The organism is Aeoliella mucimassa (assembly GCF_007748035.1).
Lineage (GTDB): Bacteria > Planctomycetota > Planctomycetia > Pirellulales > Lacipirellulaceae > Aeoliella > Aeoliella mucimassa.
Genome location: NZ_CP036278.1, coordinates 4,094,673 through 4,210,015, shown reverse-complemented (window position 1 = coordinate 4,210,015; position 115,343 = coordinate 4,094,673). Strand labels below are relative to the sequence as shown.

Here is a 115,343-nt window from a genome sequence, read left to right as displayed (position 1 = left end):
TTACGTTGGTTGAGTTGTTGGTGGTTATCGCCATCATCGGAATCTTGGTTGCCTTGCTCTTGCCGGCGGTGCAGGCAGCCCGAGAAGCAGCTCGTCGGATGACGTGCAGCAACAATCTTAAGAACATGATGCTGGCAGCGCATAACTACCACACCGCGATGGGAGAGTTTCCCACATCCGCAACGCTGGCGCGAACCTCGGAAGACCAAAGCTCTGGCCTGCATGTGCAGTTGCTACCCTATGTGGAGCAATCGCAGCTAGGCGAATTGGTAGACGACGAGATGGATGCCGAAGGGCACCTTTCGAACCTGTCGCAACAGTTGACAGCCATCAAGCTTCCACTGTTTTGGTGTCCTAGCCGAACCGAGGAAGCCTACGAAGACTGGAGCCAGGGGCAGTCGACTTCCACCTACTACGGGGTGATGGGGGCGGGACGAAACAGCTACTGCTTACAAAAAAATGGCAGCCGCCAAGCCAAAGCCACTGCTCAGTTGCTCGAGAATAGCCACTGCGGTCAGGTTTACACCGACGGAGTGTTTTTCCCCTACGGAACCGTAAAAATACGTGAAATCACCGATGGCACCAGCCAGACCTTGGCCATGGGCGAACGTACGTACCAACTTCGTACGTACTTCCATGGGGCCTTCTACAGCGGGGCTCCGGGAGCGTTCACCAAGGTTTGTAGCCACGGTTCCAAAAACATTCGCTACGGTATCGTCACTCCGCAAGACGTTGGTTATTACGTTGCCAACGAAACTGGTGACACTCCCAAAACGGTTTTGTTCAATGACCTGTTCTTCGGCAGCGAGCATCCAGGTGGAGCCCAGTTTGCTTATGCCGATGGAAGTGTATCGCTGATCGAGAAAGAGATCGATCTCGGGGTGTTGCGAAACCTGGCAACCCGTAATGGGTCGGAAGTGGACGAACAGGGAGTGATCGACGCAACGGTCGACCGCCCCTGCAATGGTTCCTCGACTCCACCCCCACCTCAGCGTTAGCACACATGACTAGCGTCAGCGATTGACGTAGGTCGAGCACTACTGCTAATCGCTCTGTCGCGTTCCATGGTGAACGCGACGGAGCCAGACAGCGGCCTCGTTGCCGTGCAGTGGATGGTGTGTACTTGCTATGCCCGAGGAGGGGTAAGGCTCCTGATTCCTACCATGCTTGTGGGGACGTATAGAACGTTTTGGCTTCTTAAGGTGAGCTTCTCATGGTTGGTTCGATGTTGCGATGGTTAGTATGTGCCGCTCTATTTTGGTGTGGCGCGAATTCTATGGCCCAGGTCGTGGTGCTGAACGATACGTTCGAATCAGGGCAGTTTGCGAGTCAGTGGGCGACGACCGAAGGCACCGGCACCGAAGTCGTTTCGTCTCTTGCCGATGGGGCGGGGCCTTCGGATTACTACGCAAGAGTGCAGGGAGTCACCGGCGATGGCAGCGAGGCGGGCCTGGGGCTAAGCCTGTTCAATCTGGACCGCCAGGCAACCGCAGCCAGCGATTTTACCATCGCGATGGACTTTCGCATCGATCCACTGCAGACCAACCGGCGCATGTTCAATCTGATGGTCAACGGTAGCAGCAATTCGCCGACTCCCACGGATTCGGCACTAAATCTGCGATACTGGAACGACACCTGGCAGGCCTACAACGGTAGTTGGCAATCGCTCGACTTACCGGCGATTACAGCTGATGTTTGGCACAATCTTGTGCTCACTGGTTCAAACTGGGGGTCGGGCGTCGCCGGGGCCGCTTCGTGGGGAGTGCAGCTCGATGGTAGTCAGGTACTGTCGGATCTGAAGGTGTTTCAAAACAGCGCCGATGCCAGCGGTGCCCGATCGCTTTCGCTGAACGATCGCTGGGATGGAGTGGGTTTCGATATCGACAACGTGTCGGTGATCGCCACGCCAGGAGCGGTAGCTAACAACACAACTGTCATCACCCCAACCTCGCCGGTTGCCTATAGCGGCATCTATCCGCACACCGCGGTAACCAGCACCCACAACGAGGTCGCGGTTGCAGCGCTCGTGAATCGAAACGACAAGCTGTGGTTCATGACGTACGGCCCCCACATTACCGCCGGTGGGACCGACGAACTATACTCGGTGGATCTTTCGACGCTTGAGCATACCACCTATCACGACTACCCCGGCAATACCGACGCAAATCGGTACCATTCCTCTTCCTTGGGAATCGACATCGTAGGCGCGGCGTACATTGATTCCAGCGACACCATTCGCTACTTGCCAGCGACTAATCTCGCAGCGGGGGACTTGGTGGGGCGAATCACCGGCACCGCCGCTCATCTGTATGATCCGAACAAGTTGTATTACATGACGATGGAAGAAGGACTCTACGAGGTCGACTTTACCGACTTGACTCAGCCTGCGATCACCACGTTGCGAGTCGATGGCAATTTCGACTCCATCGGCAACAGCATTCAGAAAAACTTGCCTGGCGTGCATGGTAAGGGACTCTACACCGGCCAAGGACGACTGTTTTTTACCAACAACGGTGGCGATAGCACCAGCAAGGGCGGTCTTGTTGAGTGGGACGGCCAAGGGGATGCCGAGCAATTGGCCGCCTGGACCATTGTGGACGACTCGGCCCAGTACACCGAAGTTACCAGTCGGCGGGGGCCGGTCGATATGCAGGCCGACAGTACCGACACCATTTGGGCCACCGGCTGGGACGACGAGTCGATGTTTATCAACACCCGCGATGCATCCACTGGCGAGTGGACCAAGTTTCGCATGCCCAAGAGCAGTTACACGCATGGGCATCCCAACGGATGGTACACCGAGTGGCCGCGCATCCGCGACGTCGGCCTCGAAGCTGGCTATCTCATGAGTCATCATGGCATGCTGTTCCTCGTGCCCGAGGAGTTTTCGGCTACCAACCCATCAGGTGTGAAGCCGATTGCATCGCATCATAAGATGATTGTTGACTTTGTAGAGGATGGAGATCAAATCGTTCTGGCAGCGAACGATGCTTCCATTCAGCTGGGCAACAATATATTGCCGCGGGCAAATTCGAATATCCTGTTTCTCGATAAGTCCGAAATCGAACAGTATGGCGGTCCCCCCAAGGGATTCGGCGGTGTTTGGGTAAACGACGCTGTCGCAGCAGACGAGACCTCGGATGCGTTTCTGATAAGTGGCTTTCGCGATCGAGTGGTCCACTTCCAGCACCATAGCGACGAGGCAGTTACCTTCACGGTCGAGGTCGACACTAATGGCACTGGTGCTTGGCAGCCACTGGAGCAGGTGACTGTCGAAGGCAACGGCGACCAGCGAGGCAGCTATGGCTATTACTTGATGCCAAAGAATCTTGACGCCCAATGGATGCGAGTGAAATCGGATCGAGCCCTCGATTCGGCAACCGCTTATCTGCATGTCGCGAATCCAGCCCGGCAACTGAATCCCACTCTGACAGCGGGACTCTCCGATCCGATGGTTCCTGAACCACGGTCGCAGGGAGTGCTCCGATCGATGGCAGGCAGCGACTTCAAACTGGAGTTTGCCGCCGACCAATTGGACGCCAGCGGGCAGATTGTCGGCACCGGATACTATCAGGCACAGTTGAACCCAACGACCGCTGCGTTGGAATTGGTGGCGGTCGACTCGGCGGACGAAGCAAGTCTGCGGAGCGAAGCGGCAACTACCCAGGATTTTGAAGTCGACGAGGCCTCGGTCATCCTCACTGATCAAGGGCAGCGTTTCCGACTACCGAAGGGGCTCGATATATTCGACAGCGAAACTTCCTCCGGTTGGCGACGCGGAATGCGCGAGGTGGTGACCGAACGCAATCTGCTCAACGCCCATGGCACCATCTACGAAGTGCCGAAGGAGTTCGCCGGAGGGGGAGTCCGCCGCATGGTGCCGATAACGACGCACAACCTCGATATTTTCGACTTCATGTCCTGGCGAGGTATGCTGGTACTCTCCGGCGTATCCGCCGAGTCGGCTGCTGAGGGGCACTGCGTTCAGTCGAACGATGGAAAGGTGGCTCTTTGGTTTGGCAACGTCGACGATCTCTGGTCGTTCGGAGCTCCTGCCGGAGTCGGTGGACCATGGAAGGATACCGCGGTCGAAGCGAACGCGGCCTCCGATCCGTACTTGATGGCAGGATATGACCAGAAACAGTTGGAACTGTCGCACGACGCTGCGACAGCTGTGGAGTTTACGATCGAAGTCGATTTTCTGGGTACCGACGAATGGTCGGTGTACGACACGCTCACGGTGCAGCCTGGGGAATCGTTGGTGCACAGTTTTGCCGATGGTTACTCCGCCCACTGGGTGCGTATCTCTTCGAATACGTCGACAAACGCGACAGCGTGGTTTACTTACTCGGTCTCTATCCCCTTGGCAGGGGACTATAACGGGGATGGTATCGTGAATCTGGCCGACTACACCGTGTGGAGGGACAAGTTAGGAATGCGAGTTAGCCATGGCAGTAGCGCCGATGGAGACAGGAGCGGAGTGATTGATGCCGGCGATTACCAAATCTGGCGCGACCACTTTGGCGATACGAACCCCAGTGGTCAAACAAGTTCTAACTCCACTCCCACACCTGAACCAACTTCGGTGGCGTTGGCTAGCGTCTCCGTTGTGTTGCCAGCGATGATCCGATGGAAGAACCGCCATCGTGTTGCTGCTGAGTGACGCAATTGTTCAGTTGTTTTGCGCGAATCTGCTGGCAACTGTAAGTTCAAGTCGTTAGGTTCTTAACACCTAATCTCATGTTTAACTCTCTTCCAAACGTCCTAAACTGCACTGGTCAGCGAGTATCACGCTCGTTGCCTTACGACTTTCTATCTGCGATCGCACTACTTCTCTAACTTCTACTGTTCTAGAGGATTCTTGAACCATGTTACGGCAAGCGATGCTAACGGCGGCTCTTTGTATCTTAAGCCTAACGCTAATATCAAATTCTCATGCACAACTAGTGACCCACGATTTTAACGACGTCACAGCGGGTGTACTCGCGGGGCAGGGGGGCGGAACTGGTTGGGCCGATGGCTCAACCTTCACCAATGCCACCACAGAAGAAACCAACGTTGTCGCAGGCAATCTAATTGCACCGGCTTCCACCAACTATGCCATCTCGCAAAGTGGTACCGCTCAGCATATTGAAAACGCAGGAGGAGCAGCGAGTGCCTACCGCGGATTGGCAGCACCAACCACAAGCGATGCCGACATTTGGTTTTCGTTCATCGGCAGTGTGAATGGTTCGGTATCCGCACGCACAGGTCTTACGTTCGATGCGATGGACAACGGTGGGCGGTTCCTCATGCGGGGCTTGGATGATTCGATGATGGAGATCTTTCGCGAACCTGGTGGGGGAGCGAACGATTATGCCATGGATGCAAGCCCGTTCCTGATGCTGGGGCGTTTGCAACTCAACCCAGGCGGCTCCGATATACTCTCTTGGTGGTACAATCCCGACGTCACCGCGATTGATCCATTGCTACCCGACGAGTCATATCTTGGTCGTAACTGGGACGGAGACGATGGCATTAGCGACATGGGGGTCACTGTTTACGGTGCCGGTCCTGGTGCGCTCGACGCTTTCCGATTCAGCACCGGTGCATCCGCTTATCAAGACGTCACTGGCGTGGCGATGCCGACTTCTTCGGTCATCCAGTGGGCGGTCGACGCCGATGGAAACTATGGCGACACGGCAAACTGGTCGGGCGGAGTCGTACCCGACGGTGGAGTGCTGGCGTTATTTGGAAACGTCGTGACCGACGAGCGAGTGGTAACGGTCGACACGAATGCCGAGATCGGCGGCCTGCTGTTCCAGGCCGCGAATGGTGAGTACGTACTCGAGAGCGATGGATTCAGCGCGCTTACTCTTACCGGAGCAGCGACGATCGAAGGTCAGGCGACGATCAACGCCAGTATCGCTGGCACAAGTGGACTGAATAAAGTAGGTGGCGGCGATCTCTACCTGGGAGGCGACAATACCTACACGGGTGTTACCAATGTACAAGCTGGTATTTTGCGAGCGACTAATATCAACTCGATTAACGACGACCTCAACATAGAAACCGACGCTCTGTTTGTCGCACAAGGCTTCCTCGACGACGAAGGTGAGCCACTCGGTGGTGGATTCTCCGGCACCTTTAATCACGATATCACCGGCGATGGCACCTTTGTGCTCAGTAACTCGCTATTGGATGAAGTGATTGTGTTCGATTCGCCGAAGAACTTCGACGGCGTCTATCGCATCAGCGCTGGTGTCATGGTCGTCTCCGATACTGGTGTGTTCGGGACGCAAGGCACCTTTGAATCAAGAACCTACGTCGGCGTACCAGGTGATCGCAACATAGGTCAGCTAAAACTTACGAATAACATCACCGTGGCCGATGAGATTCTGCAGTTTGATGCGCGTTTAGACGAAGAAGCCGAGGTGCCACATCTGCTGAGCGAAGGCAACAATAATTGGAATGGCAACGTTTACATCCGCGATGTTGGCGACGTTACCATCGAATCGGCCGTCGCTTCTCAAACACTCCAGCTCGGGGGCGTGCTTACCGCGAGCGATTCCGCAGGCACGAGGAATTACATTTTCTCGGGTGCTGGTAACACAAACATCACTGGGTACATTTCCGACTGTGCGGCCGATGACCTGGGGGAACTTGTCGACCTCATCAACAACGAAGACCAAACCCTGTCGCCCGATGGTATTGCCGACACGAACGCGAACAACAATATCAACGTCATCAAACGCGGCACCGGCACGCTCACTTTGTCTAGTCCTTCGAGCGCTGTAGATCACTTCTGGTACGGCTCCACACTGGTGGAAGAGGGCACACTGAAAGTAGTCGCCGGCCCTGGCGACATCGGCGAACTCGCCAGCCCAGTGATTCATGTGTCGGAGGCGGCGACGATGGATGTCTCCTCGTTCGGCGTCTACAACATGCAGGTTGGTCAGACGATCGGCGGGGCAGGGCAGGTCACTGGTAATCTCGGCTACTTCGACGATGCCATTTTGGCCCCTGGCGACAAGGTCGGGACGCTCGACGTAGCGGGCAACCTGTCGATGACCACGTACAGCTCGACCCCCACCGGGGCGCTGAAATTCAAGCTTGGCGATTCGCACGATGTCGACAATGGCGAGAACGATCTGATTGACGTCTCGGGCAACGTGACTGCGAACGATGCCCTGGGAAGCTCCGGGCGTTTCGCAGTGCAGATCACTCCCCAAGGCACCTTGGCTAGCGGTACCTATACCTTGATTCGCGCGGCTGGTTCGCTCAACGGATCGGCTACGGCTGCTAGCTATGAGCCGACGTTGGTCGATGCTGATGGCGAGTTGATCACCAACACCCGGTTTGCACTTAGCATGGCAACCGATTCCGATAGCGTGAATCTGCAGGTAAGTGGTTCGGCGGCCAACTTGACTTGGAAAGGAAGCACGAGTGCCTACTGGGACATCAACGCCGATCCGAACTGGACTGGCGGATCCACCCGGTTCATGAACCTCGATCGTGTGACGTTCGACGATTCGGCCACCGGAACAACCGATGTTGTCGTGGCTCAAGAAGTCTACGCGGGCGAAATCAATTTTAACAACAACACCAAAAACTACACCATCACCGGCGAGGCGATTAAGGGCACCGCTCTAGTGGTTCTCAGCGGTACCGGTGTGGTCACGCTGGCGATTGCAAATAGCAACTACGGATCGATCACAGCCGAAAGCGGTTCGACCCTGGAAGTTGGTAACGAGCAGAAACAGGTGATCACCATCGGCGGTGATCTCGTCGCGAAGTCGGGCTCTACCATCCGTATCGGTGGTGATGGTTACGTGCTCAGCACTCCCACGGTCACCGGCGAAGACTTTGAAGGCTTCGGCCCACCGGCAACCGGAGTCGTGTTCACCGGCAACGCGGTGACCAACACCCCGTCGATGAGCGGTTGGCAGTTGATCGATGGCCGCTCTTCTACTTCAACGCAAACCGGCAACGACGACGCGGTCTTCGAGCTGATGAGCGGTGCGAATGGAGTAAGCTCGTCAGTTTCGCTCAATCAAACCAATGCGAATACCGACTTCCCGGACACCGGCAACGCCCACAATGGAAGCATGGCGATCTCACCGCTTGATGCGAGTGGTGCGGTCGATATCGTGTCGGCGACCATTGGTCAGAGCGATCCGAGCGGTGGATACGCAGATGCTTCGGTGGTGTTTGGTTACGTCGATCAGGATAACTACTTCTACGCCCAGGTGAATCAAGGTTACGGAATCTCGATTATCCAAGTGGTGGACGATACTCCGCAAACACTGACGAATGTTCCCTCGGGCACCACGGGCAACTTTGCCAATAACGTTCCGTGGGACGTGACGCTGGTACACAACGCCACAGCAGGTGAGGTGTCGTTTACCGCCAGCGATGGCACCAGCAACTACACCGTGAATCTCACCAACCCGGCGTTGCAAACCGGTGGAACGGGCCTGATTGGTTTTGGCTCGCACAACGATGCGTGGACCGTCGACGATGTTACAGTAAGCACCACCGATGGGATCCAGAACTTCCGAGCGACAGTCGATGGAGACTTCGATCTGCAACTCGGCGCAACGCTTGCTTTCGACATGAATGGTCTGGAGAGTTACGACAGTCTATCGGTTACTGGTGATCTGATTTTGGATGGTACGTTGGAAGTCAACCTACTCGATACCTTCTCGGGACAGGCGGGCGACACGTTTAATCTGTTGAATGTTACGGGCACGATTTCCGGCTCGCCGACCTTGATGCTCCCCGCGTTGGAATTAGGCCTTGTGTGGGACGATAGCGAGTTGCTGACCGAGGGTATGCTGGCGATTGTACTTCAGCCGCTCGAAGGCGACTTCAACGGCGACGGCGTCGTGAGCATCGCCGACTACACGGTTTGGCGCGACAACCTCGGAGCCGATACCGACGACGCCCTCAACGGCAATGGCGATGGCATCGACGGCGTAACTGTCGCCGACTACGACGTATGGAAGGGCAATTTTGGTGCGACCTGGGCAGCCTCTCTCGACGCTGTTGGGGGAGCGGCCGTGCCAGAGCCTACTTCCATCTTCCTGCTGGTGGCAGCGACGGCCGCATTGGTCGTCGCTCGCCGCCGTGCGGTGTAGTCGCGCAATGCTCACTATGAAGCGTCATCCGTAGTCGCGGGTGGCTCTTCACGAGGGAACGGTTCGAGGTGCACGAGCACGTCGCGCAACTGCGGAAACTCGTGAAGCAAGTGATCCTTCACGCGATGCCCAATTGTGTGTCCCTCGGCAATGGTGAGCTTGCGATCGACTTCCAAGTGAATGTCGGCAAAGAACTCTAAGCCTGATTTGCGAACCCAGAGCGTTTCGACACCTTGGACTTCGGGGTGAGCGATGGCATATTCTCTAATGGATTGCACCAGGTCGTCCGCGGCCTGGGCATCCATCAACTCGCTAGCGCTTTGCCGAAAGAGTTGAATACCTGACCAGATGATGGCAGTCGCAACAATCAACGACGCGACTTCGTCGGCCCAGATGTACTGATTGCCTCCCAAGGAGATTGCGGCCAAGCCGATGAGTACCGCCAGGGCGCATAAGGCATCGCTGCGATGATCCCACGCGTTGGCCATCATCACCGCCGAACCAGTTCGCCGGCCCACTCGCATTTTGTAGTGGTACAACGCTTCCTTGATCACGACGTTCGAGCCAGCAATCCACAACGTCCAAGTGGGGGGCAACTCGTGGGCGACACCGAAGCGGCGAATCGCCTCCCAACCAACCACCACGGCCGACAGTACCACCAGCAGCGCCACGTTCGAAGCGGCAATGCCCTCCGCGCGGCTATGCCCGTAGGGATGTTCTTTGTCGGGAGGGCGCTGAGCGACTTTCAGTGCGTAGAGCACTACTAAGGTGCTGATCGAGTCTCCCAGCGAATTCACCGAGTCGGCCACCAGGGCGAACGAATGTCCCACGATGCCGCCTATGAGTTTCACGATGCCTAAACCCAGATTAGCAGCCAGGCCAATTTGGGCAGCCCGCGTGACTTCGCGGTAAGGATCCACAGCGTGGTTGGAGCTACGAGAATTCACAAAGCATGCGGGGGCAACAGAGGTGACACGCCAAAAGTTCATGGCCATCGAATGGGTTTTGGGGGAACCTATTGCACCAGATCGATGCCGAATTAAACAGGGGGACCAAGCACTAGCATTGAGCTGCCGGGCAAAGCACTTCGTTTGTTGATGCAAGCCAAATCGCGGGCTGCTACTCTACTGATCTCTGCGTATTCCTGGTGTGTCTATAGCAAGCGTAGCCCATCGCCATCGCAACCGCTTGTTCGCTGAGCGATTTGCAGTAGGTTTCTATGCCTCAAAACCTTGGCGCTGGGGGGGGATGCTGAAGAGCGTTATGCAAAACGACTGAGATGGCTTGCCTGGGGTAAGTGAGATCGCGTGTGATTGACCACTACCGACGGTTGGATATGTATTTAAAATTAATGAAAATCCTCTTCCATCTCCTGTTCTGGTGCAAATTGTCATGCAGTCCTTAGCGATGCGATATTGGGCATTTCTCTCGGTACTTTTGGCCACTTCGTCCTGGGCGGCCGACGCCACCGTGACGGTCGACTGCGAGTCGGCGGGGCACGAAATCAGTCCGCAATTGGTCGGTGTGTTCTTCGAGGACATCAACTTCGGTGCCGATGGGGGATTCAGTGCCGAACAGGTGATCAATGGCTCGATGGAGATTCCCAAATCGCTGCTGGGCTGGACGCGGGTCGGTGAAGGAGTCGAGGTGCAGGCCAGCACCGATGCAGGCATCAAATCGGCGAATCCAACCTTCTTGCGACTCACGTCCGACGACTCGTCGCAGACCGGTGGAGTGGAGAACAACGGGTACCGCGGCATCGGGCTTCATCAGGGTGAGACCTATCGATTCACCGCCCAAGCTCGCTCGACCGCGGGAGCCGAAATCCCGCTCGTCGTCCGACTGGTTGGAGACGACGACCAGGTGCTTGCCGAGCAAACGTGTGCCATCCGCGGTTCGGCCTGGCAACCTATCGAGTTGATGCTTACCCCTTCGAAGACCGATGCGAACGCCAGCTTGCAATTGCTCATGCGCAATAAAGGGTTGGTCGACCTCGATTTGGTGTCGCTCTGCACGACCGATACCTGGAAGGGCCACCCGCACGGCCTGCGGAAGGATCTGGTTCAGTTGTTGGCCGACATGAAGCCGGCGTTCTTTCGCTTTCCCGGTGGTTGCATCGTGGAGGGGAGCGAGCTGAAGTATCGCTATCAGTGGAAGTCGACCATTGGTCCTCGCGATGAGCGGCGGCTCATCGTGAATCGCTGGAACACCGAGTTCGCCCATCGCCCTGCGCCGGATTACTACCAGTCGTTCGACGTCGGGTTCTTTGAGTACTTTCAGTTGGCCGAAGACATTGGTGCCGAGCCGATGCCGATCATCAATTGCGGCATGGCTTGCCAGTTCAACTCTGGTGAATTAGTGCCGCTCGACCAGCTTGAACCATACATTCAAGACGCGCTTGATCTCATTGAGTTCGCCAACGGTCCAGTGACCAGCGAGTGGGGTGGGCGTCGCGCGGCGATGGGGCATCCCGAACCATTCAATCTCAGGCTATTGGGAGTTGGCAACGAGCAGTGGGGGCCCGAGTATTTCGAGCGGTATCGGCGGTTTGCCACGGTGCTCGAAGCTCGCCATCCCGAGGTCGAGTTGATTTCCACTTCAGGCCCATTTCCAGCCGGCGAGCGTTTCGACTACGCCTGGCCGATCTTGAGAGAGCTGAAGGTGCCGATCGTCGACGAGCACTGCTACGCCTCGCCCGATTGGTTCATGCGCGAAGCGACCCGTTATGATAACTACGATCGCAGCGGGCCGAAGGTGTTCATGGGCGAGTACGCTTCGCAGTCGGTGCAGCTGGTAAGTCCGCTGAATCGCAATACGCTCAGGTGTGCCTTGGCCGAGGCAGCGTTTCTTACCGGTATCGAACGCAATGGCGACATCGTCGACATGAGTGCCTACGCCCCGCTGATGGGGCACGAACAGGCGTGGCAATGGCGGCCGAATCTACTCTGGTTTGATAATCTCGAGTCGTACGGCTCGCCCTCCTATTACACGCAGTTGCTATTCAGTCACCACCTCGGCGATCAAACTCGTCCGACCGAAGTGAGCGACTCCCGCCCTCGGCAACCATTCGGTGGCAAGATCGGCGTGGGTAGTGTCGACGCCAGCGTCGAGTATCGCAACATTAAGTACGAGAGTCAGGGGAAGGTGCTCTTTGAGCAGCCAGAGATCGATGCCAACGAGGTGTTGCAGGTTGGGCTGGGGAGTCGCTGGCTAGTCGCCCCCGAAGTGGTTCGTCAGTCGAATCCGTCGGGCTACGCGAGAGCCATGATCGGCGATTACCAATGGGCCGAGGGAACTCTCACGCTCGAGGTTCGCAAGCTCGATGGGCGCGGTGGCCCGATGATTCTCTTCCGCAACACTGACGGAGGTTCACGGATCGAGTGGAACCTCGGCAACGCCCGCGGAAAGCACCAACTCCTCAGCCGCCAGGCAACTCACTGGGATGTTCCCGTAGTCGCCGACGAAGTCGACGGGCGGATCGACAACGGGCAGTGGTACGAAGTGCGCGTCGAGATGTCGGGCGGCAAGGTGGCCTGCTATCTCGATGGCCAGATGGTGCACGCCTGTGCGATGCCAGGGCCGGAGATCCCTCAGCTGTATGCGGTGGGAAGCTACGATAACGAGTCGCAGGAAACCATCGTGAAGGTCGTGAATCCAACCGCCAAGCCTTGCGAGATAGAAATCGATCTATCGGGCGCCGAACTCGCGAGCGATCAATGCACGGTCATTACCTTGGCCTCCGACGATCCTGAAGCCGAGAACTCCATCGCCCAACCCAAGCAGGTGGCCCCCACGGAAAGCACCGAAACAGTTAGCGGACCTCGCTTCACTCGCGAGTACCCCGCTTGGTCGTTTACCGTACTGCGGCTGAAAACCAAGTAACACTGGTTTAGCAGGCAGAAGCTAGCCAAGCACCCGCAGAAGCGTTTCTCCGATAAACACACCGAGGAACGTGCCGATCACGTAACCCCAGATGCCCACGAGCGTTGCGGGGACGATAAGGTGCTTCCAGCCTTGGGTGATCGCGATGGCTACGGCAGTCGGGGGGCCGCCGAGAGTCGCGCTGACGCAGACCAACAGTTCTCGCAGGTCGAGATGCAGCAGCCGCCCCAGGATTAACGTGACCAATAGGTTGGTCACCGCGATGATCAGGCAGAACACAAACAACATCGGAACGTTGCCAAGCACCGCTAACAGATCGGCTGGCAATCCGATGGCGAACAGAAAGATGTAGAGCATCAACGTGCCGAGTTCGTTCGCTCCGTTGATCTTCTCAAGGCTTCTCCGAAACAGGGTGGCCAGGATCACCGATAGGAAGGTGATCAACACAAAGTCGTTGCCAAGCACGGTGCCTAGCAGCGAGTCGGGAAAAGTTCCACGAATCCACCCACCCAGCGTGCTGGCGACGGCCACTACACACAATGAAATGGCAAACGATTTGGCCAAGTCGAGTAGACTGATCGGTTGTGGTTTCCAGTGAACGCTGGCCGACGTTCCATCGCTGCTGTCGTCGCTAGTGGCTTCTTCGCTCAGGCCATACCAGCGCTTCATGGTTGCGTTGCCGCCGATCGCCAGAAGCAGCAGGAATACTCCGGCCATGATGAAGTTGTCGGCCACCAGCAGCGGGCTTACCAAGTTTTCGCTTAACGTGAACGCCTCCCGCACGGCGAAAAAATTCACCGCTCCGCCGGTATAGCTGGCTGTCATGATGCCAGCCGTTTCGCTGACCTGCTCGACTTGATTGTGAAGCACCATCGTGGCGAACACGGCCCCGAGCATCGTGCCCAGCACACTTAGATGAAACGCCATGAACATGGGTCCTGTTTCTTTTGCGATGCGAAACACGTTTGCGCGGAGTAGCAGCAATGGAATCGCCAGCGGTACCAGGTAATCCGACACAACGCCATAAGCCTTGGCCTCGGTTGGCATCACTCCGGTGTTCGAGAGCAGCATCGCCAATAGCAAGGCGATAAACGGACCGCTGATCTTCGCCGCCCAGCGATAGGTTTGTTCGAGCCAAATCGCAAGCGCGGTGCCAGTGACGATTACGGCCCATAGCGCCCAGGTGTTATCGGGATGGATCAAGGGAGTGTTGAACATCGTAGGTTTAAGAGCTTCCGTGGATAACGTGAATGGTCGGCAATTTATGATTTTACAAGTGCTTGGCCAGCGCGGTGAGCAATTGATCGATCATTTCCGTGGTATGGGTGGCAAACACGGCGATTCGCAGCGCCCCGTCGGCATCCAATCCTGAGTAGCATCGCGAATGGGCGACGAGAATCTGATCACTGGCGAGCGACTGCTGCAGGCGTGCCATGTTTGCTCCATCCCCGAGAGTGATGCCGACGAAAGGGACAGGCGATGAATCGACTTCCAGCCCCAGTGAGCGGAGGCCCGCTCTCAGGTACTTCGCGTTGCGTTGTAATCGGTAAACGATCTCGGGATTCTCGGTGACTAGCTGCAGACCCATCGCGCTGGCGGCCGCTGCTGGAGTGGCTGGGGCGCTGGCGCCGCGGAAGTAGTCGCTGCCATCGCGCGCGGCGTGAATGAACCGCGTGGAGCCGTAAACAATTCCACCATGCCCACCGAATGCCTTGCTCAAGGTTCCGGTAGCAAAAAGTCGCGGAGCAGCGCTGCTAAGTGGCAAGTCATTCACCTGTGCGGTATCGAGACCAAAGTGCTCGTAGGTTCCCCAACCACGTGTCCCCAGCACCCCCACCGCGTGACAATCGTCGAGGCACAATGCTGCGTGGTCGTACACTTGCAACACTTCGAGATACTGTTGGACGGGAGCCAGACTACCCCGCGAGGCGAAGACACCATCGCTGAACACCAGCGGAACTGCCCCTGGAGGCAAATGTTCGCCCAGCGATTCGCTTAGCGCCATGGCATCGCGATGTCGAAAGCGGACTATCGGCAATCGGAAGAATCGGCACGCATCTTCGATGCTGAAGTGAGCAAACTCGTCGACAAACAACATATCGACCGACCGGTGAATAGCCGACAGCAGGATGTGGTTGCACGAGTAGCCCGAGGCAAAGTAGTAGGCGTCGTCGCACTGCCAAAACTGGGCCGCGCGGTGTTCGACTTCTTGTACCGGCGGTGTCGTGCCCCATCCCCCACGATTCGTGGCCGAACCCACTCCCCACCTGCGCGTCGCCTCGCAGGCGGCTTCGATCACTTGCGGGTGGCATTGCAAACCGAGATAGCCGGTGCCGCCAAAGTACAGATACGATCTTCCGTCGATCGTAGTGCTAGTACCGGGAGCTGACAGCATCAGTTGCATGAAGTGGGCCTTTCAGCCTCAAGGCAAACAGGCGAACAGCTGGTTGCCATAACAGGTTGCGTCGTCACTCACGCGGGCGTAACGACCTTGAGCACGCACCGAAGGGAATGCTCGACGTGCGAAGCAGACTCAGTATATCCACCGTAAAGTCGATGCGGTTCCTTGTGCGCATAATCGTACGAAAGTTGCGCACATTGTTTTCATGCGAGGTGATCGAGCGAAATCGATAATGTGCCCTGGAGTGAACGAGTGCGTCCTGCCTCTTAACCGCAAGCCATTGTTGTCAGTTAGCGGTATTGGTGGCCTTGCGCGAATTTACCCAGATTATGCGCTTTCAGCTATCTGCGCACCGGACTGCTGGATCTATGCTGGGAATCGTGAGAGTTGGTTTCCCCTGGGAGACCATGATTGACTACTGCGCGCTGTGTTATTCAAGCAGTGATCGCTATTCTCGTTCGCAAGGTTGGAACCGATGGCTAGGCGAGGTGTCGTATTCGTGCTGTTGTTTACCTTTGCATCCATGGGAAGTGCTCAGCGTGCTCAAGCAGAAGAGGAGCCATCGGTCGAATCAGCGACCACCCAGCAGTCTGAGCATCCGGCCGCGTTGCGCGTGGCGATGTGTCAGTTGTCGTGCGTCGACGACGACCGCGAGGGTAACTTCGAGCGGTTAGAAGCCTGTCTGAAACAAGCCCAGCGAGAATCGGCCGACATGGCTTGTTTTCCCGAAACATGCCTACTGGGATGGGTGAATCCCAACTCGCACCAGCTCGCGCATCCGATACCGGGCACCGAGCTGGAGCACGACGTCAGTCGTTTGCAGGCGTTAGCCCAGCAGTATGAATTAATGCTCTGTTTGGGGCTGGCGGAGAAGTCGGGTGCCAAGCTTTATGATTCGGTAGTGTTGATCGATCGCGATGGCAAGTTGCTGTTGAAGCATCGGAAGGTGAACGTGCTGAAGGAGATGATGACTCCTCCTTACACCGCCGGTGAGCGGGTGGAGGTGGTCGACACTCCATTTGGCAAGATCGGGCTGTTGATTTGCGCCGATACGTTCGACGCGGACTGCTTGCAGCGCATGCAGAAAATAAAACCTGATCTGGTGCTGGTTCCCTACGGGTGGGCAGCGCCGCCTGCTGACTGGCCTCAACATGGTCGGGCGCTGGCGAGCACCGTATCGCACGCGGCGAAAACCATCGGGGCTCCAGTGGTCGGAGTGAACTCGGTCGGCGAGATCGCCCATGGACCTTGGCGAGGGTACACCTATGGTGGTCAGAGCATCAGCTGCGATGCCGAAGGACGCTCGCTGTTGGTGTTGGCCGACCGCCAGTCGCAAGTGATTACTTTTGAGTTGATGCGGAAAGTGGATCCCTAGTCTACGCGACTACTGGCAACGACACCTGTGCAACACGACGCTGGCGATCAACGGAACTATGAGGCACCCAGGATGAGTGAGAGTGAGCACCCGCCGGAGCCGTCGCCAGGTCGATTGGTGGCCGTATTGGTAGATATCGACGACATGTGGGGGCGGCGGATCGTGCAGGCGGTCTCCGAGTACTCTCACGCCAAGAACTGGCAATTGCTCATTGCCCCTCGCGATACGCAAGGTCGCTTGCGCATCCCTCCGCAATGGCAACCCGATGGTGCGATCGTTTCGATGCGCGACAAGTCGATGGTCGCGCATGTGAAGAGTGCCGAGGTGCCGACGATCAATGTTTCTGGTATGTACCTCGACGAAGGTTGGGCGGGGCATGTCGCGACCGACGACGAGGTGCGCGCCACCATGGCGGTCGACCACCTGAGGAGTCGCCGGATTCAGCACTTTGCCAGCTATGCTCCAGCTATCGGGCGGTATAACATCGAGCGAGAGCAGGCGTTCGTCAGCGAGGTACGTAAGGCAGGGTTCCAGTGCAGTTGCTACACGAACACCAAGTGGTATCGGCAAAGCACCTGGCTCGACGATCGCCAGAACGTAGGGGAGTGGATTGATAGCCTGCCAAAACCGGTTGGCGTGTTTGCAGCCGATCCCTACCCCGCCCGGCAGTTAGTGGAGATCTGCGCCTGGCGAGGCTACGAGATTCCGGAAGAGGTCGCCATTCTCTCGGGCGACGAAGACGACTTGTTGTGCGAGTCGGCATCGCCGCCGATTACGAGCATCGAGCTGGCAAGTCATCGCATCGGTCATGAAGCGAGTCGCATGCTCGACCAGCGGCTGGCGGATCGCGATGTGCAGCAACCCGTGCAGCGAGTCAAACCGCTACGGGTTTGCATGCGACGCTCGACTGAAAGTCGCCACATCTCCGACCCGGCCGTGGCCAGCTGCGTGCGAGTGATTTGGGAAAGCCCGCCCGACAGGGTCGAAGTACGCGACCTGGTGAAAGTGGCTCGTGTTTCGCGACGCACGCTCGAACAGAAGTTTCGCGATAAACTCGGCCGAACGCCGGCCGAAGAGATTCGTCGGATGCGACTCGAGAAGGCTCGCCAACTGATTGTCTCCACCTCGCTCAGCATTGCTACGATTGCCGAAACGTGTGGCCTATCCAGTGGACCTTATCTCTCACGCATCTTCCGCAAGTACTATGGCATCACCCCTAGCGAGCTGCGGAGTGGGCGTTCGGTGAATGTGTAATTGAGAGTTGCGTGTCGTGAATCGCTCCTGGTGCGCTGAAGTGCATCGCGAAGCATCTAGATGCGAAAAAAGATAAGCCTAATGCGCTGCGTTGCATTGAGTCGTTCACGGTACGCAACTAGAGTTGAAAGAGTGGAGTGGTTTCGTTCCCCGGCTCTACGGAGCGAAGAGGGCATCGAAACCGACGACGTCTCCGCAACCTGGTCGAAGGCAATTGCAGGGGTATTGTCTTGCGACCATGGTGCGGATCGCTCTTACTTGTCTGCGAGCGATTCCACGAGCAACCAACGGGGGAATCTGATAACTGCGTGCTGTATCTCGACGATCTACGTCACCCGAGGTGTCTTCTTTTATTGAGTTCTTGCAACTTTGGAGGTAGCGACTAATGATTCGAACCGTACTTAGTACCACCTTGCTATTCGCTGGATGGATGGCTCTCACGCCGTCGGTTCAGGCGGAAGTCTTGGTGTCCGACGACTTTTCCGATCCATCCCCCGGAAGCGGTGTTGGCTGGGTTGCCGACAGCGAGTGGTCCGGCAGTGGCACCATTGCGGATGGAGTGATTACCTTTGGCGACATCGGGCGGCACTTTGCGAGCCCGATCGATCCGTTTGCCCTCGGCAAGGTGTTTGTGGCGTTCGACTACACGCAAACAAGTGTCGCGGGTAATCCCGATCCGCTGCCGCTCGGTACCTGGTGGGGCGGGGCGACCATCTACGAACCCGACAACGCGGAGGCCGTGTTTATCGGCAACCCATGGGGAAGTGGACCGAATGGTCTAGGCGATTACGGAGTGGCCACCTCCGTGGGCGGCGTGCCTGACCATATCCTGCACTCCGGCGTCGACTTCGACGATCAGCTGCACACGCTCATTACCGAGATCGATACCACCGTGGCCGGTAGCATTACTTACCGTTTGTGGTTCGACGACAATACCTGGTTGGGATCGCCCAACGATTCGATCACGGTACCGCTCGCCGACAGCCCGATCGATACCGAGTGGGGATTCCTCTACTTCCGATCGGATGGCACTACCACCAACCAGGCCGATAACCTGGTGATCGCCACCGCAGCAGAGGATGTGGGGTTGTCTCCCGTGCCGGAGCCCGCCAGCCTGGCGATGCTTGCTGTTGCTACGGCGCTATTGGTTTCGGCTGGGGGTCGTCAGCGTAAGGCATAAGTACACCGCATTGCGGGGGATTGCAAAGCAGCCCAGGCGTCGAACTTGCGACGCCTGGGCTTGTTTTATGTTTGCTCTGCGACGACGAACGATTCCGCGACGTATGTCTGGTCAGGACGTTATCGAGATCCGTCGGCGAACTCGCGTGGTGGGTGCGTTCCCGGACGGCAACAGTGCCTTGATGCTGGTGGCCGCCAGGCTCAGACGCATGGCCGGCACTAAGTGGAGCACGCGGAAGTACCTCGACATGGACCGACTGCAAGAGACCAGCGGATCGACCTCGTAGGCCGCGACCGCCCCAACTCTTCCGCAATTACGCTGCTACAGTGTTGGGAGCGGACCTACCGGCAGGGCAATGCCTTAAAATAATTGTGCGTAGTTGTGACGGACACGACCTGTTAGCCACACATGTTTTGGGTGCCAGCGCTGGCTTGTCGCGGACTGCCTTTCGCGATCGGATGGCAGTAGCAACGGCTTGATGATGATCCGCCACATCACCCAGTTACCAGCAGTGGGCTAAATGGTTGCGTGGCGAAGCCGTAGGACCGCACAGCAATCGACGGCATCGATTCAAAGTCGGCCCCCGAATCAGGCCACAAGGGCCTGGGCTACAGTGCGTGGTGTCAACTCGTCCCTATGTGGCACGACACTCCGTGTCGTAAGCCCTGGGGAGAGATTCGCCAATCGACAAACGTTCCCTCAGGCAAAGCTATGCCAAATTCCAACGACTCGGAGAGTCGTGCTACTTTCTTCCCTGAAAGGGAATCGTCTATCAGCCCAGTGTTGGTTTTCGGCGAGTTCCACGAGCCAAAAACCTACGCTGGGTAACGATGCCAGCCACGGATGAACACGGATCGTCATGGATGGGGTAGCCTCTTGGGCTTCGCCCACCGACAACTGGGCGTGGTGTGTTTTGCGGAGTGGCAATGCGTGGTGCGCCCAGCTGTCGGTGCTAGCCAAATGCCGAATTTGAAACAGTAAGGCGCGTTCTCCGCTTCCCACCTCCCCGGGCCTGATAGCCCGACCCTCCGCCAGCGGAGGGTGAATTTGGTGCTTGGATTCTCACCAGATTTCGCTGGGAATTGGCCACTGATAGTGTTCTAATGAACAGTGCATTTGGTCCGTTGTTTATAGTCAGTAGTCCGTTGTTGGAGAGTGAAATGGTTTAGCAGTTTTTGAGTTCCAATGAATTACAGAATCGACACGCTGCGAAGGGTTGTTTGCGTGGGCGTTCGCTGCTGCGCGAATTGGTAATGCAGGTGATGGGGCTGCGTCGCTGTCGCTCCTGGACCGCATCCTACAACTTGCGCGTTGGTAATGCGTGTGAAGTGGCGGGCTGAGATCTTTCAGTCGCTGGAAGCTCCTTCAAGATGACATTCCGCAATCCAAAATCCCCAATCGTGTCTCCTCCCAAAATAGTTTCCCATGGGTGGGAATCTATTTTGGGCGACTATCGCGGAGGTGTTGATGCAACTCATGGCTAACAAACGACTTGCGATTGATTCCCAGCGCGAAAATAGATTCCCACTCGATGCGTTATTGGGAATGGGAATCTATTCGGGCGCGAAAACCACTGGTTTCATAGAGTGGGCGCTAATTCAATTTTCCCATCGATGGGAAAATTGGGAATCTATTCGTGAGTGTTGGGAAACTATCCCGCTTGGAGTGGGGAGATTGGCTCCCTGCGGGGACTTGCGGAAATGGGCGGATCAGGGAGTAGCAGGGAAGGAAAGATCAGAAAGGCTGCCAAACGCTGACTTGCGTTCTACCTACTGTCGTGACGCCGACATCGGCAATCAGGCTGGCTTGTCTATCGTTCTTCCGTCGCCCGATGGGCAGCAAATGTTGAAGGGAGCGGTGTCGCCATCCCGTGCGACACCGGCCCCCTTCAAGCTGCCCAATTCAGTTGTAACTATCCGGCTACGATCGGCGGCGACGAGCGATTGCCAGTCCGCCGATGGTCAATCCGATGACCAGCACCATGGTGCTTGGTTCCGGCACGGTGGTCGGCTGTGCCGAAGCACCCGGCGCCGTGTTGCCGAAGTTCAGCTTCCACAGCGAGTAGTCGCCAGCGTCGACGATGCTCGAACCATCGCCGGTTCCCGGTGGCAGCACCGATTCGTCGGCACCCAGATTGTCGCGCCAGATGGTGTAGTCGGCGAGATTCACGATGCCATCGTTGTTGAAGTCGCCACTCAAGGCGGCCGAGATCACCGAGAGCGATCCATCGATCAGCAGGTTCGACGTATCCCAGGTCAGGTTGCTGTCGAGTCCCGTGGGAAGGATGAAGTCGGCAATGTCAAACGTGCCGGAGGCACTCGCAAAGTCGAACAGATCCCACGAGTCGCCTGCTTCGAGCGAAGTGGGCAGGACGCCGCCGCTCAGGTTGACCTTGAGCACTGCCCCGTCGGCCATGGTCAAGTCGCCACCGACGCTGATCTGGTCGCCGATGCCTGGGCCTGCGATGTCGAACTCGACGATACCATCGGCTTCGATCGACAGGTCGCCTTCGATGGTCATTACTTGGGGACCACCCAGGAATACCAGGCCGACGTTATCGAGCGTGGGCCAACCATCGGTCGATCCAGGCAAGTAGTTGTTGAACCGCAGGAACAATTGTTGGTTGCCAGCGCCGGTCAGGTCGAGCGAGGCGAGCACATCGGTGAGTTCCTGACCGCCAGCGGTGCTGGAGGCAATTTGGTACGAAGCCGAGTCGAGCAAGGTGACTCCATCGGCCCCACGTACGTCGGCATTGTCGCCGGGTACGAACGTGCCGGTACCGTTGTACGCGTAGACGCCAACGGTCATGCCGAGGTTGCGTCCGCCGGGGTCGTCGGTGGGGGCTCCCCAATCGAACTTCACGTCGAGCGAAGTGAGTCCACCAGCGGTGCCGATCGGTTGGTACAGGTAGCCACCGTCGTTCGGGTCGGGAGTGGGGTTGCCGAAGTCGTCGGCTTCGAACGACGAGAAGATGGCTGTGTTCGTGCCATTGGTGGTCTGGGCGTTGCTTTGCCAGGTGCCTTCCCAGAAGTTCCCGTTATTCAAGTCGAACCATCCGGTGACGTCTTCGATGTTGGCACCACCGCCGTTTTCGAAGTTGCCATTCGTGATGGAGAGGGTACCGGCCGAAGTTCCGATGCCATCATCGCCGACCTGAACGACGCCACTGGTGCGAACCGTTACCGAATCTTGCAACAAGCCAGCCCCGGTGAGGGTGCCGCTCGACTGCACGGTAACGTTGCCGCCGACGGTGTTCTCGAACGATACGTTGGTGTGTGCGCCGGTGATCGAGATTGTGCCTGCGCTGATGTTGCTACCCACAAAGTTGTAGGTGGCTCCACCGCTGACGGTCATCGTGTCAGGCGAGACAGTGCCGGTCACGTTGACCTCGCCTTGTCCGGTTGCGCCGAAAGTAACGTTGTCGAAGTCGTAGAACTTGTTGTCGCTACCCGACCAGTTGTTGTTGCCGGTCAGGCCTTTATCCCAATTACGAATACCCGAGGCGCCGGTCCAGGTCGAACTCACAGCGCTGCCAGTCACATTCAAGTTGACCGCACTGGAACCAACGGAGATTGCGGCCGATTGGCGAGTGATGACCTCGTTGCCTTTGCGATCGACCACCGAGGCGGCGAAGCTCGCACTGCTGGCGCCGTTTTGCAGACTCACGGTGCCTGCGTCAACCAATGTGTAAGTGCCTGCACTGCCATTTGCCAGGCGATTGTTCACCGCCGAAAGGTTCACCGCCAGGGCGTTGGTCGACCCGTTGGTGTCGATCGTGAAGTTACCCGAAATATCGAGCAGGTCGTTCACCCCGGCACCTACCGTGGTAGCGCTGCCGAGCTGGAAGTTGAGCGATCCACCGCCGTCGAAATATTCGGCTCGTACACCACCGGTGACGCTGAGGGTACCGATGCCATCGCCCGGGGTAATCACGTTATCGTCATAAATGCCCAGAGTGCCGGAACCAGCATTGATGGTGCCGCCGCCCGAGAGTGCCTGGCCGACGCCGAGGTTGTAGTTGTGGGTGCCATCGGTGCCGTTGATGTCGTCCTGCCACGAGGTGACGTCGAGCGTTGCCTCGCTTCTTACTTGGATCGTGGAGCTAACCAATTCACCATTGCTGGAGCCATCCGACAGCAGTTTCAAGGTTCCTCCGCTAACGGTAGTCGAGCCGGTATAAAGGCTAGCCGGGTCGACGGAATTGTCCATCGTCCAGGTGCCGGTGCCCGACTTCACCACCGAGAGTGGTTGCGTCAAACCGTTGCTCACCAGCCCAATGGTGTTGCCGGTGGACGTGCCGCTAAGTTCCAGTGTATGGGCGACGTCGTTGGTCACCGTCTGGGCGGTGCCGACGGCCACGTTCACATCTGTGGGATTAAGCACGGTCACCGCACCAGCGGTGCCGGAAGTGAGCTCGATGGTCGGCATCGTGAGCGTGGGAGTGCCGCTGGCGACGTTTGCTCCCTTGGTGAAGTTCAGGGTGCCGCCGGCCAGCTGAGCGTTGCCCATCGTGTGATTCACCGCACTGCCAGAAGTTGCACGCGAGGCTTCAATGGTAAAGTTGAAGCCGGTGTTGGTGCCGAGCTGCGGCATAGTGGTGATGGCTGAGTTCGAAGCCAACGACAACGTGTTGCCAGTGGTGGCACCTACTGCGATGCCAGAACTGGCTTGCAATGCGGAAGTGTTGGTGAGTCGCAGCGTGGATCCTGCGTTCGTGAAGTTCGTAGGACCGGTGTAAGTGTTCGCCGCCGCGAACGTGACATCGGCTCCCAGGTCGACGTAGACCTGACCTTCGCCTGAGATGATTCCATCGATGGTGCCACCGACATAACCACCGCCGACCGAGCCAGCATTCACAAAGAAGCCTTGGTCGCCGCCGAACAGGATGTTCGACGAGGTGGCAACCAGTGCGACATTTGCACCGCTGGGAATGGCATTTGGTTCGGTAACCGACAAGCGGCCGTCGGCCACGCGGAGATCACCCGTAAAGGTGTTGGCCTTGTCGAGAATTAGCTCGCCTGGTCCTAGCTTTTCGATGCCTTGGCCAGCCGAATCGCTGATGCCGGCTTGAATCCAATGGCGACCCCGCGGGGTGTTGATCACCGCTGCACCGTCGGTGCCAGTCGTACCGGAGAAGACGATGCTCTCGGTGGAATCCGCAGCAAGGTAGTAGTCTCCTGCTCCTCCTTCGTTGTCGAAGGTAAGCGAGTTCATCGAGACGGAGTTACCACCGTTGTCGATGGTTACCGTGCGGTTGGCGGAGATCACGTTGCCGAACATCACGTTCGCGTCGGCTCCAGGAGCAGCTCCGTTATTCCAGTTGCTTCCCGTGCTGTAAGTGCCATCGGCGTCGACCACCCACAAGCTGCCTTTCGAAAGCAAACCGGTGGATTCATTGAACGCCCAGTCGCCGTTGGTCCAAATGCCCGACGCCTCGGTAAAGGAGCCAGCGACGGTGTCTTGCACGTTGAAGTTGGTGTTGAAGGTCTCGGTGAGATTGGCGACGTCGACGAGCGCCCATTGTCCGGCGAGATCGGTCACACTGCTGGTGTTGAGCCGGAAAGTGCCGTCGAGATCAACCGTGCCACCGCTACCAGCGCCTGCTCCCTGGCCGATGCCAGCGGCCGCGCCGTTGTTGTTGATGGCAAACTGCAATTGACTGGAACTCGCCAGTTGGAGCGAGCTTGCCTCGATTACGATCACGCCACCGGTAAAGGTGTTGGCTCCGGTGAGGGTGACATTCGCACCACCGCCGAGCAGTAGATTGCCACCCCCGGAGAGCACGCCGGAGAGGGTGCTGTCGAAGCCGGTGCTCTGCATGCCATTGTCGCCAAAGAAGACATCGCCACCCGACAACAGGAGCGTTGCCCCGCTGGCGATCGAAACGTTGCCACCCGTCGGTAGCGCGTTGTTGTTCAGCACCGATAGCGTACCGCCGCTGATAGTGGTGTTGCCTGTGTACGAGTTGGCCGCATCGAGAATCAGCTCGCCCGAGCCGGTCTTAGTGAGGCCCGCGGAGCCAGCGATCTCGGCCTGTATCCAGTGACGCCCTGAAGCGCTCACGCTACCGGAAGTGATGGTGAGTGTCTGGGAAGCTTGCGGAGTAAGGTAATAGTCGCCATCGCCAGCGTTGGAGAAGCTCATGCTGCTGACCGTGGTATTCGCGTCGAGCGTTACCGTGCGATTGGCGGTGATAATATTGCCGAACGTTACATGCTCGTTCGTTCCAGGAGCGTTGTTGCTGTACCAGTTGGCACCAACGCTATAGATTCCATCGGCGTCGACATTCCAGGTATTCGGCTGCAGTAGCTGCAAGTTGTCGACCGCGGTCCAGGGATCCCCCGTACCGCCGGCGACGTTGATGAGTCGCAGGAAAAGCTCGTCCGAGGCTGCAACCCCCGCGAGGCTAAAGGTGTTTTGGATGCCGGTCTCGATGCCGCCAGCGGCCAATACCGACTGGTAGGTAAAGCTGTCGACCAAGGTAACGCCCGAAGCGCCATCGATATCGGTGTTGTCGGCTGGTACAAAAGTGCCATTCGACTTGTAGATGCCGATGGTCACGCCGACTTCGCGATCCCCGCCCGCATCGGTGAACGATCCGAGGTCGAATTGAAAATCAAGCGTGCTCGCCCCGGAGAGATTCGTGCCGATGCTCTGGTACGCCCAGTTTGGGGTGGCGTTCAACCAGCTCAGCCCAAGCACCGAGGTGCCGTTGGGCGAAACGTTCGGACCCGCCCAGGTCGACTCCCACCAGTTCGCGGTGTTCGTGGTCACGGTGTCGTACCACTGAGAAACGTTGGCCGTTTGCGCGGCATCGGCTTCAAAGTCGCCGTTGGTGATCGATAGCTGTGCGTCCGATGAGTTCGGTATCAGCAAACAGGCCATCGCTAGGGTAGCCAAAGATAACCAAGTGAAGTTCGGAAGCACTCGAATCGTTGTTGCGCGAGTACGCATGGAAGATACCTCTCGAGTTAAACCAAGCCGACTGCTGCGGAGCAGGTATACGACAAGCGACAGCAACCCAGTGGTGGCTGCCTTAGGAGTCCGCCGTAGCGGGAAGTGACCCGCGATCAATAAGTAAATGGACAAGTGACTCTCGACTGGTGAAGAAGAGAGCATGGTAAAAGAACAAGCTGGTCTCGTTAACGCAAAATATTCTCATGTAAATTCAGTTTTGGTTGTATGCCATATTAAGAAAAAAAGTTATCATTTTTGGAAGTGGGAGGATTTCTGGCGGTACCTTTTCGGGAGACGCGATCTTGCGTTCGTTACCTCGAGTAGCATTGTTGCTAGATGGTGCGCGGGGGTGGGATGCGGGGCTGTTGCGTGGATTGGCAAGGTACGCGAACTTGCATCGCTCATGGCAGTTCTTGCGACCTGCGGCCACGTACTATCAACGCTTTTCGGGCTTGGCCGATACGTCGTTGCAGGCGCTGCTGAAGCACCGCCCTGATGCAGTAATCATGCATGAATCGGAGATGTCGAACCACTTAGTGCGTTCTGGCATTCCGACCATTGTGATTCCGATTCGCCCTGTAAATCCCGATCGTTTTTACATTACGTGCGATAATGCTGCGGTCGGCGAGATTGCCGCCGAGCATCTGGTAGGGCAGGGGCTCACCCACTTCGCTTTCGTGGGCTACTCCGATGTGCGATGGTCGCAGCAACGGTTGGAAGCGTATCGCGATTACCTGGTTGCCCAAGGGCATCCGGTGCATCAACGACTCGTGCCGCTGGGGTCAGATGATTCGAAACGGGCGCAGTTGCACCGCGGGATGATTCACTGGTTACGCGAGTTGCCCAAGCCGATCGGAGTGTTCGTTGGCAACGACGACCTGGCACGTGCGCTTTCGGAGCTGTGCCTTTCAACTGGCATCACGATTCCCGACGAAATCTCGTTGATTGGCACCGATAACGACGAGTTAATCTGTGAGCTGAATAGCCCACCACTTACCAGTATTCCGTTTGCTACCGAGAAGGCGGGCTACGAAACGGCCGAGCTACTGGAGTGCCTGCTACGTGGGCGCACTCCTGAATCGAACACCGTGAATGCTGCCGCTTTGCAGGTGGTAGTGCGCCGATCCACCGACCGTCTGGCGATAGAGGATATCGAAGTGGTGAAAGCGGTGAAATTTATCCGCGAACACGTGTCGCAGATCATCCAAGTTTCGGATGTCGTGAAAGCGACCATGTTGTCGCAACGTACGCTCCACAACCGATTTAAGGCAAAAATGGGGCACTCGATTCGCAAGGAAATCAATCGCGAGCGGGCGAAGTACGTCGCTGGTTTGCTGGAGAGCACCAGTCTCTCCATCAGTCAAATTGCCTGGAAGTTGGGCTACGCCGACGATGCGCATCTGGTGCGGTTTTTCCAACGCGAAATGGGCCAAACGCCGGGCGCTTATCGGCGCCAGCTCACCTAATTCAGAGCAACATCGCGATCCCCCGCTACTCGGTGGCGGCCGGTCGCTTGGCGACACGTTTCCAAAAATGGCTATGGATTTTCCCAAAACGGCTTTCACGCGTTGCCAGCTTTCTCGTTAAGCTGAGAGCGTTGGAACCATGGCGGTTCAACGGATTCTTTTCGTTTCAACTCCTTATTGCTTCGCTTGGTTCTTAGTGTTCGAGGCTCGCTCACCAACCTTTGCTATGGGGGAAGGTGGAGTGGTCTCTTCAGTTTCTTGTCTTTTGTGTAGTACACCGCCGATTGTGGGCGGAGTCTTGTTGCATCCTGGTTAACAACGGAGAGCTCTAATGAAAAAACTGGTCTTCGCATTCTCTTGTGTGGCGGTCTTGGCCGCTGCGTCGGTGGGGTCGGCCGCGCTCGTGGTGACTAATGGTGACTTCGAAACCGGCGGCGGCGAAAACCTGGAGAACGTCACCGACTGGTCCGACTACAACACCGGCAACTTCTGGGAAGGGGCCTGGCAGACTAATGCCGACTGGATCTCTCCCAATGGCACTAACGTCGCCATGTTCTCGTCATTTGAGTCCGACGACTTTGGCACGCCGACGAACGACGTGAACGATGGCTCCTATCTGTATCAGAGCTTCGGCACTGCCGACGGAGCAGCCAGTGTCGATATCCAATTCGACTGGGGCGCGCCGAACGACGACCCCGGTGGTCGCGAACTCGGTATGACCGTTGGTATTTATGCCTACGATGGTTCGACCGGCTTTACCCCCGGCGATGGCAGCGACGTCCGCGGAGCCACCGGGGTAACCATGCTCGACTCGGCTTCGTACACCCTGAGTTCCACCGGTGTCGACGGATTGGTCGTGACCGAAAGGACTACCCTCAGCCTGGCGGGCGCTGGAACGCAAGAGTTGTTCCTGCGTTTCAATGGCTATATCCCCGGTACCACCGAAGCGTGGCCGATGCTCGACAACGTGAGCATCGTGCCCGAGCCAGCCAGTGTGCTGATGTGCGTACTCGGCGGCATCGCGGTGCTCGCCTGGCGGCGCAAGTAACGCCCCCCTCCAGTCGAGTACTGGAAGCGGTGTGGTTCGAACGCTCTCTCTCCGAAAGGGGCCCGCATTGGGCTGGGCCCCTTTTGTCGAACTGCGTCCTCGTTGTAAACGTTGTTGGAGCTATTTCTCGATCAACCATCACCCCAGCACCAGGCACTCACGATGCGTTTGCGTGTCGCTCTCGTCTTGCTTGTGATGATCGGATTCTCGCAAGTGGTTGCTGCCCAGTCGGTCGACCCGTTTGCGGCGGGCACCGTACAACTGCTTGATGGCAGCTACTACAAGCAGATGCAAGACCTTCAGGAAGGTCCGACCGGTTATCTCAGTTTCTTCGCGCCCGACGACTTGCTGTATGAGTTTCGCCAGCAAGCGGGGTTGCCTCAACCTGCTGGGGCGTTGGATCTCGAAGGGCGTTGGGAGGGGGATGCCAACGAGTTCGGCTTCGTCCGTGGGCACACGACCGGGCACTATCTGTCGGCTGCCTCGCGCATGGCGGCACTCACCGGTAATCAAACGTACCTCGACCATGTCGATCAGGTGGTGAGCGGCCTGGCCGAGGTGCAGGACGCGATGAACGACAATGGCTACTTGTCGGCGTTCCCCAGCACGCTGTTCGATCGGCTCGAGAACAATCAACTCTCGTTTCCCGATGCGTGGGTGCCGTACTACACGGTTCACAAGGTGCTAGCGGGGCTTAACGACGCCCACACTTACACCGGCAATCAGCAAGCCCTCGAAGTGGCCTTTGAATTGAGCGACTACTTTGTCGATCGGGTCGATGGTTTGCCTCAGAACGTGGTGAACCAGATGGTCACTTCGCATGTGAACTCCGGGCGCGAGTTCGGCGGGATGAACGAACTGCTGACCGATTTGACCGTGAAAGCGAGCGACGCCCGTGACCCCCGCGCGACCAGTTATCTGGAACTAGCCGACGTATTCAACAATCGCTCGCTGATGAACGAGTTGGCCGCTGGCAACGATGTGCTGAATGGCATTCACGCCAACACGCACATTCCTCAAGCGGTGGGGTGGGCTCGCTACGGCCAGATTGCCGGCGATCAGGACGCCACCGACGCGGCGGTGAACTTCTGGAGCATCGTGGTTCGCGATCATACGTTCGCCACGGGTGGCAATTCGTACGGCGAGTACTTCCGCACGCCAGGGCAGGAGACCGGCGCCGGCGGCGCGCTGCTCTCTTGGAACACCGCCGAAACGTGCAATGTGTACAACATGCTGAAGCTAAGCGAGCAACTCTTCGCCGCATCGCCGGAGTACAAGTACGCCGCTTATAGCGAAAACGCCTTGATCAATCACATCCTCCCCTCGATCGATCCGCACGAGGGGGTAACCACTTATTTCATGTCGCTGGAGCCTGGTCACTTTAAGACCTACCACACTGGTCATGTGCACGATGGTTCGTTCTGGTGCTGTGCGGGAACTGGCATGGAGAATCCCACGCGCTACGCGGCCATGGCGTTTTTCAAGAACGCGAACTCGCTGTTCGTCAATTCGTTCATGCCCGCCCAGGTCGACTGGCAAGAGAAAGGCATCACGCTCACGCAGTACGGCGATGCGACTACCGCCGACGAGACGATGCGCATGGTGGTGAGCAGCGACGGGCTCACGCAGGCGAACTTGCAGGTGGCGATTCCCTCCTACGCGTTTGGCGATGTTACGGTCACCATCAACGGCCAGGCGTACGAAGGCCCGGTAAATCGAGGGGAGTATCTGTCGCTCGATCGCGAGTGGCAAGATGGCGACGAAATCGAGGTGAGTTTCGACAAGCGGCTTTATTTGCGACGGTCGCGCGACGATCCCGATATGGTATCCGTGTACTACGGAGCGGTGCTCTTGGCGGGCGAGCTTGGCACCGCGGGGTTGCCGGGGGGCGACCAGCAGGCGCTCCACGATTGGGACTTCAGCGGTGTGTCCGATCCGTCGGTCCCAGCGATCGACGCCAGCGACGCCGATCCCGAAACGTGGTTGGTGCCGGTCGAAGGAGAAGAGCTGCATTTCGAACTCTACGATGATGGTCAGGCGACCGGCATCATCTTCAAACCGATGTACGAAACGCATCACGAGCGGTATTCGGTCTATTGGCAACTTAACGCTCCCCAAGCAACTCGCACCTGGCGCGGCGGGGGAATGAACACCTTTCAGGAGGGCACCAACTGGGACCTCGCCCCCACGGCCGGCGATAGCCTGGCGTTTGCTGGATCGCTGACCACCACGGTCGACAACAACTACGCAGCCGATACCGAGTTCGAGCACCTCTCGTTCCTCAGCGATGCGGCCGCGTTTACGCTCGCTGGCAACCGGTTACAACTGAGCGGCAATATCACGAACCTCTCGACGAACACTCAGACCATCGAGGCCGATCTGCGCTTCACGTCCGGCACGCATACGATCGACGCCCACGAAGGGGCGATTGTAATCGGCGGCAACATCTCCGGCGACGCGACACTGGTGAAGACCGGCGCGCAGCGGGTCACGTTGCTAGGCACCAACACGCATTCGGCTACGGTGGTGTCGCAGGGCGAACTGGCCATCGGCAACGGTGGCACCACCGGTTCGCTGGGGACGGGAAGCGTGGTGCTCGAGAACAACGCATCGCTATTACTGAACCGTAGCGACGAAACTTCGCTCGCCACCTCGATTTCAGGCGAAGGCAATTTGGTGAAGCAAGGTTCCGGCACCCTCACGGTGCTTCGCGAGCAGTCCTATCAAGGCCAAACCGTGGTCGAAGCCGGTACCTTGCAGCTCGGCACCAACAGTATCGGCCAGGGAGCGTTCTCGCTCGATTTCACCCAAGCAGGTGGCCTTGTCAACGATGCGAATGGCCAGGGTACCGGATTCACTCGGCGACTTGCTGGTACCACCAGTGCGGCAAACGATCCTCGGCTCGCACTCGATACAAACGCGGGCGTGCTCGAGATCACCTCGGGCGGGCCGGCCGATTTCAATGGCGACATCAATCTGCAGAACATCGAAGCCCCTGGCGTGAACCTCTCCGACCTTGGGCTGAGCGGTGACTCCGATTTTACGATCACCGCCAGCTTCCTGAACTCGCCAGACGCCCAGAACTATCGCCAATATGGGGTGTTCGTCGGCGACAGCGCGAATCGATTGGTCCGAGGCGGCTATCTGACCATCGACAACCATGGGGCGTTCGGAGTGAACAATGCGGGCGGAACCCCCTACGACGCGAACCTCGCCTACAACGCGGCCGGCGCCCCGGCGACTGGCGGCGAACTCGAAGTGGTGCTTGCCCGAATCGGCGGCCTGTTTTCGCTTACCGTGAATGGAGTGAATGTCACGCCCACTTCGCAGTTGAGTGAACTGAACAGCCTGAGTGATCTGACCCTCGGTGTGTTCTCGTTGCATACCAATAGTGCGTCCGGCGCGTTCACGGTGCCGCTCACGAGCTTCACGATCCAAAGCCCCGACCTGCCAGGCGAAATCAGCACCGGCTCGCTCCCCAGCGATACCGACGTGGTCGTGGCGGCCGGCGCGACGCTGGATCTGAACAATCTGAATCAAACCATCCGATCCCTCGCTGGCGAGCCTGGTAGTCAGGTGCTGTTGGGCCAGGCGGGAGGAAATACCCTGACCATCGCGCCGCAGGGGGCTGCATCGCTGTTTCAAGGCACCATCTCCGGGCAGGGCAGTCTCGAGATCCGCGGTTCGGGGAGTCAGTCCCTGAGCGGAGTGCAAACCTACACGGGCCAAACCATTGTTTCCAGCGGAACCCTTTCGCTGGTTGGCAACGGTTCGATCGCTTCGTCGTCGAGCATTTTCATCGCCTCGGGAGCAACGCTCGATACTTCGGGCCTGACGGATGCGTTTATCGTTGCGAGCGGTCAACGTCTATCGCTACTGGGTGGTGGCGAAGTGGGTGGTGATACGCACATCGCCGATGGCGCAACACTCACGGGCAGTGGCCGCATTGCTGGCGACCTCACCCTCGACAGCGGCGCTACGGTAATGCTTACACTCCAATCGCCCGGCGTGGGCGATACGCTCGAGATCACCGGCGCGCTCACGCTGGTCGATAACGTCATGCTCGACGTGTCGCTGGGCGACAGCATCGATTCCCTGGAGTTTCGCTTCGGCGATAGTTGGCAGGTACTTGCGTTCGACACTTCGGTGGGCGAAGTGAGTGAAATCGACTGGGCGCTTCCACCGTTATCCGCGGATCTGGCCTGGGATACTTCGGCCTTACTCAGCACGGGGGTGCTCGCGGTTGGTAGCGGGCTGGCGGGCGACTTCAATCGAGATGGTGTCGTGAACCTCGGCGACTACACCGTGTGGCGCGACCATCTTGGCAGTCCCGCTGGCACGCTGCCGAGCGTTGGCACGCTGACCGGCGCGATCGATCACTCGCACTACCAACTCTGGCGCGATCAATTTGGCCGCGCGTTACCAACTTCAAGTGTCGAGCAGAGCCACGTGCCGGAGCCTCACTCGGTGCTACTCACCATCATCGGCATCGCCCTGTTGGCGGTACGCGCGAAGCATTCCTAGTGACTCGTGGAATGCTTTCGGGGGTTTGCGGCAAAGGTAGGTGCCGTAGACCCCCTTTTGCGCTGTTAGATTCGGCCACCCCATCGAGCCTCTCAGCGTCACTACTTCGGATGGGGGGTGGCCAAAAATAGTTGTTGAATCGGCGCTACAGCTTGTTCTAATAGGGGGATGCTCAAGCGAAACAACTACGATACAAACGATCATCATCCGCTGACTTGGCGAGTGCGCTGCGCGTGCGCGAGCATCGTCGAGGTGATTTCGCGGTGCTGTTCGTCGCGGTTTTGCCCCCACTCGCGATCGGGCGGGGGCACAATCGCGCGAGGGCAGTTCTCGGCGGTTGTCGTAAGTGCAGTGATGCAAGTAGGTTACGTAAATCTCAAAAGCCGGCTGACCGAGAGTTTTGCCCCCACGAATCGTTTTCGCGAATTGGCAAGTGGGGGCAAAATCGTAAACCGTTGTTGGGTAACGAGTTACTACGGCAGTGAGCTGCCCCCACCCGATGCGACTGGGGGCAAAACGCCAGGCAGCCAATTCGGCTGGCGCGGTGGTTGGAGGGAATGCCTATGACGAACTAGTTTGCTGGCATCACCGCATCGAGTGCTTCGACAATCGCGGAGACATTCGCCTCGCGGGCGCCATGCCCCATGAGACCCACGCGCCAGCAAACGCCAGCAAACTTGCCGAGCCCGCCGCCGATTTCGATGCCATGCTCTGTGAGCAACTGTCGGCGAACTGCCGCTTCGTCGGCTACTTCCTCGGGCACGCGAATCAAGTTGAGCATCGGCAGCGAGTGCTCCGGATCGGACGCGTACGCAAAGTCTCGCTGTTCGAGTTGTTGTTTCAAAAGCTGATGCGCCGATTGGTGCCGCTCGTAGCGAGCATCGAGACCCTCTTCCAGGATTAGTCGCAGTGATTCATGCAAAGCGTAATTCATATTCACCGGAGCCGTATGATGATAAGCCCGCGAGCCGGTCCAGTAGTTACCGACCAACGACAAATCGAGATACCAGCTTCGTACCGGCGACTTGCGGTTCGTCACTCGGTGCATCGCTCGCTCCGACAGCGTGACCGGCGCCAAGCCGGGAGGGCAGGAGAGGCACTTTTGCGTGCCGCTGAAGGCTGCGTCGATGCCATGATGGTCAACCCGCACCGGCAAGCCGCCGAGCGAAGTAACGCAATCAACTACCAGCAACGCGTCGTGCTGGTGGGCGGCGTCGGCGAGTTGGTCGATCGGTTGCAGCACGCCGGTCGAGGTCTCGGCATGCACGATCATCACCAGCTTCGGTTGCAGTTCGTGGATGCGAGCGATCACTTCGGCTTGATCGAATGCTTGCCCCCACTCGGCTTCGATCGTGGTGACCTCACCCCCTGCACGACGACATTTTTCGGCAAACCTGCCACCAAATACCCCATGCACACACACCAAACAACGATCGCCCGGCTCCACGAGATTCAAAGCCACCATTTCGGCGCCGGCCGAACCGGTGCCGCTACAGGCCAGCGTCATTTGGTTTTCGGTTTCGAACACCGCTTGCAGCATCTCGCGGACTTCGTTCATCACCCGCATGAACTCGGGATCCATATGCCCAATGGTCGGCTTCGCGAGCGCGGCCAGCACCGACTCGGGAACCGGCGAAGGTCCCGGGCCATGGAGCAAGCGAGTGGGGAGTTCGAGCGGAGCGGGCAATGTCGACATATCACAGCCTGGGGAATTGCGAAGCAAGCAAACGAAACGAATCGACCGACACTACCGAGGCGAGCGCCCGCCGCTGCGGCCATTGTAGATGGTACCCCCGCCGGTTGCGTACCCCTGGAGCACCCGCTTGGCGTCGTTGCGCATCAGGTCGCGAACCACTTGGATGCCGCGCGACTCCAAACCAGCGACCCAGTCGCTTGGCTTGGGGCCTTCGTCGAAGCCGATCGCTTCGGCGTCTTCCTCTCTGGCAGCGCAGACCAGTCGTTTGACCCCCGACCAGGGAGTCGCCCCGTAGCACATCGAGCAAGGCTCGCAGCTGGTCACCAGTTCGTATTCGGAGTTCTCGATCGAACCAAGATCATGCGTCTCAAGTATTTGATGGGCGATCGCCATCGCAACCATCTCGGCATGCGCGCCCGACCATTTCGTCGGCACCACGATGTTCACACCCGGCGCGAGCAACGTTTGCTCCTTCGCATCAAAGATGGCCGCCCCGAACGGGCCACCGCCATGTTGCACGTTGCGATGCGACAGTTCGACGACCAACTGCATGCGATCGGCCAACGTCGCGTAGCGATGTTCCGCAGGTGGCAGCATCGCGGGTACCCAAGTGGGCAGTTCGATGTGCAAGGCGGGGAACGTGCGATGGGTCGGTTGATTAGCAGCCATAGTCTAGAAGATAGCGGCGCAACGAGTACCGTGATAGAGCAACGCGAAATCTCTGCGTTAGTACGCAGGCAGCCCAGCGAGTTCGGCGGTCGTGGCAAAGTCGCCAATCGCGGTGGTTGCCCCCAACGCTGTCACGCATTGCGCACCACAGGCAGCGGCCAACCGTCCCGCTTCGGGCAGCGGCATGTCGCGGAGCAAACCATTCAAGAGTCCACCGACGAAACAGTCGCCTGCGCCGGTGGTATCGACCACCGGTCCGGGGGGAGTCACGGGGGCGATTTCGTGCAGCGTGCCATCGCGGTCGCACAGCAACGCACCTTCGCTACCGAGCTTTACGCCGACCACACCAGTGGCTCCCGCCTGACGATAGGTAGCGACGATTCGCTCCGGATCGGTCTCGGCGGTTTGATGGCTCGCTTCCTTGAAGCTGGGGACGTACACGTCGAGGTGGGGAAGCGAAGGAAGGAGGTCGTCGAGCGTTCCGCCGGTGCCCGCCGCATCCATCGCGGTCAAGCAGTTCACCTCTTGTATGGCCGCAAGAACCTCGGGCAGGTCGTGTTGCAGATTCGGCAGCAACGAGAAGTAACCCAGCAGCATCGCCTGACTGCTGGCAAAGAGATCGAGGTTGTTGAGGAACGCCCGCTTGTCGAGCAGTTTCGGCGCACCTACCGCATGCAGAAAGGTCCGCTCGCCAGCCTCGTCGATGAGCACCACTGTGGTACTCGTAGGAGCATCGGGGTGCACCAGCAATCGCGAGGTGTCGATGCCCTCGGCTGCGTAGCGGGTCTGCACCATGTGGTTCCAGTCGTCGTCGCCCATGTAAGTGAATGCCGCGACCTGGGCGCCCAGGCGGGCGAGCGTGGTTCCCGCGTTTGATACGATGCCGCCGGTTGCGAGTTGCATCGGTTCGGTGCGAACCAGTTGCCCTCCGCCAATGGGGTGATCGAGCGGAACAGGACGAATCAGTACATCGACCACACACGAACCACACACCACCACGTCGGTTGTCTTATGCATCGCCATTCGAGTCGTTCAATCCGAGGTCGCGGGGGCTTCGTTGGTGGCTGTTTCGTTAGTCGCTTCAGAGGGCACGGGCCAGTCGAGGTCGAACCAGCCATCTTCTTTGCTCATGCAATCGCGCACCCGCACCTTCAGGTCACCGGTGAAGCGGTGGCCCCACAGTTGGCTATTGGTGAGACTCACCAGCGGGGTGCGATCTCGGCCTTTGGAGCCAACGATTTCGGCGAAACCGGTGAAGTTGCGAATGGTAAGCAAGTTGCCACCGCACACCTTGGCAAGCGGCACGTCGGGCCAAACCCATTCGCCCGCGCGAAGGCAGCCATCGAGAATGATCTGGATGCGATAAGGTTCTTCGCAATCAATCATCGTTACCGCGTGACCCACTTCGCCATCGATCTGAATATTGGAGAGTCGAATATAGCCATTGTTTTTGCCAACCCCTTCTCCCTTGGTGTCCGGGATTTTCAGCCAAACTCCCTCGGAGGTTGTCAGCCCCGATTGAACAACCAGGTGCCCACCCCCTTGGAGAAGGATGCCCGTTTCCACCCTGTCGTAGAGACTCAGGTATTCAAAGATGATATCGAGTCCTTGGTTGTTCACTCCATGAAAACCAACTTTGCATTGGCTGAAGACCAACCACTCAAACAAGAGGTTATCGCAGTTTGTTTCAAACTTCCTGGTGCCGTTTTGAATGCCGGTGTCGCAGTTGGCAATCAGCATGGGGGCAAACTTCACGGAGCCAACCCCCAGCCCTTTGACTCGCTTGTTGATCAAGATGCCGACGCTCGCCTGGTTGCCAGGCTTCGAGTAGTCGCGAGTGGTCGACTTGCCAACCAGCGTGAAATTGCCAATCGTGCTGAGGTAAGCCGAGTAATCGAGCATCACGCCGCCGGCTTCGCCGGTCCATTGGAGCGTGGTGCCGGTGCCTTTCCAGTTGATGTGCATCTCGCTCGGATGCTGCATGCCTTCGCCAAGCAGCACGAAGCCCGCCATTACCGGGAGCCGAATGGTCTTCGAGATCTTCCAACGCCCCGATGGGATAGAGAGTGGGAGCTGATTGTTGGAGTATTGGTCGCAAGCCCATTGCAGGGCTTCGGTGATATCGCTGCCTGGTTTGAGTTCGCCAAATGGAGTGTCGCGGGTAACGACCAGTCGCTCAGCATCTTCCGCCAGCATCTGCGCATCGGCAGACGAGCACGCCATCGTTCCCGCAATCAAAGCAATCAGCACCAAAGCTTCGCGCATCGTCAAACCACCTTTTCCGGCATCGTAGGCATTTACCGGGACTCGGGTGCGCTGGCCGCCGAAGCAATCGGATCGTTACGCGAGGTCGCGATCTTCGAACATCAACAGGGCCAAAAACATGGTTGCCGCGCAGTAGAGCCCGCAATAGAGGGTAGCATACCCCAGGTAATCGTAGGGCACTGGCTGGCCCGCGGAAATCGCAGGCTGGATATTAAAATGATTCAAAACCGGCAGAACCACTGCCAGCAGCTTACCTGTAAAGGCGACAAACGGAATCTCGCCCGCGCTGGAGGCCACGATCTGAGGCAACAAATTTCCGATCACGTAGATGGCTCCCACGATGATCAGGTTCGGCAGCATCGGCAGTCGGGTGCTGATGGCAACCGAAATCGAGGCCAACGTGGCCGCCTGCAAAAACGCCAGCACCAAACCGGGGATGGCGGACACCATGGTTTCGTAGCAGAGCTGCCAGTCGGGGGTCGGCGAACTCGACTCGCGAGCATCGTAGACCACCTTAATGCTGATCGTGACCAACATCACCGCACCGAGGATCACGAACATCACCAGCAACGGCCAGAGGATGCCGACGAACTTGCCGATCACAAACTGGCGACGGCTAACCGGTTTGGAAAGCATGGTCAGCGCGGTCTTGCCTTCGATTTCGTCGCTCACCGTAGTACTGGCGGTCCACAAGGCGAACAGGATACCGAGCACCATGATCGTGGTCAGGGCCGAGTCGGTCAGCAGTTTTACATCTTCGCCAAAGGTGTGATACGGAATCACGATGTACAAGACCAAGGCAACCGCACCCAACACGGTGAGCACCATGAACAACGGCTGCGAGATGGCTTCCTTCGCGGTGCCGATGGCAACAGTCGAAACGCCAGGCAACACTACTTCGAGCAGGAAGTAGAACGCGACAATCCCAATAACCGAGAAGAACGCGATCGGCAGGTGATGGATCTCACGCATCTCCACGTCGGTGTCGAAGGTGAGATCGATGGTTACTGGGGTATCGCCAGGATTCGTGGCGTACAGCTTGGCGACGTGCTCCTGCAGGATGCGTGGGTATTTCTTCTGTGGATTCCAAACGTACGATTCGTCGCCGTTGAGTTTGAACTCGGGGGTCAAATAACCTCGCTCAGCTTCGGTGGAGAGTCGCAGGTCGCCATCGGCTTGAAGCTCATAGCTCAGCAATTCGTCGGCGTAAATGTCGAGGGGAAGTTCTTGATCCTCCGCGCCTGCTTCGACGGTGAACTGATAGGGGTGCTCGCCCTTGGTGGGCAGCCGTTGCAAGGAGTGCAGCGCGTCGCGCCAAGGCATCGAGGGAGCGGCCAGCGCGGTAAGCAATGCGAACGCGGCAAACACGTAAGCCAGCGGAGTGAGGATGCCATCGCCAGCGGCCTGGCGTACCCGCCGGGCACCGGCCGGCCAGGTGGCCATGATAATCGCATAAGCGATCGCCAGTACCACCGCCGCGGCAGTGATGCCGAGCGAAAGAATCCAGACAGGAGTAAGCCAGACTTGAATATTACCTAGCGGAAGGACGAGCGTCGGAGTCATTGCCGTTCGTGATACTATCTGGGGAGTGGATAAATGGGACCGCCATCAATAGCGGATTTCAAAGCCTTGGTACTGATTCGTCGCTGGGCGAATCTGTCGCTTGGAGTCGGTAATGCGATGCTCCATGCGTTCGGCCAGTTGGTGTTCCAGCAGGTCGAGTTCGCTCGCGGTTCCTTCGGCAACCAATTGCACTCGTCCGTCGGGCAGGTTTCGCACAAAGCCGGTCACGGCCAATCCACTCGCAATCGACTGGGTGGTGTAGCGAAAGCCTACGCCTTGTACCTGGCCGGAGAAGTGAATTTCGCGAAGTTCTGGCATTGCCTGCTACCTAAGGACAACCTAGCAATGTACGTGTTTCCGAGCTATTTCTCCAGGGTGTCGGCCGTTGGTGAGGTTCACCTTGACGGCCAAGCCGAAAATCAGCTAAACGCCGGTTCATGAAGGTATTTCTCACACTCGTCGTCGTTCTGTTCGCCTCGCTGGCCCAGGCTCAAACCACTCAAGTCGTCGTGTTGCGCAATGGCAACGTACTGGAGGGGCAGGTCGACCGCTTGGCCGATGGCTACTACGTAACCACCAGCACCAGCGAATTTCGCCTTGCTGCGAGGGATGTCGAGCGAATTTCGGCAACGCTCCAGGATGCTTACGCAGCCAAGAGGGCCGAAGTTCGCGAAAACTGCGTTACCGACCATCTTATCCTCGCTTCGTGGTGTATGCAGCAAGAAATGTGGGTGGATGCGGGGAACGAACTGAACACCGCCAAAACGATCGACGCAAGAAATCCCCAAATTGCCTATCTTGAGCGGCGACTCGAGGTCGTCTCCAGCTCGGCGACGCGGGAAGTGGCTCCCCAGCCAGAGGCCAACCCGAACAAAAATGCCGAGCGGAGAGCTGCCGAGCTGGCCCGGTTGGAAGCGATTGCTGCCGAATTGCCGCCAGGTTCCCTGGAGGACTTTGCTCGCCATGTGCAGCCGATTCTGGTGAATGGCTGTGCGTCGGGCGGGTGCCATTCGAGCAAGGATCAGCGAGAGTTTCGCCTGAATCGCGATTTAGTGCACGGCGTGGCCAACCGCGAGAGCACGCTTCGCAACCTCGAGGCGGTGCTGCAGGTGATCGACGAGCGATCGCCCGAGTACAGCCCGCTGTTGTTGCAGCCCGCGGTTCCGCATGGTGGTTTGCCGCGGCCGGTGTTCTCGGGCCCCCGCCAGCGGGCGCAGGAACGCTTGGTGGAGTGGGTGAAGAAGACAACTGGTACCGAAGATCAGCCGGACCCGGCCGCTCCAGCGGTATCGGGAAACGTGGAACTCGCTGGGCACGAAGCACCAGCGACTGCGGCTGCAGGAGCCACTGCCGAGGCGTCGCCCGCCAAGGTGGAGCACTTCTGGGAAGACCCGGCAGCGTACGCTGAAGGTGCAGAAGCGGCATCGGCAGCCGACATCGAGGTGCCGACTCCCAAGGTGCAGTATGGAACCACCATCAAGCGATTCGAGCCGCGCGATGAGTTCGATCCCGAGCTATTCAACCGGCAAACCGGCAGCAAACCAGCGGCCGAGCAGCCGTAAGGCAGCTGGCTATTGAGCAGGAGCCTCTTGAGGTTCCATCTCGTAGCTCTCGTCGACGTAAGGAGCCGAGTCGTAGATGATTTCACCAGCGTAGCCGCCCGAAAGCGCCGAGCCAGCCCGACCACTGCCGCATTGATTGCACGAGCAATTCGCGACCGGCGAGTCGTAATCGTGGCAGCTCTGGCAACTGCGGCAGCCAGTAGACAACAGGTTGGTGGCAAGCAGCAGTGCAGTGGCAATGACCAGGCGTTTCATCCGTTTAATCCTACGTACGATCGAAGTGGGTAAGCGTACGTAGTACCCAATCGGCGGATTACCTGGCGAACTTTGCAGGTTTGTCAGATTATAGCGGTTTTGCTTGCCTAAACCGCCTCGCCTGCCAGCACGCGACGGATTCGCGTGTCGGCCAGCGTGTCGGCCACAAACTTGGCGCCGGTGAAATCGTGCCCAGCGCTGTGGGGGCTCGGCACCGCTACCGCGTAGGCGCCGGAATCCACCCCGGCTCGACAGCCGTTTTGACTATCTTCCAGCACGAGAATCTCGCACGGTTGCATGCCGAGTTTCTCGGCCGCCTTCAAATAGATCTCAGGATTTGGCTTGCCGTGCGTGATGTCGTTGGAGGTCAGGAGGAATTCAAAATGCTCATGCAGATCAACCCGGCTCAGCAGCTCTTCGGCATACTTGCGGGCGCCGCTGGTGGCGATAGCCTTTCGCAGGCCGAGTTCGTCGATCAGCGCGAGCAGCTCGTGCAGGCCGGGCATGGTGGTCAGGTTGCCTTCCACCATTTCCCAGAACGTGCGGTCGGACTCCACGGCCAGGTCTTCCACTTTATCCTTTAGCTTGTGCCAGTCGATCATCACCGACAGGGCGGCCAGGGTGGGTTGGCCCATCATGGCTCCGCGAAGGTCGTCGTCGAACGTCAGCCCACGACGCCGCATCAGTTCGGTGCCGACGAGTTGATAGACGTCTTCGGTGTTAATCATCAGGCCATCCAGATCGAACACCACAGCGCGAATCGGACTATCAGGAGCAGGAGCTTGCATGGAGTTGAGCGTGGGGGTGAAGGGAACTGAATGTCGCCGAGGAAACCGCGTGTATCCGCGACTGGCGTAAGTTAAGGATGGAGTTGGTACACCACGTACGTATCGGTCATGAAGACGATGGGGTAGGGGAGTGGTGGGTCGAGTCCGGTGAGAATGTAGTCGACCTGGTAGGCCTGAGCCAGTTCGTCGACGCGATCAGCACCTAACTCACCATAGCAGCTTATCCATGGCTGACTACGGTCGCCGTCGGGTTTGAACACGTCGTATAACCGACGACGCCATTCCACCAGGTGTTCTGCATCTTGCGGAACGTCCTTGTAGGTCACCACTTCCGCCCGCTTGGCGTACCACTTGAACGAGGTGTTACCGCGGGGCGTGAGGAACATCGCATCGGTCGGCGTATTGGCTTCAATCCACTCGCAGCAGGCCATCCAGTCGTCGAAGTCCCTGGCTTTGCGGTCGGAGATACCAATGGGATGGTAGAGGAAATCGGTATAGCGTTCGGCAATCGGATAACCGGCCAGCAGGATCGTCGATAGCAGCAAAGGAGTTGCCCAGCGGTCTTTGCGTTCGAGTAACAGCCGCAGTTCGGCGATCCACAGTAGTGCTAATGCCATCGGCACCGCGACGTCGACCAACCGGAACCAATAGTAACGCAGCCAACTTGCCGCAGCCGAAGGGTGATTCCAGAGTGCGAGTTCAATCACCATGCCGATCATCGCCAGCACCGCAGCACCTACTGCGTACTGGGCGATGCGTCCCGCGGGGTCGTCCTTCAAGGCCCGCCAGGTGCCGCCGAGTTCCTTGCGACGCACAAACAGCATGGCAACGAACAGTGTTGCCACCACCGCGTGTCGGCCTGCTCGTTCGGTGATCCACCCTGGCTTCTTATGGAGCGGAGCCAAGTGGTGCGGCAGTCGTTCGAACACGTAGATCTCGGCCGCTTCGTTGCGGACCTCGGGGGAGGCTCCCATGCTGAGCGCGAGTGCGGGGACGACTCCCGCCAGGGCGACAATGCCGCCGATCGCCAAGCCGGGGAGCATGCCGCGGAACGATTGTTCGAATCGATAGATGGCTCCCCAGAGCTTCAGCAGGATCAGTACCGACCAGCCACCCACGAGGGCGTGCCAGGCGCTGGCGATGCCGAGGTGGGCCCAGGTCCAATTCCATTTGTTGAGCACCCAACAGCGGAGGCCAAGTACCACAAACACGTAAGCAACGGTCTTGGCTTCGAATCCGCCGACCAGCCATTCGCCGGCGAAGTTGCCTTCGGCAATCGCGGTAATCACGATGGCCGCTGCCAGCGAGGCGTAGAGTGGGCGGGGAACGACGGTCCACGACAACCGCAGCCAGGCCCACGACAGGGCGAACCAACAGGCGAGCCGGCCCACCCAGGCAGCAGCGGTAAACGACATGACTTGGGTCATCCAGGCGAATGCCAGCACGAACGTGTAATGCGCATCGGGAGATTCCAGGAACAGGTCGTTCGGGCAGTACTGCGGCTCGAGGGCGTGACGCAGGCGACACAAGTAGTGAGGCTCGTTCACGCCGGGCGGGGGAGCGGCCGACGACACGTAAAAAATGGCCACGATCAGGGCAATTTCGCCCCAGAACCAAAGCGGGCGTGTCGGCGGGGTGGGGGAGGTTTCGGCGGGCGTAGTCGACATCGAGGGGGATTATTCCGGGGTTTCTGCCTTGAATTTGCGGGCTCACCGGCCCAAAAACCGACAATTTCCTGCTTGCAGGTTTCCTATCCTGTCTTGCGTCAAATGGTCGATAACCGCTAAAGGGGCCGCTTAATCAGAACCTCATGTTTGTGTGCTAGTCTTAATGATGAACAGCGGAAGAACAACTGGGGCTGACTGGGCGTACCTCATTAGGTCCCGATGCTAGCGTGGTTGAGGGAGTAGCGCGGTAGCAGGCGATTATTACTTCGAGGGCCGGATGTGCCTGAAAGGCGAACACGTGTCGTACAAAGAACCATTTGGATACCAGAAACCAGCCTTGAGCGATCAGGAACTGGCCACCAAACTTGATCGGGTCGATGAATTGGTGAGTACCCTGCTCGACGATGAGCTCGACGACACTTATGTCGGTGAGCTGGAAGCCTTATTGCTCGACAGCACCGAAGCCCGTTCGCAGTACATCGGTATGATTCAGCTGCATACCGATTTGATGGAGTTTTATAACCCATCGAAGCAACTCGATTTGGACTCCCCAGTGCTCTCGCAACTCACCCAGTCGCCCACTGGCCCAACCAGTACTCAGCAGCCTACCGATTAGCGATCGCTACAGCTCGGCGATGCGGTGGAAGTCCTGCTTGAGCGACGGATACAAACTACGATAAATCTCGAAGCCTCGGTCGTACATCTTACGTGCGGCCGAGGCTGGTTTGCTTTCGTCGGTCGTATCCACGGTCGCTTTCGTTGCCTCGACGATGTTCTTGTATTCACCGGCCCCCACGGCTGCCAGTAGCGCGACCCCAAACGCGGGACCTTCGTCGCTGGCCATGGCGAACACTCGCTTGCCAAACATGTCGGCCTGTAGCTGTCGCCAGAACGGGCTCTTTGCGCCGCCGCCGGTAGTGCGGACCTGACGTGTCTTCACGCCGAGCGACTCGACGATCTCCAGGCAGTCGCGGAGCGAGTAAGTGACCCCTTCGAGCAGCGCCCGCACGAGATGCCCGCGCTGGTGCGAGAGGGTAAGACCGACAAAGGCGCCCCGCGCGAGCGGGTCGGCGTGCGGGGTACGTTCGCCCGATAGATACGGCAAGAAGTACAAACCATCGGAACCGGCCGGCGCCTGGGCGGCTTCGGCAGTGAGTTCAGCAAAGAGGTTCTTGCCGCTCTTGCTGGCCGAGGCCGCTTCGCTCTGGCAGAGGGCGTCGGCAAACCAGCCGAACGATCCGGCCGCCGAGAGGGTGACTCCCATCATGTGCCATTTGCCTCGCACGGCATGGCAGAACGTATGCAGCCGACCTTCGGGGTCGACATCCGGCGTGTCGCTGTGCACGAATACCACGCCGGAGGTGCCGAGCGAAGTCGAGACGATGCCGCTCTTCACGATACCGTTGCCGATGGCCCCGGCCGCACAGTCGCCGGCCCCGCCGACCACCACGCAGTCGGTGCTGAGCCCAAGGAGTTTTGCGGTTTCAGGTGTCAGGTTTCCTGTAACGTCTTCCGATTCCACGACATCGGCCAGCAGCGAGCGGTCGAGTTCGAGCTTATCGAGCAGTTTTTTCGACCAGGTACGCTTTTTCACGTCGAGCAAAAGCATGCCGCTGGCGTCGCTGACTTCGGTGATGAACTCTCCGGTCAGCCGGCGGCGGATTTCGTCTTTCGGCAGCAGCACCCGCGTGGTCCGCTCGAAGTTCCGCGGCTCATGGTTGCGGAGCCAGAGAATCTTGGGTGCGGTGAACCCTGTAAGGGCGGGGTTCGCGACCATGCCGACCAATTTTTTTCGCCCGCCGGCCCGTTTTTCGATTTCCTCGCATTCGGCGGCCGTGCGTTGGTCGTTCCACAGCAAGGCGGGGCGGACCACCTGGTTCTGCTTGTCGAGAAACACCGAGCCGTGCATCTGTCCCGACAGGCCGATCGCCCGGATGTCCTGCTTTTTGAGCTTCGCCTGGCGAATCACCTGGCGGATGGTCTTTACCGTCGCTTGCCACCAATCTTCGGGGTCCTGCTCGCTCCAGAGTGGGTGGGGGTGCTGGCAGGGGTAACTGGCGCTCGCCTGGCCGAGCAATTTGCCGGTGGAGTCGATTGCCAGGGTCTTGGTACCCGAAGTACCGATGTCTACGCCTAGATAAACCGCCATTTTGAGCCAACCTGTGAGATCAAGAGCCGGGAGCGAGGAGGAGAAAGAAACAGCCGTAAAAGTCTCTGGAGCCCTGTTGTAGTCCCATTTCGCGGCGAAACGCAAGCCGCGAGGCCCTTGTCGCGATTTTGGCCCCCTCTCGAGAAAAGAGTTGCCAGCTCGCGGGTTTCTTGCGGCTTGCAGAAGGGGGGCGGAATCTTGTCACCGCCCACGAAAAGCGGTATTTTCATAGATTCGTCGTCACGCGACCGTTCTCCCCTTGCTACCCCCATTCTCCGCCGTATGACCCGACCCGCGACCGACAACGAGCGAATCGTCATCACCGGCATCGGCCTGACCTCGCCGAACGGCAACACGCTGGCTGAGTATCGCGATGCGCTACTCCATGGCCGCAGCGGTGTGCAGCCGTACGACATTCGATATGTCGGCGAGACCTTGGCTGGCGTTTGTGACTTCGACGAGCTGAAGTACCAGAAACGCCGCGAGGTTCGTCGTGGCACCCGCGCCGGTAGCATCGGCATTTACTGCGCGAACGAGGCGATTGCCGACTCGGGACTCGACTGGCAAAACCTCAACCGCGAGCGCGTGGGGGTGTACGTCGGCGTTACCGAACATGGCAACGTCGAGACCGAGAACGAAATCTACGAAATCAAGCAGTACGACTACGATACCAGCGTTTGGACCCACCACCACAATCCCCGCACGGTGGCCAACAATCCGGCCGGTGAGATCACCCTGAACATGGGCATCATCGGACCTCATTACACCATCGGCGCCGCTTGTGCGGCTGGCAACGCGGGATTGATTCAAGGTGCCCAGCAGTTGTTGCTCGGCGAGTGCGACGTCGCCCTCGGCGGCGGCGTGAGCGAAAGCATCCACACGTTTGGTATCTTTGCTGGGTTCGCCAGCCAGGGCGCCTTGGCGACCCACAGCGACCCGACCAAGGCCTCGCGGCCGTTCGATCGCGACCGCAACGGCATCGTCGTTTCGGAAGGTGGCTGCTTATATACGATCGAACGTTACTCCGACGCCAAGCAGCGCGGCGCGAAGATCTATGGCGAACTGGTCGGCTACGCGATGAACAGCGACGCCAGCGACTTTGTGCTCCCCAACCCCAAGCAGCAAGCTCGTTGCATGCGGATGGCCCTGGGACGAGCGGGAATGACCGCCAACGACGTCGACCTGGTCAGCACGCACGCGACCGCTACGTCGAGCGGCGATATTCAGGAATGTGCTGCGGTGCGGGACGTATTCGGAGAGTCGAAGACCACCTGGATCAACAATACCAAGAGCTTTATCGGCCACGCCATGGGTGCGGCTGGCTCGTTGGAACTCGCTGGCAATCTGCCAGCATTTGACGATGGCGTGGTCCATCCTACGATCAACGTAGACAATCTCGATCCGGAATGCGAACTCAGCGGGCTCGTGCTGAACGAACCCCGCGAGACCGACGGCGTGAATGTCATCGTGAATAATTCCTTCGGCATGCTGGGCATCAACTCAGCGGTCGTCATCCAAAAAGTGTAAAGCGTTCGGTGCGATCGTACACCTCACAGGGAAATAGATCTAAAATGACCAAAGCAGAAATTCGCGAAGAAGTGCTCGACATCCTTGCCGATATTGCTCCGGATGAAGATCTGTCGAACCTCGACGATTCGCAGAGTTTTCGCGAGCAGATGGAACTCGACTCGATGGACTTCCTCGACATCGTCATGGAACTGCGGAAGCGCCATCGCGTGCAGATTCCGGAAGACGATTACGTGAACTTGGCCAGCATGAACAGCACGGTCGAGTACCTGGAACCATTGATGAAGGACATCGAGAAGGTATAACCGCGCGAGGCCAGCGGACGGAGATTCCAGGCCAGCACCCGAACGCAGGCACCTGACCTCTGATACCCGACTCCTGACCCCCGATCCCTCTCCCCATGTACGACACACTGATTATCGGCGCGGGCATGAGCGGGTTGGCGGCTGGCATTCGTCTAGCCCACTTTGGGCAGCGCGTTGCCATCCTCGAGCGTCACTACACGATCGGGGGGCTTAACTCCTTCTATCGCCTTCGTGGTCGCGACTACGATGTTGGTCTGCACGCGCTAACCAACATCACCCCCAAAGGCACCAAGAAGGGCCCGCTCGCGCGATTGTTGCGCCAGTTGCGGTTCTCGTGGGACGACTTCAACATCTCGCCGCAGAATGGTTCGCAGGTGGTGTTCCCTGGGGCCCGCTTGTCGTTTTCGAACGACACCGAGTTGCTCGAGTCGGAAGTCGCCCGCCAGTTTCCCGACCAGCTGCATAACTTTCGGAAGCTGATGGAGCAGATCGTCGACTACGACGACCTGACCGACGAGCACCAGCAACTCTCCGCCCGCGAAGTGGTTGGCTACTACCTTACCGAGCCGATGCTGGTCGAGATGCTCTTCTGCCCGCTTATGTATTACGGTTCGGCGCGGGAGCACGACATGGACTGGGGCCAGTTCTGCATCATGTTCCGCAGCATCTTTCTCGAAGGGCTCGGCCGACCCTATGCGGGCGTGCGGCTGATTCTCAAGCTGCTGGTCAAGAAATATCGCGCCCTCGGCGGCGAGCTGAAGCTTCGCTCGGGGGTCAAACGCATCGTGACCGACGGCGGCCACGTTGCCGGCGTCGAGCTGGAAGGGGGCGAGCAGATCGAAGCTCGCAGGGTGCTTAGTTCGGCTGGCTGGTGCGAGACCATGCGACTGTGCGACGACGGCCGCCAGGTAACGAGCCGCGCGAGTGGGCAGCTGAGTTTCTGCGAAGCAATTGCGACACTCGATGTGCCTCCTGCAACGTTCGACTATCACCAAACGATCACGTTCTTTAACGACTCGCCGCAGTTCCATTGGACCAAGCCGACTGGTCAGCCATGCGACTTGCGAAGCGGGGTGATTTGCTCGCCCGATAACTTTGGCTACGACCGCCCACTCGGCGATCAAGGCACCATGCGGATTACGGTGCTCGCCGATCAGGATCAATGGCTCGGGCTCGAAGAGTCGGACTACCGCCTGGCGAAGCATCGCTGGTGGGATCGCATTGTCGAGTCGGCCGTGCGGTTTGTGCCCGATTTCCGCAGCCGAGTGATCGATACCGACATGTTCACGCCGAGCACGATTGTTCGCTTTACTGGTCACGACAACGGAGCCGTCTATGGTGCTCCGGAGAAGCAACTAAACGGCACCACCCACCTCGATAATCTCTACGTTTGCGGTACCGATCAAGGGTTTGTCGGCATCGTCGGGGCCATTATTAGTGGTATCTCCATGGCAAACATGCACTGTTTGCGCGAGTAACCGGTGCTTGTTGTTGGTTGTCCACGTAGCCGATTGGCTACCCCTCCCGCGCGAGAACATTACCATGCGTGCCGAAGTGATTGCCATTGGCGACGAGCTGACCAGCGGCGAGCGACTCGATACCAATACTCAGTGGATTAGCAAGCAACTCACCGACATCGGCCTTGAGGTGATGTTCCACACCACCGTCGGCGACGACCTGGCGGCCAACATCGATGTGTTTCAGGCGGCCATCGAGCGGGCCGACGTGGTCGTCTGCACCGGGGGGCTTGGTCCCACGGCCGACGACCTTACTCGCGATGCCATAGCCGCCGCATTGAGGGTGCCGTTGGTGCGCGATGAGGAGTCGCTGGAGCACATTTGTAGCTTGTTTACCAAGCGGGGCCGCCAGATGCCCGAGCGTAACGAGCGGCAGGCCGACTTTCCTCAAGGTGCGGCCAGTATCTTTAACCCCAATGGCACCGCCCCTGGCATTCACGCCCAGGCGACGAAAGCCGCAGGGGGAAGCTGCCACCTATTCGCGTTGCCTGGCGTGCCGGCCGAGATGCATGAAATGTATACCGCCACGGTTGCCCCGGCCGTGCTGAGCCTGATCGGCGAGCCCCGCGTGATCCGCCATCGGGCGATCAAAATCTTCGGGCCAGGCGAGAGCCAGCTCGAATCGATGCTGCCCGATCTGATTGCTCGGGGCCGCGAGCCGCGAGTCGGCATCACCGCCAGCGGAGCGACGCTCACGCTGCGAATCACCGCCAGCGGGCCCGACGAGGCCTCGTGCCTGGCGGCCATGGAGCCGACCGCCCAGCAAATTTACGACGCAGTAGGCAAGTACGTGTTCGGCGAAGGCGAAATCGATCTTCACCACGCGACGCAGCAGTTATTGGCCGAAAACAACGCGACTCTAGCGACTGATGAGTGCTTTACACGGGGCCTGGTGGCCTCGTGGATGGCTGAGGACGAGTTGGCCGAGCGAACGTTTACTGGCGGGCAGCTGTCCTGGACAATGAGCGACGTAGCTCAGGCTGCCAGCGACGTCCGCGAGCGACTCGGCAGCACCTACGGGTTGGCCATTGGCCCGCCGATGGCAACCGAACAGGTGACCGTCGCGGTGGCCGACGAGCGACGCGTGGTGACTGAGGATTTTAAACTAGGCGGGCACCCGGCCGTGGTCGGCCCACGCATTGCCAAGTGTGCCCTCAATCTGTTACGAAGAGCGATTATCGGCGACGCGTAGATCGTGTCGTCCGTGTTTTCCCCCATCCACCGATCGGTCTACCCACCGTGTTCAATCTACGCATCGCCGCTGCCAGTGTGAATCAAACTCCGATGGACTGGAGCGGCAATCGCCGCCGGTTGATCTCGGCCATCGAAGAAGCCCGCGTGGCAGGGGCACGCATCCTCTGTCTGCCCGAGTTGGCCGTCACGGGATATGGCTGTGAGGACATGTTCTTCTCGGTCGGCGTGCAGCAGGCGGCCCTCGAAGGGCTCAGCAGCTTGCTGCCGCACACCCGCGGCATGGCAGTCGCAGTAGGGTTGCCGTTGTTTTACGAGTCGAGCCTGTACAACGCCGAAGCGTTGATGGTCGACGGCGAACTGGCCGGCATCGTCTGCAAGCAGTTCATGGCCAGCGACGGCATTCATTACGAGCCGCGGTGGTTCCGCCAATGGCCAGCCGGAGTCGTCGGTCAGATGGAACTCGACGGCCGGTTGGTGCCCGTCGGTGACCTGTTGTTCGACATCGGCGGAGTCCGCATCGGTTTCGAGATCTGCCGCGACGCCTGGATCTCCGAACGACCAGGCGGACGCCTGGCGCGACGCGGAGCCGATATCATTCTAAACCCCAGCGGTAGCCACTTTGCCTTTGGCAAACAAGCGACTCGCGAGCGACTGGTGCTCGAAGGCTCGCGGGCGTTCGGCGTCACGTTTGTGTATTGCAACCTGCTTGGCAACGAGTCGGGACGCAGCATCTACGACGGCGGCGTGCTCATGGCCAGCGGTGGCAAAATGGTCGCCCGCGGCCGGTTGTTCAGCTACTCCGACATCGAGCTGACCGTCGCCGACTTCGATATTCATCGCAATCGACTGGCCCGTGGGCAGGCGTTCGACGCTCGCACTCGCGTCGAACGAGCCGGCGAGTCGCTGCAGTTCCTGCCGATGGACTGGCAAGACGCCGGACCGAGCCTGGTCGACAACGTGTCGGATCCCGAACCGTGGGAAATCGGCCAGCATTCCAAGTTCGAAGAGTTCAGCCGGGCGGTGCCACTCGCGCTGTTCGACTACCTGCGGAAGAGTCGGGCCCAGGGCTTCGTGGTTTCGCTCAGCGGTGGTGCCGATTCGAGTGCGGTCGCGGTTCTCGTGAACCTGATGATTCAGCGGGCGCTCAAGGAGATGTCACCCGCCGAGTTTGTCGATCGCTTGGGGAGCTTCCCGCGACTCAAGGCAGCACTCGAGTCGCTCGACACCGAAGATCCCATCGAGGTGGCCAAAACGTTTACCGGTGCACTGCTGGCCTGCGTGTATCAACCCACGCGGAACTCGTCGGATACCACGCGTAATGCTGCGAAGACGGTGGCCAACGCCGTGGGGGCCGATTACTTCGAGTGGGACGTCGACGCTCAGAATCAGGGGTACATCGATCTGGTGTCGAAGGCCGTGAATCGCGAGCTGGAGTGGGAAACCGACGACATCGCACTGCAGAACATCCAGGCCCGCACGCGGGGGCCGGGCGTCTGGTTGTTGGCGAACCTGCGGGGAGCCATTTTGCTGGCGACCAGTAATCGCAGCGAAGCAGCCGCCGGCTACGCGACCATGGACGGCGACACCTGCGGTGGGCTTTCGCCGATCGCAGGCATCGATAAGCAGTTTATTCGCAAGTGGTTGCGATGGCTCGAGACCGTTGGTTCGGAAGACTTACAGCCGGTGCCCGAGTTGGCCGTGATCACCGCCCAGGAACCAACCGCCGAACTCCGCCCGAACGAAGAGCACCAGACCGACGAAGCCGACCTGATGCCTTACCCGGTGCTCGATGCAATCGAGCGGGCGGCGATTCGCGACAAGCAACTTCCGGCCGACGTGTACGCGGTGATCCAAGCCCAGTACCCCGAGGTCGAGGCCACGCAGGTGGGGCGATGGGTGGTTCGGTTCTTCGAGCTGTGGTGTCGCAATCAATGGAAACGCGAGCGATACGCTCCTAGCTTCCACGTCGACGACGAGTCGCTCGACCCGAAGAGCTGGTGCCGGTTCCCAATTCTCAACAGCGGCTTTGCCGAAGAGCTAGCCGAGTTGAAAGAGCAGCTAGGTATCTAAAGCACTCGTAAGAGTCGTCCCGGCGAGTGGTTGCCACATTGCGCTTTTAGCGGACGCTACTCCTACCAGGACGTGTACGCGACGTTAATACAGCTTGCAGTTTTGTTGAGAGCTGCGGCGACAATGCGTGCGGAGTCCAAGGCACTGTTTCCATCGCGTTCGGCATTTGCGTCGAACCGCGTACCTGCTGCAAGTCGTAATACCTCCAGCGGTCTTGCTCGACTCTGTGGGTGGTGCGGTGTTGCTCTCAGCGACTTCGTCTGCCGAGTAGCCATACATCTGACGGGCCATCTGCAAGTAATCGGCCACCGGTTGCAAACCAATCGCAGCGCGGCGCTCGTCGAGCGTCGCCTCGTCCTGCGTAGGGCGAAGCACTAACTCTCCCGCTTCGACATGGAGCTGCGTACCAAACTTCTGTGGTTTGCCTTGAGCCACGAGCACGCGATCGGTCAGGTAGGCGACGTTCTGCTGCGAGACTTCGTGTTGAGGTAGCTCGTTCATGAGCGTCAGGCACTTGAGCTGAAACTCCGGCGACCGATCCGCATGCTGCACCAGCAGCCAGGCCGCCTCGGAGCCTTGCTGGCCCACTTGGCTTATCGTTGGCCAGCCTTGGGTATCAACCAGTTTCCGCAGCCAGGCGGTGTTGTCGGCGTCGACCTGCTTGAGTCGCTCGGCAAGTCGCTGATATTCCAGCGGGGTGGTCTTCAGCCACTCCTGCAACCGGTTCTTCGACGAGTCCCCTTCGGCTGGCTTGTCGTCGTAGGGGCGCCCGTTGGTTTGCTCCCAATCGAGCAGTGCCTTGCGAGCCTGCTGATCGACATCCCAGCGACGTTGTAATTCGCGTGTGAGCGCAGAACGCGTGTTCTGCTCCGTGGCAGTGGGCTCGTCGGCAAGGATAGCCGTGGCAAAGTTCAGCGCCATGGCCAGCAGGGCGGTGAGAGACTTCATGTCAATCGTCTGATGCGTAATAGACGCCTGGTGGGAGAGGACCTCTACTTAACTGTTCGCACTGATTATTGTATCCCTTTTTGCCTCGCGGGTGTTAGCCACCTGCCTTGCGAACTAGCCGCCAGCAGCGGTGAATTCGCTGGTTGCGGAAGTCTTCCGGCACGGTTTGTTTCGAGATTTCCCGCGTCTGGTAGCTGGGCAGTTCATTTTCGTCGAACTTGAACCGGCGGAAATTGTTGCTGAAATAGACCACTCCCTCGGGCGACATCCGCTCGGCCAGTGCTTCGAGCAGTTCCGCGTAGTGATGCTGCACGTCCCAGTCGTCGATTTCCTGCCGGTCGGCACCGGTCCGCTTGGTATTGCTGAAGGTCGGTGGATCGACCACGGCTAGGTCGAACATCGGCTCGCTCGGCAACGCGTGCACCCACTCTCGCGAGTCGGCTACCAGGAACTGATGCTGAGGACCACCGAATCCGTTACGCTTGAGATTTCGCTCCGCCCATTCGATGTAACTCGGCGACAGGTCGACCGTGGTGGTGCTCACCGCCCCGCCGGCCGCCGCGTACACGGTGAACGACCCGGTGTAGGCAAACAGATTCAGGAACCGCTTGCCGGCCGCTTCGTCGCGGACCATGCTGCGGGTCTGGCGGTGGTCGAGGAACAGCCCGGTATCGAGGTAGTCGGAGAGGTTTAGCTCGAACTCCAGCCCTCCTTCGTGAGCGATCATTATTTGATGGTCGCTGCCAAACTTATCGTACTGCGACGCGCCGCTTTGCGTCTGACGGAACTTGGTAAACACCCGCTTGGGGTCGACCTCTAAAGTCTTCGCCGCGGTGGTGACCATCAGATCGAGCCAGTCGGCGTGTTCGGCGGCGGTGCGTTCGTGGGGGCGGACGTACTCGGCGATCACCAACGCGTCTTCGTAACGATCGACGATCAGCGGCACGTCGGGCACGTCGCGTTCGTACAGCCGAAAGCAAGTGATGCCCCGCCGAGTCGGCCAGCGGCGAAGATGCCGCGCGCGTTTCGATAACCGATTCGCAAACTCGATCGCTTGCCGCTGTGCTTCCTCTTTAAGTCCACCAAATACAGGGGCCGGTTGTTCGCGTTTGGTGCGCGCGGGCTTGGGCGTGTCGCTTAACTGCTTCTGGGGTGGTTGCTGCGCGGCTGTTTGCTTGTGACTCGATTGGTCGCCTCGTTGTTCGTCGGGCGTTTGCTCAGCGGGAGCTTGCTGTTCGGGCGAGTGCTCATCGGTTGGCGCAACGCTCGGTGTCTTGATCACTTTACCCTCGGCGTCGCGGCGCGGAGGTCGTGGGCCGAGGAACTGGTAGAACGTGCACTCGATGCGACCGTTGTAGAGCTTGCGACGCCGAGTGGCGGTCTGGCCAATCAGGCGTTCGAAGTCTTGTCGGGCGGTCAGCAAGTAGTGCGACCAAGTCGGCAACCGGCGAAGCACGATCGGAATTTTCTTGTGCAGCTCGATCGATTCACGCTCGTCGCCGATGCGGATGCCGTACGGGGGATTGCAGATCAAACACCCGTACTGGCGGCTGCTGGTGAGTTCGTAAAAATCGCGCTGTTGAAAGTGAATGTCGCCGACCACGCCCGCCCGCTCCGCGTGATGGCGAGCCAGTTCCAGCGATTTGGGATTGAGGTCTGTTGCGACGATCCGCTGCTCGAGCGGCGGCCCCCACAGGTCGCGGGCCTCCTCGCGAGCAGTATGCCAGCGGTCGGCCCCGACGGCCGGCCAAGCCTCGGCGGCGAACTCACGATCGATCCCGGGGGCCGAGTTGCGACCCTGCAGGGCGGCCTCGATGGCAATGGTGCCAGTGCCGCAGAAGGGATCGATCATCGGCCGGTCGCGATTCCAGACGCTCAGCGATACCATGGCCGCGGCCAATGTCTCGCGCAACTGACCCTCGGCCACGCTGGTACGATAGCCGCGTTTATGGAGACCTAAGCCGGAGGTATCGAGCAGCAGCGTCGCGGTGTTCTCGAATAGCTCGACCTCAATTGCGTAGCTCGCGCCGGTCTCGGGGAGCGCCGCAACGTGATGGGCCTGCAGCAGTCGCTCGGCGACCGCTTTGTTCACGATTTTCTGACACGCCGGCACGCTCGATAGCTGCGACTTATGCGAGCGACCTCGCACGGGAAACGCCCCGTCGGCCGGGATCCAGCGTTCCCACTCGAGCGAGTTGGTACCATCGAACAATAGCCCGAAGTCGTCGGCCTGGAACGAGCCGATGGCAATCACCACCCGCTCGGCGGTCCGCAGCCACAGATTCGCCCGGCAGATGGCCGACTCGTCGCCGGAAAACGCCACGCGCCCCGGCCGTAGCACCCGCGGGGCGTAGCCCAACTTTTCGAGCTCGCGAACCACGAGTTTCTCCAGGCCAAAAGCGGTGGTGGCAATCAGTTCGTAAATCGTAGCGCTCGCAGGTAGTTGGGGGATGGAGGGCAGGGGGGAAGGTTGAGCCTCGTCGTGGCCGAAGGTACACGCCATAATACTCTGTAAGGCTCACGAATGTTACGGACCGGTCCCCACTCGCCATGCTGCAGCGTTACAAACTCCAGGACGAACCCCTTTCGCGGTACTACTACGCGTACGTACCCCCCGGCGAGCGGCTGCCGCTGGTTCTGGCCTTTCACGGCGGCGGCAGCACCCCGCTCGATATGGCCCGCTTCAGCCAGCTGACGCAGGTCGCCGAGCAGCAGCGGTTTGCCGTGGTGTTCCCCTCCGGCAGCGGCCCTTGGCCGGAGTATCTCACGTGGAACGCGGGCATCTGTTGCGGGCACGCTTCGCGGCGCAACATCGACGACGTTGGCTTCGTCGGGCGTTTGCTCGATCGTTTGCTCGACCAATTTCCTATCGACCCGAGCCGGGTGTACGCTACCGGCATGTCGAACGGCGGCATGTTCTCGTACCGCCTGGCGGCCGAAATGCCGCATCGTTTTGCGGCCATCGCTCCCGTCGCAGGCTGTTTGAGCATCGACCCGCCGCGGTTGCCGAGGGCGGTGCCCGCCCTGCATATTCACGGTACCGCCGACCATTTTGTGCCGTACCAGGGGGGCGGGGGGAAGCGCAGCTTACGGCAGATTCAGTTTCCGTCGGTCGCCGAGTCGCTCACGCGCTGGTCGGCTGCCTGCGGCCTTGAAGCCGCCGAGCCGGAGTACCGCGAGTACCCCTACGATCGCACTTTGGCCAACGACGAGCCTTTGGCAGCCCATCGGGCGGTCTACGCGACAGTCGACGGAGTCGACCAAGTGGTCGAAATTCGCGTTTCTGGCGGGGGACACACCTGGCCGGGCTCGGCTCCGCTGTGGTGTTTTCTGGGGCCAACGCTCCTAGGGCTGCCCGCTGGCGAGGTGATATGGCGGTTTTTTGAGCAGTTTTTTTGCACAGCTCGTAGCTCTAAGTAAAATGAAGTTTCACCGGAACCTTTGCATCCATTGCTCCCTCGGCGGCCGCGGTGCCCAACACCCCGTTGCGCTGGCCGCCCACCCGCTTATCTAGCGTCCCACCTTTGTACCAGGAACAGTCTCCATGATTCGCCTCTGCACTACCGCTCTAGTGTTGTTTTGCTTATGCAGCTCGACGCTGCTCGCACAAACCGTGCGATTCGAAACGTCGGTAGGCAGTTTCGACATGGTGCTCAACCCCAACGACGATCCCAATCTCGATCCGCTGGTCAACAACATGTTGGCCTACGTCGGGCTGGGACGGTACCACTTCAGTGCGATTAACCGGGCGGTCGATCAGGACAACGACGACGCCAGCGACGACTTTGTCCTGCAAATGGGGGGCTTCATGGGATTTGCTCCCGATCCCGATCAATGGACCCGCATGGTGCAATCGGTCGAGAAGCTGAATGAGGTTGTCACCGATGCCGATGGCGATGGCGAAGTCGACTTCGATTCGATCACCAACTCCCGCGGCACCGTGTCGCTGGCCTTGGCTTCTGGCAACGTGAACAGCGGTACCAGCAGCTTCTTCATCAATCTCGGCGACAACTCGTTTCTCGACTCGCAAGGCTTCGTCCCCTTCGCCGAGATTCAGAACATGCAAACCATCGATCAGATCATGCGGCTCGAACAGCTTGATTTGAGCGAGCAACTAGGCAGTTCCGGCAACTTGGCTTTCACCGACGTGCCGATCACCGAGGAAGAGCGTTTGGTGGTTGTGAAGCGGGCCTACGTGGTCGATCCCGGCGACGACTTCTCGTTCGTCGGACCCATCGCTGAAGCATTGCTCGCCCAGCGCGAAATGGAACAAGAACTCGCCGCACTCGCCTTTGGTAGCACCTCGGGCGGGGGATCGGCTTCTAATACGTCGACGACCAACGTGCCGGAACCTGCATCGCTGGCTTTGCTGGCTGGACCACTCGCCCTGTTGGGCTGGTACGGTATCCGCCGCCGCTCGTAGATAGCCAGCATTGCCGTGTGCCGGTAACGTGCTCGCTGGACCGTTACGATGTCGTTGGTCCTGGCACCGGCACTTCAAACTCGGCCAATAGCGGCAAATGATCCGAGGCGGCTCGCGCCACCGCGAGTCGCCCCGCGTAGCCATTCACGGCCTGGCAATCGCCGCGGAAGTAGATGTTATCGAGCGGGCGGAGCGGTGCCCTGGCGGGGAACGTGCGCTGCAGCCCGGTAGCCGAAGCGTATCCGGCCGGTACCATCAGCCGCTTGCCAATCGCTCCCCATACGTCGTTGAAGTCGCCCCCGATCAAACTGGGGGTGTGATGATGCACCCGCGCCAGGGCCGAATCGTCGAGCAACCGCCGTAATTGGATGCGCCGCTCGTAGCCCGCCAGGCCCAGGTGCAAGTTGGTGACCACCAACGTGCGCTGGTGTCCCTCATGGTGGAGGGTGAGCTTGGCGATCTGCGCGCGGCGACGTTTCTTGGGCCAGACGGTCAGTTCGAAGTCCTCCGATTCGTGAATCGCGAACCGAGTCAGCATCGCGTTGCCATAAGCCCCTTTTTTGAGTGTGACGTTCCGCTGATAGATCGAGTGCGCGAAGCCAAGCTGCTCGGCCAGCACTTCTACCTGACACTCACCCCGCGAGCGGGGCACCCCGTCGTCGACTTCCTGCAGCAACACAATGTCGGGCTCGTAGTGGGCAATCACTTCCACGATGCGCGGCAAGCGATATCGCCGGTCGACGCCGCCGATGCCTTTGTGAATGTTATAAGTGAGGATCCGAACTTGCATGGCAGGCTGCGTTAGAGCACCGGGCTTAGGAGACGCAATATGTTCTCCAGTAGCTTCTCGCGAAGGGGACGCTCCCGCCATCTTACCGGATTGAGCAGCTTGCTGTCTTCGATGTAGCTTTGCTGCAATTCGCGCAGGTGTACTGCGTAAGTCGCGCCATAGACGAACAGCGACACTTCGTAGTTGAGCCAGATGCTCCGCATGTCGAGATTCACGGTGCCGAACATTGACATCGAGCGGTCGGCCGTGATCGATTTGGTATGCAGCAGCCCCGCCTGGAATAGATGCACTTCGACACCCAGCTCCATGAGTTCGTCGAGGTACGACCTACTCGCGTAACGAGTGAGCAGCGAGTCGACCTTCGCTGGCATCACCAGATGCACCTCCACCCCACGAGCGGCGGCCCCGCGAATCGCCCGCAGCAGCGAGTCGTCGGGAACGAAGTAGGGCGTCGTCATTACCAGTTCTTCGTGGGCCGAGTTGATGATGGCCAGCAGCATTTGCAGTAGCCCGTCGGAGGTCTCGACCGGACCTGAGGGAATCACCTGCACGTCGCCCCCGCCTTGCGACTCAACGCGTTTGATTCCCGCGCTTTCGATGATGTCTTCGATCGACTCATCCGACTCCACCAACCAGTCGCCGATCATGGTCATCGCCAGGGGAGCCACTACCGCTCCTTTGAGTCGCACCATGGCATCCACCCATTCGCCGACGTTGGCTTCCTGCTTGAAGAATCGGGGATCGACCAAGTTCATGCTGCCGGTCCAGGCCAGCTTGCCATCGATCACCACGATCTTGCGGTGGAGTCGCAAATCGTTACGCGAGAAAATCGCCTGCCACACTCCGGCAGGAAACGCTTGCAGCAGCTTCACGCCCGCTTCGCGGAGTTCGGCCGGTTGTTTGCTGCGCCACCATGGGCGGGCCCCCACGGCGTCCACTAGCACTCGGCACGAAACCCCTCGCCGACTGGCGGCCACGAGTGCTTCGACCACTTTGTCGGCCAATCCGCCTTCGTTCCAGATGTAGAACTCCATCAGCACGCTGGTTTCGGCCCGATTGATATCGTCGGCGATCGCCTGCAGGATCTCCTGCGAGTCGGTCAGCAGCTTTCCGGTGCTTCCGGCGACAGTCGGTACCCCAATCAGCTTGTCGCCGAGGTCGTTCATCGCTTTCGCGTGGCCGCGATGCTGCGACCAATCGACCTGGGTAATCGACTCGCCGAGCATCAGGTCGGACAAGCGAGAGTAGTCGGTGTGCAGCCGGGCGATTTTCTGGGCGCGGCGCTGGCCGACGCGGCGTTCGCCGATCAGCAGGTAGAAAATAGCCCCCGCCAGCGGTACCGTGATCACCAACAGCAGCCAGGCCAAGGCAACGCCGATCGCCGGTTTTCGCATGACGACGCGAAACGTGATCGTCACGAACGTGGCCAGGTGGGCGATCACCAGCAGCCAAGAGTAGATAGCAGCTTCCATCAATGCGTTCCCCAGCAAGGCAGAGTCGTCGTGCATCCCAAGTATGCTTGGTAGCCCTCTCCGGAGCAACCGAGGGGGAGTGTTCAGGGATTCGCGATGATGGGGGACGGTCTTGTGGTTTCAGGTCCTGAGCCAGAAAAGCGTCCATCGGTAGGCCACCTCTCTAGCCTACGCCTGCGGCTGCGGGCTAAACGAAGAGAACTTGCTGAATGGGGAAGTTTTCGCTAGGAATTGGCCACTGGTAGTGTTCTAATGGATAGGTAAAGGTGGCTGTCGGCTATCCGCTTTCGGCTGTTGGCTTTTGAAGAAAGGAGGTTTGCGAAATGTGATGTTTCCGATGAACTCGAACTTTAAGCGACACGCAGGCGAAGGTTGGCCGGCGTGGGCGCTGGCTGCTGCGCGGTTGTTAAGGCTGTAGGCTCTAAGCTCTCAGCGGCAGGCGAGATTCTTCAGTCGCTGGAAGCTTTATTGGCTCTAGGCTTTAGGCTGTAAGCGATAGGCTAGATCCTTCGGGTCGCTAGAAGCTCCCGTCAGGAGGACATTCCGTAATCCGAAATCCCCAATCGTGTCTCCTTCCCAGAATAGTTTCCCATGGGTGGGAATCTATTATCCAACCGATGGGGTTAGAACCCTCGCCTTCAGGCGAAACCTTCAGGTTCATATACTACTGGGATGGATAGTTACCGGACTGGAGCACATAGCCGCTTTGATTTGAAATACCATTTCGTGTGGGTCACGAAGTACCGCAAGGCGATCCTGAGAGGTGACGTCGGGGTACGGGTGCGTGAAATCGTGCGTGAGGTGTGTCGGACGAACGATATTGAGATACTGCAGGGGGCGGTCTCGGCCGATCATGTGCATGTTTTGTTGTCATGCCCTCCGAATCTCTCGCCCAGCAAGATCATGCAGTATCTCAAGGGCAAGAGTTCGCGAAAGCTTCTGATGGAGTTCCAGCATCTGCAAAAGCAGTACTGGGGGCGTCATTTGTGGGCCCGCGGGTATTTTGTGGCGTCTAGCGGAAGTGTGACTGAGGAAGCGATCACCGCGTATATCCAGGGGCAGCGGGGAACGGAGCCCAGCGACGGGGAAGATAACTTCCGCGTAACGCCTTCGTGAGTGAAGGACTTCAGTCCGTAGCTCACGAACTCTTCCCAAACCTACCGGCTTCCAGCCGGTAGTAGTTCAGTTTGGGCACTTTCCGCGGAGGTATTGATGTAAATGCATACAGTGAAACGACTTGCGATTGATTCCCACGGTGAAAATAGATTCCCAATGGATGCGTTTTGGGAAATGGGAATCTATTCGAGCGCGAAAAGCACTGGTTTTGTAGCGTGGGCGCGGATTCAATTTTCCCACCGATGGGTAAATTGGGAATCTATCGCTCGGGGCGTCTCGACTGAGCGCGCGAGGATTCGCGATTTGATTGATTTACGAAGATTGAGGAACTTACGACAGCGCGGGAACCGTGTCGTGCGATTCGAGCACGATTTCGTCCGACTCGCTCTGCTCTTCTGCTGGCTGCTCCGGTTCGGGGTCGATGCCGCCGAAGATGGTCAGGGCCAAGCGGAACAGTGTCGGGACCAGCACCAGTGTGAAGATGGTCGAGACCACCAGACCGCCGAGCACCACGCTGCCGAGACCGCGGTAGAGTTCGCTACCGGCACCCGGGAACATCACCAGCGGAGCCAAACCGAGCACCGTGGTCGTGGTGGTCATGAAGATCGGGCGAATACGGGTGCGAACGCTCTCGATAATCGCATCGTGCGGCGACATGCCATCGAGTCGCAGATGGTTGAGCGATTGATGCACGATGAGAATCGGGTTGTTGACCACCGTGCCGATCAGCACGACGAAACCGAGCATGGTAAGCACGTCGAGCGACTGGATGACAAAGATGTTGAGCATGGCCAAACCAATCACCCCGCCCGCTGCACCGAGCGGAACGCTGAGGATGATCACCAGCGGATAGATCCACGACTCGAACAAGGCTGCCATGAGCAGGTAGGTAATGACGACCGCCAGGAGCACGTTGAACCGCAAGGCAATCCACGCCTGGCTCAGTTTGTCGGCGGTGCCGGCCAGCGTGATGCGATATCCCCCTTCGAGTTGTCCCGATTCACGGATGGGAGTCACAATTTGATCGTTAATCAAGCTCATCGCGTCTTCGAGCGCTACGTCGGCCGGCGGCGACACCTGAATGGTAATCGCCCGCTGACGCTCGCGGTGATTGATTTGTTCGGGACCGCTGGCCAGCGTGATGTCGGCCAAGGCGTTGAGCGGTACGAGTTGCCCCGATGGAACCGCGACCGGGGCGGCAGCCAGGTTACCCGTCGACGCGTTGAACTCCTGGTCGGCCATCACGGTCAGATCGATCTTCTTACCACCAAGGTAGTAATCGCTTACGTACGCGCCGTCGATGATCGTATCGGCAGCAAAGCCGAGGTCGGTCGCGCTCATTTCGAGTTCGGCCGCCTGGATCAGCTTTGGCTCCACATGCACTTCAGGGCTGGTCAGGTCGAGACTCGGCACTGGCTGCGCTTGCGATCCGGGGATCACCGGCGGCGAGTCGGGCGTGCCCATCACTTTCATGAAGACCTGCCCGCCGAGCGACACGAGTTTTTCGATGTCGGGTCCTACGATTTCGACGTCGACGGTTCGTCCAGCGGTCAGTCCGCGTTCGAACAAGCTGGTTTGCTTGGCCACGGCAAACGTACCGGGCAATCCGCCGACTGCGTTTTGCACGACGGGCACCAACTCGGCCGAGCGGAGCGGCTCGTCGGATCGCACCCCGACAAACACCTGGCGACCACGAACGACAAAGAAGAAGTCGCGAATCGGGGGACCATCGAGCTCGGCCAGGTTTGTGGTTTCGTCGATGTCCCAGTTTGGTCGCAGGCGATCTTCGACTTGTTCGCCGAGCGACATCAGGTGATCGATGTTGTAACCGGGCGGAGGAATCACGATACCGATCACCAAGTTGCGGTTGCCGTTCGGCAGGTACTCGACGCGCGGCCAAAGCAGGTAGCTGATGCCGACCGCGAACAGCACCATCAGCATCACCGTGGTCACTTGCAGGAAAATGCTGCGTTGAATGAAGGCGTTGACCCCGACCACGTGGTTCACAAACATCTCGCCGAGACGATTGAGGAAGCTCAGTGGTCCCGTGGCGGCGGTTGGCGACTCTTCGGGCTTACCATCGTTGCGGTGCCCATGGAACAAGCGAGCCGCAGCGGTCGGAATCAAGGTGACCGACACGATCAACGACAAGCCAACTGCCGAAGTAATGGCCAAGGCAATGTCGCGGAACAGCTGCCCCGCTTCTTCCTCCATGAACACCACTGGCAGGAAGACTGCAATGGTAGTGAGGGTGGACGAAACAACCGCGCCGGCCACCTCCTGGGTACCTCGCACCGCGGCGGTGAAGGGAGACTCGCCCAAACTGTATCGGCGGTAGACGTTTTCGAGCACGACCACTGCGTTGTCGACCAGCATGCCGACCGCAAACGCAAGGCCCGCCAGACTAATAACGTTCAGCGATCGACCGAGGATACCAAGCACCAGGAACGTGCCGATGATACTCACCGGAATCGCCAGACCAACGACCAATGCACCGCGTGCGAAGGCAAAACCGACCGCAATCAAAATCGCCAAACAGACGAGGAAGTACCATGGAGAGAGGTAGACCGAAGCGAGTGCCGACGCAAAGATCAGCGGAATCGACAGCAGCGTCGGCACCCCCAGGTGCAGGAACACCATGAGCACGATCATGGTGAGCGCGGCACCGAGGAAGATGTTCTGCTGCACTAGGTCGACCGACGAGTTGATGTAGTCGGTTTCGTCGTACACCTGGGTGAGCATCATGCCGCGGGGATTAAGCAGGTCGCGATTGATCTCTTCGTTCACTGCGCGAAGACCAGCCATCACGTCGATCACGTTCGCTCCGCCCGCCCGCTCGCAGTTAATCGCGATGCTCGACTCGCCGAAGCGGCGGACCAAGCCATCGGGCTTTTTGAAGCCGAGGCTCACGTCGGCGACGTCGCGAACGTAAACCGGTCGACCGTCGCGGACTGCGAGCAGTTGGTTTTCGACTTGCTCGGGATTGCGAAACTGGTTGAGCGCTCGGAACACGTACCGGCGTTTGCCATCGTCGACCGTGCCGGCCGAAGTGTCGCGGTTCTGGGCGCGAAGCACGTCGCGAACCTGGCTAAGGGTGAGCTGCCGGGCGGCGAGCCGCTCGAGGTCGACCACCACTTGCAGTTCGTCCTCGAGCCCGCCGATGACGTTCGACTGCGACACGCCGGCGACGCGTTCGAAGCGAGCTTCGATTTCGTCCTCGGCAAAACGGCGAAGCTGGGGGATCTCGAGATCGGGCGGCGGCAGCAGCTCCGATACTTCGGGATGCACCTTCGCCAGGTTACGCAAACGCAACAGCTGTAGACCGCCGCTGTGGGAGGATTTGACGCGTTGCATCTCGTCGGCGAGATCGGGGTGCTCGGCCATGAACTGGTCGATCGCCTCGGGCGTCGGCGGAAGTGGCGAGAGAATGAACCAGGCAATCGCCCGCGCGGCAGCGTCGGAGGTGGTCAGCACCGGTTGGTCGGCTTCCTCCGGGTACTCCCGCACCTGCTGCAACCGACTGTTGACCTTCAGGATGGCCTGGTCGATGTCGGTGCCCATGTTGAATTCGATCGTGATGCGACCTACCGAGTCGGAGCTTTCGGAAGAGAGCTTGCGAGCGCCTTCGACACCTTTGAGCTGCTCCTCCTGCTCGATAATGATCTCTTGTTCGATTTCCTGCGGGCTGGCACCAGGCCAACGGGTTTCGACGGTGATCGTCGGGGTTTCGACCTCGGGGGTCAGCTGCATCGGCATCCGCAGCAGCGCGACCACGCCGAACAGAGCTACCAGCAGCACGCCGACGGCGACCTTGACCGGGTTGTGGACAAACGAGTCAACCAGTTGCATGTTGTCGCTCGCAGAGCAGGCAGGGAGGGAGGCAGGCAGGAAAGCGGGGGGCAGGACGCGGAGGGGGTTAGCGTTCGGGGGAGGCAACGCTGGGGGGATCGTCCTGTCGCAGGACGCTGACTTGAGAGTTCGGGTTCAGGCGTTCGTTGCCTTCGGTGACGATCAGCTGGCCAGGAGTGAGCGCGGCGGCCTCGACTTCGATCATCGGCCCGAATACCTGTCCCAACTTCACCGGAGTAAGCGTCACGCCCGAGGGCTTCTGTCCGCCAGGGCTGGTAACCACGTAAACCACGGGGCCATTTTGACTAAGCACCACTGCATCCTTGGGGACCAGCTTCGAGGTCGTCATGTTGCCGACCGGCAGGCGAACCTGGGCAAACATACCTGGCTTGATCATAGGGCCCGAATCGGTCGACTGGTTCTCGATGGCGACTTTCACCGGGAAAGTGCGCGCACGAACATCGGCCGACGGAACCACCGCAACCACTTTGCCGGAGAAGGGGGATTGCGGGAGCGCGGGGATTTCGACGCTCACCTCGGCGCCGACCTGGATGTAGGGGACGCTGCGTTCGAGCACCTGAACCACGACTTCCACGATATCGACGCCGACGACGTCGGCCACGTCGCCGCCGCTACTCATCCACTGACCGACCTCGGTGTGCTTAGTGACCACGTAGCCGGCAAAGCGGGAGCGAACGGTGTATTTATTCCTTTGATCCTCCAGTCGGTCGACTACCGCTTGTTGCATGGCGACTTCGGCTTTCGCCTGGGCGATGACCTCGGCTCGTGGGCCGATCTTGGCTTCTTCGTAAGCAGCGACTGCTTCGGCAGCGGATTCCTCGGCCTCGAGGGCCAGCGACACGGCCTCGGACCATTCGTCTTCGGTCACCGCGCTGCTTCGCTCAGCGAGATCGCGAAGACGCTCGCGACGGCTGGCCAAATAATCGCGACGCGCCTTCGCGCTGGCCATGCGAGCGCGATACTGCTCGAGCAATTCGGGGCGGGTGCCGTTTTCGAGTTCTTCGAGCTGGGCTTTCTTGAGATCCAGTTCGCTGCTCGCGTTGGCGATTTCGAGACTAATCGTGTCGGTCAACAATTGGGCCAGCGGCTGACCTTCCTCGACGCGGTCGCCTTCTTCGATGTTGCACTCGATCACACGACCATCCACCGCACTACCCACGGTAGCACGCTGCGATGGCATGACCGTACCGACGAACGACTGGGTCGCCATGACCTCTTGTTCGACCACGGGGACCACAACTACCGGCGAAGGGGGGCGGCCACCCTGGGCCAATGCCGCAGTGGGGGAAGCGAATGCCGCGATGCAAAGCAAGCCAGCCGAAAGGCTAGCGAGTGTCGGCTGTTTGAGGACTGACATTCTCTCTCACTTTTACGAGTAACCGCTGAAGGGTACGAATTTCGTTTTCCGTTAGACCTTCCATGGCTTGCTTGCGAATCTCGCGGCCCACCTCGGCAATTTGTTTCCACGTTTTCTTGGCCGATGGTAGCGCGTGAATTTGCTTTACCCGCCGGTCGTTCGGACAAGGCCGTCGCTCAATGAGTTTAGCCTGTTCCGCCCGATCGAGAATCCCTACGAGGCTTGGCGGTTCCACCAGCATGCGGGCGGCGAGCTCCGTCTGACTCATCGGCCCATCAATCGCCAACCAGCCTAACAGTTGGGCCTGGCGAAAGGTAATGCCGTGGGGAGCAAGTCGCTCGTTGAACAGCCGCATATAGCTCTGATGGGTGGTCGTCAGCCAGTAACCCAGGCTGTTTTCGAAGTCGTATTGGAGCATCGTAATTGCCTGTCTGAGCCACAAATGGTTAGCGCTTTAATGATTATGCAGTACATCGAATCAATAGCTAGAGCTAAACGTCAAAAACTTTGTCCCAAAAAGGCCGAATCGTCATCGAGATTGCATGGAGAAGAACCACTAGTTTTGTGGTTCGGATGACCGAATCTCCCTTTCTTCGACGGACGAGGTGGCAAGTGCTTCGTTCGATATGTCGATTGTGCCGAATCTGAAATCCTGACTCGAGGAGTAGCTGATACGTCTTGCCGAAGTAGTTGATTTACAGGTTGCCGTAGCAACGTAGCTTTAAGGATGTGCGATCGAAATCTACAGATCAGTTACGTCGCAAGGGGCAAGCTTGGTTTCCTATGCCAGGGGAAATGGTCGTGATGAATTTGGAAAAGCCGAATATCGCGAATAAACTCCTACGGCCATGGTGGCTTTATGGGCTGGTTGCTTTGTGGGCTGTTGCCGTTGCGGGGGGCTTCTACTGGCTCTATTGCTACAATTTGGCGGCCGGGCCCGAGGTTGATCCTCCGCTGCTGTCCACGGTGTCGCTCGAGTGGAATAGCACGCCCAGCTACCGATTGGTGGTTGCCATTCACCCTAAGTGTCCCTGCACGTTTGCGACGATCGACGAGCTCAATCGAGTGCTGCGTGATGCGGAGGGGGCGATTGAATGCAAGATACTTGCCTATGAGCCAGCGGACCATCTGGAGGAGTTCCAGGGCACTAAGCTACTGGAGTACGCCGAAAAACTGCCCTACACGCAAGTCGAGTCCGATATCGACGGCAAGTTAGCCAAACAACTCTCACTGCATACTTCGGGGGCGGTCGTACTCTATAACCAGTGGGGAACTCCCTTCTTCAGTGGTGGAGTTACTGTCTCGCGAGGTCATGAGGGGATTAGCCCTGGAGGGGAATCGATTCTGGCTATCGTGCGTGGCAACCCACCCGCTGTCCGACGGACCCCCGTTTATGGGTGCCCTATCATCGAAGCCTGCGAAGAAAGTTGTGACTTGTCCGAACTGACGGCCAAACAATAAGAACGTTGAATTCCAAAAACAACATCGACCGACGTACCGACGAGATCCTATACGATCGCCAGCAGCGATTGTATATCGGAACCGATCGGGTATTCGCGTTGTTGTTTATCTTGCAGTGGATTGCGGCCATTGCGATGGCTGCTTGGTTTACACCGTTGACCTGGGTCGGTACTGAGAGCTCTTGGAATGTACACCTTTTTGCGGCTATCGTGCTGGGAGGACTGCTTTCGATTTTGCCAGTGACTCTGGCGGTGATTGCTCCCGGTAGCTTTGCGACTCGGTTGGTCATATCACTGGCCCAAGCTGGTTACTCGGGCTTGCTCATTCATTTGTCAGGAGGACGCATTGAGACTCATTTTCATATCTTCGGTTCCTTGGCCTTTCTCGCGTTTTACCGGGACTGGCGAGTGCTGGTGCCTGCTACGGTCGTCGTGACCGTCGACCATCTGTTTCGAGGAGTCTTCTGGCCCGAATCGGTATTCGGAGCACTGGCGGCCAGTACGACCAGGGCCTTTGAACACGCAGGATGGGTGCTGTTTGAGGATGTTTTTCTGGTGTGGAGCTGTTTGCGAGGGAGTCGTGAGATGCGTAACTCCGCTCGCAGTCAAGCGGAACTAGAGGATGCAAAAGACAATATCGAGTCGATCGTCGATCAGCGCACAAACGAGCTGAAGTGCCGGACCGAAGAGTTGCTGACCTCGATGAAAGAGCGGCAACAAATGTCGCAGCGGCTCGCGCAGGCTCAGAAACTCGAGTCCATTGGTCAGCTGGCGGCCGGTGTCGCCCATGAGATCAACACTCCCATGCAGTTCATTAGTGACAACTCGCTGTATCTTCAGCAGTGCATGGAACGACTTTTGAGAATTGCCCAGTCTTATGCCGAAACAACCGACCTAAATGGCCCGAGTGTTTCCTGGCAAGAACGCCGTGAGATGGCTCTCGAGGTGCTCGAAGAATGTCATCACGAAGAATGGCCTTGTTGACTAACTCCACTCGAACTGTGGAAGCCCGAGTTGGGTGAATTGATTGATGATTTTACAGCGCAAGCGGGCTTCCGTTTGTTGGTTTTCGAATACTCGGTTTTTGAGATGGCTCCCAAAGCTTTGTTTCACTCGGTACATGGTCGTTTCCGCCAAGCTTCTACGATGATAGCCCACTTCCTCTTTCCAACTCCTACGCCCCTTGCGTCGAATCTGACGAATTGCCTCGTCCCGGGGCAAAGGCTCCTCCGCAGAGTTGCCATGTTGTTTGATCTTGGCGTTGTGCTGCGGCGGAATCACCGGCTCAATGCCTTCGGATTCCAGCCCTTCATAAACCTTCCACTTGTCGTAACTACCGTCGCCGTGAAACTTTTTTACGGGCTGCTCCACCTGCTCCAGCATTTCGGGAACCGCATCGGCATCGTGGCAACTGTTCTCGGTCAAAATCTCCGCCACAATCTCGCGGGTGTCAGGATTCACCGACAAATGCAGCTTCCGCCATGTCCGCCGCTTCGACTTGCCATGCGTCCGCATCTTCCATTCGCCCTCGCCAAACACTTTCATGCCGGTGCTATCCACCACGATATCGATGTCGCCCCTCTTGTTAGCGATATCGAGCGAAACATTCAGCTTGCTGGCTCGCTTGGCGAGCGAAGAATAATTGGGAATCGCTGCCTCGACGCCCAACATCGCCACCAGCGAGCGGCCGAATCCCTCAGTCTGCCGATAGGGAAGTTTCAGCAGTTCGCGAATCGTCAGCAAGCACTCGATCGCCGTATCGCTGAAGACAAAAGGGCGACCGACTTTTGTCTGGTCGTTAGGATGTTCCCAGTTCTCCAACGCCTCGTCGCTAAACCAAATAGTGATGTTTCCACGCTCGATGAGCGACTTGTTATACTCCTTCCAGTTCGTGACTTTGTAGGTTCGTTTTTCTTTCGTAGCCATGTTCGATCTCCGTAAAAAAGGTACGTGGTTCCATTCCACGTTAGTTTTTACGGAGGTTTGTGACTAATTGTTCAACAAGGCCACGAAGAATTGAAAGCGGAAGTGCCAGCCGCGATTGCCGAAAACCAGGAGGGCATCGAACGGGTCGTGAATATTGTGCGTGCGATGAAAGAATTCTCTCATCCCGGAAGTCAGGTACTCATCGCAACCGATTTGAATCACCTAGTACGTCGTCCCGGAAGTCATTTCCTATAGAGTTCAGGGAAGACGCGTTTGGCGTCTTTTCGATGGAAGGTCCAATTGATTTTGATTTTCTTCCGATTGCGGTCGCGTGAACAGTGGGAGAGTTCGCTTTGAACCTTGTCGAGCGAAGCCAACCGACGTCCCAGGCATTGTCGCTGTATGGCCGAGATTTCGATCTCGGCCATGTTGAGCCAACTGGCATGCTTGGGGGTAAAATGCCACACAATCCGCTCCAGCATTGGCCGAGCCGCCTCCTCGCCAAAGGTTTCGATCAACGACTTCTCGTTGTGCGTGTTGAGGTTGTCCATCACCAGATGAACCCGCTCTGCGTCGGGATAGCGCTTCAAGAGGTCGCGGACGAACCGGGCGAAGTCGGCTCGCTTGCGGTGACGCTTGGCCTGAACGAATCGCTTGCCCGCCTTCGGCTCGACCGCCACGAACACGCTGCAGGTTCCGCAGCGGCGGTACTCGTAGTCCTGCTTCGCGATCTTGCCGGGTGCCGCGGGCTCGGGCGGCCGCGCGTCGTCGACCCTCTGATAGGGCTGCTCGTCGAGGCAGACGACCGGCTCGTTCGGGTCGAGCGGCTTCTCGTACTGCTCGAGGACGTCCTCCATCCGCTCACAGAACTCGTCGTTCAGCTTGGGCACGCACCAAGTTTTTTTCGCCACGGCTTCAGGTCGTGTTCCTTGAGCCACAGCGAGACCTCCGTCACGCTGAGCGAATCGACGAAGCCTTCCTTCACCGCGTGCTCGCACAACAATTCCAGCGTCCAGCGAGCCCGTCCCTCGGGCGGCTCGCTGCACGCCAGGGCGATTACCTGTTGCTGCTGCCGCTTGGTGAACTCTGGGGGGCGGCCCGAGCGAGGCGCATCGTACACCGCCCGCTGGACGCCCTCTTCGCAGAACCGCTTTCGGACGGCTCGGACGTTGCGCGTCGTGCAGCCCACATGCTCGGCGATCTCTTCGTCGGTGCATCCCGAGTCCGATTTCAATAATATCTGGCAGCGACGCACCACTTGCGCCGCGCGGGCGCCTGAGCGTGCTAGCTGCTCCAAACCTCCACGGGCCTGGTGGTCCAGGCAAACAATGTGCTTTTTCATTCCGCAGCATATAGCAGCGGAATGGATTTCAGGAAAGACGTACTAGTCCGCAGCACAGCGACGGTAAGTCGCAATAAGTGGAAGTACGATGCGGACGTGCTCTATGAATTGGACGCCGAGCTGCCACTGGTGCCGGTATTACCGGCAGAATTGAACCAGGTGATACTGAATCTTATTGTGAATGCGGCCGACGCTATTCGCGAAAAGCATGCGAAAGACGAAACCCATCGAGGTGAAATCGTCTTGCGAACCTACCAAGATGGTTTGTTTGCGGTGATCGAAGTAGCTGACAACGGAGCAGGCATCCCTCGGGAAGCTCGCCAGCGAGTCTTCGACGCCTTCTTCACCACCAAAGAGGTCGGGAAAGGAACAGGGCAAGGGCTAGCAATTTCGCACGATATCATTGTGAATAAGCATCGGGGAGATATCGATGTTCAAACAGAGACTGGGGAGGGGACTAAATTCTGTGTGCGGTTGCCGTTACAGGGAGCACAGATCTCTTCAACGGATCAACAGGAAGAACCCGTAGAATCGAATGCGGATAACCCGGAGACTGTTCCTGTTTAATGCAGAGTGTTGATGGGAACGAGCTATGTTTATTAGCGAGTCAGATCAATTTAATTTGGGGGCTAACCGATGAGCGAGCGACTATTGATCGTCGACGATGAGCAACCTTTGCTCAACGGTCTACGACGTCGTTTGGGGGACTATTACGATTTAGTCACCGCAAACTCAGGCGATGCGGCGCTGCACGAAATCGAGACCCATGGCGAATTTGCCGTGGTGCTTACCGATATGCGTATGCCAGGAATGAATGGAATTCAGTTCATTCAGCAAGCACGTATGATCGCGCCCGACTCTGTGTACATGATGCTCACCGGCAACCAGGATCAGGCGACAGCCATCAAGGCGGTGAACGATGGTCAGGTCTTCCGGTTCCTCAATAAGCCCTGCGATCACGATCATATCCGCCGCGCGCTCGACGCCGGGCTGGATCAATATCGGCTAATCACTGCCGAACGGGTGCTACTACATAAAACGTTTAGCGGTGCGGTGGGGGTGCTGACCGACGTGCTCGAAATCGTGCAGCCTGAGATTTTCAGCCGCAGCAACGAAATTCAAACGATGGTCGACAACCTTCGCGCAGCGATCAACGCGACTGATCGTTGGGAATATAAGCTGGCTGCCCGGTTGGGCATTGTTGGCTTTGCTTTGTTGCCCGATGATAAGCGACACAAGCTTGAGACTTGCTCGCCTGACGATCCTGAACTCCAAGAGATTCTTGCGGCCAGCGCAGCAACCGGTGCCCGTTTATTGGAGAAAATTCCACGACTCGGCACCATTGCTTCGATGATTCGCGAATCGGTCAACGTCGATGGAAGTTGCACCGTGTCACTCACTCCTCAAGAAGAGGAAGTCATTCATACGGGGGCGACCCTGCTGCGGATTGCCATGCAATGGAATTGCCTGTCGCGCATCGGAATGAGCAACAAGGATGCCATGGTGGAGATGCGACAGTTGCTCCCGCAACTGCACAAGGCCTTTGTCGAGGAGCTGGAGCGAACTCACATCGACACCGAACACCTTGCTCCAGTTTGCTTGTCGGTCGAAGAACTCGAAGAAGGCATGGTACTGTACAACGATGTGATGACACGCGACGATTCGCGATTGCTCCGCAAAGGGCAGCGACTCTCGGGCGTTGCACTCGAGAAGCTGCTCACGCACTACGGTAACTTGCTGGCTTCCGATGTGGTCATGGTATACGCGTCGAGTTGCTCTTCGCAGATTGCCCAGATGGCAGCCAATAAATAGTCTGTCGAGCGAATGGCTTCGACGAAAGCTTTCAGTGGTCTAGCTGGTCACTTCGTCGAGCAGTCGGTCGATGTCTACTCCGCGGGCGGCCTGTGCGACGCGCGGCGCGACGAACACCCGCACTTGCTTTACGTAGTTGTCGAACTGCTCGCGAGCCAACGTTCGCACCACTGGCGAGACTTCGCCTAGTGGGCGGTACGCATCGCGTTTGGTGTAACAGACATCGACGTTGAACTGCACCTCGAGCTTGGTCGGAGGAGCATCAATCAGCACTTCGTGCGGGGCGACATCGATTCCCAATTGCTTGGTCAGGCATTCGGCAAGTTGGCTGCTACGCTCCACGAGCCAGGCGTAAGGCTGGCGGGCGAGTTTGGTATGCAATTCTGGCGAATCCAGATAGCTGTATTGGGCCAGGCGTTTGAACAGCGAACGTTGCGTGCCAAACAAACTTTCCACCAGAGCGGATGCGGGAATGTTGGTGGTATGCTGTCGAAGGTGTTCGGCAAACTGGGCATCGCTCGACGCAAACAGATACGCCCAATCCAGCCGGTCGGTCACATCGAACACCGCCCGCTGCAACATCGCCGTGGACGAACGCACCGCGTGATGCCAGTAGACTTCACTAAACATCACGTACCTTGCGAACACCATTAGCTCCGCAGCAGTCTTCCCTTTGTCGGTCACTGCGATGCGATTGCCCGCTTCGTTCAGACACAAGCTCGCAACCAACCGGGACTGGTCGAAGTTTTGGCCGTAGGGCACTCCGCAGTGACGGCTATCGCGCGCCAGGTAGTCGATTTTATCGACATCGATCGGCCCCGAAAGCATGCTGGCGACGATCTCATCGCCAGTTGATGTGGTACTTCCAGCAATCAGGTCGGCCACTTCGGCAGGGTCGACCTGCCAGTCGTCTGCCAGCGCTTCGGCCAGAGGACCTGTGGTAATCGCCTGGCGGGCGAGTTGCTCGTGGACCACCACGCCTTCGGCAGCGATGTCTTCCAGCGGATGGCAATACGGCCAGTGCCCTACATCGTGCAGCAGCGCGGCTAGCAGGAACAACTCTGCCTGGCGCGATGAGACTGCCGCGGTGAAACGGTCGTCGCCGGAGAGTCGTTCGAGAAACTGCAGGGCGGTACGATACGTGCCGAGGGAGTGTTCAAAGCGCGAGTGCCCCGCGCCGGGATAGACCATCCGTACGAGCCCGAGTTGCGATACCTGCTTCAAACGCTGAAACGCAGGCGTGTCGATCAATCGCCGCACCCGCGGGGTGAGGGGGATATCGTCGCACGGCGGCATTCGCATGAGCCCGCTCGTCGAGTACCGCTCGGCAAACTCAGGAATGGCAGCATAAGGATGGGGCATCGCGGGTGTCGTACTCAGTTGCTACCAAACACCAGGCCAGGTACGAAGGGCAGGTCCATGACCACTCGCAGCAGTCCCGTGCTGATGAAGAATAGGGCGAAGAGCATGATCGCGCTGATCGGTTCCAGGTCGAGGCTTGTGTAGCTTGCCAAAAGCCCGACCATGAACATCACGACCAAAGGAATTAGCAGTTGCCACCATTCGAGGCCCGCTACGATGTCTTCAGGCGTGGTGAATCGACTGAGGATAAATCCATAGAGCAGCCAGGCAACTACGAATCCGAGTCCACAGGCAATGGCTCGCACCCAGAGCATGGTACCACGGTAAGGTTCGAGTTCGTCGTCGCGCAGGAACATGTAGCCGCCAGCCACGATCGGCGGAGCCAGCACTGCTGCGGCAACTGCCATGATGGCGATAGAAGCTAGGCTGTCGGCTTGGACGGCCGACTTCATCAGCACCGCGGCCACCACGGCCAGTACCACCACGCCGACGGCAACGCCTGCCATGATCGGCGAGAACTTGGCGTCTTTCTTGCGATAGGTCTTGAGGACACTGCGGCCCTGTGAGTCGACCGGCCCCTCGGGCGGCGCCTCGTGTACGATCACCTGATCTTCCAGCTTGGGAATGGTGATCGTCTTTTTGCAGTTCGGGCACGGGCCTTGTTTACCCGCGTGCTGGTCGCCGACACTGAATCGCTTCAGGCAACCGGGACATGTAACTTGTATGGCCATGGATGTCGTATTTCTTCTCTAACCCACGATGCGCCGAATTATTGCGAATCGTATTGCCTGAGCTCGTCTTCGTTAATCATTCGAAACCCTCGATTCGAGAGGGTGTCGAGCGCCATCTCTGTATTATCGACCATGATCGCCACGGCCGGCTGGCCGGTTGGGCGAGCGAGCAGCGGGTAGACCTGAGTAATGTTCACCTCGGCTGCGAGCAAAGCGGTGCACAAATCGAGCATTGGCTGCGGCGTCTCTGGTAGCTCGACTCCCAGCAGGTCGGACTCGACGATCGCCAGACCGGCCCGTTCCAGGATCTCGCGGCCCGCTTCGGGATCGCTAAGCAGAAACCGTACCAGGGCGCACTCCGTGGCATCCGAGATACTCAGAGCCACGATTCGGACCTGACTGCCGTGGAATTTGCGAATCACTTCCAGCAACTGTCCGACACGATTCTCAAGAAATACGGTGAATTGTCGGATGGAGGGATAGTCGCGACCACGCGCGGTTGCAAATTCGGTTCCCGCTCCTTCGCCTATGCTCATGTGGTAGCTTTCGTTTCAAATGCCCTGCGACCACCATGCCCGGCATCTACGAACCGTCGGGAAAGGGGGCCGCTTGTCGCCGTAACTATAGGCGAAATCGGCGTTTCATTCAACGCAAGCCCCCTCGACCGGGCCCGACCGGACGGCCGCATTTGCCGGAACCCCCGGGAAGCCACCTGCCAGGGAAATTACTAAGATAAAGGCGACGATCCGACTGGCTTCAACACGGAGGGATGTGCAAAAAGTGTCTCATGAATTCCAATTCCCACTCGAGGTTCGCTACTACGAGACCGACGCCCAGGGGGTGGTGCACCATGCCAACTTCATCAAGTATTTCGAAGTGGCCCGGCTGTACCATCTAAGGGAGTGGGGGCACGAGTATGCCGATCTCGAGCGAGATGGCATCTTTCTGGTGGTGAACAAGATCGCTTGCAACTATCGCATGCCCGCACGATTTGGCGATATCCTCGACATCAAGGTACGGGTCACTCGCGCGCGAGGTGCCCGCATCGACAACGAGTACATGGTGTACCGCGACGGGCTGCTCATCGCCGAAGGTTCGAGCACGATCGCCTGTATTGACCGCCAAGGCAATCTGCAGCGTTTGCCAGAGTATCTGCTGATGAAAGAGTAGCCACCGATCGCCGCTTCCTCGCTTCCATAACACTCCGGAACTCAATTATGTCTAAGATCCTGATGCTAGTCGGCGACTTCGTCGAAGATTACGAGGCCATGGTGCCGCTGCAGATTCTGCAAATGGTGGGGCACACGGTCGATATCGTCTGCCCCGATAAAGTGGCGGGCGACTCCGTGGCCACCGCGATTCACGATTTCGAAGGTCAGCAAACCTACAGCGAGAAGCGGGGGCATAACTTCCCTGTCACTGCTGCGTTTGCCGAAGCCAAGGCCGACGACTACGACGCGCTGGTGCTGCCAGGTGGGCGTTCTCCCGAGTACCTGGCGATCGACTCGCGAGTGATCGAGCTAGTGCAGCAGTTCGCCGCGGCCGACAAGCCGATTGCCGCAACGTGCCATGCCCCGCTGATCCTGGCGGCTGCCAAGGTGGTGGAAGGCAAACGCTGCCAGGCTTACCCCACAGTGCGTCCCGAGCTGGAAGCGGCCGGCGCGACCTGGGACACCCCCTCGGCCGGACTCGATAGCGCGATCACCGATGGCAAGCTAGTTACCGCTCCCGCCTGGCCGGCGAACGCCAACTGGATGCGGGCGTTTCTCGAGGTGCTTGGCACCAAGATCAGCTAAAGCCGTTGCTGAACCTAGAAAGAGCGATTCGCGAACCGCGAACACGCTCCATAAAAGCCAAACGCGTCATGCACGATCCGTGTGCATGACGCGTTGGTCGGAGGCATTCCGCGTTGAGCAACATCCTGTCGCTGGCGGGAGGAAGACTTCAACGAGGTGTCTTTTGGTTAGGCAACCAAACGAATCGCTTCGGCGTTTTCCTTGGTGCCAATGACGAACTCTTCAAAAATACGCATGTCCAAAGCCGATGCGGTGTTGGCTTCGGGGTGGAACTGGGTGCCGAGGGCAAACCAATCTTCGCCCTGGTATTCAATGCCTTCGATGATGCCATCGGGGCATTTCGCAGTCACGGCAAATCCGTCGGCCAATTCATCGATGGCCATATGGTGACGGCTGTTCACGCGTAGTTCGCCATCGCCATACACGCGATCGAGCAGCGAGCCAGGCATGATTTCCAGCGTGTGGCGGTGTTGTGGATCAAGGGCATCACGGTGAGGCAATGCGTCGGGGCGATCTTCGGGGATGTGAAGCAGCAGGTTGCCACCCAAGGTGACGTTCAACAATTGCATGCCAGCACCAATACCGAATACAGGAATCCGGCGCTCGCAAACCAGGCGAGCCAAGGCACGGTCGAACACTTCGCGGCGGGGATCAAGAGGTCGTACTGTGGGATGAAGCATCCAGCCATCGCGACGAGGATCGAGATCGGCACCGCCGACCAGCAGAACCCCATCCAGCAAATCGAGTACTTGGTTTAAATCGTCCATCTCTTCCAAAGGCGGAAGCACAAGCGGAATCGCATCCGCTTTGAGGATTGCATCGTAGTAGCCAGCACCGACGTAAGAGAAGGCCGGGGTATCACCGTTGGCCGCACGATAGTCAGCATTCAAACCAATCACTGGTTTCGACATCTTTCTTCACTCCCTGGGAAAGTAGCGAGTAGCGGCTTTGCACAGACTGAGCCCAAGGGGATCCGAAGATCGAGGGCCTTCATCGTCGAAAGAGTGCTACTCACTTGCCGTTGCGAAGTAGAGCATGGACGAAGAAAGTGAAAAAACAACCGTAGCGATACCGTACTAGGCCTCTGCTGCCAGTCTACGGTACCTGGATGGCTGGTATGTTCAACCAAGCGGCTGCTTGGTCAACAGGAGGAAGGGGTATGGCGATGCTAAAGCGATGAACTAGCTATCATCGTGCCATCCTGTGCACGAATGTATAACGAAACTAAAATTGCTTATTCATCCGCCAGAGCAGCTCCAATAAGCGCTCCCCACGAATAACTCCCGATTTCCCTATCGAACGTCTTCTGCAGAACTCCAAAATGTGATGCCGTGTCACGCGGCAAGCAGGAAGGATGCAAGTCAGATAAGGAGTAACTTTAAGAGGCAAAGCTAAAATAGCAAGAGCTTTCCCTCATTTGGCTCAAAAAAATTAAAGTGCACAACATGGTGTGCTAGCGAGCCGTGGGGGTCCGTAGATGTTGAGTCGCCTAGTTGGGGTAGGTCGTTACGCTAATAGTTCGGATATGAAGTATCCAACCCCAAATATGGCCGCGTCGACCAGAAGATGACTTGCCCATATGGAATATATAGATTGAGTGCGATGATAAAGCCAAGCCCAAAATGCACCCCCCACCGCGACCCCGGCTGCTAGCAATAGAGCGACCGCGGGGGCGTGGGAGAAATAGACCCAGAGCACCACCACGTGATGTGCTGCGAATGCTATCGAAGAGATGGCAATCGCAACCCCAACAGGCACAAATCGGCGCAGCCGGCCAAACACGAACCACCGCCAGTAGTACTCTTCTAATAGCGAGTGAAAGAGCGAATAGAACACGCCAAGCCCGATGAACTTGACTGGCGAGTTCAGGTTCATGCCGGTGATCTTCTCACGAATAGGCACCAATGCTTGCTGCATCAGCTCGGTTGGGCTGAGCCAGAAGTACAGCCCGAAGGTCGCCGCCGCGATCACCAGCCCGAACGCGATACCGAGTGCCAGGCCGCGGGGATTCCAGGCGGGCCAGCCGAGCCGCTCGCGGCAAACGAGTCCCACCCAGGCGGCTGGCAGGGAAAACTGCACCACTTTGGCCACCGCAAACACAGCCTGCTGCACGCCCGACTCCATCTCGGCAGCGGCCACGAAGTAGGCGAGTGTCACAAAGGTCGGCAGCACACAGGCGATGCCGATCGCCATGAGTTCGCCCTGGGCCGAGATCTCGCTGGGGGTCTTTGGTTGTTTGTCCGCCATCTCTTGCTCCTCACGGGGCCGCTTTACCGATGCACGTGGAACCTCTACGCTCTAACTCCTGGTTTCCGATACTCCATCCCCGTCGTTTCCCATGCAGTATTCTCGCGTTTGCATCGAATCGCTTGGTTACACGCTTCCGGCAGAAGTCGTAACTACCGCATCCATTGAACAGCAATTGGCCCCGGTCTACCAGCGCCTGAAGCTCCCCGAAGGCCGGCTGGAGCTGATGACCGGTATCGCCGAGCGTCGCTTCTACGCCCCGCAAACGCGTCCCAGCACCATTAGTATCCAATCGGCTCGTCGGGCGCTCGAGGCCAGCGGTCTGGCTGCCAGCGACATTGGGGCACTGGTGCATGGTTCGGTCTGCCGCGATTTTCTCGAGCCGGCCACGGCTTGCCGGGTGCATCACGAGCTGGGTCTGCCCGACGATTGCGTGATTTACGACCTGTCGAATGCGTGCCTGGGACTCCTGAATGGCATCGTGCAGGTGGCCAATATGATCGAGCTCGGCCAGATCGAAGCGGGGCTCGTGGTTGGCACCGAGAGTGGTCGCAACCTGGTCGAGGGCACCATCGCCCAGCTGAACGCCGATATGTCGCTCACGCGGAACCAGATCAAGTTGGCTGTGGCCTCGCTCACCATCGGCTCAGCCAGCGCGGCGTTCGTGCTAACCAGTGCCGAGCGGAGCCAAACCGGCAATCGCTTGCTGGGGGGAGCGGTTCACTGCCGCACCCAGCATCATGGCCTGTGTCAGAGCGATGGGCATGTCGAACTCATGCAGACCGACAGCGAGGCCCTGATGAACGAAGGCATTGCGACCGGCAAAGCAACCTTCGAACGATTCAAGCAACATACCGGGTGGACTCCCGACGACATCGATCGCACGTTCTGTCATCAGGTCGGCGTCGCGCATCGCAAGCTCTTGTTTGCCGCGCTCGAACTCGATCCCGCGATCGACTACGCAACGCTCGAAGTGCTCGGCAACACCGGTTCGGCCGCGCTGCCGATTACCATGGCCCGCGGCCTGGAAGAGCGTCCCGCAGCCGATGGCGAAAAGCTGGCCCTACTCGGCATCGGATCGGGCATCAATTGCGTGATGCTCGGTTGCCAGTGGTACAAAACCCAAGTCGCCGGCGGCATCGAGCAAATCACCGCCCAGTAGCGTGCAGGCACGGAGCGATAGCGACGCAGACCCAGCAAGTATGAAATGTAAATCGCTGCGGTCGAAGCGTTGCCTAGCTGCGATTAACTGTTGTTGATAATCACCAACACGATTGTCAGCACAATGAGAATGGCTCCGCCGATGCCGAAGATCAGACCCCAAGGGGTCTTCTGGTAGGGATTCGAGAATCCTGGCGGGTGCAGTGGGTTGTATTCGTACTCGCCTGAGAAGCGAGGCTTCACTTCTTTCTCTTCCTTCGAGAACTCTTCCTCAAGCAACGACATCGTAGGAGGACCGCTGCTCGAGGGGCCGCTCTTTGACTTCGTGGGGCCATCACCGAGTACGTCGGACGAGCGGGCTTTGTCTTTGTTCTTGCGTGGCTCGTCGTCGTCTTCAATCGGAGCCAGGGCGATGTCGTCGTCGATGAACACGCCGGAGCCCGACGAGTCGTTCAATCGCTTCGTGTCGCGATCGGCCGATACGTTCGAAATAGTCTCGCTGCTCGGCGGAGTGCCGATCGCGCTGTTCGGTGGTCGGACCGCAAAGCGGGTGAGGATGCCGCTGCCGACGCCGCTGCCTTCGTCGCTGGGCTCGATGCTGCCGCCCCGCACGGTGCGTCCGCGACTGGCGAGCCATTGGGTGAGTTTCTCGGCCACTTCGGTTGCGGTTTCGAAGCGAAGCTCGGGCCGCTTCTGCATCATCTTCTGACAGATCTCGACGAGCGACATCGGCAGGTCGGGACGCAGCTTCAGTAGGTTCTCCGGTTCTTCCACCTGATGCTTCAGCAGGCGTTCGGAGATGGTGCCTTCGGGGAAGGGGGGACGACCCGTCAGCAGGAAGTAAAGCGTGCAACCCAGGCTGTAGATGTCGCTGCGATGATCGGCCGAGTGGCTGTTAAGCGCCTGCTCGGGGGCCAGGTAGTCGGCCGTGCCGAGCACGTTTTCGTCGTTGGCCAGAGTGAGGGAGGTTTGTTCTTCCTCGGCCAGTTTGGCCAGGCCAAGATCGAGCAGCTTCACGGTTTGAGCCCGGTCGACCAACAGGTTGGCCGGCTTGATGTCGCGATGCACCAGCTCTTTTTCGTGAGCGTGGGCCAGACCGGTGGCTGCCTGGGCGATGTAATCGGCAGCGGTGTCGGGATCGAGCGGGCCATTCTGCGAGACCAAGCGGTGCAGGTCCTGCCCGTCGACATACTCCATCACGATGTAATGGGTGTCGCCTTCGTTATCGATATCGAACGCGCGAACAATGTGGGGATCGTCGAGTTTGGCCACCGCCCGTGCTTCGAGCCGGAAACGCTCGAGGTACGAAGAGTCCTTCACTCGGGCCTTAGGCAGCACCTTAATCGCTACCCGGCGACGCATGAGGATATGTTCGGCCAGATACACGGCCGACATGCCGCCTTTGCCGACTTCGCCGAGCAGTTTGTACTTGCCCAGGCGAAAGCCTTTGTACTTGCCGGCCAGCAATTTCTTGGACTGCCATTCAGTTAACAGGCCGTTGGCGACCAGCTCGCCAGCGATCACTTCGGGAGCATCAGGTACAGACCCTCCGTGTCGCGAAGCAAGCTGCTTGAGAAACGCCTCGAGTTGGTCGTCCTCAATCAGTTCGCTACGTCGTAGATCGTGCAGCAGCTTGTTGGTGATGGCCTCTGGCATCGATGGGGGGGGCTTAGGATTGTCGGCCGCCTGGATAAGTCTGTTCCGTAGTCGTACGCGCGAGCTAACAACTCGTCAGGCCGGGCCCCTTCGCGCCGCCCTGCGCATGTGCTCTGTGCTGGGGACCTCTGCCAGTACGACTGGAAGAGGGGTGGCAAGGACCTACCATTGCCAGCAATGCAGTACTCCTCTCATCTATCACGATAGCACGGACGTCCTAACTCTTCCAGTAGATTTCACTTAGGAATATGGTGTCGGGCCCCCGATCCCAGGCCTAACCGCTACGACCCCTCAAGGTGCCGCCGGACGATATCGGCATCGAAATAGTTGGTTTCCATTCCTGCATCCACCACAATTCGCTGCGTATTGATGCCTGCGGAGCGAGGACTTAGCAGAAAAACCGCCGTAGAAGCGACTTCGGCGGTGGACACTGCCCGGTGCCGGAGCGTCGCCTGCTCGGCAAATAAGTAGCTGTCGACGTAGCCAGGGATGCCGGCCGAGGCGGAAGTCTTCAGTAAACCGGCGGCGACCCCGTTAAAGCGAATTTCACTAAAATTGCTAAAACTTTTTGCTAAAAAGGCCAGCGACGAATCGAGCGCTGCCTTAATTGGAGCCATAAATCCGTAGTTTTCGCTTGCCATGCGGGTGGTGGAAATTGTGATCGTTACTACCGAAGCGTCTTTCGCGAGTTGATGCTTCAGTGCGTTGGAGAGCGACACCAGCGAGTAGCACGAGATGTCGAACGTTCGCAGCATCGCCCGCTTCGAGGTCTCGTGGAACGGCTTCATGCCATCTTCATAATCGGCGAACGCGATCGAGTGCACCAAACCGTCGAGTTGATCGCACCGCTCGGCTACCTGTTCGGCAAGCCGAACGATTTGGTCCTCGTGCTCGACGTCGCACACCAGGATGTCGTCGGGAGAGCCCCCTAATTTTTTTTCTACGAGGGGAGCAATTTGCTCCCGCCGGGCGTCGCTGCGTACGGAAAACAACACGCGACAATCGGCCTGCGAGAGTTGCTCGGCGATGTGCCAGGCAACGCTTTTGCGATTGGCCACCCCAGTGACCAGGACAGTTTTACCAGCAAGTTGTAGGAAATCGGTCGGCATGGCGTCGCTCCCAGTCCTTGCGGCGAGGGAGGGCTAGGGGAGGGGGGGAACTCGCAGGACGCGGTGTGTGGAACGAATCGCCCAGCCTAGCATCCCGGACAGCATCACAACACCGCCGGCGATGGTCCAGACAAGTAGGTCGACAGTAATGAGATCAAACAATAATACATGTTCGATACCAAGGAATGGTTGAACCAGATAGACCTTGTATGCATATCCGCATGCAAAGAGCGGCACAGCCATGCTCCCACCCCAGATACAAATGCGATGCCACGTAGAGCTCCGACGGGTGCTCCACCCGAGCACCATTCCACCAACGATCGACAGCAGGAAAAACAGAAGGTGAAACAGTCCTTCTCCATGCTGAAGCGTGAGCAATCCCGGTAGATTGAACCAAGTGCAGAGCACTGCCAGAACGTGTAGCCCAATCCAGCCTGAGATCGCTCCCCAAGCGATGGTGTAAATGGTTACCAAGCCGCCATAAACGCATTTGGTAGGACACCGCCCTGGCGGGGCAGAAACCTCAGGCGTTGGCAATGTGTTTGACGCCGCGTAGGGATTGTTGTCCATCGCCGATGTCGTCGTGGATTCACAAAGTAGAACGCGCAACAACCCGAAGCCGAGTAGGCGATGCGGACATCGTCTTCGGCTTCGGGCAGATTGTGCGAGGAGCGTAGCGCTCGATGGCCATCCGCGCGACGAGACGTCGCAGGCGGCTACTGCTTGCTCTCGATTTCCTCGAGCAGCTTGGCGCTTTCGTCTTTATCGAGTTCGCGGACCCAGATGTTGCGGAAACGGGTTTCGCTGCCATGGGTTTGCAGTTGGATGCGTCCTTCGGCTGGCACGGGCTTGCTGCGATCGTAGTAGTTTTCGAGCAGCACGTCGTCGACCACCAACTGGTCGTTCAGCACCACCTTTACGTACGGGCCGACCATGCGGACGTACATGCGATTCCACTCGCCGCACGGCTTGTCGGCTTTCATCAGCGGCCACTTCTCGGCCTTTTGGTTGTTCCACAAGGCTCCGGAACCTTTGTCGGAGCCATGCACGTGGGCGGCTTCGTTCTCAGGATCCCAGATCTGAATCTGTGGGCAGTCGCGCAGGTAGATGCCGCTGTCGCCCTTGGGGGCCAGATTCCAATCGATGTACATCTCGAAATCGCCGTACTTCTTGTCGGTCACCAAATGCGGCCCGTGGCCATCGGAGACGATCTGGTCGCCATCGATGCTCCAGTGCTCCGGCACCTGGCTATCCCACTCCGCTTGCTGCTTCTCGGTGATCTTTTCCGGATCGATCGTGGTGCCGCCAACCCAGCCTTCGAGGTCCTTGCCTTCGAACAACGAGGTAAAGCCCTCGGGCATGGTTTCGGGAGTCTCGGCCAAAGCGGTGGTAGCAACGGCAAGCATCAACAGGCTTAGCAAATAACGCATGACGTACCTCATTGTGGTGGATTGGTCAGGGTGCAGGCGAACTCGAATCGACAGGCGAGCTTGCCACTCGTGACGTTGGTAACTTTTGCTTTCAGGAAAAACGCATCGGCTAGCCGCTCGGTCAATTCGACTTCGATGTTGACCTCGCTGTTCGGCAGAACCATATCGCGAAACTGAACGTTGTTGGCCCGCGTGGCCACGGGCACCGCCCCCGGCTTGTCGGCAGCGTGCTTAGATAATAACACGGCGCCGGCCTGCATGCTCGCTTCGCACAAAATTACGCCAGGGGTGATCGGATAGTCGGGGTAGTGCCCGGCGTACCAGAACTCCGCGCCAGAGAATTTCTTCCGGCAAACAATACGGTTCTCCTCTTGCTCCACGATCTCGTCGATCAGCAAAAACGGCTCACGATGCGGAATAGCGGCTTTGATTTGTTCTAGCGACATGATTCTCGGTTAAGCGCGGAGGGACTCAGGCTCGTTTCGCCCGCAGGCAATGGCCCGGCAAGCCAACGAATGAGCTGGGAGAAAACAAAGGGGGCCCGGGAAGGCAATACGGTAGGGCCCCCTAGTGTAAGCCCGGACCGACTTGGCGGCTATCGGGGATTTGGAAAACCGCTGATGACCGCTGAAAGACGCGGATCGATTCGATTGGCGAAGATCAGCGTCGATTCGTGTTCCCTCATCGCACCCTACTCCGGCACGTCGACGTACTCATGGCACTTGGGGCAGGTCTCGGTCTTGCCGCGGCGCTCGCCGGGGAAGGTGATTTGTGCGCCGCAGTCTTCGCACTCGAAAGTAATGTCGCCAAGGTCTTGTTTTGCACTCTCTGTTAACTGCACACTCTCGAGCAGCGTGGTTGCGGCCTCAAGCTGTTCGTGGGGTACTAACAGTTTGACACCACCCAGTGCATTCGACCAAAGCCAGTTCACACCGACCGATGCTTCGTTCTCCAGAAAGCAGTCGATCCCCTCCTGCTGCAAAACAGCCTGGCACAACTGGGCTTCGGCAATCGTCGAATACGACGTTAACTTCACCAAGCGTTCTTCGCCAAACTCCCCGGACTGCGAGTCCGACTCCGATTCAGAGTAGTCACTATCCGCCCGCGTCTCAGGCGACTTGTAGGGATTCTCGTCGTTCATGCTTTATGGGCAGTGGAGTTGTGGGAACACTAATCCTCGCTAATCGACACTAGGTCGTGTTGACATTTATGTAGCGTAGATTTTGTCGAAATGGTATCACGGTGTCGTCCCCTACCTGCTCATGGAGGAGCGAATAGATGCGACGGCACGAACTGACAGACGAACAATGGTTGAAGATTCGAGGCCATTTGCCTGGCAAATCCGGCGATCCCGGTCGAACCGCGGCGAGCAATCGTCGGTTCGTGAACGCGGTGTTGTGGATCGCCCGCACAGGCGCGCCGTGGCGCGATCTTCCCACTCGCTTTGGCCCTTGGAATTCGGTATTTCAGCGTTTCAATCGATGGTGCAAGCGTGGCGTCTGGCGGCAAGTCTTGGAGACTCTGGGCGAAGAGCCCGACTTGGAGCACTTGCTACTCGACTCGACAACGGTCCGAGCCCATCAACACGCAGCGGGCGTAAAAGGGGGCTCGGTGGCGAAGCCATGGGCCGCTCGCGCGGAGGTTGGGGAACGAAAGTCCACGCCGCGGTAACGGGCGATGGCCGCCCGGTTCGTCTGACTTTGACGGGTGGCAACCGACACGACATGCACCAAGCAGAAACGCTGCTGGAAGGACTAACTCCCGAATACGTCGTCGCCGACAAAGGGTATGATTGCCATTGGTTTCGCGATCAGATTCGTCGCCAAGGCGCGAAGCCGGTGATTCCGACTCGCCGTGGGTTTCGACAGAAAAGGTACGATCGCACACGCTATAAACTCCGAAATGTCGTGGAGCGGTTCTTCAACCGGTTAAAACACTACCGTAGGGTCGCTACACGATACGATAAAACTGATCGAAACTACGATGGATTCCTCTGCCTGGCGTCACTCATGATCAGCTTGGCATGAATGTCAACACGACCTAGTGTTCCCAACTTCCAACCCCCAACAGCCAACCTCCAACTCAAACTACTCCTTGGCCAGTTCCTGCTCCACCTCGGCAGTCGATCGCGAGTTGCAGTTCATCAGCTGGTTGTCGACTTCGTTGGCGACGATCACGCCGTAGTTCATGGCGCCGAGCCAGCCGCTCATGATGATGCCGACACTCCCCGCGTGGTACAGGCCGGAGATTTGCTGCGGCAGCGCGCGGCTCACCGCCAGGCCTTCGAACTTGGTGCCGAAGCTCGCCCCCGCCAGGTGGGCGGTATAGTGCTTGAACGTCACTGGCGTCGACGCTTCGACGTGTACCACTCGCTCGCGGACGTTCGGTACGTAGGCCTCCAGGGCGTCGAGCGTCGTCTCGCAGAGGTCCTGCTTGCTCGCTTCGTACTCTTCCTTCGGCAGGTTCGCCCAGTCGTCGAAGTTGGCGTTCGTGCTGCTCACGATCATGCACCGCGGCGGGGCGTCGGGGCGGGTCTTCGGGTAGTAGAACGAGTAAGTGCGGCTCGTGATGTCGCGCGACAGCAAGGCCTCGGTGCGGAAGTACGGCGCGGTGCTGCTGAACAGCAGGTCGCCGAGCTCCTTCACGTCGAGCCGATCGTCTTCCTTCAGGGCCATGTACACCTGCGTGCTGCTATTGTTGAGCCGCACCGCGCGGGCGTCGTCGATGAAGTTCTTGTCGAACTTCTCCTCGCCTACCAGGTTGAAGATGGTCGCCTTCAGGTTGGCGTTCGACACCACCGCGTCGCAATCGATGGTGTGCGTCGCTCCCTTGGCGTCGACTTCCACCGAGGCGATCGCGCCGTGGTTGAGGTTGATCTTCTTCACGTCGCAGTTAATGGCGATGGTGACTCCGTTGTTCTTGAGTTCCTGCTCCATCAGGCCGATCAGTCGGTCGGTACCACCCTGGAACGTGAACACCCCCTTCGACATGAAGTTGCTGAACACGATGCCGTAGCTAATGGCCGGGTCTTCGAGCGTGGAACCATTCGCGTAGGTAATCGGCTCCATCAGCAGCCGAATCACGTCTTCGCGGCCGGGGAAGAACTCGTCGAACAGCTCCCGCGTGGTGGTCGCCTGGTCGTCGTAGAAGTTCATGCCGCGGGCCTTGTCGAAGAAGGCGTGCACCCGCTCCGGCGCGACGTTGAACTTCTCGATCAGTTGATTCGTGAAGTCCTCTCGAGTGAACGAGGTCCACAGCGAGAACATCGGATTGTCGAACCGTACGCCGTCGAGCTGCACGATGGAGTCGGCGATTTCCTTCGACCAGTACCGCCGGCAACTCTTCACCATGCCATAGGGGAACCCGTGCAACGAGACATCGAAAATGTGTCCGCCAGGGCGCTTGAACCACGTGGCCATGCCGCCAAGCTTGTAGTGCTGTTCGAGCAGCAGCACAGAGCGACCCTGCCGGGCGAGGATGTTGGCCGCGGTAAGCCCGGCCAGGCCGGCACCAATCACAACGACGTCGTAGCGCGATTTCGCGTCTTTGAGAAAGTCTTTAGGCAACGGAGGGATGGGGGGTCAGGGGTCGGGGAGCTGGAAAGACCCGTTAGTCTAACAATTTGGGGGAGTTTGCTCGACGGGGGCCAAAAACCAAGCAAAACCGGCCAAAAACCCTCGTTCTTAATATTCAAGCACTACCGACACCTTGCTGCCTGGGTTCTCGGACGATTCGACTCCAGAAGCTTCCTGGCAACTTAATTCCAGTAGCGAGAAGGGGTGGTACCTTTCGCTAGTTGCGGTGATTCTCTCTCCGGCCACCTGCACCTCGAAGCGATCATCGAGCAGCGCCTGCGTGAATTCCTCAGTTAGCCAAGTGTCGATTATCTTCGTCTCTAAGTGGCCCAGTTTATGTTCGGTTAGCATTAGCTCCACTTGGGGTATGCCTACCTGTTTGGAGACCTGCACGACCAATTCTCCTCGAAACGGCTTGGAGGCATCGAGTTGGATAATATCGTTCGACGCTCGTTCGTTCGTCGTGGGGGCGGCCTTTAAGCGTAATGCGACCGTGCCTTTCGTAGCCGGAACGTAAATTTGCCATTTCCACCGCCAAGGACGATAACTTTCCACGCAGGTAGCATGAAGCAGGCTGGGATCCGTGATAGTGAGTGTCGGAGGCTCCTGACTCACCAGCCCTGCGGAGTTACCTGGCGGAAGAACCGCGGTAGCCACAAGCAGCACGAGAGCGAACCCAGCGACCACAAGCGTTGCGATCAGCAGTCGCGAGCGGAGTGATTGTTGCTTTTCGAGATGGAGTGCAGCGTCTGTCATGACGAATGGTTCCGATTTTCGAGGTAATACTCATACTCGCGTCGCAGGTACATCCGGTAATCCATTGTTTCCTTTCCTAGCCGGCGAGCCACGCCTCGCCGGAATTGGCAGAGTGGACTCTTCCAGCTCTTAAGAAGAGAAGAGCCTACTCCAGCCCATCAGTGCATATATTCGACGGCCGTGGGTCGACATAGTAGATGCCTAGCCTCTCAAGCCATGCCATCGCTGCAGCGACAGACTCCCAATGACTGTCAAAACGCTCCTGCCATTCTTCGTAAGCATTTGTTCTTATCTGTTGGTCATTCCAGTATATCGGTGGAATATCGAGATACACCTTCCCAAAGTCGAGTATGTATGGAGGCTCGACGATTTCTAACTCGATAATCATTAGATCGTCGTCATGGTTTAACAATCGCGGGAGGGCGAATTCTCCCACGGAGTTCACGTTTGCTTCCCTGAGCCGAAGGTAACTATCTCGCTCGACTTGATAGTTGTATTCGTGATGAATTGCTTTGATTGCCGTTTCCCGCGATCTCCATACCGTTCCGTCGCTGCCATATCCCAGCTTTTTGTGTTCTGCTACAATTCTGTTGTGAGTCCGAGCATATAGTTTTACCCGCTCAAACAACTTTGAGTCATCTAAGAACATGCCAGTTACCAGTGGATATTCATCGTCGGTTACGTTACGGCTAATTGTCGGTGACCGGGAGATCCCCCTGTCTCATGTTGGACCAAGCGAGGTTATCGTTCGCGGCGATTGCGACCCCATATCTCCCTGCAATGCGAAGCTGGTAGTTATTGTAGACGGCAAGAAAGTGTCGAAGAGAATTTTTCTTCCCTTTGGAATTCCTTGCGCTGGGGAGCGAGTGAAGTATCTCTAGGGGTCGTTTACGACGTACCAAAACTAAACGCAAAGCGGCCATGCAATTAGTAGCACCCCTAGCTGGAGAGCCACGTCTCTCTGGGGTTGATCCTCAGCATCTACTTCTGCTCGGTAATTCGCAGCCAAATCAAAATGCCGGGGCCCTCTCCCAGGAGATTCGTACCACCGCCGCTGCTAGGCGCGTAACTTCGTCGCATTAAAATAAACGGTTTGTCGGCGTCACAAGTAACCGTAGTCGCCCAAACCCCCTGGGAAGACCACCCAGTCGTATCACGTATTGCCGCTAGGTCGTCATCCGATAGTTTCACGAAGGAACTGTTCCCGCCTAATTGGTGCCCCAGTACCCACTGGCCGTACAAATCTTGGTAAACTCGGACCGTAAAGAGCAATTCCTCGCCACCTTCTTGAGAGAACCCAACCCCTTTTTCTGGCAGAGGGTCCGTTGCGGCTGGTATCGTGCCAGCCATGGCTTTGTGCCAAACAACACCCGAGCCCTCCGGTATCCACACCTTCCACTTCCAAACCAACGGGCTCTCGGTTTCCACTTGAATCGCATGGATCTTGGTCGGATCATCAATCGTCAAATACCCCGCTTCGTCGTGGAGTCGCTGGACTTCGGCTCGCAACGGGATGATTTCCAACGTTAGCAGTGCAATCGCCAAGGCCATCCCAACGAACGTGGTGGCCAGCATCAACGTGCGGAGCGAATATCTCGTGCGGCGTTTGGGGGTATCGTCCATCGAGGGGGCGTCGGCTGGGGAGGCTTGGGGAGGCATCCGCCTATTATGCGTCGGCCTTGGCTAGCGGGATAGTGCAATCGGGGGAATCGAGGGATCGACAAGTTTATGGTTGAAATTGGCCACCTGTTCTGGTGTAATGTACGTGGGTACATGTGTTGATGGCCCCGCTCGATTGCGAGTGAAACTGAAAAGAGTCGTGTTCGATGGAGTCGTGATGATGGTATCGCTGTCGAGGTGCGTTGTTTGTTTTTGAATGAGTAAAGTCGATTCCCTTATTTATGGATCGAGTCTTTTGTTGTGCCCCCAGGGGGCATTTGGAGTTTTGAGTTTCGTGAATTGCGATAGTTGCAAGTCGAAACAATCAAGGGAGTTACAGAGAATGGTCATGACGTAAGAAAAGCCCCCACCAATCGATTTTCCGGCAAAGTGGGGACAAAATAACGCCCGTGAAACGAACGAGTCGTCACGCCTGCGCGACAGCACGGGTGGGCGGTTTCGACAAACTTGCGGATTCACGCCCAAGAACACTCCGGTTTTGGCGAACAAACATCCGCCTGAGGGGCGAGATAGCGATCCACCCCTCAGATTTGCCTGATTTTCAGAAGCTGGGGTGATATAGTAGCAGAAACTCATCGCGCGATGCCGAAAGGGCTCGCTTGGAAATTCCTACCTACTTTTTCCCTCCGAGTAACATGACAAACAACACTTGCTTCACTCGATTTCATTTGTGTTCCGCGCTCGCGGTGCTGGCCTGCGTTGTAGGTTCGCCTAACCTGGCGTCGGCCGAAAGTGCGGATGCCGCGCCGAGCGATTCGCCGACCGTGGCGATCATCAACGACGAAGGTCCCGTTGGGCTTGAGAAGCCGAGCGATCCGATCACCATGTGTGGCGATGTGAAGCTCGGCGAGAACAAGTCGAAGCTCGTCGCCGAGCCCGGCCAAGGCGTGGTGGCCGCCCTGAAGAAGCTGCCTTACGATCAAACGAAGCCGCTGTTGAGCAAGCAGAAGTTTGGCGACTGCAAGGTGGAGCTCGAGTTCGTGATTGCCGGCGGATCGAACTCAGGCGTCAAGCTGCAGTCGCGTTACGAGATTCAGCTGTACGACAGTCATGGCAAAGAGAACCCCGGCGGCGCCGACTGCGGTGGCGTTTATCCTCACTGGAGTTACCATACCGGCAAGCCTGGTTTTCAATACACCGACAAAGGTTCGCCTCCCGCGGTGAATGCGGCGCTACCGGCCGGCGAATGGCAAAAGCTCGAGATCACGTTCCGCGCCCCGCGGTTCGACGAGTCGGGCAAGAAGACCGAGAACGCCCGGTTCGAATTGGTCATGCTCAATGGCAAGGAGGTGCAGCGCGATTTCGAGCTGGAGTCGCCGACCGGAACGATCGACAATCCACTGAAGGAAGTCGCCGAAGCCCCGCTGTTTCTGCAGGTCGATCACGGCGCGGTCGCCTTCCGTAACGTCACGGTAACACCGCTGGAGAAATAACCCGCTGCCCTGGCGGCAGTCGATCCCAACCCCCATTCGATTCGTATGCTCGACTCTCAACCTACTTCGCGCTCGTTTCGCTTCTCGCTACTGACGCTGGTGCTGCTGACCACGATCGTAGCGCTCGGTATCGCAGTCGCGCAGCTCTACTGGGAGGTTGCTCCCTTGCGAGACGAGGTCAAGCGATTGCGGGCCGAGGTCGGCGAACTCGACATTACCGACAAGACCAAGGTGCACGCGGTTGGAGTGGTGACCGACAACCAGCTGCGTTGGAAATGGCGGGTGTGGGTGCCCGAGGGAGCGAACTACGTCGCCCGGGGATTTGGTGAGGATATTCCCGCGCAAGGGTATCCCGACACCGGCGCGACCATCACACTCAGCCAACCAGGGGAGCACGTGCTGGAATGGGGGATTGAGTACGATCCGAGAAGCGAACGTTGGGAGGGCCGTCTGAAAGTGAGGGGCTCGAGCGCCGGAAGCGACCCGCAGCCGTGGGTCGATTGGAGTAGCCGCTCGACGTCCAGCAGTGGTGTCGGGACCAGGACTACGCGGGTGTATGATGCTGGCGAGCGGGTGGAGCTGATGAGGTTGCGCTGTACGAACGACGACAACACGCCAGCTTCGCCCGATGATCCGGTACCGGGCTTCTTGATTTGGATCGAACCGCAATGACCAGTCTAGCCGACGCTGTAAGTCCGCCCGACGACAAACGCCCACGGAGGTTGTTTCGGTTTTCGCTGCTCACGATGGTGCTGCTCACCACCATCATTGGGCTGGTGATCACGGTCGTGCTGCAGCAGGCCAAACTCGCTCCGATGGAAGCGGAAAACAAGAGGATGCGCAACGAGCTAGGCATCTTCAAAATTGAGGACCCGGAGAAGATCCATGTAATCCGTGTACCGACCGAAGACAACGCTCCGCGAAAATACCGCGTTTACCTCCCGCCAGGGCGGAAGTACGTGCGGTGCTATCGCGGGTACGATATTCCTGAGCAGGAGATTCCCGAACAGACAAACATCGAAGTCCTCGAGCCAGGCAACTATTTGTTTACGGTCAAGGCCGAGCGATTTGTCAACAAGGAAACCGGTGAGCCAGAGCCAATCGCCATATTTCGGATACGCTCCGAGTCGACCGACCAAGAGCCATTCGGCAATTCGAGTGCGACGGTCTCCATTAGCGAACGTGGTGTTGACTGGATCGTGAATGAGGAAACTGGCAATATGGCTTACAGCTGGCAGGAGCCAGGTCGCGATTTAGAGCTGCACGACGCTACCGAGCCGCTAGTGCTCTACCGCGCCCGGGCGAACAAGGTAAAGGTGCTTGGCCGCAGGGCGGATGGCCATGTAAATAGTTGGTCGAGTGAAATGATTCCAGGCGAGACCGAAGGCTTCATGATGTGGGTCGAGCCCGAGCAACGCAGGGCACAGCCATGATCGCTTGCTTGGTTACTGCTCGAACCCGGTTTTCGCCTGGCGGTCGCGCTCGTGCCGTGTGCGGGCGGGGTCGAGGTACGTGCCCGCCTGTACTGGTTGGTGGGCCGCACTGGCGTAGCCGGCTAGCTTGGCAACCACCTCAGGGTGATCGCTCGCGAGGTTTTTTGTTTCGCCGGGGTCGGCGCTCAGGTCGAACAACTGCCAAGCCGCGCGAGGTTTGGGGCGAATCACTTTCCACTTGCCTGCAATTACCGCCGTCTGCTGGCGATACTCCCAGTAGAGGTACTCGCGCTGCTGCTGAGCCGAAGCGTCGCTGCCGAGCAGCGTGGGGGCGATCGAAATGCCATCCAGATCACCCGGCGGAGTCGCGCCGGTTAGGTCGGCTAGTGTGGGGAATAAATCGGGATGGTAGAACGCAAGATCGCTCTCACTGCCTGGTGCAATGTGCCCCGGCCAGGCAACCACGAAGGGGATTCTCAACCCACCTTCGAAGAGATTGCGTTTCCCGCCGCGAAAGCCGAGTTGAGTTCGCGGATCGACGTTTGGACCAAGATAACCACGGGGGTGCTCACGGTCTTTGAAGCGGTCTTCGCCGCCGTTGTCGCCGGTAAAGAAAACGATGGTATTGTCCTGCAAGTTTAACTCAGTCAGCAACTGACGCAGCTCGCCGAGGTTGTTATCGATCATGGTGACCATGGCCGCGTAATTCTTTACGTCTTGCGGCACGCTCGGGTCGTCGATCCAGGAATAGCCAGCGTACTGCTGCCAGGCTGGGTCGTCGGAAGGAATATCGTACAAACCGTGTGGAGGAGTGATTGGTAAATAGCAGAAGAAAGGCTCGTCGCGATGGTCGCGGATGAACTTCTTGGCTTCGTCCATGATGCGATAGTGCGAATAGGTTTCGCCTTGCCGGCCGCCGTTATTGCCTGCCAGCGGAACCTCTTCGCTGTTGCAAATCAGGTAGGGCGGGTAATAACTGTGGGCGTGCACTTGGTCGTAGTAGCCGAAGAACGTGTCGAAGCCATGCTTCTCGGGAACGCCGGTAGAATCGCGACCGCCGCAGCCCCATTTGCCAAACCCGCCGGTCGCGTAACCTCGCTCACGCAGCATGGAAGCGATCGTCGGCTCCTCGGCCCGCAGCGGAGTGCCGCCATCGTTGGCGCGAACCGAAGCATGCCCCATATGCTTACCGGTGAGCAAAGCACACCTCAGCGGAGCACACACCGGCGCACCCGCCCGGGCGTGGGTGAAGCGGATGCCCTCGGCCGCCAGGCGATCGATCTCCGGCGTGTGGATTTTGGGATGCCCCATGTGCGAGAGTTCGTAGTACGCCAGCTCGTCGGCCATCAAGTACACGATGTTCGGCGGCCGTTCCGGCGATACCGTATCGGCGGCCAGAGTCGCGTTGCTCGGCATCAATCCGAGAACCACAGCGAACAGCAAAAGCAGGCGTTTCATCTGGGGAACCTTCTATCATTCCATGGTTTGTACCGACGACTCAGCCAGGGCATTCCCTTTAACGTGACCCCGCGACGTGCACCGGTCAACCACATGGTGCGTGGGGATCGGCTTGTGAAGCGTCTACGGTTTGGCGAACGGGTTGCCGCTATGGTATTCTAAAAAGCGTGTTGCTACTCCCTTTCTCAAGGACTGAATAACGATGAAATCAAAGCTCTGTGCTCTGCTATTGGCCGTGCTGCCTGCTTCGTTCACTTTGGCTAGCGACTACGTGGTGGTCGTCTCGCAGGCGACGTCCGACGATGCCGCTTGGAAGCAAGTGGTCGATACCCTGGTAGAGAAGCACGAAGCGACGGTTGTGACTTACACTGATAGCTTGGAGCAAGCCAAGGCGACCCTGGTCGAGTCGCACCCACGCTACACCTGCTTCGTCGCACAGTCGAAGGAAGCGACCAAGGAGTTTGTCGCCGCAGTGCATCAGCTTACTCGCGAGTACGACGACGATCCCTACACCGACACCCGTTGGGGCATTCTCACCGGGTACGATGCCGACTCGGCGCTGGCCATTGCCAAAACCACCGAGCCGTTGGTGATTCGCAAGGTTGCGTCCGGCACGGAAGTCGCGCTCGAGATGTGTCACGAAGGCAAATGTTTCGACGAACTGGTTAAAGGCAAGCTGGTCGTTAAGCAGCCCGATGGCGAAGCCGAGCTGACCGAAGGTCCGGCCGACTCGACCAAGGCACTTGTCGACACCCTGAACGACTACCAGCCCGATCTGTTTGTTACCTCCGGGCATGCGACCGAGCGAAATTGGCAAATTGGTTTTCGTTATCAAAACGGGTACTTTCTCTCCAAGGCAGGGCAGATGGTCGGCCGCGACACCGCTGGCGATATCCACGAAGTCGACTCGCCGAACGTGAAGGTCTACCTGCCGATCGGCAACTGCCTAATGGGCAATATCGACGGACCTGATGCCATGGCGCTGGCCTGGATGAACGATGCCGGCGTGCGGCAGATGATTGGTTACACGGTTCCTACCTGGTTTGGGTATGCGGGATGGGGATGTTTGGATTACTTTGTCGAGCAGCCTGGGCGATACACGTTTAACGAGGCGTTTCTCGCCAACCAGCTGGCGCTGGTGCATAAGCTCGAAACCACCAACGAGGATCGTCGTGGGTTGGAGTACGATCGCGACACCTTGGCCTTCTACGGCGACCCAGCCTGGGAAGCTCGCATGCAGTCGGCCGATTGTGCGTACGATCAGCAGCTCACTGTCGATGGCGACGTCTACACGCTTCGCATCACCCCTGCTCGCGGTGCGAAGTCGTTCGAGCCGGTCAACACCAACGGTTCACAGCGCGGCTACCGCCCGATCATCGCGTTCCTCCCTGAGCGGATGCAGGAAGCCACGGTGCTCACGGGGGCGGATCTCAACCCGGTCGTGACCGATGATTTCGTGCTGGTGCCCAATCCACGGACCGTGGAAGAAGGTCGTGTGTATGAGGTAGTATTCAAGGCTAAACCAGTTACTCCTTAATGGTTACTTGGTGATTTTGATCACGGTAAAGTAGTCGTCCTCAGGTTCGACGCGTGGGATCAATACGTCGAGGTGTCCTCCCACTTTGCCGGTCTCGATTCCCTCGACCGACGCGCCGGTCGAGAGTTGTGTTACTTGTACGTTGTCGCCAAACGACTCCGGCAATCGCACCTTAAGCGGCGACCGTTGGGGCCACGACTGGACATGCAGGTAGTACTGCGATCCATTCGACGATTTGGTTGCGTACGCGGTGCCGCCGCTCGGCAGGTCGACCTCAGGTGCCGGCACGGTACCGTAGATCGCCTGCGCATTGGCATTGGTCCAGTGTCCGATCTTCTGCAGTAGCACCTGTTGAGGACGCGGGAATTCGCCCTGGTCGTTGGGACCGATGTTCAAGGTGAAGTCACCACCCTTGCTAACCGAGTCGACCAGGTTGCGAACAAGCGTGTCGGGGCGGCGGTAGTTGTCGGCTCCTTTCATCCATCCCCAGCTATCATCGGCGGTGCAGGTCATCACGACCTCGAAGTATCGTTCCTGCAGCGAACCTTTCAGTTGATTTTCGGGAGTGCCATAGTCGCCGTGGTCCGACTCAACTCCGATGCCGCAGCGGTCGTTCACCAGAATGTTCGGTTGCAGTTCGCGGACGAAGTTATACAGCTCTCGGGCGTGAGGGGTATCGGTCGACCACTGATCTTCGACGTACCACCAATTGTCGAACCACAATAAATCGACGTCTCCATAGTTGGTCAAAAGTTCTTTGAGTTGCGCCTTCATGTACTGGCCATAATTGGCGTATTGATCGTCCATCACCTCTTTAGCCGACCAATCGCCAATGGAGTAGTACAAGCAGAGGTGCATGTCCTGCTTACGACATGCCTCGGCAAGCTCCTTAACGATGTCTCGACCGAAGGGGGTGGAGTCCACCACATCAAACGTGGTGGTCTTCGTGTCGAACATGCAGAACCCGTCGTGATGCTTGGTCGTAAAGATCACGTACCGCATGCCTGCCTGTTTCATCTGGCTCACCCATTCGTCCGCATCGAAGCCGGTGGGATTGAACTTGGAGGCCACGTTCTTCAGGTATTCGTCGGGCGAGATCACCGCGCGTCGTTCCCCAAGTCCCATGATCTGCTCGGCCGGGCGGTAAGGTCCTTTACCTTGGTAGTAGCCTCCTAGTTCGGAGTAGACACCAAAGTGAATAATGGCTCCGAACTTTGCATCGCGGAACCACTGACACCGGGCGTCGCCCGCACTGCAACCGCGGTTCGCCCAGAAGTCGTTTTCGGAAACCTGCAGCGTGGGAGTTGGATCTGTAGCGGTCTGCTGCGCGAAGCTGTTGCTCCAGCCCATGCTGAATGACATCAGGGTAAACAATACGAGGATTCCAGACCGTTTCATGCTGCTATTCTCAAAGGACTGCGGGAGTTCGATATCAATAGGCTCGGCTGTGTGATGCCGGAGCAAACCATCATCATGCACGGTCTGGCTTGCCATTTCAATGGAATGCTATTGAGTCACCATATCAGGCCCAATTCTCCTATTTCTGAGTGTTAATAACCTGTCGGTCGTATAAACAAAACACAACAAACACGTTCCCGCACTACGTAGCACGGGAACGTGTTATTAGTTGGCGCCTTGCCCCTCTCGTGACTCCCTCCCGGGGGAGAGAGAGTGGTCGAGGTTATTGATGCGCCACGCGGTGGATCTCTTGAGCCAAGGCTTGCATCAGGTGCACGTGGTTCAGCAGTTCGTTGCCGGTGGGAATCGGCGAGTAAACCTGGGGAACTTGCTGCACGCGTTGGTTTGGCGGAGGTGGCAACGTGCCGTTGCGGAAGGAGTGCACCGTACGGTTGCGAGTGTACCCCTTGCTGAACGTGACCTGGCTGCTGTTACCAATGCGTAGGGTCACGCTGGTGCCAGGCTGCGGGATATTCGTGCGATAGTGCGGTTGGTTGATCGGCACGAACGCCGGTCGTTTGGTGCGGTTGTAGCGATTCATGTCTTCGACCGCTTCGTGAACGTCTTTGTCGAGGTCTTCGATATCTTCCAGCACGTCTTCGGCACGCTTGGCAACGCAGTCCCATCGACGGGGATCACGAATCGCGTCGTGCAACGCTTTGTTCAGATCCTCCAATTCGTCCATCACGTCTTCGAGTTCGTCGAGCACTTCATTGCGGTCATGGCGATCGCTGATCATGGTGCGAGCGTCGTACGCAAGCGCGTTCGCTTCGCGACCGAGTTCCACTGACATCGAGAAGGCTTCCGACGCGGGATTCTGATAGTAGTACGACGTTTGAGCTTTCGCGGCCGAAGGCCAGGCCAACGCGGCAACAGCTAGAGTCCAAAGCAACATTTCCAGGCGGGTCATCGTGGGGCACCTTTCGTGGCGAGTGCGGGATGCGGGTGACTTCATGTTCTCGCGAGCCGTGGATCGATCGAAGTGCGACCGACCTCGTGGCTCGATTTCCTAGTAATGCAGCTGGTGTGCCAAAGTGAAAAACCCCGAGTTTCTGGCGATTGGCTCTTTGGGGGTGTCGTCGGAATGATGGCGCAGTGATCCGAAACGCGACGCGCAGTGCTTTGCACTCTTTTATCCAACCGATGGGGTTAGAACCCTCGCCTTCAGGCGAAACCTTCAGGTTCATATACTACTAGGATGGATAGTTACCGGACTGGGGCACATTGCCGCTTTATTTTGAAATGCCATTTCGTTTGGGGCGAGAAGTTACAGTAGGTGAGGAACTCGCGAAAGCTTCTGATGGAGTTCCAGCATCTGCAAAAGCAGTACTGGGGGCGTCATTTGTGGGCCCGCGGGTACTTTGTGGCGTCTAGCGGAAGTGTGACTGAGGAAGCGATTACCGCGTATATCCAGGGTCAGCGGGGAACGGAGCCCAAAGACGGGGAAGATAACTTCCGCGTAACGCCTTCGTGAGTGAAGGACTTCAGTCCGTAGCTCACGAACTCTTTCCAAACCTACCGGCTTCCAGCCGGTAGTAGTTCAGTTTTGCCCCCACTTTGCCGAAAAACGATCGGTGGGGGCAATTCTTACGTCGACCCTGGTGGTCGTAACTTGCTCCTGCAAAACAGTTTGCGGTAGGGGGAAGTGTCGCAAGTGAAAACTTCAATTGCCCCCTGGGGGCACAACGATGGCTCTAGCAGGTGGTGCATTCCTTCGGATTGGGGAATGCTGAGTGCAAAGGTCACGATTGGTGTTGGTGGTCATGTGTATATTAGACCGCACTAGGTGGCCAATTGCTATCGCAAAGTTCCCGATTGCTAAACAATGCGGAAGTGCGCTCTTTGTTTGTCGAAGAGCCCAACCTGCCGAAGAATCAGATGTATTAGAGAGCCCGATGTGTCGGAGGGGCCTTTGTGTCGATGAGATAGTCGACGGGGTTGCCGCATTGGAAGGCTTCTCCGATAATTCGGAGCTAGCACTCCTCTTGTTTCGCCCAGAAACAGCACCTCGCCGATGTTGGGCCAGTTAGATCAGTTAGGAAAAGGATTTTACCATGCCACGCCAACGAGTTTACGACAACGCCGCTCAGTGCATTGGCGATACTCCGATGATCAAAATCAATCGCTTGGTTCCTGCCGACCATGCGACCGTGTTCGCCAAGTGCGAGTTTTTCCAACCCCTCAACAGCGTGAAAGATCGTATCGGCGCAGCCATGATCGAAGCCGGCGAGCGCAATGGCAAGATCACCGCTGGCACCCATATTATTGAGCCCACCAGTGGCAACACCGGCATCGCCCTGGCTTTTGTCTGTGCAGCTAAGGGCTACAAGTTGACGCTCACCATGCCCGAGAGCATGTCGATGGAACGCCGAGTGCTGTTGCGGGCGCTGGGTGCCAGTTTGGAACTGACTCCCGCCGCCGATGGCATGAAGGGGGCCATTAGCCGGGCGCAGCAACTGGTAGAGCAGGGCGAGAACACGTTCATGCCGCAGCAGTTCGAGAATCCAGCCAACCCGGCGATTCACGAAGCGACCACCGGCCCGGAGATTTGGGAAGACTCGGGCCACGACATCGACGTGATCGTCGCCGGCGTCGGCACCGGTGGCACCATCACTGGTACCTCGCGTTACCTGAAGAAGATGAATCCCGAATTCAAGGCGATTGCCGTGGAGCCGGTCGATTCGCCTGTGATCTCGGGTGGTCAGCCTGGCTCGCACAAGATTCAAGGCATCGGTGCCGGATTCATCCCAGGCAACCTCGATACTTCGCTCATCGACGAAGTGATTACCGTCAGCAACGAAGAGGCCTTCCAGTGGTCGCGTCGTCTGGCGAAGGAAGAGGGCATCATGGCGGGCATCTCCAGCGGCGCTAACATGTGTGCGGCGGCCAAGATTGCCGCCAAGCCCGAGTACAAAGGCAAACGCATCGTCACCATCATGTGCAGCCTGGGCGAGCGGTACCTGTCGACCCCGCTGTTCGAAGGCCTGGCCGGTTAGTAGTCGGTCGCGGACAACCGATTTTGCCCACCAACGTAGGAGCACGGCCTGGGCCGACTTTGTTCGGCAAGGCCGTGGCCCTGCGGAAAAAGGGGAGTTTCGGGTCGCCTTCGCCCGGCTTGGGCTGTTGGTGGAGTTCGGCAGGTGACTTATACTATTGGCATGTCGAACAACAGCCTACCTATTGTTACCCGCCCCCGCTTGCCGGAGTGGCTCCGCGCGCAACCCCCTTCGGGCGAAGCGCTGGCCGTGTTTAATCGTACTCGCGGCACCGTCGATGGCGGTGGTCTGCATACCGTGTGCGAAGAGGCCAAGTGCCCGAATCTGAACGATTGCTGGGGCCGCGGCGACGCCACGTTCATGATTGCTGGCAAAGAGTGCACCCGCGGGTGCCGGTTCTGCTCGGTGCAAACACTACGCGCGCCGGAACCGCCTGATCCAAATGAGCCGGAGCAGTTAGCCGCCGCGGTAGCGAGCATGCACCTGTCCCACGTGGTGATCACCGTGGTGAATCGCGACGACCTGCCGGACGGCGGGGCCGATCACTATCGTCGGTGCGTGGAAGCGGTTCGCGAGCGGGCTCCCAAAGTATCGATCGAGCTATTGTCGAGCGACCTGGCTGGCAACTGGCAAGCCCTCGAGCATCTGCTGATGGGTCTCAATCTGGATGTGTTCGCTCACAATGTCGAATGCGTCGAGCGACTCGACTCCACGGTTCGCGACCCACGAGCGTCGTTCGAGTTGTCGCTCGAAGTGCTCCGCCGCGCGAAGCAACTGCGCCCCGACATGGTGACCAAGAGCAGCCTGATGGTTGGGCTCGGCGAGACCGACCGCGAGATCACCGAAGCGATGCAGCGGCTCCGCACAGCGGATGTCGATCTGCTGACGCTCGGCCAGTACCTGGCTCCCGGCCGACCGGGCGAGCGGTACTTGCCGGTCGATCGGTACGTGACCCCCGAACAGTTTGAAGCTTGGAAACACGAAGCACGTGAATTGGGATTCGCCGAAGCGGCAGCCGGACCCATGGTTCGCAGCTCGTTCCGCGCTGGCGAATTATTAGCTGCTGCTAACGAAAGGGCGAAGCAATGATGTCGTGGAAAGCGTGGTTGCCGTTGTTTGTGATCGTAGTGATGGCTGGCTGCCAGGCCCGCTTTAGCGACACGCGGACATTCACCCTCGATCCAACAGGCGAGGACATCCAGGAAGTCTATATCGACGGAATCAGCAGCGATCGCACGATCACCGTCACGGCAACTGCAGACGCTCCGATTGATGTGTACTTCTTTCTGGAAGACGACTTCGACGAAGTCACCCGAATGATCACCCTCGGTAAGCCGACCGATCTCGTGATGGCCGAAGTGAAGGGTGCTTCGCAAATCAACTTGTCGGCCACGGTGCCCGCGGAAAAATCGGCCGTGGTTTACTTTCGCGCGGCGGACAAAAAAGCCAGCATTGAATCAGAGATTAGCGGCTAGTCGATACGAGCCCGCTATGGCTGCTGTACCCCCCCTCGCACGATTTAGTTGCCCGGCGGGGGTGGGGGGACGATCTCTCCGGCAAAATCTGCCTTGCTGATGTCGACCAGCATCGACAGCGTGAGGGTATCCTCGTCGCGAAGTAGCTCGGCGGTCATACCGCGGAACCAGGTGAGCAGTGGAAACTGGTAGCCGGGGGGGATCTCGGTGAGCAGGAACAAGTTGTTCGGTGCCGCCGCGGTGGAAGCCCACACCTCGCGCCCTGCAGGGGTGGCCATCAGTTGGTACTCTCCGCCGAGCGGGCAGATGAACTCGCCGCCTACCAGTTCGTTGGCCAACTCGTGTGCCGCTGGGGGAGCGACGTGTAGTTGCTCGAGTAGCGAGTTCATGAACCGGCTACCGCTGGCCGACGTATCGCGGGTGCGTGCATAAGCGTACGACGTGACCACCTGCTCGTACTTGGTGCCGACCAAATCGCGAAGCATGACCCACGCCTGGGCGGGGCGTTCGGCTGGCACCATGGCCAGTTGATTGCCGACTTCGAACAGCACATTTTGCTTGAACGATATCAGCAAGAAGTCGTCGGTGCGACGAAACCAAAGATCGAACAATCCGACGCCGCGCGAGTAGCCTTGGCTGTCGTACGGCGACATTCGCACTGGCAGCATGCGTTCGAGGAACTGCGGTTTCGGATAGCTGCCGATGTATCCTTCGATGCCATCCATGATGGAGGTCGCCAGTTCCAGCGAACCACGCTCGACCACCAGCGGCACCGGACCATCACGCAGGCCTGCGAACAGGTGCAACGGTTCGTTGCTGCCCATCATGCCGGTGAGTACCACCTCGGCAGCAGCGACGTCGCCCGCGATGGGTGCCAGACGAGCCGGCGAAGGATCGCCTAGCTTCTTGGCAAACGAGGCCAGGTTGCTCACCGAATAACGCTGCAAGTGAACGTCGATTGCGATTCGCTCGACGCCCGGCGCAGGCTCGCTACCCGCGACCGCAACCGAGAGCGGTACCAAACTGGCGACCTCGCTCGTTACCTGCGCGGCAAATTGCTCGTACCGCGCCCGCTCGCCAGCGGTGCAGGTGGTCGGCAGGTTGTCGGCCATCGGCAACCAGTTGCCACGATACCCTCGCACTGACTCATAGGTGCGTCCCTGATTGTCGGTGAGCCACTGAGCGCCGTCGGCACGCTGCCCAATGTCGCGTGGCACAAACGCCCCCGCGGCCAGGTCGTCGATCGTCTCGTGCGGCAATCCTTCCTGTTCGGCCGCCAGGTAAGCGAGTCGCGTCGCCCGCTCGGCTTGCAGCGACCGCAGTCGGCGGTCGAGTTCGATGCGATACGCAGGGCTGGTCAGGTTCGTGAGGAACGCGCTCGACACGTGGACGAACGCGCGATTGTCGTCGCTAGCTGGGTACCGCATCCGGGCGACTTGAAAATCGGTAGCGGCGGCGAGCGGACGCTCCCCCTTGGCAGCGGCCAGGAACCGCTCGACCAGCGCGGCCGAGCTGCAGACAAAGTGGTAGTTGTCGGCCGTAACGTAGTAGGAGCGGAGCGAACCGTCGGGCGACGAGAGGAGCGACACCTTCTGCCCGGCGATGGTGACTTGCTCGTTGGTCGCACCGGAGACTTCTTTCGCGGCGGCCGAACGCTGTTGCGACAAGCTGGTGCCGAGCAGGAAGCTGTTCTTCGCCTGGAACAACACACCGACCGCGGCGCCGTCGGCGAAGTAAGGATCGAGTCCCACGATTGCAATGTCTTCGATCACTTGCGGACCAAGGATTTCGGCGACCTTCGACTCTTTAAGGGCCAGCCGTTTCGAGATAGCGTCGGTACTGCTGCGGCGGATGCTTCGCTGGATGAGCATGTTGCCGAGGTCGCCCCGCCAGCGACCGATGAAGTCGCGGAACCACAAGTAGTTGGTAAAGGTGCCGAAGCGAATGTAGAAACACTCTTCCGGCACGTACGACGCGATTGGCTCGATGGCGATCTCGCCGCCGAGGGCAGGGGGGGCGGCCGTGGCCACCGGCACCGCGTGCTCTGGCAGTGGCTGAGTGGCCGAGGGATCGTCGGCCGCGCCGAGCATCAAGTCGCGAAGCACCGAAGCGCGATACGCTTCGTCGGCGATCAGCTTGCCGGTGGCGGTGCCGCCCTGTTCGTGTTCGCGAATCAAGAAGCCTTCGAGCTTTGGCATCGGCTGGCTCAAGCGGGCCGACCACATGGCGGTCAGATAGGTTTGCACGCCGATCGGGTACTCGGCTTCTTGGTAGACTTTGGTGTACATCGCAATGTATTGCTTCCACCAGTCTTCGAGCGTCTTCTGATACTCCCGTTGATCGAACCGCGGCTGGGCGGTGACGCGAACGTGGTGCGGGGCGTAGATGTCGAGCTCGAGCGGCGTGTCGCCGGTGAACCAGAAGTAGTAGGTCAGCTTCTCTGGCAGTTTGAGCCCCAGCAGGTTGTTCAGCACCTTACGCGCCCGCTTTTTCTCTTGGGCCGGGTAGAGCACCCGCCCCGCAGGGTCGGTAATGGTAAAGCTCTGGTCGACCGCAGGCGCCCCGTCGGCGACGCTCGGCAAATCGACCTTCACCCGACCGATTCCGAGCGGTTGCCCGGAGAAGAGCTCGACCTCAATGTCCGCCTGGCAGCGGGCGTCGCCCAGGCCGGCGATGGCGAACAAAACCAGTAAGAGCTTGGGCAAGATTTGCCAACTTGCGGCGAATTGGTTAAAAGCACGCAACTGCATGATTACACTCAGCAATAAATTTGGTTCTAGCGAACGTTAGAAATAGGGAACGATCGCGATAAAAATGTGGTTCTGCCTGTGGCATCGTCAGGGGCGATGCGTGATACTTGTAGCTTCCGGCCAGGCGTTGAAATCAAAGTACCTATTATTCTCCCATTGCAGTCATGATGCTTCCTCGTTATTCGATGCGAACCGTGCTCTATCTCGCCGCACTGGTGGCTATGATTGCCTTGGTCGCAGGGCAGGGGGTGCAGGGGGCTCCTTGGGCGATCGCCTTTACCGTGGGGGTATGTAGCCTGGCGGTCTGCTGGCTCATGTACATCCTATTCTACGGGGTTATCTCGCTGTTCGCCCGCCTTGTTCTTGGTCAGAATCTGCAGCAAGCAACCGGTGGTCACTATCCCACTACTCGTCCAACAGCCGAACCATCCACCACGGTTGGCGAATCATCAGCCCAGGAATAGCCTTGCTTCGGATTGCCCAAAACTCGATTTGCCGCATTTTACTCCTCCTGGTGGTGGTTGTCTGCTGCGTGGAGGAGTCGCTCGGCCAGGCGATGGCGAATCAAACCGTTTTCCGCCGACCTACGCGGGGCACTTCGAAGGCCTCCGGCATGGTTTTCGAACTTGCCGACGACGGGCTGGGGGGCGGACAGTTTGGCTATCGCCGACTGATTGGGACGTTGCAAACCTCGAAACCAGCGGCTAGCGACATCGAGTTCAAAGTCGTCGCCAGGGTGAGCGACTACGACTACCGCCGGCAATCAATGACTGTGATTGATCAGGGCGTGCTCCCAGCGGGTGCCATGTCGGCGACGCTAGACTTGCGTGTGCCGCAGATGGAGGAGTGGACCGTTTATTGGTGGGACGTGTTCATCGACGGCCAGCTGGACCGCGAACTAAGTTGTCCGATCGATCGCCCAGAATACAACAACAACCAAATGCATAGTCGCTGGGAGGACATGGCGATCCTTCAGCTCCATGCTATAAGTAACTCTTCAGGATTTCGATTAGGGACAATCAATCAGATTAAAAATGAGGGTATCGATTACACACGCGTTTCCCGAGAGTTGCCAGAGCACTGGCTCGATTTCACTCCCTATGATCAGGTGGTGCTCAGCCTGAGCGAGCTGAGCGATCTCAAGGAAAACAGCACCGAGCAGTATCAGGCGTTGCTCACCTGGATCCACGCAGGCGGAGAACTCTGGCTCAAACAAACCGGCGAAACCTCTCAGCTGGCAAGCGAAGTCAATCCGTTGTTCGGTTGGCCGGCCGATGAGTCGACGGATGTTTTTGAGCCCGATCGCAGACTCCCTGCGTCCGAACGCTACTGGAGTTATGCGTTTCTCCCGCAGAATCTGCAGAATGCGGGAGGGCAGGCGCTGATGCAAGACTACGGGGCGGAACAGCAAGCCCGGCTAACGCCATCGGATCCTTCGGCCAAACCCTTTGGTAAGCTCTCCAAGGATTGGTTTGTCCAGCGACGTTATGGCTGGGGCAAGGTCGTTGCATTCGACACAAATTATTATGATCAAAGTAGCATCGAACAGGGGTTCCGCGAGTCAGGGTCCAATGAGCTGACCAGCAATATCTGGTCACGCCGACATGGTTTAGTGCCGGGATACGCGAACTACGACTTTAATAATTGGCTGATCCCCGGTGTGGGACTTGCCCCGGTCATTAGCTTCCAGGTGCTCATCACCTTGTTTGTGATCGCGATTGGTCCGCTCAATTACTGGCTGCTACGGCGAGCGGGGCGATTGCATCTGATGGTGGTAACCGTTCCCGCTGCGGCTTTTCTGGTAACCGCTTGTTTGTTGGCTTACGGTTTTCTGGCCGACGGATTTAGTACAAGAATGCGAGCTCAATCGATCACCTTGATCGACCAACAACAAGATCAGGCCACTACTTGGAACCGCCTGTCGTATTACGCCGCCTTCGCGCCGAGTAATGGACTCGCATTTTCGGATCAGGCGGCCGTTTACGTCATCGAGCCAGACAATGGAGCGGGCTACTCGAGCGGTTACAATTACAAGAACTCTGCGATCGAATGGGCCTTGTTGACTAACTCCACTCGAACTGTGGAAGCCCGAGTTGGGTGAATTGATTGATGATTTTACAGCGCAAGCGGGCTTCCGTTTGTTGGTTTTCGAATACTCGGTTTTTGAGATGGCTCCCAAAGCTTTGTTTCACTCGGTACATGGTCGTTTCCGCCAAGCTTCTACGATGATAGCCCACTTCCTCTTTCCAACTCCTACGCCCCTTGCGTCGAATCTGACGAATTGCCTCGTCCCGGGGCAAAGGCTCCTCCGCAGAGTTGCCATGTTGTTTGATCTTGGCGTTGTGCTGCGGCGGAATCACCGGCTCAATGCCTTCGGATTCCAGCCCTTCATAAACCTTCCACTTGTCGTAACTACCGTCGCCGTGAAACTTTTTTACGGGCTGCTCCACCTGCTCCAGCATTTCGGGAACCGCATCGGCATCGTGGCAACTGTTCTCGGTCAAAATCTCCGCCACAATCTCGCGGGTGTCAGGATTCACCGACAAATGCAGCTTCCGCCATGTCCGCCGCTTCGACTTGCCATGCGTCCGCATCTTCCATTCGCCCTCGCCAAACACTTTCATGCCGGTGCTATCCACCACGATATCGATGTCGCCCCTCTTGTTAGCGATATCGAGCGAAACATTCAGCTTGCTGGCTCGCTTGGCGAGCGAAGAATAATTGGGAATCGCTGCCTCGACGCCCAACATCGCCACCAGCGAGCGGCCGAATCCCTCAGTCTGCCGATAGGGAAGTTTCAGCAGTTCGCGAATCGTCAGCAAGCACTCGATCGCCGTATCGCTGAAGACAAAAGGGCGACCGACTTTTGTCTGGTCGTTAGGATGTTCCCAGTTCTCCAACGCCTCGTCGCTAAACCAAATAGTGATGTTTCCACGCTCGATGAGCGACTTGTTATACTCCTTCCAGTTCGTGACTTTGTAGGTTCGTTTTTCTTTCGTAGCCATGTTCGATCTCCGTAAAAAAGGTACGTGGTTCCATTCCACGTTAGTTTTTACGGAGGTTTGTGACTAATTGTTCAACAAGGCCGATCGAATGGCAGGAGGGAGAGCAGCGGTTGACCAAGGGGTGGTTGAGTTCGCGCACTCCAACCCAGTTCTTAGTCGTTGAGCCAAAGAAAGTAGCCGAGAAACTCGAAGTGCGACTCGGAAGCAAGCCGCGTGCGGAGAGCAGTTTTCAGCATGGTGCCGAACTGGTGCTTGTGCAAGACGACGAGGGCGATTGGTACTCGGCCGAGAACACCCCCACCGGCGAAGTGTTTTCGCTCAGCAAGATCGACCGAACTAAAGCAGTGACGCTGCTGCGCAAGACCCTCCGTGATCGGGAGCCGCAACTACCTGCCGGATTAGACTCGGTAGATGGATCCTCGATATTGTGGTCGGGCAATCGTCGCTATCGATACTATCGTAGGAACGGTGTTTCTTACGAAGATTCGTTAGCCAGTAATAGTCTGCTGATGACCCGCTGGGAGGAACTGCTCGGCGTGAGCGGTACACCTGCCCTTGACCTGCCGGCGCGAAGTTATGTGATGGTCAGCGATTCCACCTTGGTTCCGGTGGAGAAGAATCTTGAAGCCGTGGAAGACTCAAGCGTGCACTTGGTGATAGGTCGCTGGTAGGAGACGATCCGTCGAATGTTGAACAACAAAGTATAGACTAGGCTCGCATGGTAGCATCTTCCCCGCAAATCGAACTTCGCCACGTGCATCGCTGGTTCGGCGATACGCATGCCGTGAACGATGTATCGTTCTCTGTGCAAGCTGGCGAGGTCTTTGGCTTTATCGGCCCCAATGGTGCTGGCAAGACCACCAGCATGCGTATTCTGGCGACCCTCGACGAACCCTCGACCGGCGACGCACTGGTCGATGGCTTTTCGGTGGTCGAAGATCCAGAGCGGGTGCGGCGGCGACTCGGATTCATGCCCGACTATTTTGGCACCTACGAGAACGTCGACGTGCACGAGTACCTCGACTTTTTTGCCCGCGCTTACGGATTGCGTGGTAGCGAGCGAACCCGCGCACTCGCGTTTGTCGAAGACTTCACCGGGCTCAATAAGTTGGCCACCAAGCCGATCAACGGGCTCTCCAAAGGCATGAAGCAACGGTTGTGCTTGGGGCGAACCATGATTCACGATCCGTCGGTCATGGTGCTCGACGAGCCGGCGGCCGGACTCGACCCTCGGGCGCGGATCGAACTGCGGGAGATGATCTCGCGACTGGCCGATTTGGGCAAGGCGGTGCTCATCAGTTCGCATATCCTTACCGAATTAGCCGAGGTGTGCCATCGGGTCGGCATTATCGAGCAGGGCCAGTTAGTCGCGGTCGGCACCGTCGACGAAATCAGTCGTAAGGCTCAAAAGGTTGCCATGATCGAGGTGCGATTCGTCGGCGATCCCGAGCCAGCTCACCAATGGTTTGCCGCCCGCGAGGACCTGCACGACGTGCAATGGGACTTGAAGAAAGCGACACTGTCGCACGCTGGCGACGAAGCTACACAGGCACAACTCCTACGCGAGATCGTACAAGCGGGGCTCAATGTCGTGGAGTTTCGGTGCCGTACTAAGTCGCTGGAAGACGTGTTTCTCGAAGTTACGGAGGGCCGCGTGCAATGAGCGACGTCGCCGTGGTGGAACCAACTGCAGAGCCCGCAAGCACTCGCTACGAGAAGTGGCGGCAACACTTCGAGAAGTTCGAAGCCTGGTTGTCGAAAGCTAGCGATTATCTTAACCCAATTCTTGTGAAAGAGACTCGGCAAGCACTCAAGAGTCGCCAGTTCGGACTGGCGTTTGTGTTGTTGCTGATTGTCTGTTGGCTGATCACGATCTTCGCGATGACCACCGCCGGCCCGGGAGTGTACTACTCGGCCGTCGGTCGATCGCTGCTGATGTGGTATTACATCGTACTGATCTTCCCAATGATCGTGATGGTCCCTTTCGCTGCATTTCGTTCCCTCTCGGGGGAGCGGGAGGAGAATACCTACGATCTTTTGAGGGTGTCGACCCTTAGTCCGCATCAAATCGTGCGGGGAAAACTCGCTAGCGCCATTGTGCAAGACGGGGTTTACCTGTCCGCGGTCGCTCCCTGCATTGCTTTTACGTATCTGTTGCGGGGTATCGACGTGCTGACCATCGGCTTGTTGCTGGTTACCGTTACTCTGGCCAGCATTGGGCTTTCGATGATCGGGCTGTTTCTGGCAGCGCTCTCGAAACGCAAGCAAGGACAAATCTTGCTTTCCGTGTTGTTTGTTGCGGCGTTGCTGCTGAGCCTAATGGGCGCTATCAGCGGCAGCGTTGAGTTTATCTCAGGTGGAGAGTCACTAAGCGGAGAAGAAGCCTGGATCGTACTGAGTTGTAGTTTCACTTTCTATGCAACGACGTTCTTGATGCTCTATTTGGCCACGGTCGCTCTCACCGCTTACAGCAGCGACAATCGCTCGACTCCACTGCGGTGGAGTATGGTGCTTCAACAAGCAGCGTTTGTCGGCTGGATCGCTTACTTCTGGATCGAAGATGGCTACACGCGACTGGCGATTCCCTCGCTTATTATTATCTCCACGATTTACTGGTACTGCATGGGGACGATGCTCACGACCGAAACGGCAGAACTCTCCCATCGCGTGCGTCGCAAACTGCCCCAATCGGGCATGGGGAGGATGATGTTTGGGTTGTTCAACCCTGGACCTGGGACCGGCTACTTTTTTGCGGTCGCCAATTTGACTGCCGTCGTTTGGTTAGCTTTCCTCGCGATGGGGTGGATTTCGTATTCAGGTGTTGGACCAAATCGCGGCTTTTCGCTCGATGAACTCACCGCCTTGGTACTGATCTACTGGGGGTTGATGGTGTTCTACTTGGGAATCGGCAAGCTGGTAGTCCGCGTGGTCGCCCGATTCACGGAAGTGACCACCGTCGCAGGCTTCTTGATCCACGTGCTGGTCATCTTGGCCGGCAGCGGTATTCCCTTTGCCTTGCAGAGCTCGCTACGAAACTGGCGGAACATGGGATACAACTTCATGCAGTGGTTGAATCCACTCTGGACCATGGCCGAATACGGCGATGGCGTCCGTGTCGACGAGTCGGTAATGCTGCACGTGATGGTGGTGAGTTGCCTGGCGCTCTGCGTGATGTGGATTAACTTGCCGGGAGCGGCCAAAGAACTGATGCAAGGACGCGTCGCGCTACCAACGCGGGTAGTGCAGGACGAAGCCGAGTTGCATCCCGTGGAAATCAAGCCACAGAGTCCGTGGGACGAAGAACCTACAACTGCGGAGTGATGGCTAGTCGAGCGAGGCGGTCCAACGAGTGCCGCCGCGTTGTAGGGTGACCGTTTGATCTTCGATCAACACGACCTTCACGCCATACTTCTCGCGGCCCACAGGAATCAGAGCCACCGCTCCTTCGATATCGAGAATGGCTTGAGGCTCGCCGAGATCAACGATGCCACGTAGCTGTACTGCTCCCTCAGTCACACGACTGGTGCGGGTGCCGGGGGTGACTTTCGGCGGCACGAACAGGTTATTACGCGTGGGAAACGGGGCCACGTAGTTCTTCATCGCCTCGACCACTTGCTGGCGAGTCGTTTCCTGGTCGCTTGTAGCAGCCACGGTTGCAACCACAGGTTGAATCGTGGGAGCCGATGCGGCAGGCGCGGCGACCGGCGGTTCCGCCTGCTGGCAGCCGATGGTCGCACCTAAGAGTAGCAAGGATGCCAAGATGTAAGGGGAACGCGACATTCGTTTCTGAGGTCATGCATGGCCAAAAGCTCACGCAGCGGCCGGGTGCCGTTGCTGTAGAAATGTAGCTTAAGTGCCAGGCGATGTAGAAACTCGTGCCAAGGAAACCAGCGCCGTGTGCAGGCCGGTGGAATCGGTTTTAACGGATGATCAGCTGATCCCACCACGACTTTTTCTCTGTGGGCTCCTCCGCCGGCTTCGCTGCGGGTTCCGGCATCCGCTCAATCATGCGTTGCTGACCAGGGTACACTCCGCCGGTGGCTCGGAATCGTGAATCGTAGTCACGACGCAACCGGCCTTCGGGAATCATGACCGAAGTTGCTGGTGGAGCGGGGGGGCGCAGGGCCACCGACGTACGCCCTGGCGGAGGAGGCATCCGCCGTACTTCCAGCGTTGCCGCTGGAGGTTGAGCACTGCCAGGTGGAGCGGGCATACGACGTAGCGAAACCGAAGGGACCGTATCAGCTGCACTGTGAGGTTCGGGAGCGATACCGGGTGCGGGAGTCGGAACCACTTCGGGACCACAGCACGGAGGTGCTGCGATGGTCTGATTGCACATGTTGCCATACGGAGGACACCCCTCGGCGCGGGGTACATGGTTCAGTCGGCAATCGATCGTGTCTTTCACCAACTGCTCACGGCAATCGAGTGGTCCGCTGTAGCCGACAATCCGGGGGGTGATGAACACCACGAGTTCACTCTCTCGAATATCAGTGCTCCGCGAACGGAACAACTGGCCAACGAATCGTACGTCTTTTAAGCCGGGCACGCCGCCGAACTCGCCGACATCGCTCCGTTGACGCATGCCGCCGATGACGAGTGTTTCGCCCGTCCGCACGCGTACGGTCGTACTGGTAGCTCGGGTATCGATCACCGGCTGATTGTCGCCTGGGGTGTAGCCGGTCAGGCGGCTGAACTCGGGGCGAATCGTGAGTTCCACGGTGCCGTCGGCCGCAATCTTGGGAATTACATCGAGTTTAATACCAGCATCCTTAAACGCGGTGCCGGCCAACTGTCCCCCTTGGCCAGTTTGCGTGATTTGTTGATAGGGAATCTGCGTGACCGCCTCGAAAGCAGCTTCCTCGTTGTCCATTACCGTGACGTTCGGATTGGCGAGCAACCGCGAGTCGTTTGCGGTTTGAATCGCCTGGGCAACCGCGCCAATATCGAAGTTGTTGTCCATGTGTGTAAACGTGAACAACGCCCCCGAAGCCGAAGGCGAGAAGGGGTTGGTGAGCGTGAAGTCGGTCGAAGCACTGCCAGTGGTGCGAGTATTGACCGTTTGCGCCCAGTTCATGCCGAGTTGTTCAATGTCGATTAGGCTCAGGTCGTAAATCAAAGCGGTGATTTGCACCTGCGGCCGCGGGCGATCCATTTGAGCTAACACCCGCTCGGCCATGGCCAGGTTATCGGCAAAGTCGACGATGATTAGGCGGTCTTCGTTGTCGATGGCCTCGACGCGTCCAACGGGACCAAGCACCGTGCTCAGTACCTGCTTAGCGTCGGCCACTGTGATGTATTGTGTATGGAAATAGCCGACTTCAAGTGGTTTGGGCCGACCTGTGCCATCGAGCATGCCCGGCCCACCGCTGGCGGCATCGACACTCGACACCAGCTCGCGAATCATCTTTACCCGCTCGGGGAAGTCGATCACGATCAGACTGCCCGCCGAATCGATCGCTTGCACTCGACCTTGGGGAGTACTCAGCAATCGGGCGGCTTCGACTAAGTCCGAAGGCTTCGCGTTCGCTACTTGAATGGCTTCGGAGACGAAGAAAGGGTTCACCTGTCCCAGTTGATCGAGCTTGCTTACCACGATGCTCTTACCCACCATGCGATAGCCGTAGCCATTGCCTAGCAGGATGGTGTCGAGAATCTCCTTGAGCGGAGCATCCTTGAAGACGCCGTTGACTTCGCCTTCGAGGTGGCCGGCAATAATGTTTACCTTCCAAAGCTCGTTGATCGTGAACAACGCCGCATCGAGGGTTGAGCCGCGCAGCACGAGGTCGCCTTCGGTTTCGAGGGCGGCCATTAATTCAGGGCTGGCGGTCTGCGACGATGCAGTGCCAAAGTTGATCGAAGGCCCGGTAGATTCCGGCTGTTGAGCCTGCACCGCGACAGACAGGCAGCAGATTGCCAGCATCATCCAAGTTGCGGGAAGCCATGCACTGTACGCGCAAACGGAACGCTTGCTGCGCGTAGTGGTCGGTGCTGGCTCCTGGTGCGGCATGCGTCCTCCAATGACGGTTGCGCGAACTGTCGGTCCATGAACGCGGTCTGGGATTGTCGGCTAGGCCGTTTTTCGAGCGAGCGTGAAGTACCACAACTCAAGCGAAAGTTCGACACGGCTTCCATCACCGGTCGAAGGTTTCAGGTCCAATGTTTGCACATGGACTTGTTTATCGTTTTGTTCAAAACTCTCAATCAAACGTCGCACGCTATTCGAAGGCCCAGCCAGCGATAACGTTACTTGTCGACGCTCCAACTGAAAAGTTGTTGGCGTTAACTTGCGGTTGAAGTTTTTTTCCAACGGGTCGTCGTCGTGACCCCACTCGCGTGAAACTGGGCTTCCCACATTCAATCGACGTAGCTGGCAACCACTGTCGCGTACCATCTTCACGATGGCGTTGCGGAACTCGGCTTCGTTGTTCTCGTTGAGTGTCTTGTTGCGTTGTTCCTCTGCCTTGGCTGTTTGTTCAGAGTAACGTGTTTCGAAACCGGGGAGCATGCGAGCCGATTCTTCGGCAAGTGCCAGCTTCTCTGCGATTTCGGATTTCTCGTTACAAAGTGCAATATAGTCATCGACTTCAGGCAGAACGAACACAAGACCTAGTAGAAGTGTTCCCGCAATGACAATTAGCCAACTTCGTCGGTCTTGGCAAAATATGACGATCTGGTCATCCATTACAGTGCCTCCTCAGGCCGGGTGTTGCGCCCTGTTAAATCAAGGTCCATCGATATGTCGAAGGTCGTCGAATCTCGGTTGTGACTGCGTCCAACTCCCGTTCCTTGCAGGGCGACTTGGCCAGTTCCTGGTAGATGCTGGAGGTTACCGACAAGGTCGTAGATGCTGCTTTCCGTATAACTGCTGCCAGCGAGAGTTGCGGTTTGCGCACCTTCGATGCGGACAGAAGCCAACCAGATTTCATCGGGAATGCTCTGTGTGAGATTCTTTAGCATTAGCGAATAGGGGGGCTTCGATAGCTTGCTGCCCATTTTACTGAGCTGCTCCAGCTCCTTTTGATCCGCCAGAATATCCATTCGCAATTGCGACGACCGGGCAGCTTGCGGGGCGAGCTGCGCCAGGTCGAATTTCATTTGTCCCATATTACGGTTGGTCGTCCAATTAAGCAGCATGAAGCCTGCTGCCAGCAACACGGCTGCAGCCATCGGAGCCAGCTTTGGTAACAGCAACCGGAGGAGCGGAGGATGGGTTACACCGGTTAGCTCCTCTACCAGATTGGGCCCTCGATCGGCTTCTTCGTCTTTTAGCGTCAAGGCCCCGCCGATAGCGGCTGCAAGTTCGGGAGTTAATTTTTCGCCGCGGAGCTCCCAGGGCAGTTCGA

At 58.2% G+C, this 115,343-nt stretch carries 87 protein-coding genes and 2 pseudogenes (2 of these 89 cut by a window edge); 42 read left to right on the top strand and 47 right to left on the bottom strand.

Annotated elements, in window-relative coordinates; all coding sequences use genetic code 11:
• The 3 genes from Pan181_RS16415 to Pan181_RS16405 all read left to right on the top strand — a co-directional run.
• On the top strand, positions 1-998 hold the 3' portion of the coding sequence (locus Pan181_RS16415; protein ID WP_145248239.1) for a DUF1559 domain-containing protein. The gene continues 52 nt to the left of window position 1, outside the view; 998 of the gene's 1,050 nt are visible here — the last part of the coding sequence; the start codon falls outside the window, past its left edge; it ends in the stop codon at positions 996-998.
• A gap of 278 nt (positions 999-1,276) precedes the next feature.
• Positions 1,277-4,663, top strand: a complete 3,387-nt coding sequence (locus tag Pan181_RS16410; RefSeq protein ID WP_145248237.1) for a hypothetical protein — start codon at positions 1,277-1,279, stop codon at positions 4,661-4,663.
• A 283-nt stretch (positions 4,664-4,946) separates the two neighbouring features.
• On the top strand, positions 4,947-9,119 hold the full coding sequence (locus Pan181_RS16405) for a beta strand repeat-containing protein (RefSeq protein ID WP_197528422.1): 4,173 nt from the start codon (positions 4,947-4,949) through the stop codon (positions 9,117-9,119).
• Between the two features lie 14 nt (positions 9,120-9,133).
• On the opposite strand, the gene Pan181_RS16400 is transcribed toward Pan181_RS16405, so the two are convergent.
• Positions 9,134-10,108 carry a cation diffusion facilitator family transporter gene (locus Pan181_RS16400; RefSeq protein WP_145248233.1) on the bottom strand — a complete coding sequence of 325 codons (975 nt, stop codon included), beginning with the start codon at positions 10,106-10,108 and terminating at the stop codon, positions 9,134-9,136.
• Between the two features lie 418 nt (positions 10,109-10,526).
• On the opposite strand from Pan181_RS16400, the gene Pan181_RS16395 reads away from it, so the two are divergent.
• The gene (locus Pan181_RS16395) at positions 10,527-13,001 is read left to right on the top strand and encodes an alpha-L-arabinofuranosidase C-terminal domain-containing protein (protein WP_197528421.1); all 2,475 of its coding nucleotides are present in this window, start codon (positions 10,527-10,529) and stop codon (positions 12,999-13,001) included.
• 21 nt (positions 13,002-13,022) lie between these two features.
• On the opposite strand, the gene Pan181_RS16390 is transcribed toward Pan181_RS16395, so the two are convergent.
• A complete protein-coding gene (locus tag Pan181_RS16390; RefSeq protein WP_145248230.1) occupies positions 13,023-14,219 on the bottom strand; it encodes a DUF819 family protein in 1,197 nt (398 codons plus the stop codon).
• A 52-nt stretch (positions 14,220-14,271) separates the two neighbouring features.
• Positions 14,272-15,396 carry an aminotransferase class I/II-fold pyridoxal phosphate-dependent enzyme gene (locus Pan181_RS16385; RefSeq protein ID WP_197528420.1) on the bottom strand — a complete coding sequence of 375 codons (1,125 nt, stop codon included), beginning with the start codon at positions 15,394-15,396 and terminating at the stop codon, positions 14,272-14,274.
• Between the two features lie 481 nt (positions 15,397-15,877).
• On the opposite strand from Pan181_RS16385, the gene Pan181_RS16380 reads away from it, so the two are divergent.
• The 4 genes and pseudogenes from Pan181_RS16380 to Pan181_RS16365 form a co-directional block, all read left to right on the top strand.
• The gene (locus tag Pan181_RS16380) at positions 15,878-16,777 is read left to right on the top strand and encodes a carbon-nitrogen hydrolase family protein (protein ID WP_231943617.1); all 900 of its coding nucleotides are present in this window, start codon (positions 15,878-15,880) and stop codon (positions 16,775-16,777) included.
• 72 nt (positions 16,778-16,849) lie between these two features.
• Complete coding sequence (locus Pan181_RS16375) at positions 16,850-18,031, top strand: AraC family transcriptional regulator (protein ID WP_145248225.1); 1,182 nt, start codon at positions 16,850-16,852, stop codon at positions 18,029-18,031.
• A 385-nt stretch (positions 18,032-18,416) separates the two neighbouring features.
• Positions 18,417-19,211, top strand: coding sequence for a PEP-CTERM sorting domain-containing protein (locus Pan181_RS16370; RefSeq protein ID WP_145248223.1), 795 nt, complete (start codon positions 18,417-18,419; stop codon positions 19,209-19,211).
• 124 nt (positions 19,212-19,335) lie between these two features.
• Positions 19,336-19,497, top strand: a pseudogene (locus Pan181_RS16365) (IS256 family transposase); the annotation flags it as partial.
• A 1,634-nt stretch (positions 19,498-21,131) separates the two neighbouring features.
• Here the strand turns inward: Pan181_RS16365 and Pan181_RS16360 are convergent.
• The gene (locus Pan181_RS16360; protein ID WP_197528419.1) at positions 21,132-26,165 is read right to left on the bottom strand and encodes a beta strand repeat-containing protein; all 5,034 of its coding nucleotides are present in this window, start codon (positions 26,163-26,165) and stop codon (positions 21,132-21,134) included.
• Positions 26,166-26,470: 305 nt separating this feature from the next.
• Here Pan181_RS16360 and Pan181_RS16355 point away from each other — a divergent pair, with 305 nt between their 5' ends.
• The 3 genes from Pan181_RS16355 to Pan181_RS16345 all read left to right on the top strand — a co-directional run bounded on the left by Pan181_RS16355 (position 26,471) and on the right by Pan181_RS16345 (position 33,206).
• Positions 26,471-27,634 carry an AraC family transcriptional regulator gene (locus Pan181_RS16355; RefSeq protein WP_145248219.1) on the top strand — a complete coding sequence of 388 codons (1,164 nt, stop codon included), beginning with the start codon at positions 26,471-26,473 and terminating at the stop codon, positions 27,632-27,634.
• Between the two features lie 331 nt (positions 27,635-27,965).
• Positions 27,966-28,682, top strand: a complete 717-nt coding sequence (locus tag Pan181_RS16350) for a hypothetical protein (protein ID WP_145248217.1) — start codon at positions 27,966-27,968, stop codon at positions 28,680-28,682.
• 162 nt (positions 28,683-28,844) lie between these two features.
• Entirely contained in the window at positions 28,845-33,206 is a 4,362-nt protein-coding gene (locus Pan181_RS16345) for a beta-L-arabinofuranosidase domain-containing protein (protein ID WP_145248215.1), read from the top strand.
• A gap of 571 nt (positions 33,207-33,777) precedes the next feature.
• Here the strand turns inward: Pan181_RS16345 and Pan181_RS16340 are convergent.
• From Pan181_RS16340 to Pan181_RS16315, 6 genes are all read right to left on the bottom strand, one after another.
• Positions 33,778-34,902: a pyridoxal-phosphate-dependent aminotransferase family protein gene (locus Pan181_RS16340; RefSeq protein ID WP_145248213.1), complete on the bottom strand. Its 1,125-nt coding sequence runs from the start codon at positions 34,900-34,902 to the stop codon at positions 33,778-33,780.
• Positions 34,903-34,953: 51 nt separating this feature from the next.
• The gene (locus Pan181_RS16335) at positions 34,954-35,571 is read right to left on the bottom strand and encodes a nucleoside deaminase (RefSeq protein ID WP_145248211.1); all 618 of its coding nucleotides are present in this window, start codon (positions 35,569-35,571) and stop codon (positions 34,954-34,956) included.
• A gap of 57 nt (positions 35,572-35,628) precedes the next feature.
• On the bottom strand, positions 35,629-36,588 hold the full coding sequence (locus Pan181_RS16330; protein ID WP_197528418.1) for a carbohydrate kinase family protein: 960 nt from the start codon (positions 36,586-36,588) through the stop codon (positions 35,629-35,631).
• A gap of 15 nt (positions 36,589-36,603) precedes the next feature.
• Positions 36,604-37,836, bottom strand: a complete 1,233-nt coding sequence (locus Pan181_RS16325) for a hypothetical protein (RefSeq protein WP_145248207.1) — start codon at positions 37,834-37,836, stop codon at positions 36,604-36,606.
• A 75-nt stretch (positions 37,837-37,911) separates the two neighbouring features.
• Positions 37,912-39,399 (bottom strand): ABC transporter permease, encoded by a 1,488-nt coding sequence (locus Pan181_RS16320; RefSeq protein WP_145248204.1) that lies wholly within the window; start codon positions 39,397-39,399, stop codon positions 37,912-37,914.
• Between the two features lie 45 nt (positions 39,400-39,444).
• Positions 39,445-39,717 carry an acylphosphatase gene (locus Pan181_RS16315; protein WP_145248202.1) on the bottom strand — a complete coding sequence of 91 codons (273 nt, stop codon included), beginning with the start codon at positions 39,715-39,717 and terminating at the stop codon, positions 39,445-39,447.
• 119 nt (positions 39,718-39,836) lie between these two features.
• Between Pan181_RS16315 and Pan181_RS16310 the strand changes: the two genes are divergently transcribed.
• The gene (locus tag Pan181_RS16310; RefSeq protein ID WP_145248200.1) at positions 39,837-40,961 is read left to right on the top strand and encodes a hypothetical protein; all 1,125 of its coding nucleotides are present in this window, start codon (positions 39,837-39,839) and stop codon (positions 40,959-40,961) included.
• Between the two features lie 9 nt (positions 40,962-40,970).
• On the opposite strand, the gene Pan181_RS16305 is transcribed toward Pan181_RS16310, so the two are convergent.
• The 3 genes from Pan181_RS16305 to Pan181_RS16295 form a co-directional block, all read right to left on the bottom strand.
• Positions 40,971-41,216: a hypothetical protein gene (locus Pan181_RS16305; protein ID WP_145248198.1), complete on the bottom strand. Its 246-nt coding sequence runs from the start codon at positions 41,214-41,216 to the stop codon at positions 40,971-40,973.
• 107 nt (positions 41,217-41,323) lie between these two features.
• Entirely contained in the window at positions 41,324-42,004 is a 681-nt protein-coding gene (locus Pan181_RS16300) for an HAD family hydrolase (RefSeq protein ID WP_145248196.1), read from the bottom strand.
• 71 nt (positions 42,005-42,075) lie between these two features.
• The gene (locus Pan181_RS16295; RefSeq protein ID WP_145248194.1) at positions 42,076-43,671 is read right to left on the bottom strand and encodes a DUF6798 domain-containing protein; all 1,596 of its coding nucleotides are present in this window, start codon (positions 43,669-43,671) and stop codon (positions 42,076-42,078) included.
• A gap of 298 nt (positions 43,672-43,969) precedes the next feature.
• Here Pan181_RS16295 and Pan181_RS16290 point away from each other — a divergent pair, with 298 nt between their 5' ends.
• Positions 43,970-44,287, top strand: a complete 318-nt coding sequence (locus tag Pan181_RS16290; protein ID WP_145248192.1) for a hypothetical protein — start codon at positions 43,970-43,972, stop codon at positions 44,285-44,287.
• Positions 44,288-44,293: 6 nt separating this feature from the next.
• Here Pan181_RS16290 and xylB read toward each other — a convergent pair whose 3' ends face one another.
• On the bottom strand, positions 44,294-45,820 hold the full coding sequence (xylB, locus tag Pan181_RS16285) for a xylulokinase (protein WP_145248190.1): 1,527 nt from the start codon (positions 45,818-45,820) through the stop codon (positions 44,294-44,296).
• Between the two features lie 282 nt (positions 45,821-46,102).
• Here xylB and Pan181_RS16280 point away from each other — a divergent pair, with 282 nt between their 5' ends.
• From Pan181_RS16280 to nadE, 5 genes are all read left to right on the top strand, one after another.
• A complete protein-coding gene (locus tag Pan181_RS16280; protein ID WP_145248188.1) occupies positions 46,103-47,347 on the top strand; it encodes a beta-ketoacyl-[acyl-carrier-protein] synthase family protein in 1,245 nt (414 codons plus the stop codon).
• 44 nt (positions 47,348-47,391) lie between these two features.
• Positions 47,392-47,652, top strand: coding sequence for an acyl carrier protein (locus tag Pan181_RS16275; RefSeq protein WP_145248186.1), 261 nt, complete (start codon positions 47,392-47,394; stop codon positions 47,650-47,652).
• Between the two features lie 95 nt (positions 47,653-47,747).
• Positions 47,748-49,130, top strand: coding sequence for a phytoene desaturase family protein (locus tag Pan181_RS16270; protein ID WP_145248184.1), 1,383 nt, complete (start codon positions 47,748-47,750; stop codon positions 49,128-49,130).
• Between the two features lie 64 nt (positions 49,131-49,194).
• Positions 49,195-50,361 (top strand): competence/damage-inducible protein A, encoded by a 1,167-nt coding sequence (locus tag Pan181_RS16265; RefSeq protein ID WP_145248182.1) that lies wholly within the window; start codon positions 49,195-49,197, stop codon positions 50,359-50,361.
• A gap of 47 nt (positions 50,362-50,408) precedes the next feature.
• Positions 50,409-52,433, top strand: coding sequence for an NAD(+) synthase (gene nadE, locus Pan181_RS16260; RefSeq protein WP_145248180.1), 2,025 nt, complete (start codon positions 50,409-50,411; stop codon positions 52,431-52,433).
• A gap of 84 nt (positions 52,434-52,517) precedes the next feature.
• Here nadE and Pan181_RS16255 read toward each other — a convergent pair whose 3' ends face one another.
• Positions 52,518-53,381 carry a DUF6624 domain-containing protein gene (locus Pan181_RS16255; RefSeq protein WP_145248178.1) on the bottom strand — a complete coding sequence of 288 codons (864 nt, stop codon included), beginning with the start codon at positions 53,379-53,381 and terminating at the stop codon, positions 52,518-52,520.
• Between the two features lie 94 nt (positions 53,382-53,475).
• Positions 53,476-55,884, bottom strand: a complete 2,409-nt coding sequence (rlmKL, locus tag Pan181_RS16250) for a bifunctional 23S rRNA (guanine(2069)-N(7))-methyltransferase RlmK/23S rRNA (guanine(2445)-N(2))-methyltransferase RlmL (protein WP_145248176.1) — start codon at positions 55,882-55,884, stop codon at positions 53,476-53,478.
• 47 nt (positions 55,885-55,931) lie between these two features.
• Between rlmKL and Pan181_RS16245 the strand changes: the two genes are divergently transcribed.
• Entirely contained in the window at positions 55,932-56,801 is an 870-nt protein-coding gene (locus Pan181_RS16245; protein ID WP_145248174.1) for an alpha/beta hydrolase family esterase, read from the top strand.
• A 124-nt stretch (positions 56,802-56,925) separates the two neighbouring features.
• Positions 56,926-57,804 (top strand): peptidylprolyl isomerase, encoded by an 879-nt coding sequence (locus Pan181_RS16240; RefSeq protein WP_145252270.1) that lies wholly within the window; start codon positions 56,926-56,928, stop codon positions 57,802-57,804.
• Positions 57,805-57,847: 43 nt separating this feature from the next.
• On the opposite strand, the gene Pan181_RS16235 is transcribed toward Pan181_RS16240, so the two are convergent.
• Both Pan181_RS16235 and cls read right to left on the bottom strand, forming a co-directional pair.
• Entirely contained in the window at positions 57,848-58,594 is a 747-nt protein-coding gene (locus Pan181_RS16235) for an endonuclease/exonuclease/phosphatase family protein (RefSeq protein WP_197528417.1), read from the bottom strand.
• A gap of 11 nt (positions 58,595-58,605) precedes the next feature.
• A complete protein-coding gene (gene cls / locus Pan181_RS16230; protein ID WP_145248169.1) occupies positions 58,606-60,102 on the bottom strand; it encodes a cardiolipin synthase in 1,497 nt (498 codons plus the stop codon).
• 636 nt (positions 60,103-60,738) lie between these two features.
• Here cls and tnpA point away from each other — a divergent pair.
• Entirely contained in the window at positions 60,739-61,182 is a 444-nt protein-coding gene (gene tnpA, locus Pan181_RS16225; RefSeq protein WP_145246807.1) for an IS200/IS605 family transposase, read from the top strand.
• A 330-nt stretch (positions 61,183-61,512) separates the two neighbouring features.
• On the opposite strand, the gene Pan181_RS16220 is transcribed toward tnpA, so the two are convergent.
• The 3 genes from Pan181_RS16220 to Pan181_RS16210 form a co-directional block, all read right to left on the bottom strand.
• A complete protein-coding gene (locus Pan181_RS16220) occupies positions 61,513-65,031 on the bottom strand; it encodes an efflux RND transporter permease subunit (RefSeq protein ID WP_145248167.1) in 3,519 nt (1,172 codons plus the stop codon).
• Positions 65,032-65,098: 67 nt separating this feature from the next.
• Positions 65,099-66,409, bottom strand: a complete 1,311-nt coding sequence (locus Pan181_RS16215) for an efflux RND transporter periplasmic adaptor subunit (protein WP_145248165.1) — start codon at positions 66,407-66,409, stop codon at positions 65,099-65,101.
• Positions 66,378-66,827, bottom strand: a complete 450-nt coding sequence (locus tag Pan181_RS16210) for a MarR family winged helix-turn-helix transcriptional regulator (protein ID WP_145248163.1) — start codon at positions 66,825-66,827, stop codon at positions 66,378-66,380. The genes Pan181_RS16215 and Pan181_RS16210 overlap by 32 nt, the downstream gene beginning before the upstream one ends.
• A 386-nt stretch (positions 66,828-67,213) precedes the next feature.
• Between Pan181_RS16210 and Pan181_RS16205 the strand changes: the two genes are divergently transcribed.
• Both Pan181_RS16205 and Pan181_RS16200 read left to right on the top strand, forming a co-directional pair.
• A complete protein-coding gene (locus tag Pan181_RS16205; RefSeq protein ID WP_197528416.1) occupies positions 67,214-67,870 on the top strand; it encodes a hypothetical protein in 657 nt (218 codons plus the stop codon).
• 5 nt (positions 67,871-67,875) lie between these two features.
• The gene (locus tag Pan181_RS16200; protein WP_145248159.1) at positions 67,876-68,853 is read left to right on the top strand and encodes a sensor histidine kinase; all 978 of its coding nucleotides are present in this window, start codon (positions 67,876-67,878) and stop codon (positions 68,851-68,853) included.
• On the opposite strand, the gene Pan181_RS16195 is transcribed toward Pan181_RS16200, so the two are convergent.
• The 3 genes from Pan181_RS16195 to Pan181_RS16185 form a co-directional block, all read right to left on the bottom strand.
• Positions 68,854-69,795, bottom strand: a complete 942-nt coding sequence (locus Pan181_RS16195) for an IS5 family transposase (protein WP_145244898.1) — start codon at positions 69,793-69,795, stop codon at positions 68,854-68,856.
• Between the two features lie 242 nt (positions 69,796-70,037).
• Positions 70,038-70,685 (bottom strand): IS630 family transposase, encoded by a 648-nt coding sequence (locus Pan181_RS16190; RefSeq protein ID WP_145244957.1) that lies wholly within the window; start codon positions 70,683-70,685, stop codon positions 70,038-70,040.
• The gene (locus Pan181_RS16185; protein WP_145244956.1) at positions 70,673-71,137 is read right to left on the bottom strand and encodes a helix-turn-helix domain-containing protein; all 465 of its coding nucleotides are present in this window, start codon (positions 71,135-71,137) and stop codon (positions 70,673-70,675) included. Before Pan181_RS16185 ends, Pan181_RS16190 begins: the two co-directional genes overlap by 13 nt.
• Before the next feature lie 21 nt (positions 71,138-71,158).
• Between Pan181_RS16185 and Pan181_RS16180 the strand changes: the two genes are divergently transcribed.
• Both Pan181_RS16180 and Pan181_RS16175 read left to right on the top strand, forming a co-directional pair.
• Complete coding sequence (locus Pan181_RS16180; RefSeq protein ID WP_145248157.1) at positions 71,159-71,704, top strand: sensor histidine kinase; 546 nt, start codon at positions 71,159-71,161, stop codon at positions 71,702-71,704.
• A gap of 69 nt (positions 71,705-71,773) precedes the next feature.
• Positions 71,774-72,949, top strand: a complete 1,176-nt coding sequence (locus Pan181_RS16175) for a response regulator (RefSeq protein ID WP_145248155.1) — start codon at positions 71,774-71,776, stop codon at positions 72,947-72,949.
• 39 nt (positions 72,950-72,988) lie between these two features.
• Here Pan181_RS16175 and Pan181_RS16170 read toward each other — a convergent pair whose 3' ends face one another.
• From Pan181_RS16170 to Pan181_RS16160, 3 genes are read right to left on the bottom strand one after another with little or no spacing between them, the layout of a single operon-like run.
• A complete protein-coding gene (locus tag Pan181_RS16170) occupies positions 72,989-74,311 on the bottom strand; it encodes an HD domain-containing protein (protein ID WP_145248153.1) in 1,323 nt (440 codons plus the stop codon).
• Positions 74,312-74,325: 14 nt separating this feature from the next.
• The gene (locus Pan181_RS16165) at positions 74,326-75,042 is read right to left on the bottom strand and encodes a hypothetical protein (protein WP_145248151.1); all 717 of its coding nucleotides are present in this window, start codon (positions 75,040-75,042) and stop codon (positions 74,326-74,328) included.
• 38 nt (positions 75,043-75,080) lie between these two features.
• Entirely contained in the window at positions 75,081-75,578 is a 498-nt protein-coding gene (locus Pan181_RS16160) for an acetolactate synthase (protein ID WP_145248149.1), read from the bottom strand.
• A gap of 244 nt (positions 75,579-75,822) precedes the next feature.
• On the opposite strand from Pan181_RS16160, the gene Pan181_RS16155 reads away from it, so the two are divergent.
• Positions 75,823-76,212, top strand: coding sequence for an acyl-CoA thioesterase (locus Pan181_RS16155; RefSeq protein ID WP_197528415.1), 390 nt, complete (start codon positions 75,823-75,825; stop codon positions 76,210-76,212).
• 47 nt (positions 76,213-76,259) lie between these two features.
• On the top strand, positions 76,260-76,838 hold the full coding sequence (locus Pan181_RS16150; RefSeq protein WP_145248146.1) for a DJ-1/PfpI family protein: 579 nt from the start codon (positions 76,260-76,262) through the stop codon (positions 76,836-76,838).
• Between the two features lie 167 nt (positions 76,839-77,005).
• On the opposite strand, the gene Pan181_RS16145 is transcribed toward Pan181_RS16150, so the two are convergent.
• Positions 77,006-77,749, bottom strand: coding sequence for a gamma-glutamyl-gamma-aminobutyrate hydrolase family protein (locus Pan181_RS16145; RefSeq protein ID WP_145248144.1), 744 nt, complete (start codon positions 77,747-77,749; stop codon positions 77,006-77,008).
• Between the two features lie 595 nt (positions 77,750-78,344).
• Positions 78,345-79,085 carry a CPBP family intramembrane glutamic endopeptidase gene (locus Pan181_RS16140; RefSeq protein WP_145248141.1) on the bottom strand — a complete coding sequence of 247 codons (741 nt, stop codon included), beginning with the start codon at positions 79,083-79,085 and terminating at the stop codon, positions 78,345-78,347.
• Positions 79,086-79,176: 91 nt separating this feature from the next.
• Between Pan181_RS16140 and Pan181_RS16135 the strand changes: the two genes are divergently transcribed.
• Positions 79,177-80,247 (top strand): 3-oxoacyl-ACP synthase III, encoded by a 1,071-nt coding sequence (locus Pan181_RS16135; RefSeq protein WP_145248139.1) that lies wholly within the window; start codon positions 79,177-79,179, stop codon positions 80,245-80,247.
• An 83-nt stretch (positions 80,248-80,330) separates the two neighbouring features.
• Here the strand turns inward: Pan181_RS16135 and Pan181_RS16130 are convergent, their stop codons facing one another.
• The 5 genes from Pan181_RS16130 to Pan181_RS16110 form a co-directional block, all read right to left on the bottom strand.
• Positions 80,331-81,902: a serine/threonine protein kinase gene (locus Pan181_RS16130; RefSeq protein ID WP_145248137.1), complete on the bottom strand. Its 1,572-nt coding sequence runs from the start codon at positions 81,900-81,902 to the stop codon at positions 80,331-80,333.
• A gap of 281 nt (positions 81,903-82,183) precedes the next feature.
• Positions 82,184-83,011 carry an enoyl-ACP reductase FabI gene (locus Pan181_RS16125; RefSeq protein ID WP_145248135.1) on the bottom strand — a complete coding sequence of 276 codons (828 nt, stop codon included), beginning with the start codon at positions 83,009-83,011 and terminating at the stop codon, positions 82,184-82,186.
• A gap of 716 nt (positions 83,012-83,727) precedes the next feature.
• Entirely contained in the window at positions 83,728-84,441 is a 714-nt protein-coding gene (locus Pan181_RS16120; protein ID WP_145248133.1) for a 3-keto-disaccharide hydrolase, read from the bottom strand.
• An 8-nt stretch (positions 84,442-84,449) separates the two neighbouring features.
• Positions 84,450-84,887, bottom strand: coding sequence for a 3-hydroxyacyl-ACP dehydratase FabZ family protein (locus Pan181_RS16115; RefSeq protein ID WP_145248131.1), 438 nt, complete (start codon positions 84,885-84,887; stop codon positions 84,450-84,452).
• Between the two features lie 245 nt (positions 84,888-85,132).
• Positions 85,133-85,582, bottom strand: a complete 450-nt coding sequence (locus Pan181_RS16110) for a putative signal transducing protein (RefSeq protein WP_145248128.1) — start codon at positions 85,580-85,582, stop codon at positions 85,133-85,135.
• A 137-nt stretch (positions 85,583-85,719) separates the two neighbouring features.
• Here Pan181_RS16110 and Pan181_RS16105 point away from each other — a divergent pair.
• Positions 85,720-86,468, top strand: a pseudogene (locus Pan181_RS16105) (IS5 family transposase).
• A 60-nt stretch (positions 86,469-86,528) separates the two neighbouring features.
• Here the strand turns inward: Pan181_RS16105 and Pan181_RS16100 are convergent.
• The 4 genes from Pan181_RS16100 to Pan181_RS16085 all read right to left on the bottom strand — a co-directional run bounded on the left by Pan181_RS16100 (position 86,529) and on the right by Pan181_RS16085 (position 90,431).
• The gene (locus Pan181_RS16100; RefSeq protein WP_145248126.1) at positions 86,529-88,007 is read right to left on the bottom strand and encodes a phytoene desaturase family protein; all 1,479 of its coding nucleotides are present in this window, start codon (positions 88,005-88,007) and stop codon (positions 86,529-86,531) included.
• A 117-nt stretch (positions 88,008-88,124) separates the two neighbouring features.
• Positions 88,125-88,772 carry a hypothetical protein gene (locus Pan181_RS16095; protein ID WP_145248124.1) on the bottom strand — a complete coding sequence of 216 codons (648 nt, stop codon included), beginning with the start codon at positions 88,770-88,772 and terminating at the stop codon, positions 88,125-88,127.
• A gap of 145 nt (positions 88,773-88,917) precedes the next feature.
• Positions 88,918-89,421, bottom strand: coding sequence for a hypothetical protein (locus Pan181_RS16090; RefSeq protein ID WP_145248122.1), 504 nt, complete (start codon positions 89,419-89,421; stop codon positions 88,918-88,920).
• Between the two features lie 332 nt (positions 89,422-89,753).
• Positions 89,754-90,431 carry a hypothetical protein gene (locus Pan181_RS16085; RefSeq protein WP_197528414.1) on the bottom strand — a complete coding sequence of 226 codons (678 nt, stop codon included), beginning with the start codon at positions 90,429-90,431 and terminating at the stop codon, positions 89,754-89,756.
• A 656-nt stretch (positions 90,432-91,087) separates the two neighbouring features.
• Between Pan181_RS16085 and Pan181_RS16080 the strand changes: the two genes are divergently transcribed.
• Genes Pan181_RS16080 through Pan181_RS16070 form a run of 3 tightly spaced genes read left to right on the top strand, consistent with a single transcriptional unit; the run spans position 91,088 to position 93,318 of the window.
• Positions 91,088-91,885 (top strand): 3-keto-disaccharide hydrolase, encoded by a 798-nt coding sequence (locus Pan181_RS16080; protein WP_145248119.1) that lies wholly within the window; start codon positions 91,088-91,090, stop codon positions 91,883-91,885.
• A gap of 45 nt (positions 91,886-91,930) precedes the next feature.
• Positions 91,931-92,557: a hypothetical protein gene (locus Pan181_RS16075; RefSeq protein ID WP_145248117.1), complete on the top strand. Its 627-nt coding sequence runs from the start codon at positions 91,931-91,933 to the stop codon at positions 92,555-92,557.
• Positions 92,554-93,318 carry a hypothetical protein gene (locus tag Pan181_RS16070; protein WP_145248115.1) on the top strand — a complete coding sequence of 255 codons (765 nt, stop codon included), beginning with the start codon at positions 92,554-92,556 and terminating at the stop codon, positions 93,316-93,318. The genes Pan181_RS16075 and Pan181_RS16070 overlap by 4 nt, the downstream gene beginning before the upstream one ends.
• 12 nt (positions 93,319-93,330) lie before the next feature.
• Here the strand turns inward: Pan181_RS16070 and Pan181_RS16065 are convergent, their stop codons facing one another.
• On the bottom strand, positions 93,331-94,776 hold the full coding sequence (locus tag Pan181_RS16065; protein ID WP_231943616.1) for an arylsulfatase: 1,446 nt from the start codon (positions 94,774-94,776) through the stop codon (positions 93,331-93,333).
• A 202-nt stretch (positions 94,777-94,978) separates the two neighbouring features.
• Between Pan181_RS16065 and Pan181_RS16060 the strand changes: the two genes are divergently transcribed.
• On the top strand, positions 94,979-96,313 hold the full coding sequence (locus tag Pan181_RS16060) for a hypothetical protein (protein ID WP_145248113.1): 1,335 nt from the start codon (positions 94,979-94,981) through the stop codon (positions 96,311-96,313).
• Between the two features lie 3 nt (positions 96,314-96,316).
• On the opposite strand, the gene Pan181_RS16055 is transcribed toward Pan181_RS16060, so the two are convergent.
• Positions 96,317-97,711 (bottom strand): alpha-L-fucosidase, encoded by a 1,395-nt coding sequence (locus tag Pan181_RS16055; RefSeq protein WP_197528413.1) that lies wholly within the window; start codon positions 97,709-97,711, stop codon positions 96,317-96,319.
• A gap of 283 nt (positions 97,712-97,994) precedes the next feature.
• The gene (locus tag Pan181_RS16050; protein ID WP_145248110.1) at positions 97,995-98,681 is read right to left on the bottom strand and encodes a hypothetical protein; all 687 of its coding nucleotides are present in this window, start codon (positions 98,679-98,681) and stop codon (positions 97,995-97,997) included.
• Positions 98,682-99,047: 366 nt separating this feature from the next.
• On the opposite strand from Pan181_RS16050, the gene Pan181_RS16045 reads away from it, so the two are divergent.
• The 4 genes from Pan181_RS16045 (at position 99,048) to Pan181_RS16030 (ending at position 102,242) form a co-directional block, all read left to right on the top strand.
• Entirely contained in the window at positions 99,048-99,245 is a 198-nt protein-coding gene (locus tag Pan181_RS16045; protein WP_391483957.1) for a transposase, read from the top strand.
• A gap of 580 nt (positions 99,246-99,825) precedes the next feature.
• Positions 99,826-100,767 carry a cysteine synthase A gene (gene cysK / locus Pan181_RS16040; protein WP_145248108.1) on the top strand — a complete coding sequence of 314 codons (942 nt, stop codon included), beginning with the start codon at positions 99,826-99,828 and terminating at the stop codon, positions 100,765-100,767.
• Positions 100,768-100,911: 144 nt separating this feature from the next.
• Positions 100,912-101,856, top strand: a complete 945-nt coding sequence (gene lipA, locus Pan181_RS16035; RefSeq protein ID WP_145248106.1) for a lipoyl synthase — start codon at positions 100,912-100,914, stop codon at positions 101,854-101,856.
• Positions 101,853-102,242 carry a hypothetical protein gene (locus Pan181_RS16030; protein ID WP_145248104.1) on the top strand — a complete coding sequence of 130 codons (390 nt, stop codon included), beginning with the start codon at positions 101,853-101,855 and terminating at the stop codon, positions 102,240-102,242. The genes lipA and Pan181_RS16030 overlap by 4 nt, the downstream gene beginning before the upstream one ends.
• 44 nt (positions 102,243-102,286) lie before the next feature.
• On the opposite strand, the gene Pan181_RS16025 is transcribed toward Pan181_RS16030, so the two are convergent.
• Positions 102,287-104,947, bottom strand: a complete 2,661-nt coding sequence (locus Pan181_RS16025) for a hypothetical protein (protein WP_145248102.1) — start codon at positions 104,945-104,947, stop codon at positions 102,287-102,289.
• A 209-nt stretch (positions 104,948-105,156) separates the two neighbouring features.
• Between Pan181_RS16025 and Pan181_RS16020 the strand changes: the two genes are divergently transcribed.
• Together Pan181_RS16020 and Pan181_RS16015 are read left to right on the top strand one after the other, a co-directional pair.
• Positions 105,157-105,456 (top strand): hypothetical protein, encoded by a 300-nt coding sequence (locus Pan181_RS16020; RefSeq protein ID WP_145248100.1) that lies wholly within the window; start codon positions 105,157-105,159, stop codon positions 105,454-105,456.
• A 53-nt stretch (positions 105,457-105,509) separates the two neighbouring features.
• The gene (locus Pan181_RS16015; protein WP_231943615.1) at positions 105,510-107,093 is read left to right on the top strand and encodes a hypothetical protein; all 1,584 of its coding nucleotides are present in this window, start codon (positions 105,510-105,512) and stop codon (positions 107,091-107,093) included.
• Here the strand turns inward: Pan181_RS16015 and Pan181_RS16010 are convergent.
• Positions 107,056-107,997 carry an IS5 family transposase gene (locus tag Pan181_RS16010; protein WP_145244898.1) on the bottom strand — a complete coding sequence of 314 codons (942 nt, stop codon included), beginning with the start codon at positions 107,995-107,997 and terminating at the stop codon, positions 107,056-107,058. The two genes, Pan181_RS16015 and Pan181_RS16010, sit on opposite strands and share 38 nt — an antisense overlap.
• Positions 107,998-108,056: 59 nt before the next feature.
• On the opposite strand from Pan181_RS16010, the gene Pan181_RS16005 reads away from it, so the two are divergent.
• Genes Pan181_RS16005 through Pan181_RS15995 form a run of 3 tightly spaced genes read left to right on the top strand, consistent with a single transcriptional unit; the run spans position 108,057 to position 111,318 of the window.
• The gene (locus Pan181_RS16005) at positions 108,057-108,668 is read left to right on the top strand and encodes a hypothetical protein (RefSeq protein WP_145248097.1); all 612 of its coding nucleotides are present in this window, start codon (positions 108,057-108,059) and stop codon (positions 108,666-108,668) included.
• A 47-nt stretch (positions 108,669-108,715) separates the two neighbouring features.
• Complete coding sequence (locus Pan181_RS16000; protein ID WP_145248095.1) at positions 108,716-109,660, top strand: ABC transporter ATP-binding protein; 945 nt, start codon at positions 108,716-108,718, stop codon at positions 109,658-109,660.
• Complete coding sequence (locus tag Pan181_RS15995; RefSeq protein ID WP_145248093.1) at positions 109,657-111,318, top strand: ABC transporter permease; 1,662 nt, start codon at positions 109,657-109,659, stop codon at positions 111,316-111,318. Before Pan181_RS16000 ends, Pan181_RS15995 begins: the two co-directional genes overlap by 4 nt.
• 3 nt (positions 111,319-111,321) lie before the next feature.
• On the opposite strand, the gene Pan181_RS15990 is transcribed toward Pan181_RS15995, so the two are convergent.
• The 4 genes from Pan181_RS15990 to Pan181_RS15975 form a co-directional block, all read right to left on the bottom strand.
• Complete coding sequence (locus tag Pan181_RS15990) at positions 111,322-111,777, bottom strand: hypothetical protein (protein WP_145248091.1); 456 nt, start codon at positions 111,775-111,777, stop codon at positions 111,322-111,324.
• Positions 111,778-111,916: 139 nt separating this feature from the next.
• Positions 111,917-114,007 (bottom strand): secretin N-terminal domain-containing protein, encoded by a 2,091-nt coding sequence (locus Pan181_RS15985; protein ID WP_145248089.1) that lies wholly within the window; start codon positions 114,005-114,007, stop codon positions 111,917-111,919.
• 60 nt (positions 114,008-114,067) lie between these two features.
• Positions 114,068-114,682 (bottom strand): hypothetical protein, encoded by a 615-nt coding sequence (locus tag Pan181_RS15980; protein ID WP_145248087.1) that lies wholly within the window; start codon positions 114,680-114,682, stop codon positions 114,068-114,070.
• Positions 114,682-115,343, bottom strand: partial view of a PilN domain-containing protein gene (locus Pan181_RS15975; protein WP_145248085.1) — the end only. Its footprint extends 913 nt past the window's final position; only the last 662 of its 1,575 coding nucleotides appear in the window; its start codon lies off the right edge, out of view; the stop codon is at positions 114,682-114,684. The genes Pan181_RS15980 and Pan181_RS15975 overlap by 1 nt, the downstream gene beginning before the upstream one ends.

Excerpts from the sequence above, each read along its gene's own strand:
- Pan181_RS16080 (WP_145248119.1), top strand. The coding sequence starts at position 91,088 with ATGACAAACAACACTTGCTTCACTCGATTTCATTTGTGTTCCGCGCTC.
- Pan181_RS16185 (WP_145244956.1), bottom strand. The coding sequence starts at position 71,137 with ATGAAAAAGCACATTGTTTGCCTGGACCACCAGGCCCGTGGAGGTTTG.
- Pan181_RS16160 (WP_145248149.1), bottom strand. The coding sequence starts at position 75,578 with ATGAGCATAGGCGAAGGAGCGGGAACCGAATTTGCAACCGCGCGTGGT.
- Pan181_RS16070 (WP_145248115.1), top strand. The coding sequence starts at position 92,554 with ATGACCAGTCTAGCCGACGCTGTAAGTCCGCCCGACGACAAACGCCCA.
- Pan181_RS16165 (WP_145248151.1), bottom strand. The coding sequence starts at position 75,042 with ATGGCCATACAAGTTACATGTCCCGGTTGCCTGAAGCGATTCAGTGTC.
- Pan181_RS16280 (WP_145248188.1), top strand. The coding sequence starts at position 46,103 with ATGACCCGACCCGCGACCGACAACGAGCGAATCGTCATCACCGGCATC.
- Pan181_RS16010 (WP_145244898.1), bottom strand. The coding sequence starts at position 107,997 with ATGGCTACGAAAGAAAAACGAACCTACAAAGTCACGAACTGGAAGGAG.
- Pan181_RS16075 (WP_145248117.1), top strand. The coding sequence starts at position 91,931 with ATGCTCGACTCTCAACCTACTTCGCGCTCGTTTCGCTTCTCGCTACTG.
- Pan181_RS16065 (WP_231943616.1), bottom strand. The coding sequence starts at position 94,776 with ATGAAACGCCTGCTTTTGCTGTTCGCTGTGGTTCTCGGATTGATGCCG.
- Pan181_RS16245 (WP_145248174.1), top strand. The coding sequence starts at position 55,932 with ATGCTGCAGCGTTACAAACTCCAGGACGAACCCCTTTCGCGGTACTAC.
- Pan181_RS16345 (WP_145248215.1), top strand. The coding sequence starts at position 28,845 with ATGCGTTTGCGTGTCGCTCTCGTCTTGCTTGTGATGATCGGATTCTCG.
- Pan181_RS16115 (WP_145248131.1), bottom strand. The coding sequence starts at position 84,887 with ATGTCGCTAGAACAAATCAAAGCCGCTATTCCGCATCGTGAGCCGTTT.
- Pan181_RS16385 (WP_197528420.1), bottom strand. The coding sequence starts at position 15,396 with ATGCTGTCAGCTCCCGGTACTAGCACTACGATCGACGGAAGATCGTAT.
- Pan181_RS16350 (WP_145248217.1), top strand. The coding sequence starts at position 27,966 with ATGAAAAAACTGGTCTTCGCATTCTCTTGTGTGGCGGTCTTGGCCGCT.
- Pan181_RS16170 (WP_145248153.1), bottom strand. The coding sequence starts at position 74,311 with ATGCCCCATCCTTATGCTGCCATTCCTGAGTTTGCCGAGCGGTACTCG.
- tnpA (WP_145246807.1), top strand. The coding sequence starts at position 60,739 with ATGGATAGTTACCGGACTGGAGCACATAGCCGCTTTGATTTGAAATAC.
- Pan181_RS16395 (WP_197528421.1), top strand. The coding sequence starts at position 10,527 with ATGCGATATTGGGCATTTCTCTCGGTACTTTTGGCCACTTCGTCCTGG.
- Pan181_RS16375 (WP_145248225.1), top strand. The coding sequence starts at position 16,850 with ATGAGTGAGAGTGAGCACCCGCCGGAGCCGTCGCCAGGTCGATTGGTG.
- rlmKL (WP_145248176.1), bottom strand. The coding sequence starts at position 55,884 with ATGGCGTGTACCTTCGGCCACGACGAGGCTCAACCTTCCCCCCTGCCC.
- Pan181_RS16145 (WP_145248144.1), bottom strand. The coding sequence starts at position 77,749 with ATGTCGAAACCAGTGATTGGTTTGAATGCTGACTATCGTGCGGCCAAC.
- xylB (WP_145248190.1), bottom strand. The coding sequence starts at position 45,820 with ATGGCGGTTTATCTAGGCGTAGACATCGGTACTTCGGGTACCAAGACC.
- Pan181_RS16310 (WP_145248200.1), top strand. The coding sequence starts at position 39,837 with ATGAAGGTATTTCTCACACTCGTCGTCGTTCTGTTCGCCTCGCTGGCC.
- Pan181_RS16320 (WP_145248204.1), bottom strand. The coding sequence starts at position 39,399 with ATGACTCCGACGCTCGTCCTTCCGCTAGGTAATATTCAAGTCTGGCTT.
- Pan181_RS16110 (WP_145248128.1), bottom strand. The coding sequence starts at position 85,582 with ATGAACGACGAGAATCCCTACAAGTCGCCTGAGACGCGGGCGGATAGT.
- Pan181_RS16380 (WP_231943617.1), top strand. The coding sequence starts at position 15,878 with ATGGCTAGGCGAGGTGTCGTATTCGTGCTGTTGTTTACCTTTGCATCC.
- Pan181_RS16330 (WP_197528418.1), bottom strand. The coding sequence starts at position 36,588 with ATGCATAAGACAACCGACGTGGTGGTGTGTGGTTCGTGTGTGGTCGAT.
- Pan181_RS15980 (WP_145248087.1), bottom strand. The coding sequence starts at position 114,682 with ATGGATGACCAGATCGTCATATTTTGCCAAGACCGACGAAGTTGGCTA.
- Pan181_RS16060 (WP_145248113.1), top strand. The coding sequence starts at position 94,979 with ATGAAATCAAAGCTCTGTGCTCTGCTATTGGCCGTGCTGCCTGCTTCG.
- cysK (WP_145248108.1), top strand. The coding sequence starts at position 99,826 with ATGCCACGCCAACGAGTTTACGACAACGCCGCTCAGTGCATTGGCGAT.
- Pan181_RS16150 (WP_145248146.1), top strand. The coding sequence starts at position 76,260 with ATGTCTAAGATCCTGATGCTAGTCGGCGACTTCGTCGAAGATTACGAG.
- Pan181_RS16240 (WP_145252270.1), top strand. The coding sequence starts at position 56,926 with ATGATTCGCCTCTGCACTACCGCTCTAGTGTTGTTTTGCTTATGCAGC.
- Pan181_RS16050 (WP_145248110.1), bottom strand. The coding sequence starts at position 98,681 with ATGACCCGCCTGGAAATGTTGCTTTGGACTCTAGCTGTTGCCGCGTTG.
- Pan181_RS16255 (WP_145248178.1), bottom strand. The coding sequence starts at position 53,381 with ATGAAGTCTCTCACCGCCCTGCTGGCCATGGCGCTGAACTTTGCCACG.
- Pan181_RS16300 (WP_145248196.1), bottom strand. The coding sequence starts at position 42,004 with ATGCAAGCTCCTGCTCCTGATAGTCCGATTCGCGCTGTGGTGTTCGAT.
- Pan181_RS16370 (WP_145248223.1), top strand. The coding sequence starts at position 18,417 with ATGATTCGAACCGTACTTAGTACCACCTTGCTATTCGCTGGATGGATG.
- Pan181_RS16305 (WP_145248198.1), bottom strand. The coding sequence starts at position 41,216 with ATGAAACGCCTGGTCATTGCCACTGCACTGCTGCTTGCCACCAACCTG.
- Pan181_RS15995 (WP_145248093.1), top strand. The coding sequence starts at position 109,657 with ATGAGCGACGTCGCCGTGGTGGAACCAACTGCAGAGCCCGCAAGCACT.
- Pan181_RS16390 (WP_145248230.1), bottom strand. The coding sequence starts at position 14,219 with ATGTTCAACACTCCCTTGATCCATCCCGATAACACCTGGGCGCTATGG.
- Pan181_RS16275 (WP_145248186.1), top strand. The coding sequence starts at position 47,392 with ATGACCAAAGCAGAAATTCGCGAAGAAGTGCTCGACATCCTTGCCGAT.
- Pan181_RS16125 (WP_145248135.1), bottom strand. The coding sequence starts at position 83,011 with ATGCCGACCGATTTCCTACAACTTGCTGGTAAAACTGTCCTGGTCACT.
- Pan181_RS16175 (WP_145248155.1), top strand. The coding sequence starts at position 71,774 with ATGAGCGAGCGACTATTGATCGTCGACGATGAGCAACCTTTGCTCAAC.
- Pan181_RS16020 (WP_145248100.1), top strand. The coding sequence starts at position 105,157 with ATGATGCTTCCTCGTTATTCGATGCGAACCGTGCTCTATCTCGCCGCA.
- Pan181_RS16220 (WP_145248167.1), bottom strand. The coding sequence starts at position 65,031 with ATGCAACTGGTTGACTCGTTTGTCCACAACCCGGTCAAGGTCGCCGTC.
- Pan181_RS16235 (WP_197528417.1), bottom strand. The coding sequence starts at position 58,594 with ATGCAAGTTCGGATCCTCACTTATAACATTCACAAAGGCATCGGCGGC.
- Pan181_RS16325 (WP_145248207.1), bottom strand. The coding sequence starts at position 37,836 with ATGCGCGAAGCTTTGGTGCTGATTGCTTTGATTGCGGGAACGATGGCG.
- Pan181_RS16265 (WP_145248182.1), top strand. The coding sequence starts at position 49,195 with ATGCGTGCCGAAGTGATTGCCATTGGCGACGAGCTGACCAGCGGCGAG.
- Pan181_RS16135 (WP_145248139.1), top strand. The coding sequence starts at position 79,177 with ATGCAGTATTCTCGCGTTTGCATCGAATCGCTTGGTTACACGCTTCCG.
- Pan181_RS16085 (WP_197528414.1), bottom strand. The coding sequence starts at position 90,431 with ATGCCTCCCCAAGCCTCCCCAGCCGACGCCCCCTCGATGGACGATACC.
- Pan181_RS16180 (WP_145248157.1), top strand. The coding sequence starts at position 71,159 with ATGGATTTCAGGAAAGACGTACTAGTCCGCAGCACAGCGACGGTAAGT.
- Pan181_RS16215 (WP_145248165.1), bottom strand. The coding sequence starts at position 66,409 with ATGTCAGTCCTCAAACAGCCGACACTCGCTAGCCTTTCGGCTGGCTTG.
- Pan181_RS16030 (WP_145248104.1), top strand. The coding sequence starts at position 101,853 with ATGATGTCGTGGAAAGCGTGGTTGCCGTTGTTTGTGATCGTAGTGATG.
- Pan181_RS16400 (WP_145248233.1), bottom strand. The coding sequence starts at position 10,108 with ATGAACTTTTGGCGTGTCACCTCTGTTGCCCCCGCATGCTTTGTGAAT.
- Pan181_RS16360 (WP_197528419.1), bottom strand. The coding sequence starts at position 26,165 with ATGCGTACTCGCGCAACAACGATTCGAGTGCTTCCGAACTTCACTTGG.
- Pan181_RS16090 (WP_145248122.1), bottom strand. The coding sequence starts at position 89,421 with ATGTTCTTAGATGACTCAAAGTTGTTTGAGCGGGTAAAACTATATGCT.
- Pan181_RS15985 (WP_145248089.1), bottom strand. The coding sequence starts at position 114,007 with ATGCCGCACCAGGAGCCAGCACCGACCACTACGCGCAGCAAGCGTTCC.
- Pan181_RS15990 (WP_145248091.1), bottom strand. The coding sequence starts at position 111,777 with ATGTCGCGTTCCCCTTACATCTTGGCATCCTTGCTACTCTTAGGTGCG.
- Pan181_RS16140 (WP_145248141.1), bottom strand. The coding sequence starts at position 79,085 with ATGGCGGACAAACAACCAAAGACCCCCAGCGAGATCTCGGCCCAGGGC.
- Pan181_RS16410 (WP_145248237.1), top strand. The coding sequence starts at position 1,277 with ATGGCCCAGGTCGTGGTGCTGAACGATACGTTCGAATCAGGGCAGTTT.
- Pan181_RS16335 (WP_145248211.1), bottom strand. The coding sequence starts at position 35,571 with ATGGCTGCTAATCAACCGACCCATCGCACGTTCCCCGCCTTGCACATC.
- Pan181_RS16270 (WP_145248184.1), top strand. The coding sequence starts at position 47,748 with ATGTACGACACACTGATTATCGGCGCGGGCATGAGCGGGTTGGCGGCT.
- Pan181_RS16210 (WP_145248163.1), bottom strand. The coding sequence starts at position 66,827 with ATGCTCCAATACGACTTCGAAAACAGCCTGGGTTACTGGCTGACGACC.
- Pan181_RS16195 (WP_145244898.1), bottom strand. The coding sequence starts at position 69,795 with ATGGCTACGAAAGAAAAACGAACCTACAAAGTCACGAACTGGAAGGAG.
- Pan181_RS16130 (WP_145248137.1), bottom strand. The coding sequence starts at position 81,902 with ATGCCAGAGGCCATCACCAACAAGCTGCTGCACGATCTACGACGTAGC.
- Pan181_RS16340 (WP_145248213.1), bottom strand. The coding sequence starts at position 34,902 with ATGTCGACATTGCCCGCTCCGCTCGAACTCCCCACTCGCTTGCTCCAT.
- Pan181_RS16095 (WP_145248124.1), bottom strand. The coding sequence starts at position 88,772 with ATGACAGACGCTGCACTCCATCTCGAAAAGCAACAATCACTCCGCTCG.
- Pan181_RS16055 (WP_197528413.1), bottom strand. The coding sequence starts at position 97,711 with ATGAAACGGTCTGGAATCCTCGTATTGTTTACCCTGATGTCATTCAGC.
- Pan181_RS16295 (WP_145248194.1), bottom strand. The coding sequence starts at position 43,671 with ATGTCGACTACGCCCGCCGAAACCTCCCCCACCCCGCCGACACGCCCG.
- Pan181_RS16120 (WP_145248133.1), bottom strand. The coding sequence starts at position 84,441 with ATGCGTTATTTGCTAAGCCTGTTGATGCTTGCCGTTGCTACCACCGCT.
- Pan181_RS16315 (WP_145248202.1), bottom strand. The coding sequence starts at position 39,717 with ATGCCAGAACTTCGCGAAATTCACTTCTCCGGCCAGGTACAAGGCGTA.
- Pan181_RS16205 (WP_197528416.1), top strand. The coding sequence starts at position 67,214 with ATGAATTTGGAAAAGCCGAATATCGCGAATAAACTCCTACGGCCATGG.
- cls (WP_145248169.1), bottom strand. The coding sequence starts at position 60,102 with ATGCACGACGACTCTGCCTTGCTGGGGAACGCATTGATGGAAGCTGCT.
- Pan181_RS16000 (WP_145248095.1), top strand. The coding sequence starts at position 108,716 with ATGGTAGCATCTTCCCCGCAAATCGAACTTCGCCACGTGCATCGCTGG.